Raw genomic sequence first — 110,820 nt, forward strand, 5'->3', positions numbered from 1 at the left:
TGGTCAGCGCGTGGAGCAGTTTGGCGACATAGAGACGTTCCACGGGCAGCCCGTGCCGCTGCTCGAAGTCCTCGGCGAACGCGTCGAGTGCGGGTGTCGTACGGGCGTAGCCGCCGGCGTGGAAGCGGTCGTCGAGGCGCCAGTTGGCGGTCGGTGCGCCGAAGGCCTCGGTCTGCAGGCGGCGTATGTCGGCGTCGAGGAAACCGCCCTTGAGTACGGGAACGCCGAGGGCCCGCTGGCCCTCCGCCAGGCCGGCGGCCAGGCCCGCGAGACTGCCGCCCGTGCCGCAGGCGATCGCCGCCACGTCGGCCAGGTCGTGCAGCTCGCGGCCGAGGTCCGTACAGCCTTGTACGGCAAGGGAGTTGGAGCCGCCCTCGGGGACGACGTAGCTGTCGTCCGCCCGCGCCTCGGTCAGGATGCGGGCGAGGGTCGGCGGCTCGTGCTTGTGTCGGTACGTCGATCTGTCGATGAACACCAGGCGCATGCCGTCGGCCGCGCACTGGGCCAGGGACGGATTGAGCGGACGGCCGGCGAGCTCGTCCCCCCGTACGACGCCGATGGTGGGGAAGCCGAGGAGGCGGCCCGCGGCGGCGACGGCGCGCAGATGGTTGGAGTAGGCGCCGCCGAACGTGAGGACGGGGCGGCCGCGGGCGGCGCGGAGGTTGAGCGCGAGCTTGCGCCACTTGTTGCCGGGGAGCGCCTCGTGGATCAGGTCGTCGCGCTTGAGCAGCAAGGTGACGCCGCGGCGCGTGAAGCGCTCGTCGGCCAGCGGCTGCAGCGGCGAGGGGAGCCGGGGCCGCAGGGCGGAGAGGTCGGGGGCGGCGATCACCTGGCAATTGTCGCTGGTCGGGGCTGCGGGTGCGGGGTCCTGGGGCCCGGGCGTGCGGAGGCTGCCGGTGCGGGAGTCCTCGGGTGCGGTGCACGGAGGTGTCGTGGCCTGGCGTGCCGGGAGCTTCTGAGGGTGGCTCCCGGCACCCGGGACTACTTCAGCCGCTCCGCGATCCGCTCACGCATCCTGCGCATCGTGAAGCCGCGCGGGTCGACCTTGCCCGGCTGCCATTCGAGATGGCCGATCACCGAGCGGGCCGTCCAGCCGTGGTGCCGGCAGATCGCCGCCGCGGCCCGCTCGATCGCCTCCAACTGGGCGCCGGGCCAAGGGTCTTCTCCGTCGCCGAGGTTCTCGCACTCGAAGCCGTAGAAGTGCCGGTTTCCGTCGGTGTTCGCTTCATTGTCCGGCGGCAGACCCTTCTCGGCGATCACCGCGCGCAGGACGTCGTCGTCGCCGAGCCCGGCATGGTTGGCGCGGCCGTGCCCCACCAGATGGACCCGGCCGTCCTTGGTGATGACGCCGTGGCACAGCGGACCGGGCAGCGAGGCGTAGCCGTCGCGGCAGATGCGGACGGTGCGCTCGCTGCCCTTGGTGACGGTGTGGTGGATCATCACGCCGTGCACCGGGCCCCAGGGCCCCTTGTGATTGCGGTTGTGGTGACGCCAGTCGCCGACCTCGACGACGGTGAGCCCCTCGTCTCTCAGGGCGTCCAGCAGTCTGCTCGCGGACATGGGTGGGGCCATGCCGACTCCTCGTGTGGCCTGCGGCGGGAGCCCGGTTGCGCACCGCCTCATAGCGGACGCTTGTACCGGAACTCCTTTGCGATAGCTACCTGTTCGAGGTGCGAGCGAGCCGAATCGGTCACTGTGGCGCGATCGGCCGGCGCGGCGCGATCAGCCGGTGTGTACGGGGTCAGCTGCGCAGGAACGCGTCGCCGTTGGTCGCGATATGCGCCTCGACCGCCTGCATCGCCTGCTGTGTGGCCTGCGGGCTGCCGGTGCCCTGCCGCTCCGCGTAATAGGCGGCGCCCAGCTTCTTCAGGAGGTCCGCGCCGGTGCGCTGGCTCTGCACCTCGTCGATCTTCTGTTTGCCCTGCGTGAGCCCGCGCTGCGCCTGCTCTTTGGCTCGGTCCAGGAACCCTGCCATGGTCTTCTCCTGACTCGTGGTGCGGTTCTGACTCGTGATGCGGTTTCCGTCCTGTGAACGTCCGGGCGGATCTTGGGGTTCCCTCGCCGGGAGACCCTGGCCGCCCGCCCCCGGCAGGAATACCTTGGATACATGGCCAGACATCGTGATGAGCGGACGGCCGCAGCCCGCGCGGCGGGCGAGACCGGCCGTGTCGGTGCGCATCGGGACGGTGACATCTGCCCGGTCTGCAAACACCCTGTGGATACGGTCGTCAAGCCCCGCAAGGTGCTCGGCGCCTATGTGCCGCACTATGCGGCAGGTCCCTGTCACAACCCCCGCTGCTCGGCCTGCGTGGACCGGGTGGAGGGCGAGGCGGAGGCCCCGGAGGCCAGTGAGGTCGGTCGGCCGGAGAGCGGGTAGCCCGGTTTGTCGGGAAGAGTCCTGCGGCTCCGACGTCTCCTTTGAATGCTCCCCTTCCTGGTGGAGGGGATTCCTGGCTCACGCTGCTTGATCGTCCGGCGGACGGTCGAGTCTGATGCGATCGACACCAGCCGGGTTCAGACCTGCCCGGCGGAGCATCACGTACGCGGAGTTCTTGTCCCGGGGGACGACGATTCCGCATGCGTGGCACCGAAAGGTTCGTTCGCTGAGCGGCAGGCGGGACTTGGCTCTCGTCCCGCAGGCCGCGCAGTCCATCGTGGTGTGAGGTGCAGGGATGAGGCGCACGTCGCGCTGATGTTTGCGGCCCATCTCCAGTACGGCCCTCTTGGCCGCGCTGATCGCGGCGTCGGCCGCCTTACGGGCCATCGTCGTCGCCGCGAGGAACTTCGGATGGAAGTCCTCCACCGCCAGGACGTCGTGATCCCGTACCAGGGCCTTGGCCCACTTCCTTGCCGTGTCCTGACGTTGGCGGGCCACCTTCGCATGCGCCTTGGCTGCCATGCGCTGGGCCTCGCGGTAGCCGCGCGAGGCGGGCTTGCCCCGTGGCGGGCGGCGTCGGGCCATCATGCGCTGGCACTGCGCCAGATGTACGGCGGCCTTCCGCCCGAACTGCGGGTGCGGCAGGTCATGAGCGTCGCTGGTGGTGACGGCCAGTTCGCGCACCCCCCAGTCGACGCCCACCACGGCGCCGGTTGGCGGCAGCGGCTCGGCGGCGGCCGGGACGACGAACGAGGCGTACCAATGCCCGAGCGCGTCCTGGTAGATGCGGACCGAGGAGGGTTCGGCGGGCAGCGGGCGGGACCACACCACCGCGGCCCGGATCCCGCCCGCCAGGTGCAGCCTGCCGTCGCTCAGGCGAAAGCCGTTCCGCGTGTAGTTCAGGGACGGCCGACTGGCGCGTTTGCCTTTGCGGGTATTGAACTGGGGCATACCCGCGCGGCGGGCCGGGGGCAGGGCGGCGGCGATGTCCTTGAGCGCCTTGGTCCGTGAGCGGCCGAAGTCCCGGATGATCTGCTGCTGCGGCACACTCGACCCGGCCGCCAGCCACGGCGTGACCTTCCTCGCCCGCGTCAGCATCCGGTCCAGCTCAGCCGGACCACACGTCCACATGTCCTCTGGGTGCGCCTGGTTGTGCGCGTGGACCGCCTGGGAGCGGGCCACGCACTCGTTCCACACCCAACGACACCGCGCCCACTCCTCCGCCAACTCCCGCTCCGCGACAGCGGATAGGCGCAATCGGTACACAAAACGGGCACGCTCTTGCTGCGCCCCGGCGTCCCGATCCGGCGCTGCCATCCGCTCGCACCCCTTTCCGTACCGCGCTGACCACCCAATGCCGAGTCCCGTCACAGCCGGAACGGCGCCTGGAATGGGGCCGTAGTGCGAGATGCGCACACGCCACCGAATCTTCCTCACCGATCACCGCCACCGGCTACATTACGCACGTGTGTTCGCCTTATCCGGCTCCGTCAGGCCTGCGCACCAGACTCTTCTCGCCCTGCCTTCAAGCCGGTGCTGGGTTGCCTCGCATGGCCTGGATGAGGGGGGTTCCTCTCCGGCATCGACGCCGGGCCTTCGTCGTCACAAACCAGTGGACTTGCCGGTCGCGAGGAGGTGTTGGGCTCCCACCACCGCTTCCACGCCGTACGGGCGCATCTCCTGGAGAAGTCCGGTGACGCGGCAGGGGCGCGGGCTGCCTACGGCGCGGCTGCCGAGGGGACGCTGAGCCGCCCCGAGCGCCGCTATCTGCGCGCCCGCGCGGCCCGTCTGCTGCCCTGACGCGGTGGCGCTCGCTGCCCTGACGCGGCGGTGACCTACCCGCCCGACCGCGTCCGCGCCTGGTGTCCGCGGCGGTCCGGGCGGCCGATGTGTCCCGGTGGGCGGCGGGTCTCGCCGAGCCACAGGGCCGGTGCGTGCTGCCGCACCCCCGCCATCAGCGCATCGCGCACGGCGGGGCGGAACGGCAACTGGTAGTGCACCCGCGGCAGTCCGGGCTCCGGGGGATCCGTATCGCGTACGAGGGTCCACAGGACCGGGTCGTCGCGGTCGACCGGGCCGCGCGGATACAGCTCCAGGGAGTACAGCTTGGTGCCGCGGCCCATGCGGCTCCAGTGCACGGCGACCCCGGTCAGTGAGTCCCAGGGGATCAGGGCGCGGGCCGTGCCGTTGTCCCACCAGAACCCGGCCGCGTCGAAGAGGGCACGGGCGTTGCGCGCCTTGTACGTGGCGATCAGTGCGAGCACTCCGAGGGCCACGAAGCCCAGCATGAGGACGACACCCACATAGCCCGCGGCGGGCGGCGGTCTGCGCTGCTCGCCGACGATCACCGTCACCGCACCCGCCACACCGAGCAGCCCCACGGCGATCACCGCCAGCGCGATCGGTACGGCGACACTCGCGCGATGCGTGGTCCGCACGACGAGTGCGTCCGGGGACGGCGGGGGTATCGGTGTCGGCATGGTGCAGGAGTGTAGGGACGGGTTCCGGGTTGTGCGGGGGTTCCCCGGGGTTACACAGGGTTCCCTTGCGCGGTACGCGAGTTGACGCACGGACCGTCCGCCGGAGCGGGAATGCGCCGATCAACGCCCCGGTTGATCCCGTACGCACGGAAGATCGTGCGCGCGCAGGGACACCACAAGGGGGAGACATGGCGGAGACGGCTCGGGTGCAGGTGGCGGGCGAGGTGGCGGCCGGATTCGAGGCCGTACGGGAGGAGTTCGCGGCGGTCGTGGCCGGCGAGCCCGCCGACACCGGAGCGCAGCTCGCCGTCTATCAGGGCGGCCGGCGCGTGGTCGACCTCTGGGCGGTGACGGACGCGCAGGAGGCCGGGGACGAACTTGCGCCCCTGTTCTCCGTGACCAAGGGCGCGGCCTATCTGGTCACCGCGCTGCTCGTGCAGGACGGCGTGCTCGATCTGGACCGCGAAGTGGCCCACTACTGGCCCGAGTTCGCGGCGCAGGGCAAGAGCGCGCTCACCCTGCGCGCACTGCTCCAGCACCGCGCCGGTGTGGTCGGCATCCCCGGCGGCGCGAGCGTCGACGAACTCGCCGACGAACCGGCGCTCGCCGCGCGCCTGGCCGGACAGCGGCCGCTGTGGCAGCCCGGCACCGCGTACGGGTATCACGCCCTGGTGATCGGTGCGCTGGTCGGCGAGGTGGTCCGCCGGGCCACCGGGCGTACGGTCCAGGAGATCTACGAGGAGCGGCTGCGCTCCCCGTACGGACTCGACTTCTACCTGGGGCTGCCCGAGCAGCTCGCCGGCCGCACGCGCGATGTGCTGCCGATGCGCCCGACGCCGGAGCAGGCCGCGCAGCTCGCCGCGGGGGTGCTCGGCGAGGCGATGCGGATCGCGTTCAACGTCGAGGGCACACCCGACATCACGGTGTACGGCAACTCGCCGCTCGTACGCGCCAACGGCCCGGCGTCGGCCGGCGGCGTGGGCAACGCGCGCGGTGTGGCCGGTCTGTACGCGGCCGCGCTGACCGGTCTCGACGGCGGTCCCGCGCTCCTTCGGCCGGACACGCTCGCGCGGTTCACCGGCGAGCGGACGGCCGGCGCCGATGTCGTCACGGGCGAGGTGGAGCACTTCCTCGTCGGCTTCGAGACCCAGCAGGTCCGGTACCCGTATCTGGGCGCCGACGCCTTCGGCCACTGCGGCGCCGCGGGCTCCGAGGCCTGGGCGGACCCGTCGACCGGCCTGACGTACGCGTACGCGCGCCGCCTGTGGGCGTTCCCGGGCGGTGCGGCACCGGAGAACCTGCGGCTCGGCGAGGCGGTGTTCAAGGCGGCGACTGCCTGAACGCCGCCTAGGGCCGGCGGGCCGAGCGCGCCCGCGTTCCGCTCAGGCCGGCGGGCCGAGCGTGCCCGCGTTCGGCCCGCCGGCCCTAGGCGGCCCTGGGCGCGGGGTCAGCGCGCGTCCGACGCGTCGAGCAGGCGGTGTACGGACGCGGTCATCTCCGCCGCGAACGCCTCCCGTGTCGCCTCGTCCACCCGGTCGAGGGAGAGATACGGATTCAGGTCCTCCAGTTCGACGAGGAGCAGCGCGCCGTCGGGTGCGCGGCAGGCGTCCACGCGCTGGATGCCGAAGGACAGGGTGTTCCAGGCGATGAAGCTCCGGGCGAACTCCAGGTCGGCGGCGGTGGGTTCGTACGGCACCAGCTCCCAGCGCCGCTCCGGGTCGGGTGCGTACAGGGCGTACTGGAAGGCGTCGTCGACGAAGTAGAAGGACACCTCGTACCGGAATGGGATCTTCGGCTGGACCAGGATCCCCTCCTCGTACGGGAGCGTTGCGAGCTCGTCAGGCGCGACCGTGCGCAGTCCCAGCGAGTCGGCGCCGAGGCGTGGCTTGACGATGTACGCGTCCGCTGCCGGGAGCCGGTGGAGGTCATCGGCGGCCGCGACCGTCGGGATGACGGCCAGGCCCTCGTCGGTGAGGTCGACGAGGTAGTCCTTGCCGGCCATGTCGCCCCGGCCGTCGGAGGTGTTGTAGACGGGGAGGCCGGTCGTGCGGGTCCTGTGCCCGAACGCCTCGTACTCCGCAAGGTAGTTGAGCACCGGACCGCTGTTGCGGACGATCGCCGCGTCGAAGCCGTCAAGGAGCGCGGTGGCGTCCAGCGGGTGGCACAGCGCGAGGGCGAAGTGCTCGCGCAGCCGCGCCGTCAGCGCGATGTCCTCGTCGCAGTAGCGCCGCCCGCGCGCCGGGTACGCGAGGTCGGTGACGTAGAGGATGCGGGGCTTGGCGGGCGGCATGGGGGTCCTTCGGGGCGGTGCGGTGCGCCAGGGGATGTGTGGTCCCCTCCGGGCGCGGATCGCGCTTCACGCTACCTCCGCTCCGTACGGCGCTACCGTGGAGGGGTGGACCCGCTCCCGCCGCCACAGGCGGCCGCGCCCCTGATGTACGGGGCGCCGGCGCCGCCCGGGGAGCTGCTGCCGTGGGAGTGGGCCGAGAGCCGGCTCGTCGCGGCCCAGCACTACTGGATCGCGACCACGCGCCCGGACGGGACGCCGCACAGCCGGCCGGTGTGGGGCGTATGGCTCGCGGACGGCTTCTGGTTCAGCACCGGCTCGCTCGCCGTGCGCAACCTCGCCGCGCAGCCCGCGCTCACCGTGCACCTGGAGGACGGCCGCGCGGCCGTCATCGTCGAGGGCCTGGCGCGGCCGGTCACCGACGGCGCGGACCTGGAGCGGATGTGCGAGGTGTACTCGGCCAAGTACTCCTACCCGGTCAGCCCCTGCCCCGAAGGCATCACGGACGGGGACGGCAACGCGGGCCCGGCGTATCTGGTCCGCCCGGCCAAGGTCTTCGGGTGGGACGCGGACATGCATGCGCCCACGCGCTGGACCTTCGCGAGCTGACGTACGGGTGTCCCGACGTGCCGGCCTTTCGGGGGCCGCGCAGCCGGCTCAGGGCGTCCCGACCAGCCCCGCCTCGTAGGCCAGGATCACCAGCTGCACGCGGTCGCGGGCGTCCAGCTTGGCCAGGAGGCGGGTGACGTAGGTCTTCGCCGTCGCGGGCGAGATGGTGAGGGCCGTGGCGATCTCCGCGTTCGTCAGGCCCGAGCCGATGAGGGTGAGGACCTCGCGCTCACGGCTGGTGATCGCGCTCAACTCCCGTACGGGGGAAGGCTTCTGCGTCCGTACCGCCGCGAAGTCCTTGATCAGGCGGCGGGTGACGGCCGGGGCGAGCAGGCCGTCGCCGGCGGCCACCACGCGGACCGCGTCCAGGATCTGTTCCAGGGCCATGTCCTTGACCAGGAAGCCGGCCGCTCCGGCCTGCAGCGCCCCGTACACATACGCGTCGTCGTCGAAGGTGGTCAGGACGATGATCTGGGCCCCGGCCGGCCCCGCCACGATCTGCCGGGTCGCTTCGATGCCGTCCATCTCCGGCATACGGATGTCCATCACGATCACGTCGGGAGCGGCCTCGGCGGCGAGCTTGACGGCCTCGATGCCATTGCCCGCCTCACCGACGAGTTCGAGATCGGGCGCGTCCGCGATCACCATCTGCAGCGCGGCCCGCACCAGCGGCTGGTCGTCGACCAGCGCGACCCGGATCATCGCGGCCCGCCGGCGGGCAGGGGCAGCCGGGCCGCGACCCGGAAGCCGCCGCCGGGGCGGGCGCCCGCGCTGAACTCCCCGTGCAGCAGGGTCACTCGCTCGCGCATGCCCAGGAGGCCGAAGCCGCTGCCGGGTCCGCCCTGCTTTCCGGGTCCGCCGGACCTCCCGGGGCCGGCCTGCTTTCCGGGTCCGCCAGGTCCCTGGCCGCGGTCGGTGATCTCCAGGGCGAGTTCGCGCTCGCCGTACTCCACACGCACCTCACAAGCCTCCGTCTTCGCATGCCGTACGACATTGGTGACCGCCTCCTGCACCAGGCGGAACGCGGCCAGATCGATCTCCGGCGGCACCGGGCGGCGCGGGCCGGCCCAGGTCAGGGCGACCTGGACGCCCGCCGCCGAGGTCGAGGCGGCCAGTCGGTCCAGGTCGGACAGGCCCTGCAGGGGCGCGAGTTCGGGGCCGGATTCGGATCCGGTCCCGTGCCCGGGGTCGGGCCCGGTCCCGTGTCCGGGTTCCGGCTCGCGCAGGGCGCCCAGCATGCGGCGCAGACCCGCCAGGGTCTCGCGGCCCGCCTCCTCCACCACGCGCATCGCCTCGCCCGCGCGCTCCGGCTGGGTGTGCACCACGCGGGCGGCCGCGCCCGCCTGGAGCGCGATGATGCCGATGCTATGGGCCACGGTGTCGTGCATCTCGCGGGCGATACGCAGACGTTCGGCCGTGACGGCCTGCGCGGCGGCCTGGGCCTGCAGAGCGGCGACATGGGCGCGGGACTGGTGGGTCGCGTCACCGACGAACCAGGCGACGAGGACGGTGATGAGGACGGCCAGGAACTGGGCGGTGTCGATGTTGGCACCCATCGCCCGCCGTACCCCCACCGGGAAGACGAGCACCATCAGCGCGAGGCAGGCGGTGAGGGAACTGGTCCTGCGCGGGTGGCGCAGCGCCACGCAGTAGAGCGCGAACGCCGGGGGCAGGAACGCCACCACGTCGAACTGGTCGGCCTCGCCGAGCGTGGCGGCCGCCCAGGCGGAGCCGGTGAGGAACAGTGCGTACCCGAGGAGCGGCAGGCCGCGCATCAGCAGGCTGCCGGCCACGACCATGGCCGTGGCCGCCGCGAGGAGCGCCCAGCCGGCGGGCCCCGGGTCGAACGAAGGCTTCACCTCGCCGTCCATCAGGGCTTCGCCGGGCAGCAGGAAGAACTCGTCGAGAAGCACGAACGTGTAAGCCGCGAACCAGAGGCCCACCGCCCACGTCTCGGGGCGTATGCGCCTGAGCAGCGGAGGGCGGCCTGCCGGGATCGCGGTCATGCGGTGATCGTAATGAGCCGCCCGATCGCGGTCATCGGCCCGCAGCCGTACAACCACGGGTGACATCCGCGGCCCTGAGGTGTCACCGCCGGCTGGACGCCCCGGCACCCGCTCGCCCGGCACCGTTGTCCCCATGATCGAGGTCAAGGGAATCACCAAGCGATACGGGTCCACGACGGCCGTCCGGGACCTGACGTTCACGGTCCGGCCGGGCCGCGTCACCGGCTTCCTCGGGCCGAACGGGTCCGGCAAGTCGACCACTTTGCGCATGATCCTCGGGCTGCACGCCCCGACGAGCGGCACGGTCACCGTGGACGGCCGGTCCTTCGGGGGCCTGCCGCGCGGGCTGCGCCATGTCGGCGCGCTGCTCGACGCCCACGATGTGCACGGCGGCCGCAGCGCACGGGCCCAGCTCATGGCGCTCGCCCGCAGCAATCGGATCCCGGCGGGACGGGTGGACGAGGTGCTCGCCGAGGTCGGCCTCACCGCGGTCGCCGGCCGGCGCATCGGCGGTTACTCGCTGGGGATGAAGCAGCGCCTCGGCATCGCCGCCGCGCTGCTCGGCGACCCGCCCGTGCTTCTCTTCGACGAGCCGCTCAACGGGCTCGACCCGGAGGGGGTGCGCTGGGTGCGCGAGCTGTTCCGCCGCCTCGCCGACGAAGGCCGTACGGTCTTCGTCTCCAGCCATCTGATGTCCGAAATGGAGCACACCGCCGACGACTTGATCGTCATCGGCCGGGGCGAGCTGATAGCGGCCCAGTCGCTCGCCGAGTTCGCCGCGCGCGGCACCCGCCGCCATGTCACGGTCCGTACGCCGCGGCCCGACGCGCTCGTCGACCTGCTCACGGCGGCCGGCGCGAGCGTCACCTCGTACGGCGAACGCCTCGAGGTCACCGGGCTCGACGCCCCCGACGTGGCCCGTGTGGCCCTCGACCACCGCATCCTCCTGCACCACCTCTCCACGGAGAACGCCTCCCTGGAACGGGCGTTCATGGAACTCACCGCGGACAGCGCGCAGTACGTGGGAGCCGATCTCCCCTCCGCCGATCTCCCGTCGGCCGGTCTCCCCTCCGCCGACCTTGTTCCTGCCGACGTTTCTCCTGCCGACCTCACCTCTGGGGACCCCCGATGACGTATGCACCGACGGCACCGCCCGCCGAACTCCGCCCCCGCGCCCGCTTCCGCGACGTGGCCGCAGCCGAGTGGATCAAGACCCGCTCGCTGCGCTCCACGCCCATCGCGTACGCCACGACGGCGTTTGCGGTGCTCGCCTTCAACCTGGGCACGGCGTACGACTCGGTGAGTCACTGGTCGGCGCGGAATGCCGCCGACACCGCCGCGTTCATCGGCGACGGCATCCCGCTCCAGCACGCGTACAACGGCAACGCGGCCCTGGTCCTGATGCTCGCGCTCGGCGCGCTCGGCGCGTTCACGATCGTCGGCGAGTACGCGACGGGAACGATCCGCACGACGTTCGCGGCGGTCCCGGCGCGGAGCTCCGTCCTCGGCGCGAAGGCGGCGGTGCTCGCCCTGGTGAGCACGGTCTTCGGCCTGCTCCTCGCCCTCGCCTCCTTCTACGGGACACAGGCGATCCTCGGCACGAAGGGAGCGGGCATCGGCCTCGGCGACCCCGGAGCCCTGCGCATCGTGCTCGCCTCGGCCCTGCTCGCCCCCGTCTCGGCCCTCGCCGGCCTTGCGCTCGGCGCCCTGATCCGCCACACCGCCACGACGATGATCGCCGTGGTGACCGTGCTCCTGATGCTCCCGATCGTCCTCACGGACGGCCGCTACCTCTCGGCCCTGCTCGGCCACGCCCTCCCGTACCAGGCCTGGCTCCGCCTGGCCGAACCCCACTACGTATCACCGCAGTTCGGGTGGACACAGAGCGGCGCGTGGACGGTGTACGCGGTGTGGGCGCTGGTGTCGGCGGCGGTGGCGGTGGTGTCCGTACGGCGGCGGGATCAGTGAGGGGAGGACGCGACGGCCGGCCGAGGAGCCGTCAGGCCAGCACCTTGGCGAACCAGTGGTCCGCGCGGCCGTGGCCCTCGTACGGCGCCGTCTCCTCGAAGCCGCTGCGCAGATACAGCGAACGGGCCTCGACCAGCTGGGTGTTGGTCTCACACACGAGAAGGGTGGCCCCCAGCTTGCGCGCGGTTTCCTCGACGGCGTGCAGCAGCCCGCGGCCCAGGCCCGAACCGCGCCCGTCGGGCCGCACATACATCCTCTTGAGCTCGGCCGTCCCGGAGCTGCCGGGCAGCAGCCGGACCCCCACGCACCCGAGGAATGCTCCCTCGCCGTCCCGCGCCACCAGGAACTCCCCACAGGGCGGCCCGAGATCGGTGTGCGGGTCGTGCGCCATGACGGCAAGCAGCTCGCTCTCGTTGGCGGCGCGCCCGAGCACGCGGCGCCCCATCTCGGTGAAGTACTCGCGCATCACCTCGTCGACCCCGGCACCGGTGACGGGCTCCGCGCTGATGGTCCAGATCGGCATGCGGGCCATGCTCCCGGACGGCCCGCGCACCCGTCCATGGGTGGGCACGCGACAACACAAAGGACCTCAGTTCGCGCCACCCGCCCCTCGGGCCCCGGCCGCGAGGATCGCCTGGGCGGCTCGTGCTGCCTGCGCGGCAATGCCCGCGATGCTCGACGTGATGAACGGACCGCCTCCGCAGAGGTCGCCCACGACGTGCAGGCTCGGGTCGGCCGGCACGAGTCCGCCCGCCGGGTGCAGCTCGGCCGAGCCGTCCGCCAGCAGGGCCGTCACCAACGGGGCGGCCGCCCGGGGGACCGCCCGCGGCGGTGGATTGACGGCGTTGACGACGACGTCGAAGGTGCGCTCGCCGAAGTCGCCGTACACATGGAACGCCCCGTTCGCGTCCTCGATCTTGCGGACGCCCGCGACAGCGGTGAGCTGCCCGGATTCCAGCAGCCGCAGCACGGCGGCGGCGTTCACCGGGACCATGGGCGAGGCCACACTCGTGGCCGTACGGAAGTGGCGCCCGAGCCGCAGCCGGTCGGGCTCGGGCAGCAGCCGCCATGCGTACGGGCCGACGCTGTGCGCCGTCTCCTGGAGGACCCTGCGGGCGATCCGGGCATCGCCGACGGCGTCGAGTTGCGCGCGCAAGCGCCGTACCGGGTCCTCCGTCCCGGTCGCCCGCAGGTCGGCGGCGAAGGCCCCGAAGTCCTCTCCCGCGTCCGCCAGTTCGGCCCGCAGGAGGCCGGTCAGGTCGTCGAGCGTCACCGCACCGTGCCGCCGGTGCAGCGCCGCCACCCGCTCGACGGTCACATGCCGAGGCCGGTGGCCGACCGGGCGCTGCCAGACATGCGGCAGCACACCGCTGCGCGACAGCAGTGAGATCGGCCCGCTGTGCCCACGCGCGGCGAGCGACACGACGACGTCGACGGCGGTCAGGCCGCTTCCGATGACCGCGATACCGGCGCCGGCCGGGATCTCGGCGAGCGTGCGGGCCAGCGGGTAAGGATCCTCGAAGAAGCGGGGAGCGCCGCCGAGGCCGTAGTGATCCTGAGGTGTTCCCCCGCCCACGCACAGGGCCACGTGGTCGGCCGTGTACCCCTGGCCGTCCTCGGTGCGGAGCGACCAGACGCCTTCGGACCGGGTCACGTCGGTGACGAGGGCGGTGACGATGCGCACGTGCCGGCCGCTTCGCCGCAAGTCGGCCGAGGCCGCCTCGGCGGTGTGTGCCAGGTACTCGCCGTAGAGCGCGCGCGGAACCAGCGGCTGTCCGAGCCGTACGTCGAGATGGGCGGTGCCGCGCCCGCCCAGCCAGGACGCATAGTGCCCGGGATCCCCGTGGCGGATCGACATGATCGAGGGGGGCGCATTGACCAGCACCGTGTCCAGATCAGGGCCGTACGGGCGGCCTCGCCACAGATGCGGGGACGGCTCGAACACGGTGACGGTCCCGGGGCTTTCGGCAGTGGCCGCCAGGCTGTCGAGCAGTCCTGCGGAGGCGGCTCCCGCGCCGACGATGGCGATGTCCATGGTGTTCCCTTCGCGCTGCGGGCCGTGGCCGGATGGCCGCACGACCTCGTCGAGCCTCACCCGTCACCCACGCCGATCCCATCCCTCACCAGCGGTGGCCGGACGGAAATACCCCCCTCGATCGGGGGGTTGGCGCAGAACGGGAGGCCGGGGGAGTCTGACCTGCATCCGGATCTGACCCGCATCCGGACGAAGGGGGATCGTCATGGCCGATACGCGCCGCCGCGCCGAGGCGCTGTCCGGTCACGCCAAGGTGCTGTCGAGCGCGGACCGGGCCGCCGACACGGGTGAACTCTTCAGCCGTACCTCCGCCGAGCTGCGCAGGCTGATGCCGTTCGACTCGGCCGTATGGGCTGCCACCGACCCGGAGACCGGCCTCGTCACCGCGCCGATGGTGGTGGAGAACCTCGGCTCGCGGGAACGCTGCGCCGAGTACTGGGAGAGCGAACTTCTGGAGGAGAACGTCCTCCCGTTCCGGGACCTGGTCCGCGCCAAGGTCCCGGCGGCCGGCCTGCGCGCCGCCACCGACGGCCTGCCCGCCCGCAGCGCGCGCTTTCGCCGGCTGCTCCGGAGCCAGGGGGTGGACGACGAGCTGCGCGCCGTCCTGCGGGTCGGCGACCGGCCATGGGCCGTGGTCAGTCTGTTCCGCGGGAGCGGTGGCGCCCCGTTCGGCCCCGACGAGACCGCGTTGCTCGCCGGTCTGTCCACTCCGCTGGCCCTGCGCCTGCGCCGGTTCGCCCGCCCTTCCCCGCCCACCGGGACCACCGAAGCACCCGCACCCGGCCTTGTGCTCTTCGCCCCCTCCGGTGAACCGATGTCGATCAACGAGGAGGCGAGGCAGTACCTCGCGCGGCTCCCTCAAGGCCCGTCCATTCCCTCGCAGTTGGGCCTGAGGCTGCCCGTATGGGTGCTCACCACCGCCCTGCAGGCCCGGGCGATCGCCCAGGGGCGCGACCGGCCGGGAGGCGCGCGGATGCGCATCCGAACCGCCGACGGCCGCTGGCTGACCTGTCATGCCTCCTGCCTCAGCGGCCCCGCCGGGCAGCCCGGCCCCGTGGCCCTCGTCATCGAACCGGCGGGCGCCGCCGACCGGGCGGTCCTCGTCGCCGAGGCGTACGGCCTGACGCCACGCGAGCTGGAGATCACGCAGCTCATCACGCGCGGGCTGTCCACCGCCGGGATCGCCTCGGCGCTGTTCATCTCTCCGCACACCGTCCGCGACCACGTCAAAGCCGTCTTCGGCAAGACCGAGGTGTCCAGCCGGGGCGAACTCGTCGCGCGTCTGTTCGCCGAGCATTACCGGCCGGGGTGAGGGCGCTGCCCGTCCCGGTGGCCGCCGGGCCCGAACGTTCCAGGGCCGGCCGGGGTGAGGGCGCTGCCCGTCCCGGTGGCCGCCGGGCCCGAACGTTCCAGGGCCGGCCGGCGTCATAGCGGTAGCCGTCACCGCAACAGCGGTAGCCGGTTCCGAAGCGCGGCAGCCGTCACCGAAGGAGCCCCCCACGCCCATGACCGCCCTCCGCTCCGCCACCCGTCTCGCGTCCGCCTCCCGCTTCGCGTCCGCCGCCGTACTGGGCGCAGCGCTGCTGTGCACCGCCGCCGCGTGCGGGACCGGCGCGCCGACGTCCTCGGTGTCCGCCCAGGGGGGCGGGACAGGGCAGAGCGGGACCACCTGGGAGGAGCCCGCCTCGTACACGTACACGCTGAAGTCGAGCGCGCAGGTCCTGTACGGGACCTTCCGGGTGACGGTCCGCGAGGGCAAGGGGGAGAAGATCGTCGGCCTCGACGACGAAAGCCGGCTGGCACTGCGGCACGGGCCCGCTGAAGTGCCCACGATCGGCAACCTGTTGGAGCGGCTGGAGCAGGCGCGGCGCGAGGGAGCGCATACGGCCGAGGCGGAGTACGCCGACGGCGGGCGCCCGGCGCGGATCACTCTGGACGGCGACAGGAACGCGATCGACGACGAAGCCCGCTACACCATCAGCGCCTACGAGCCGTCCGCCGGCTAGGGCCTGATCCACCGGCAGGACAGAGGGCGCACACCGAAGGGGCCCGGCCGGGTGACGGCCGAGCCCCTTCAGAAACGCTCGCTGACCTGCGAGGGTGCACCGCTCGCCGGTCGTGGCGAACAGGCCCTTGATCAAGCCTTCTTGGTCTCCCAGAAGATCTTGTCGATCTGGGCGATGTAGTCCAGCGCCTTCTGGCCCGTCGCCGGGTCCGTCGACGCCTTCGCGGCCGAGAGGGCCTTGAGGGTGTCGTTCACCAGCTGGTGCAGCTCCGGGTACTTCTCGAAGTGCGGGGGCTTGAAGTAGTCGCTCCACAGCACCGAGACGTGATGCTTGGCGAGCTCGGCGCGCTGCTCCTTGATGACAACGGCGCGAGCCTGGAAGTGGGCGTCGTCGTTCGCCGCCATCTTCTCCTGGACGGCCTTGACGGACTCCGCCTCGATACGGGCCTGGGCGGGGTCGTACACACCGCAGGGCAGGTCGCAGTGGGCGCTGACCTTGACCTTGGGGGCAAACAGGCGGGAGAGCATGTAGCTGTCCTTCCTCGTGATCGTCTTCTCAAGTGGGAGATTACTCCCTGGGAAGGTGAGTTTCGCGGGTGCCCCCGGCGGCTTAGGTCAAAAGTCCAGGGTGGGCCTGGGACCCGTGGACGATCCGACTGCACACTGTGAGGGTGGCGGCGAGACGGTCGGCAGGAGGTGCCTGATGCGGGAAACGGGGCGAGTGGACGAGCGCAGAGTGCCGTTCGGCATCGCCGAGGTGCACGGGCCCTCGATGGTGCCCACGCTGTACCACGGCGACCAGCTCCTGATCCGGAACGGCAGCAGGATCCGGCCCGGTGACGTCGTGGTCCTGTGCCACCCGTTCCAGCAGGACCTCCTGGTCGTCAAGCGCGCGGTCGAGCGGCGCGAGGGCGGCTGGTGGGTGCTCGGGGACAATGCGTTCGCCGGCGGCGACAGCACGGATTACGGGACCGTCCCCGAGGAGCTCGTCCTTGCCAAGGTGCTCGGGCGCTACCGGCCGCGCGCCAAGGGTCAGCGGCTGCTGTTCTGGCTCTTCTCGGCGGTGCGTCCCGTGCTCGCGTCCCGGTCCGTACGGGCCGCCGCCTCCTCGCGCTTGCGGGCCCGGTAGGCCGCGACATTGGCGCGGGTCGCGCAGCGGTCCGAGCAGTAGCGGCGCGAGCGGTTGGTCGAGGTGTCGAGATAGGCGTTGCGGCAGGGCGCCGCCTCGCACAGGCCGAGGCGGTCCACGCCGTGCTCGGTGAGGTGGAAGGCCAGGCCCATCGAGGCGATCGCCGCATAGCCCGCCGTCGCGTTCGACGGGTGGTCCGCGAGATGCATGTGCCACAGCGGGTTGTCCTGGTCGTCGCGGTGGTCGTGCCCGGAGATCTGCGGGCTCACCGGGAATTCCAGGAGCAGGGAGTTGAGCAGGTCCACCGCGAGCGTCTCGTCCCCGCTGTCGGCCGCCTCGAAGACCGCGCGCAGCCGCCCCCGTACCGAACGGAAGCGCGTGACGTCCGCGTCCGTCGCGCGCCGGGCCGCCGACTGGTTGGCACCGAACAGCGCGCGGACCGCCTCGACGCTGGTCAGCGTGTCCTTGCCGCGCAGTGGTTCCTCGCTGTTGACGAGACGCACGGCATAGTCCGAGTAATAGGCCAATTCCACTTGTAGTCCTTACGGAGGCGGTCTATCTTCGTCATACGGCGGTAATAGTCGTGCCCCCGGGCAGGGGCTTACGTACAGGGTATTACGTACGGAGGGGAACCATGACGGACACCAACACCGCACCCGGCACCGACTGGCGCGCATGGCAGGACAGCTGGGACCGGCAGCAGCAGTGGTACCTGCCGGACCGCGAGGAGCGGTTCTCGGTCATGCTCGACATGGTGGAGGCCCTGGTCGGTCCGAAGGCGCGGGTGCTGGATCTCGCGTGCGGTACGGGGAGTATTACGGACCGGCTCCTCCGGAGGTTCCCCGAGGCCGAGAGCACCGGCATCGACCTCGACCCCGCGCTGCTCACCATCGCCGAGGGCACCTTCGCCGGTGACGGCCGCGTCACGTTCGTACGGGCGGACCTCAAGGATCCCGAATGGGCCGCGAAACTCCCGTACGACTCCTATGACGCGGTGCTCACCGCGACCGCGCTGCACTGGCTGCACAGCCCCGAACTCGCCGTCCTGTACGGGCAGATCGCCGGCCTGGTGCGCGAGGGCGGCGTCTTCATGAACGCCGACCACATGCCCGACCCGGCGACCCCGCGGATCAACGCGGCGGAGAGCGCCCAGCGCCACGCGCGCGCCGAACGGGCCAAGGGCGAGGGCGTCCTGGACTGGAAGGAGTGGTGGCAGCTGGCCGCCGCCGACCCGGTGCTCGCCGCGCCCACCGCCGAACGCTTCGAGATCTACGGGGACCACGCGGACGGCGATATGCCCTCGGCCGAGTGGCACGCCCAGGCCCTGCGCGACGGCGGCTTCGCGGAGGCCCGTACGGTCTGGGCCTCGCCGGCGGACGCGCTGGTGCTCGGACTCAAGTAGCTCGGGCTCAAGTAGCTCGCGCTCAGGCGGTGATCAACGCACAGGGGCGGTACGGGAGTTCCCGTACCGCCCCAGTCGTGCGAAGGAGAGCTACAGCACCTTCGACAGGAACGACTTCGTCCGGTCGTGCTGCGGATTCGTCAGTACGTCACGGGGGTTGCCCGACTCGACGACCACGCCCTCGTCCATGAAGACCAGGGAGTCGCCGACCTCGCGGGCGAAGCCCATCTCGTGCGTGACGACGATCATCGTCATACCGTCCTCGGCCAGGCCCCGCATGACGTCGAGGACGTCACCGACGAGCTCCGGGTCGAGCGCGGAGGTGGGCTCGTCGAAGAGCATCAGCTTGGGCTCCATCGCGAGCGCACGGGCGATCGCGACGCGCTGCTGCTGGCCACCGGAGAGCTGGGAGGGGTAGTTCCCGGCCTTGTCGGCGAGACCCACGCGGTCGAGCAGCTTCCTCGCGCGCTCCCGGGCCACGGCCTTGGACTCGCGCTTGACCTGGACCGGCGCCTCCATGACGTTCTCGAGGGCCGTCATGTGGGGGAACAGGTTGAAGCGCTGGAAGACCATGCCGATGTCACGGCGCTTCAGGGCGACTTCGCTGTCCTTGAGCTCGTAGAGCTTGCCGCCCTTCTCGCGGTAGCCCACCAGCTCGCCGTCGACCGAGAGCCGGCCGCCGGAGATCTGCTCCAGGTGGTTGATGCAGCGCAGGAAGGTGGACTTGCCGGACCCGGACGGGCCGATGAGGCAGAACACCTCGCGCGGCGCGACCTCCAGGTCGATGCCCTTGAGGACCTCGACGTGCCCGAAGGACTTGTGGACGTTCTCGGCCTTCACCATGGGGGTCGTCATCGTGCGAGGCTCCTCAACGACAGGGCGGCCTTGAGCTTCTGGAACGGCGTCGGCGGCAGGGTGCGTGTGGACCCCTTCGCGTAGTGACGCTCCAGGTAGTACTGGCCGACCGACAGGACCGAGGTGACGACCAAGTACCAGGCCGCGGCCAGGAAGTACATCTCCACCGGCGAGCCCGAGGTCTGTCCGATGTCCGAGGCCTGCTTGAAGAGTTCGTAATACTGCACCGCCGAGACCAGCGATGTGGTCTTCAGCATGTTGATGACTTCGTTGCCCGTGGGCGGCACGATCACGCGCATCGCCTGCGGGATCACGATCCGGCGCAGGGTCTTGCTGTGGCTCATGCCCAGGGCGTGCGACGCCTCCGTCTGGCCCTCGTCCACCGAGAGCAGACCGGCGCGGCAGATCTCCGCCATGTACGCGGCCTCGTTGAGGCCGAGTCCGAGCAGCGCCGTCAGGAACGGCGTCATGAAGTCGGACCACTGGTCCTTGTAGAACGGCCCGAGGTTGATGTACTCGAAGACCAGGCCCAGGTTGAACCAGAGGAACAGCTGGACCAGGACCGGGGTGCCGCGGAAGAACCAGATGTAGAACCAGGCGATCGACGAGGTGACCGGGTTCGTCGACAGGCGCATCACCGCGAGGACGATGCCGCCGATGATGCCGATCGCCATCGAGAGCAGCGTGAGCCACATGGTCTCGACGACGCCGTCGAGGATGCGGTCGTCGAAGAAGTAGTCGGGGATCGCACCCCAGTTGATCCTGCCTTGCGAGAAGGCGTAGACGATCGAGACGAGGATGCCGATCGCCAGGACCGCGGAGACGTACCGGCCGTAGTGCCGGACCGGGATGGCCTTGATGGCCTCCGGTCCGGCCGGCTTCGCGTCCTGCGGCCCGGTCTTGTCTATGTCAACAGACATGAAGAGGGCCTTTCAACGACAGCTGACGGTCACTTGCCGCCGTTGATGGTGATCTCGTCCAGCTTGCCCTGCTCGACGCCCCACTTGGAGAGGATCTTGTCGTACTCGCCGCTCTTCACGATCGCGTCGAGGGCGGCCTTGAGGGCGTCACGCAGCTGGGCCTGGTCCTTGGCGACGGCGATGCCGTACGGAGCGGCCTCGACCTGGTCGCCGACGAGCTGGAAGTCCTTGCCGCCACCGGAGGTCTCCACGGCGTACACGGCGACCGGGAAGTCGGCGGAGCCGGCGTCGGCGCCACCGGCGCGGACACGGGTCTGGGCCTGCTGGTCGTTGTCGAAGGACTCGATGGTCAGCTTCTTGTCACCGCACTCCTTGGCCTGCGCCTTGGCGAGGTCGTGCGAGACGGTGTTGCGCTGTACGGCGATCTTCTTGCCGCACAGGTCCTCCCAGCCCTTGATGCCCTTGTCGTCGCCGGCCTTGGTGTAGATGGAGACGCCCGCCGAGAGGTAGTCGACGAAGTCGACGCCCTCGCCGACCTTCTTGCCGGTCTCGGAGTCGATGCCGTTCTGACGGTCCTTGTTGTCCGTCATGGCCGACATGGCGATGTCGTAGCGGTCCGAGCGCAGACCCGTGAGCAGGGTGTCGAACGTGCCGTTCTCGAACTTGAACTCCACGCCGAGCTGCTTGCCCATCGCGGCGGCGAGGTCGGGGTCGACGCCCACGGTCTTGCCGGAGTCGTCCTTGAACTCGATCGGCGGGTAGGCGATGTCGGAGCCGACGCGGATCACGCCGGAGTCCTTGATCTCCTTGGGCAGCTTGTCCGCCAGCGGCGCCGCGGCCTTGCTGCCGTCACCGTTCTTCGGGGTCTCCTTGGAGTCGTCGGTCTGGTCACCGCAACCCGTCAGGATCAGCGCGCCGGCGACCGCGATCGCGCCGACCGCGGCTATCCGGGACTTGGCGGTCGTACGGCGGATGGAGCTTGCGGTCATGGGGGTCCTCCGGCAGATGAGGGAGAGATCAGTGGCCGGGCACACGGCTTCGGGTGTCGCGACCTTGTGTGATTACGGCATCTTGCCATTCGGACTGCCCGATTCAGGCTGCTGCCCAGGTCAAAATCGGATAACGGGTGACCAACGGACCTGGGATCCCTTGATTCCGGGGGCGGGCGTCCGTTTTGCGAACCGTCGTTAACAGGCCAAATCTGGCCGATCTCGCGATCCGGACAGCTTCGTTGAACTTTTCGCCCGACTCGGACATTTGGCATAGCTTTGTCCGGGGGTTGAGGCGAATCTCTCTCGTGGAGAGCCAGGTTCATCCTGTACAAAAGAGCGTTACACCCCTCATCCGGGGACCAGGGCGCGTGTGCGGCGCGCCCGCGCGAACGCAACCTCTTCTTCGCCCAACGGCGAAGCGCGTACGCGGTGCCCGCCCGCTCCCGAACAGGGAGCGGCAACCCTCAAACGATTGAACCTTTAAGGGGTCAGACAAAGTGGCAGCGGAGATCGTCAATCCTCGCAGCGACGCCGGGACGGACGGGGCCGAAGAGCCCTTCGATCCGGCCTTCGCGCTGCACCGCGGCGGCAAGATGGCTGTTCAGGCCACGGTGCCGGTCCGTGACAAGGACGACCTGTCCCTCGCGTACACGCCTGGTGTGGCCAAGGTGTGCAGCGCCATCGCCGAGCAGCCGGAGCTCGTCCACGACTACACGTGGACCTCGAACGTCGTGGCCGTCGTCACCGACGGTACGGCCGTGCTCGGGCTCGGTGACATCGGTCCTTCCGCCTCCCTCCCTGTGATGGAGGGCAAGGCGATTCTTTTCAAGCAGTTCGGCGGCGTGGACGCGGTCCCGCTGGCCCTCGCGACCACGTCCGTGGACGAGATCGTCGAGACCGTGAAGCGGCTCGCCCCGTCCTTCGGCGGCGTGAACCTCGAGGACATCTCGGCGCCGCGCTGCTTCGAGATCGAGCGGCGCCTCCAGGACGAGCTGGACATCCCGGTCTTCCACGACGACCAGCACGGCACGGCCGTCGTGACGCTCGCGGCGCTGCGTAACGCCGCGAAGCTCACCAACCGGACCCTGGGCGACCTGCGCGCGGTCATCTCCGGCGCCGGCGCGGCGGGTGTCGCCATCGCCAAGTTCCTGCTCGCGGCGGGTATCGGCGATGTCTCCGTCGCCGACCGCAAGGGCATCGTCAGCCGCGACCGCGAGGACCTCACGCCGGTCAAGCGCGAGCTGGCCGAGCTGACGAACAAGGCGAACATCTCCGGATCGCTCGAGTCCGCCCTGGCCGGCGCCGACGTGTTCATCGGCGTCTCCGGCGGTACGGTGCCGGAGCCGGCGGTCGCGTCGATGGCGCCGGACTCGTTCGTGTTCGCCATGGCCAACCCGAACCCCGAGGTGCACCCGGACGTCGCGCACAAGTACGCGGCGGTCGTGGCCACCGGCCGTTCGGACTTCCCGAACCAGATCAACAACGTGCTCGCGTTCCCCGGCATCTTCGCCGGCGCGCTCCAGGTGCGTGCCTCGCGCATCACCGAGGGCATGAAGATCGCCGCCGCCGACGCGCTCGCCGCGGTCGTCGGTGACGAGCTGTCCGCCGAGTACGTGATCCCCTCGCCGTTCGACGAGCGCGTGGCCCCGGCGGTCACGGCCGCGGTCGCCGCCGCCGCGCGTGCGGAGGGTGTGGCGCGCCGCTAGCGGCAGGCGAGTTCACGCTTCAGGACCCTGTCTCCTTCGCGGAGACGGGGTCCTTTTGCGTACGGCGCTTCACGGAGACGGGGGCCTTTTGCGTACGGCGCCGGATGCGTGGGCGCAGAGGCCGGGCGGGGCGATGTGCGGCGGACTGCCGGGATCCGACGGAGAGTTGGGGCGCGCGCCTTTCCTGGTTCACCAGGGGCTGGTGGGATGCGCGAGGTCGTCCCACTCCCCTCAGCTGGAGGTAGTCGCGTGAATCTGGTCGTCAACGGTGACGCGGAAGCGGGACCGGGCGGGAGCGCGGACCCCGTCGCGTCCGTCCCGGGCTGGCGTATCGCGCAGGGTGCCCCGGCCCTCATCGCGTACAGCCTCGGCGGGGGCTATCCCACCCCGGCCGACCCCGGGCCCGGGCAGCGCGGCAGCCGGTTCTTCTCCGGCGGCAACAGCCCCCGCACCGCACTCGTACAGGACGTGGCCCTGCCCGCGCGCGGCACGACCGGGCCCCGGGCCGTGGACGCGGGCCGGGTGCGGTACGCGCTGAGCGGCTGGCTCGGCGGCTACGCCACGCAGGAGGACGGGGCCCGGCTCTCCGTGGAGTTCCGCGCCGCCGACAGCACACCGCTCGCGCTGAGCGTGCTCGGGCCGGTGAGCTCCGCCGAACGCCTCGGCCGTACGGCACTTGTGGAGTGCAGGGCCGAGGCCGCCGTACCGCCCGGTGCCCGCAGCGCCCGCGTCCTTCTCGTCTTCACGCGCAGCGGCGGCGGTACCTCCAACGACGGCTACGCGGACGCCCTTTCCCTCACCCTGCACGCCACCGGAGGCCAGTCGTGAACCGTCGTGATCTGCTGAAGGCCGCGGCCGCCGCCGGCGCCCTGAACCTTGCCTGGCCGCTCGCCGTCGGCCTCACCCCTGCGCAGGCCCGCGAGGCCGCCGAGGCGCTCGGCGCCGACTACGACCCCGCGCCCTTCACGCTCGGCGTCGCCTCCGGCGACCCGCAGCCGCACTCGGTCCTGCTGTGGACGAGACTCGCCCCCGAACCCCTCGCCGCCGAGCAGCAGTTGCCCGAGATCGTCGAGGTGCAGTGGACGGTGGCGGAGGACCCGCGTCTGAGCAGGGTCGTCGCCCGCGGCACGACCTCCGCCTCCGCGACGCTCGGCCACAGCGTCCACGTGGCCGTGGACGGCCTGCGCCCCGGCCGCCACTACTGGTACGCCTTCCGCGCCCTCGGGAAGACGAGCCGCACCGGCCGTACGAAGACGGCGCCTACGGGACGTATCGGCAAGGCGGTCTTCGCCACCGCCAACTGCCAGGCGTTCCACGACGGTTACTACGCCGCACACCGCGGCATCGCCCGCGAGAACCTCGACTTCGTCATCCACCTCGGCGACTACATCTACGAGCACGGCCAGGTCGGCGGCGTCCCCGAGAGCCATGTCCGCGACCACGACGGACCCGAGATCCTCACCCTCGGCGACTACCGCAAGCGGCACGCGCTCTACAAGGGCGACCGCTCCCTGCGCGAGGCGCACGCCGCGCACCCGTGGTTCCTGACCTGGGACGACCACGAGGTCGTCAACGACTACAGCGGTACGGGCGGCGGTGCGCCGTTCATGAAGCGGCGGGCGGCCGCGTACCAGGCCTGGTACGAGCACATGCCGCACCGGGACTCCTTCGGTTCGATGGCCCTGCCCGACCCGGAGATCCACCGGGTGCGCAGCTGGGGCGAGCTGCTCGAACTGACCGTGCTCGACCTGCGCTCGTACCGCTCGGCACAGAACCTGCCCGACGGCACCATCCTCGGCGAGGACCAGAAGGCCTGGCTGAAGCAGGGCATCGACCAGGCCCCCGACGCCTGGCACGTCTGGGCCAACTCGATCATGCTCAGCCAGCTGCGCGGCCGGCCCGGCGGGAGCTACATGTTCACCGACCAGTGGGACGGCTTCCTCGCCGAGCGCAAGGAGGTCCTCGGTCATGTGCACGCGAGCGGCCTCGAGGACCTCGTCGTCCTCACCGGCGACTGGCACTCGGCCTTCGTGGACGACATCCAGGTCGACTTCGACCAGCCCGAATCCCCGCTCGTGGGAACGGAGTTCACCGCGCACTCGGTCACCTCGGGCGCGTACTCGGCGGACTGGAACGCGGCGAACGGCCCGCTCATGGGCAAGGCCAACCCGCACCTCAAGTACTTCGAGGGCAACCGCTACGGCTACGACGTGTACGAGGTCACACCCGAGCGCTTCAGCACCCACATGCGGGTGATCGGGGACCGGCGCGACCCGCTCTCGCCGGTGTCGACGCTGACCACTTTCCATGTGGACCGGGGCAAGACGGGTTCGTACGAGGACCCGGGGACGAAGGGGTCGCCGGCGCAGTACCGCAGGGACTGAGAACGGGCGGGGCGGGTGCGGGCCGGGGGACTCGTCCGGGACGACGGCCGGGTGCGAGGCGTCACACCGTGGCATGGTTCCGCCCCGCCCCGCCCGCCCCATATCGTCACCAGCATGTTCGCCGCCTATGCCGCACGCATCGACCGTGATCAGCCGCTCAACGGATTGGAGTTGGGCGAGCGCCCCGCTCCCGCCGCGCGCGAGGGCTGGTCGACCATCAACGTCAAGGCCGCCTCCCTCAACCACCACGACCTGTGGTCGCTGCGGGGCGTGGGTCTCGGCGAGGACAAGCTGCCGATGATCCTCGGCTGCGACGCGGCCGGGACCGACGAGGACGGCAACGAGGTCGTCCTGCACTCGGTCATCGGCCAGTCGGGCCACGGGGTCGGCCCCAAGGAGCCCCGCTCGATCCTCACCGAGCGCTACCAGGGCACGTTCGCCGAGCAGGTCTCCGTGCCCACCTGGAACGTGCTGCCCAAGCCCAAGGAGCTCAGCTTCGCCGAGGCCGCCTGTCTGCCGACCGCCTGGCTCACCGCGTACCGGATGCTCTTCACCAACGCCGGCGTACGGCCCGGGGACTCGGTCCTCGTACAGGGCGCGGGCGGCGGTGTCGCGACCGCCGCGATCGTGCTCGGCAAGGCGGCGGGCCTGCGGGTCTTCGCCACCAGCCGGGACGAGGCCAAGCGCAAGCGGGCGATCGAGCTGGGCGCGGTGGAGGCCGTGGAGCCGGGGGCGCGGCTGCCGCAGCGCGTCGATGCCGTCATCGAGACGGTGGGCGCCGCCACCTGGTCGCACTCCGTCAAGTCCCTGCGCCCCGGCGGCACTCTGGTGATCTCCGGCGCCACGAGCGGCGACCGTCCCTCGCACGCCGAGCTGACCCGGGTCTTCTTCCTGGAGCTGAAGATCGTCGGCTCGACGATGGGCAGCAAGGACGAGCTGGAGGACCTGCTCTCCTTCTGCGCCGCCACGGGGGTGCGCCCCGTCATCGACGAGGAGCTTCCCCTCGACCGTGCGCGCGAGGGCTTCGAGCGCATGGCGTCCGGCGAACTCTTCGGCAAGATCGTGCTGACGGTCTGACCGTACGGCTCAAGTCGCTGCGTATCCGGCCCGGTCGGCCGCCCGCTACGTGCAGACGGTGATCAGCCGGGCTACTTGTAGAGGGTGATCAGCCGGGCCAGATGCCTGCCCGCGATCTCCAGCGGCTCCATGCTCCGCGACACCTGGGCCGCGAGCTCCGCGCCCTCCAGCGTGCTGATCGCCGTATGGGCCAGCTCGTACGCGTCCTCCTGCGCGATCCCCCCGGCGCGCAGCTTGTCCTGCACGAGGTCGCGCCAGCGCGCGAAGGTCCGGGCCGCGGCGGTCTGGATGTCCGGGATACGGCCCGCGGCGCCGAGCGAGGTCGTCGTGATCGGGCAGCCGTCGATCCAGTCGGAGTCGCGCAGCCCCTCGGCCATCCGGCGGCTCAGGACGATCATCGCCTCCGCCGGGTCCTCGACCGTGCCGAGCACATGCCGCAGCTCCTCGACGAACTCCTGGTCGCCGTGCTGGATGGCCGCGACCGCGAGCTCCTGCTTCCCGCCGGGGAAGAAGTGGTACACGGAGCCGAGGGTGGCCGAGGCCTCCTGCGAGATCTGCTTGATCCCGGTGCCGTCGTAGCCCTGCCGCTGCATCAGGCGCGACGCCGCCCGCACGATGCGGGTACGGGTGTCGCCCGGCGCGCCCGCGGCCGTCTCCGTCTTTGCCTTCGCCTTGGTGGTCACGTGCGCCAGCCTACCGGATAGAGCGTTCGTTCTAGAACTGTGCTACGTTGAATCCCGTTCTGGATAGAGCGTTCGTTCTAGAGGAGATTCCCATGCGCAGCAACGACGTGACCACGAAGAAGTCCGTGACCGTGATCGGCCTCGGCCCGATGGGGCAGGCGTCGGCCCGTGCGTATCTCGCGGCCGGCTACGACGTGACCGTGTGGAACCGCACCGCGAGCAAGGCGGACGGTGTGGTGGCCGAGGGCGCGAAACTCGCGGGCTCGGTCGAAGAAGCCCTGAGGGTGGGGGAGTTGGTGATCCTCAGCCTCACCGACTACGACGCGATGTACGCGATCCTCGAACCGGCCGCCGATGCGCTGGCGGGCACGGTCGTCGTCAACCTCAGCTCCGACACCCCGGAGCGCTCCCGCGAGGGCGCCGCCTGGGCCGAGAAGCGCGGAGCGCGCTACATCGCCGGCGGTTTCGGTGTCTCGCCGGCGCAGGTCGGCACCCCCGAGGGCTTCGCGTACTACAGCGGACCGGAGGAACTGGTCGAGGCGCACCGGCCGGCGCTCGAAGTGCTCGCCAGGGTCGACTACATGGGCGCCGACCCCGGCCTCGCGCCGCTCTGGTACCAGCTCCAGCTCGGCATGTTCTGGTCCAGCTTCGCCGCCTACCTGCACACGCTCGCGGTGGCGAACGCCAACGGGATCACCGCCGAGGAGCTGCTCCCGTACGCCGCGGACACCGCCGATTCCGTATCGGGGTTCCTGAAGTTCTACACACCGCGCCTTCAGGCGGGCAGCCATGAGGGTGATGTGGACCGCCTGTCGATGGGCGTGGCCAGCGTCGAGCACGTCACGCACACGGCCCGGGACTCGGGCGTCGACACCGCGCTGCCCGAGGCGCTGCTCTCGGTGTTCCGGCGCGGCATCGAGGCCGGGTTCGCGGACCGGAGCGCCACGAGCCTGCTGGAGGTCTTCAAGGGGGCCGGTCCTGTCAACCATGGTTGACATGCTGATGCTGTCAACGTAAGTTGACAGCATGACCGATGCAACGGATCTCGCCGAGCGGGCGGGTGATCGCGACCCCCGGGTCGGGCTGCGGGCCGTCGCCGCACTGCGGCGGCTGCTCGAACAGCTCGAAGCGGTCCAGGTGCGCAGCGCGCGCCATCAGGGCTGGTCCTGGCAGGAGATCGCCGCCGAGCTCGGGGTGAGCAGGCAGGCCGTCCACAAGAAGTACGGGAGGCAGTGATGTTCGAGCGGTTCACGGAGGGCGCGCGGGGCGTGGTCGAGGGCGCGGTGGCCCACGCGAAACGGGCGGACGCCGACGAGGTCGAGCCCGGACATCTGCTGCTCGCGCTGCTCGACGCGCGGGGCACGAAGGGCGCGTTCGCGCTCTCGGCCCTGGGCGTACGGCCGGAGGCGGTGGTCTCCGACCTGGAGGAGGCGCGGCGCCGGGGCGGGGTCTCGGCGGCGGACGCCGAGGCGCTGGCCGGGCTCGGGATCGATGTCGGCGAGATCGTCTCGCGGGTCGAGGAGACCCATGGCGAGGGTGCCCTCGCGCAGGGCAGGCCGCGCGGGCGGCGTCTGTGGTCCGGCTCGGGCCACCGGCCGTTCACGCGGGAGGCGAAGACCGTACTGGAGCAGTCCCTGCGGGTCGCTCTCGCGCGCAAGGAGAAGTCCATCGGGGACGAGCACCTGCTGCTCGCGATGGTGGCGCGGCCCGGAGTCGTACGGGACGTACTCGCCGGGTGCGGCGTGACCTTCGACGCGGTGGAGCGGGTCCTCGGGAACGGCAACGGGGGTGCCGCCAAAGCCGGTTGACGGCTCCGGCGGGAGAGGTCGGGCTCCGACGGTCCCGGCCGGAGAGATCGGGCTCCGACGGTCCCGTCGGCAGAGGTCAGGCTCCTACGGTCCCGTCGACGCCCTCGCGCAGGAAGTCGGCGTGGCCGTTGTGCCGCCCGTATTCGAGCAGCATGTGCGTCATCACGAACCGCAGCGAGACCTCCTTGTCCCAGCGCGGCTGGTAGCCGGTGACGTCGAGCGACGCGGCCTCCTTCTCGATCCGGCGCGACCGCTCCACCTCGGCCTCCCAGGCGCCGAACGCCTCGGACCGGGTGGAGGCGCTCGCGTCGTACGCGGCCTGGAAGTCGATCTCGTCGGACCACACCATGGGCGCGTCGCGGTCCTCGAACGCCCGGTGGAACCAGGCGCGTTCGACCTCCGCCATATGCCGCACCAGGCCGAGCAGCGAGAGCGTGGACGGAGCCATCGACTGCCGGCGCAGCTCCTCGTCGGTGAGCCCCTCGCACTTCATGGCGAGGGTCGCGCGGTGGTAGTCGAGGAAGGCGCGCAGCGTGTCGCGCTCGCTGCCGGACAGCGGCGGTGCGCTGCGGTGGTCGGCGGTCATGCCGTACGTCTCCTCACGCCTGGGTCCCTGGGCCACGTCAGTATCCCCGCAGGTGAACGGGCGTTGTCAGTGGGGGCGGCTAACTTGGCGGGAGTCGAGTCCTCGTGCCCTCACAAGGAGTCCCTCATGCCCGTGCCCGTCGAATTCGTCCCCGCGGACTCCGCGGTCCGCCGGCCGGTCACCAAGGTCGGCGGTCAGCCCGTATGGCTGGAGGAGCCGCAGTGGCCGCTCTCGCGCGTCAGCGGTGAACCCATGGAGTTCCTGGGGCAGTTCGAGCTCGGCGACGGCCGGCTCGGCTATCTCTTCATGACGGCCTCCGAGGGCGGTGGCGGGTCGACGTTCGAGCCCGAGGGCGGGGAGAACGCGCTGATCGTCCAGCCCGCCGGCCGCGTCCCCGACTTCCTGGCGGTCGAGGCGGCGGACTCGGGGCCCTCGGCGGGGGAGGACTTCGTCCCGCGGGCGGTGGAGCGCGCGCCGGACGGCGAGGAGTGGCAGTTCCTCGGCGGCCCGGACGTCCAGCCCAACTGGCTGCAGGGCGGCGAGCACCCGGGGCCCGGCTGGCAGCTGATAGCGCAGCTGGACTCGGCGGGCCTGCCCTTCTTCGTCAACTTCGGTGACATGGGGGTGGGTTATGCCTTCCTGTCACCCGACGGCAAGGAGGGGCGGTTCCTCTGGCAGTGCGGGTAGCCGAGGGCTGTTCCGGAGGGCGCGTTCCCGGCATGTGCGCAGATGAGACCCGGCGCAGGGAACGGAACAGTCCCTGCCATGTACGTGATCGGTAACGATCGGCGGCGCCATGAAGGCTTGTTGATCCGGCCGGGGCAGAATCTGCTCGCCGGCCAGACCAGTGAGCCGGATGAGACTCATCGGGGGAACACCATGCGCGTTGCCGGCAAGAACGGAAAGAGCTTCGTCCTGGGGGCCGCGGTCCTCGCCGCCCTCCTGTCCACCACGGCCTGCGAGTCGGGCGCGGACGACGCGAAGGCCGGCGGGAGCAAGCCGTCCGCGACCGCCACGCAGACCGACAAGCCGTCGAAGCCGGCCGGGGACGAGTCGGGCACGCCCGCCCCGGACGCGAGCAAGGACGCGGGCTCCGGCGGATCGGACGGCGGCAAGGACGGCGGCGGTACGGGCGGCGAGAACCCGGCCGAATCGGTCTGCGCCGGCGACGGCCAGGGCCCGTACGGGGCGGTCGAGTCGGTCAACTTCGGCGGCGAGGCGCCCAACACGACGATGGGCCTGGTCCTCGGCCACTACAAGTGCGAGGGCGGCGAGACCGAGCCCGCGTTCGTGCCGGACAGCGCGACCGGGGCCGCGACCAACGTCATGCTCGATGACGCCAAGCTCAAGGTGGTCGTCGCCGGCGAGCTCGCCAAGCGCCTCGGCACCAAGACGCCGGACGTCAACAGCTTCGTGCAGGAGATCGCGGAACTGCAGGACGAGGGCAAGCTCGGCGGTGCCAAGTCCCCCCAGTTCTACTTCCAGTCCGACGCGCCGAACCCGGATGCCCCTGACGGCGAGGACACCAAGATCGTCTACCTGCACCAGATCCACTTCGTGATCGAGTAGCCGGGACGGTGGTCGCTCCGGCCACCGGGCAGGCAGCTGAACGGGCGAGGGCTTCGTGAGCCCTCGCCCGTTCCCTTGCCTCTGTCCGGCTACTTGGCGGCCCGTCCCCGCAGGATCGAGCCGAGCCGTACCGCGGTGGCGGACAAGTGCCGCCGCGCGTCGGCAAGTTGCTCTTCCGTCACGCCGTGGTCCCGGGCCGCGTCCCTGACGTCGTCACGGAAGCGGTCGAGCAGGCGGTCCAGGTCGCGGGCCGGGTCGCCCGTCGACTCCTCGTGCACCCAGGCGGGTTCCTCGCCGGAGGGCGCGAAGTCGTCCGCGTCCCGTACGTCGTCCCGAACGTGATCGCGTACGTCGTCCCGTACGGCATCGGTGGCGTCGGACTTGCCGAAGTCCACCACGACCCGGGGCTCGGACTCCGTCGCGGACCCGGTGGCCGCGCCCCAGGCGCCCGGCTTGGTGAAGCGCCCCAGCTCCTTGGTGATCTCGGAAAGGCCCTCGCGGAGCCCGGTCGGCCAGTCCCCGCGCTGGAAGTGGTCCTGCACCTTGTCCTGGACCTGCTTGGCGACCCGCTGCATCTCCTCGCGGGCCTTCTCCTGGGCATCGCGATGCGCGTCCTGCGCCTGGCGCCGCGCCTGCTGGGCGTCCTCGCGGGCTCGCCGCGACTCGTCCTTGGCGCGCCGCGCCTGCTCCTTCAACTCCTGCTTGGCGCGCCGCAGTTCCTCCTTGGCGAGCTGCCAGGACTCGCTGTCGCCGAAGGCGTTCTCCCAGTCCGTACCGCGTCCGGACTTCCGTCCGGTGGAGCGCGCCTCGCCGGCCGCGGCGCGCATCTCGCGCCGCAGATCGCCGGCGGCGCCGCGGACGTCGTCGCGGATCTCGGCGGCGAGCTCGGCCACGGACTCGCGGATCTCCAGTTCGAGGTCGGCCAGTTCGCCGCTGCGGCCGGCCAGTTCGGCGCGGCCCGCGTCGGTGATCGAGTAGACCTTGCGGCCGCCCTCGGTGGTGTGCGTGACCAGACCCTCGGCCTCCAGCTTGGCCAGGCGCGGGTAGACGGTGCCGGCGGACGGGGCGTACAGGCCCTGGAAGCGCTCCTCCAGGAGCCGGATGACCTCGTACCCGTGGCGCGGGGCCTCGTCGAGAAGCTTGAGCAGATACAGCCGCAGCCGGCCGTGGGCGAAGACGGGGGCCATCTCAGAGCACCTTCCCGTTCGGGCCCTCGGGGGAGGGCGGTGCGTCGGAGGGGGGTGCGTCGGTTGCGGGTGCGTCGGCCGCGGGGGTGTGGGTCGTGGGCGCGTCGGCCGACGGGGCGGTCGGGGGCGTGTCCGTCAGCGGGGCGTCCGCCGGGGGTGCGTCGTCGAAGCCGTCGCGGGCCGGGCGGCGAAGGAGGGCGATCGCGCCGGAGATCGTGGTCGCCTTGAGCTTGCCGCGTCCGGCGCCGAGCCGGCCGGTGATGCGCTTGGCGCCCCACTGGCCCGAGACCCGCAGGTCCTCGAAGGCGTTGGAGACGGCGCCGCTGGTCGTGTTCGCCTCGACCTCGGCGTCCGCGGGGTGCGGAAGGCGGATGGCGATCTCGCCCGAGACGCTGTTCAGGGCGACGTCGGTGGCGCGGTCCGCGGGGTCCAGATCCACGATCATGTCGCCGCTCACGGAGTCGGCGCGCACGGACGTACCGGCGTCGACGACGGTCAGATTCCCGGATACGGAGTTGAAGCGGAGCTCGCCCGTGACGGACTGGGCCTCGACATCGCCGGACACGGACTCGGCGCGCACCGGTCCGCTCAGGCCGACGAGGGCGCAGTCGCCGGTGACACCCTTGACCGTGGTGGCCCCGTCGATCCCGGAGACCATCGCGCTCGCGCCGACCACGCCGACCTCGACCCGGGTGCCGGTGGGCACGGCGAGCGAGACGACCGCGCGGCGCTGCCAGCCCTTGCGGTCGAGGAACTTGAGCCAGCCCTTCCAGGGCAGATCGTCATAGCCGACGGTGAGTACGCCGTCCTCGTGGCCGACGAGCAGTTCGGGTCCGTGCACCTCGGTGATCTCGAGGCGGGCGGTGGCTTCGTCGGTCCCGACGACGTTCACCGTTCCATTGACGATGCGTACCTGCAGGGTCGTCACCGGGTCGTCGAAGGTGAGCTTCTGGGGCTCGGCGACGGTCCACGTCGACTCTGGCATGGCTGACCTCCTTCGGCCTGGGGCGGCCCCGGGCGCGTGGCCTGGGGAGTGATTGACGCGCCATATCGCGTCTTCCTCTAGACACGATATATCGCGGATACGGAGAGTCAAGCGGCCGTGAACCGGAGATCTGTCTCGGGGGCTCCCTTAGGGGGCGAGGTTCTATAGCGGGGCAAAAGCGGGCTGATATGGACAAGTTGTCCTAGCTTTGAGGCATGGCTGACACCCCCGAGCAAGCGCCCGTGCGGCATCCGCCCGTCGACGGGAGCCCCGGCGCCCTCCTCCTGTGCCGCTCCGATCCGGCCGCCGTCGGCCCCGCGGCCCAGCTGCTGCGCGAGCGGATGCTGCTCGCGCAGGCCGGGCCCGAGTGGAGCGTGCTCGTTCCCGAGGGCAGGCCCTGGCTGGACGGCGGGGAACAGGTCGACCGGGTCGCGCGCGGCTGGGCCTCCGCCCTCGCGGTCGCCGCGCCCTGGCCGGCGCTCGCCCTGTGGTGGGACGAGGGCGGCGCCGGGTTCACGCTCGCGTCCGGCTTCCGGCGCACGGTCGGCTACGTATGGCTGGCGAACGGTACGCCGGTGGGCGAGGACGAGGCGATGAGCAGCTTCGTCGGACGGCTCGGCCTCGACCCCGTACTCGATATGCAGGCCCTCGACGCACTGACCCGACCCGACGCGGACGCGGACGCGCGGGCCAGGATGCTCGGTCTCCTCGCGGTGCTTTCGCGCGCGGGCCTGACCCTGCCGGCCGGGCTCGCACCGGGCCTGCCCGCAGGCGAACTCCGTTCCGCGGCGGCGGCGTTGCCCGAGGTGGAGCAGGTGCAGTGGGCCGGCTGGCGGGAGGTCGTCAGCGCGGAGCTCGACGTGGTCGAACGGGGGCGGCTCGGGACCTGGATGCGGGGGCCGCGGGCCCGCGCCATCGGTGCGCTTCAGCTGGCGGCGGGGCTGCCCACGATGTTGTTCGGGCTGCGGCGGCGCAGTGCGGGGTGGGCGGTGGCGGGGGCGGTGCTCCTCGCCAACGGTGCGCTGGGGCTGGCCTACGACACGGTCCGCGCTCGCGACTGAGTGGCCGCGTCGGGTGTGGTCCGGCTGCGCCCGGGCCGGCGTCTCGTCGCCGTCTGCGGGTGGGTTGCGCCTGCGGCGGGCGCATTTCCCCTCCCCGCCCCTTCCCGAAACCGAGGGCTGCGCCCCCGGACCCCCGGGTGGGTGGGCCTTTTGGGGCTTCGCCCCTTGCCCCCCTTTCGCGCCTGAACGGCGCTCGTCCTCAAACGCCGGACGGGCTGAGGTTGGGCGCTCCGTTGGCAACAACGTGAGTCCCTCGGTACCGGTCCACATTGCCCGAATACCAGGTACCCCACCCCGGCACCGACCCAAGACGAACCGCACGCGCAGCCTCGGCCGCAGGCGAGCAGCACCATGAGCGGGAGCTCAGCCTCGGCCGCAGGTGAGCAGCACGAGGGGCGGAGCCGCAGAAGGCAAGCCGTGCTGGGGTGGAGAGGACGCGTCATATCCTGGGGGCATGTACTTCACGGACCGAGGCATCGAAGAGCTGGAGAAGCGGCGAGGTGAGGAAGAGGTCACCTTCGAGTGGCTGGCCGAGCAGCTGCGTACGTTCGTCGACCTGAACCCCGACTTCGAGGTGCCCGTCGAGCGCCTCGCCACCTGGCTGGCCCGGCTCGACGACGAGGACGACGAGTAGCCCGAGGTCACACGGCCCCCGGCAGCATCACCGTCACCGCCAGGCCACCCTCCGCCCGCGCCTCGGCCTGCACCTCGCCCTCGTGCGCGCCCGCGATGGACCGCACGATCGACAGCCCGAGCCCCGCACCCTTCGCGGAGGCCACCCGGTCCGCGTCGAGACGCCGGAACGGTTCGAACAGACGCGGGATCTCGTACGGGGGCACCGCGGGCCCCGAGTTGGCGACCCGCAGCTCGGCCCGCCCGTCGGGGCGGACCCCCGTGACCACCTCGACCCAGCCGTCCTGCTCGACGTTGTGCCGTACGGCGTTCTCCACCAGGTTGTGGACGAGCCGCTCCAGGAGCAGGGCGGCACCCGCAGTCGGGGCCTCGTCCGTCGTGCTGCGCACCGCGACGCCCGCGGCCCGCGCCTGGCCCGCGACCTGGGCGACGACATGCACCGCCACATCCGCGAGGTCGACCGGATGCCGCTCGGTGATCGCGTTCTCGGAGTCGGCGAGCAGCAGCAGGCCCGAGATCAGGCGCTCGTGCCGGGAGTTGATCTCCAGGAGGTTCTCGCCGAGCTGCTTGACGTCCTCCGAGGCCGTACGCCGGTGCATGGCCACCTCGACCAGGGCGCGGCCGAGCGTCAGCGGGGTGCGCAGCTCGTGCGAGGCGTTCGCGACGAAACGGCGCTGACCGTCGAAGGAGCGGTCGAGGCGTTCGACCATCGTGTCGAAGGTGTCCGCGAGCTCCTTGACCTCGTCGACGGGACCGTTCAGCGCGATGCGCTCGTGCAGCCCGCGGTCGGCCGCGGGCGCCGCGGCGATCCGGCGTGCGGTGTCCGTGACGCGGTGCAGCGGGGCGAGCACCCGGCCCGCGACCAGCCAGCCGAAGCCGGTGGCCGCGCCGCCGACCACAAGGAGGGCGATACCTCCCTGGGCGAGGAGCGAGGTGGTCGCGGCGTCGTCCACCCGGGCCTGCTGTGCCTTGATCCAGCGGTCGGCGGTCGCGCCGGTGAGGACATCGCCCTCGGGGGTGATGGCGTAGCGTCGCCGGTCGCTCGGGCTCTTGCCCTCGCCCTCGTCGCCCTCGTCCGCGGTGCGCTGTTCCTTTTCACCGGCCTCCCGTATGTCCTTCCCCAGCATGGAGACGAACTTCGTTCCGCCACTGCGCAGTTGCTGCTGGAACAGCCCGTACGTCGTACCGAGCAGCACGATCCCCGCCAGCAGGAAGAGCAGCCCGAAGACCAGCGTCAGACGGGTGCGCAGCGAGATGCGGGCGAGCCGCCGGGCGGGCCTCACGGGATCCGGTACCCCGCCCCGGCCACCGTCTCCACCACCTGAGGCTCACCCAGCTTGCGGCGGAGCTTGAGCACGGCGAGACGCACCGCCCCGGTGAACGGATCGGCGTGCTCGTCCCAGGCCTTCTCCAGGAGCTGCTCAGCCGAGACCGCCGCACCGTCCGCCCGCAGGAGTTCGGCGAGCACCGCGAACTCCTTCGGCGACAGCGGTACGTAGCGTCCGTCGCGGAACACCTCGCGGCGGGCCGGATCCAGGGTGAGGCCCGCGCGGCGCAGCACCACGGGGACGGCGGGGCGCGAGCGGCGGCCCAGGGCCAGGACGCGGGCGGCCAGTTCGGGGAACGCGAAGGGCTTCGTGAGGTAGTCGTCGGCGCCGAGCGTCAGTCCCTCCACCCGGTCGCGGATGTCCGCCGCCGCGGTCAGCATCAGGACCCGTGCGCCCTCCTCCGCCTCGGCGAGTGCGCGGCACACGTCGTCGCCGTGCAGGCCCGGCAGATCGCGGTCGAGGATCACCACGTCGTACGCGTGCACGCTCGCGCGCTCCAGGGCGGCCGCGCCGTCGTAGGCCACGTCCACCGCGTGCGCCTCCTCGCGCAGCCACCCCGCTATCGCGTCGGCGAGCAGCTGCTCGTCCTCGGCCACCAGGACCCTCATGTCCGCTCCTCACTTCACGTACCGGCACATGGTGACCAGGACGCTGTTTCCTCCGCGTGAGCCCGAGCTGTCAAAGCGGCGCCCCAGGACGGCACCGGCAGCACACCCCGCCACCGCACCGCCGGCGCCCCACCACGGCACCGCCGGCGCCCCACCACCGCACAGAAGCCCTCACAGGAAGCGGAAACCACCGGGAAACGCCCCGCCGCGTTGCATCACCCCCGGTGCGGCCGTGACCGACGGCCGCGTAAGGCAAGGGAGTTGACGCGATGCGCAGGAAGGCTCGCAGCATCCTGGCGGCGCTGCCGCTGGTGCTCGCGCTGGCGCTGACCGGCTGCGGCTCGGACAGCGACGGCGGGGGAGTGGCCTCGGCGAACGGGGCGGAGAAGGACGGCGCCTCGGCCTCGCCCTCGCTCGACCCGCAGGAGATGGGCATGAAGTTCGCGGCGTGCATGCGCGAGAACGGTGTGCCCATGGACGACCCGGAGCCCGGCGAGGGCATCCGGATGAAGCTGGACGGCTCGATACCCAAGGAGACCGTCGACAAGGCGATGGAGGCCTGCCGCAAGTACCAGCCGCAGGGCCAGGGCGGCAAGGGGCCGGGCGCCGAGAAGATGCGCGAGTACGCGCAGTGCATGCGCAAGAACGGCGTCGATGCCTTCCCCGACCCCTCCGACGGCGGTCTGCGGATCGGCAAGGAGATCGTCGAGGACCCGGACTTCGACAAGGCGCAGGAGGCCTGCCAGGACCTGATGGGCGGCGATCTCAAGATGCAGGGGAAGAGCTGATGGGGGAGTCCGTGGTGGAGAACGCGGACATGACCGCAGGGCAGAGCCCCGCGCAGCCCGCCGAGGAGACCGCCGGGGACGGGTTCGTCCACTCCCCGGAACCCGTCCGCCCGCGCCGCCGCCGGGGCTTCGCCCTCGCCGTGGCCGTAGCGGTGCTCGCCACCGCCGGCGCCCTCACCGCGGCCGCGCTCGGCCTCGGCGGCGCCGAGCAGGGCGGGACCGAGCAGAGCACCCTGCCGCCCGCGACGGCCGAGGTCACCCGGGGGACCCTGAAGGACACCGAGTCGGTGGACGGTCAGCTCGGCTACGGCGCCGCGACCACCGCCACCGCCCGTAAGCCCGGCACGCTGACCGCAGGCCCCGACACCGGCGACCGGATCACCCGGGGCAAGTCCCTGTACGCGGTGGACGGTGCGCCGGTGACGCTGATGTACGGGGCCACGCCCGCGTACCGCGATCTGCTGGAGGGCGTCGAGGGGCCCGACGTACAGCAGTTGGAGAAGAACCTGGACACGCTCGGCTATACGGGATTCACCGTGGACGAGGAGTTCACGTCCGGCACGGCCGACGCGGTGCGCGCCTGGCAGGAGGACCGCGGCCTCGACGAGACCGGCCAAGTGCCGCTCGGACAGGTGGTGTTCGCGGACGGCGCGGTACGGATCGACAGCCTCGCCGCCCGCAAGGGCGATGCGCTCCAGCCGGGCGCCGAGGTGCTCGCGTACACCGGGACCGAGCGCGCCGTCACCACCGAACTCGACGCGGCCGACGAACAGGTGGCCAAGGAGGGCGCGAAGGTCTCGGTGCGGCTGCCGGACGACACCCTGGCCGCGGGGAAGGTCACGGAGGTCACCACGGTGATCAAGCCGGCCGAGGCGCAGGGCCAGGACCCCGAGACGAAGATCGAGGTGGTCGTCTCCTTCGCGGACGACAAGGGACGCAAGGCGGCCGACGCGTACGCCCTCGCGGCCGTCCATGTCGACTTCACCGCCGAGACCCGCGAGGACGTGCTCACCGTGCCCGTCGCCGCGCTCCTCGCCCTCGCCGAAGGCGGGTTCGGCGTCGAGGTCGTCAAGGGCTCCACGACCACGTATGTCCCGGTCACCACGGGCCTGTTCGCGGACGGCCGGGTGGAGATCTCGGGCGACGGGATCACCGCGGGTACGAAGGTCGGGGTGCCGAAGTGACGTACGGCGACCCCATGATCTCGCTGGAGCAGGTCACCAAGACGTACGCCGGCGGTGTCACGGCCCTCGACACGGTCTCCCTGGAGATCGCGGCAGGTGAACTCGTGGGCATCGTCGGACCGTCCGGCTCCGGCAAGTCCACGATGCTCAACATCCTCGGGACCCTGGACCGGCCCACGTCGGGACAGGTGCGCATCGACGGGTACGACGTGGGGGAGCTGTCCGACGCCGCGCTCTCCGCTCTGCGCGCGGCCCGGATCGGCTTCGTCTTCCAGCAGTTCCACCTGGCGGCGTCCACCTCGGCCTGGGACAACGTGGCGGACGGCCTGCTCTACTGCGGACTCGGCGTACGCGAACGCCGCCGCCGCGCCGCCGAGGTCCTGCGCCGCGTGGGCCTCGGCCACCGCCTGTACCACGCACCGCACGAACTGTCCGGCGGCGAACGCCAGCGCGTCGCCATCGCCCGGGCCGTCGCGGGCGACCCGGCGCTGCTGCTCGCGGACGAGCCGACGGGCGCGCTCGACTCGGTGACCGGCGCGGGGATCATGCGGCTCCTGCGCGAACTGCACGCCGCCGGTACGACGGTCGTGATCATCACGCACGAGCGGGAGCTCGCGGACGGCCTGCCGCGGCAGGTACGGATGCGGGACGGCCGGATCGTCAGCGACTCGGCCGCGCTGTCCGAGGTGGTCGCATGACGGCCGTCCTGGACCGCCCGGCGCCGCGCCCGCCCCTGCGTCCGGCCCGCCTGCGCCCCCGCGACGTGGTCAAGGTCGGCTCCGTGGGCCTGCGCACCCGCCCCCTGCGGGCCTTCCTGTCCGCGCTCGGCATCGCCATCGGGATCGCGGCGATGGTCGCGGTGGTCGGCATCTCGGCCTCCTTGCAGGCCGGGCTCGACCGTACGCTGGCGGCGCTGGGCACCAACCTCCTGACCGCGTCGCCGGGCTCGACCATGTTGGGCGAGGCCGCCCAACTCCCGGACTCCGCGGAGAAGATGGCGGCCCGCATCGGCCCGGTCACCTCCGTCTCCGCCATCGGTAAACTGCCGGGCGCCAAGGTCTACCGCAGCTCCAAGATCCCCGAAGCGGAGACGGGCGGTCTGTCCGCGTACGCCGCCCGCACCGACCTGCGCTCCACGACCGGGGCGGTCCTCGCGAGCGGTACGTGGCTGAACGCCGCCACCGGCCGCTACCCGGCCGTGGTCCTGGGGGCCACGGCGGCCGAACGCCTCGGGATCGGGCGTGCCACGCCCGACACCCAAGTCCTCATCGGGGACCGGCTGTTTACGGTCGTCGGCATCCTCGCCCCCGCCGAGCTCGCCCCCGAACTCGACACGGCCGCCCTGATCGGCTGGCCCGTGGCGACGTCGGAGCTCGGCTTCGACGGGCATGCGACGACGCTGTACGTACGGGCCGAGGACGCCGACGTGGAGGGTGTCCAGTCCGTGCTCGGCGCGACGGCCAACCCCTCGGCGCCCAACGAGGTCGACGTCTCGCGCCCCTCGGACGCCCTCGCCGCGAAGAAGGCGGCGGGCGAGGCCTTCACCGGTCTGCTCCTCGGCCTCGGTGCGGTGGCGCTGCTCGTCGGCGGGGTCGGGGTGGCCAACACCATGGTCATCTCCGTCCTGGAGCGCCGCGCGGAGATCGGCCTGCGTCGTTCGCTGGGGGCCACCCGCGGCCAGATCCGCACCCAGTTCCTCGCGGAGTCCCTGCTCCTGTCCGCACTCGGCGGCCTGGGCGGCGCGCTCCTCGGGGTGGGAGTCACCGCCGGATACGCCCTGTACCAAGGGTGGCCGGTGACGGTCCCGCTGTGGGCGGGCGTGGGCGGCGTCCTCGCCACGCTGGTGATCGGCGCACTGGCCGGCCTCTATCCCGCCGTACGGGCATCACGCCTCGCACCGACGGAGGCACTGGCGGGGCGGTAACCCAGCCCGTCCGGTAACCCAGCCCGTCCGGCGTTTGAGGACATCCGACCGAAGGTCGGATACACCACCGGGGCGTAGCCCCGAAAGCCGAAGGGCCGCACCCGGTGCACGGGTGCGGCCCACTGGCGTTCTGCGCAGAAAACTACGCCTCGAACACCTCGGCCATCAGCTGCTCCTGCTCGGCCTGGTGACGCTTGGCCGAACCCACCGCCGGCGAAGAGCCGTGCGGACGCGAGATGCGGCGCAGGCGCTCGTCGTGCGGGATGTCCGCGCCGACGGCCAGGTCCAGGTGGTCGATCAGGTTGAGGGCGATGAAGGGCCATGCACCCTGGTTCGCCGGCTCCTCCTGGGCCCAGATGTACTTCGCGGCGTTCGGGAACTTCGCGATCTCCGCCTGGAGCTCCGCACCCGGCAGCGGGTAGAGGCGCTCGATACGGATGATCGCGGTGTCCGTGATGCCGCGCTTCTGACGCTCGGCCTCGAGGTCGTAGTAGACCTTGCCCGCGCAGAAGACGACCTTGCGGACCGCGGCCGGGTCGACGTACGAGTCGCCGATGACCGGACGGAAGCCGCCCGTGGTGAACTCCTCCGCCTTCGACGCCGCGGCCTTCAGACGCAGCATCGACTTCGGCGTGAAGACGACCAGCGGCTTGTGGTGCGGGTTGTGCACCTGCCAGCGCAGGAGGTGGAAGTAGTTCGACGGGAGCGTCGGCATGGCGACCGTCATGTTGTCCTGCGCGCACATCTGCAGGAAGCGCTCCGGGCGGGCGGACGAGTGGTCCGGGCCCTGGCCCTCGTAGCCGTGCGGGAGCAGCAGCGTCACACCGGAGTGCTGGCCCCACTTCTGCTCGGCCGAGGAGATGAACTCGTCGACGACGGTCTGCGCGCCGTTGACGAAGTCACCGAACTGCGCCTCCCACATCACGAGCGCCTCGGGACGGGCGAGCGAGTAGCCGTACTCGAAGCCCATCGCCGCGTACTCGGAGAGCAGCGAGTCGTACACGTTGTAGCGAGCCTGGTCCTCGGAGAGGTACAGGAGCGGTGTGTAGTCCTCGCCGGTCTCGCGGTCGATGAGGACCGCGTGGCGCTGGCCGAAGGTGCCGCGGCGCGAGTCCTGGCCGGCGAGTCGGACCGGGACGCCCTCCAGGAGCAGCGAGCCGATGGCGAGGGTCTCGCCCATGCCCCAGTCGATCGTGCCGTCCTCGACCATCGCCGCACGGCGCTGCAGCTGCGGCAGCAGACGCGGGTGCACGGTGATGTGGTCGGGGATGTTGACCTGGGACTCGGCGATCCGCTTCACGACCTCCTGCGAGATCGCGGTGGTCAGCGAGACCGGGAACGCGGCCTCGGTGCCCGGGACCTCGGAGGGCGCCGGGTGCGAGGTGGCCTCGCGGACCTCGGTGAAGACCTTCTCGAGCTGGCCCTGGTAGTCCTGAAGCGCCTGCTCGGCCTCTTCGAGCGTGATGTCGCCACGGCCGATGAGCGACTCGGTGTAGAGCTTGCGCACCGAGCGCTTCTTGTCGATCAGGTCGTACATCAGCGGCTGCGTGAACGCCGGGTTGTCCGACTCGTTGTGACCGCGGCGGCGGTAGCAGATGAGGTCGATGACGACGTCCTTGTTGAACGCCTGGCGGAACTCGAAGGCCAGACGGGCAACGCGGACGACGGCCTCGGGGTCGTCGCCGTTCACATGGAAGATCGGCGCCTCGATCATGCGCGCCACGTCGGTGGCGTACATCGAGGAGCGCGAGGACTCCGGGGCGGCGGTGAAGCCGACCTGGTTGTTGATGACGATGTGGACCGTGCCGCCCGTGCGGTAACCGCGCAGCTGCGACATGTTGAGGGTCTCGGCCACCACGCCCTGGCCCGCGAAGGCCGCGTCGCCGTGGATCGCCACCGGCAGGACGGTGAAGTCCGTGCCGCCCTTGTTGATGATGTCCTGCTTGGCGCGCGCGACGCCTTCGAGGACCGGGTCCACGGCTTCCAGGTGCGAGGGGTTCGCGACCAGGGAGACCTTGATCTGCTCGCCGTCGAGACCGGTGAAGGTGCCGGCCGCGCCCAGGTGGTACTTCACGTCGCCGGAGCCGTGCATCGACTTCGGGTCGAGGTTGCCCTCGAACTCGCGGAAGATCTGCGCGTACGACTTGCCGACGATGTTGGCGAGGACGTTGAGGCGGCCGCGGTGGGCCATGCCGATGACGACCTCGTCCAGACGCGACTCGGCGGCGGAGTCGATGACCGCGTCGAGCAGCGGGATGACGGACTCGCCGCCCTCCAGGGAGAAGCGCTTCTGGCCGACGTACTTCGTCTGCAGGAAGGTCTCGAAGGCCTCCGCCGCGTTCAGGCGGCGCAGGATGCGCAGCTGCTCCTCGCGCTCCGGCTTGGAGTGCGGGCGCTCGATGCGGTCCTGCAGCCACTTGCGCTGCTTCGGGTCCTGGATGTGCATGAACTCCAGGCCGGTGGTGCGGCAGTAGGAGTCGCGCAGGACGCCGAGGATGTCGCGGAGCTTCATCATCGACTTGCCGGCGAAGCCGCCGACCGCGAACTCACGCTCCAGGTCCCACAGGGTGAGGCCGTGCTCGGTGATGTCCAGGTCGGGGTGCTTGCGCTGGCGGTACTCCAGCGGGTCCGTGTCGGCCATGACGTGGCCGCGCACCCGGTAGGAGTGGATCAGCTCGAAGACGCGCGCCGCCTTGGTGACGTCGTCGTCGTGCGAGGCGTCGATGTCCTTGAGCCAGCGGACCGGCTCGTAAGGAATGCGCAGCGCCTTGAAGATCTCGTCGAAGAACTCGCCCTCGCCGAGCAGCAGGTTCGCGACGATCCGCAGGAACTCGCCGGAGGCGGCGCCCTGGATCACGCGGTGGTCGTACGTCGAGGTGAGGGTCATCACCTTCGAGATGCCCAGCTTGTTCAGGGTGTCCTGCGAGGTGCCCTGGAACTCGGCCGGGTAGTCCATCGAGCCGACGCCCATGATCACGGACTGGCCGGACATCAGACGCGGCACGGAGTGGACGGTGCCGAGGCCGCCGGGGTTCGTCAGCGAGCAGGTGACGCCCGTGAAGTCCTCCATCGTCAGCTTGCCGTTGCGGGCGCGCCGGACGATGTCCTCGTAGGCCTGCCAGAACTCGAAGAAGTTCAGGGTCTCGGCCTTCTTGATGCCCGCCACCACGAGCTGGCGGTCGCCGTTCGGCTTCACCAGGTCGATGGCCAGACCGAAGTTGACGTGCTCCGGCTTGACCAGGGTCGGCTTGCCGTCCTTGACCGCGTAGTGCCAGTTCATCGACGGCATGGCCTTGATGGCCTGCACCATCGCGTACCCGATGAGGTGCGTGAAGGAGACCTTCCCGCCGCGGGCGCGCTTGAGGTGGTTGTTGATGACGATGCGGTTGTCGAAGAGCAGCTTCACCGGGACGGCGCGCACCGAGGTCGCGGTGGGCACCTCGAGGGAAGCGTCCATGTTCTTCGCGACGGCGGCGGCGGGACCGCGCAGGGTGATCAGCTCGGGGCCCTCGGCGGGCTCTGCCGCGGGGGCCGCCTTGGCGGCCGGCTTCGCGGCGGCGGGCGCGGCCTGAGCCGCGGGCTTCGCCTGAGCCGGAGCGGGGGCGGGCACGGCGGCGGGCGCCGGGGCCTGCGCCGGGGCGGCCGCCTGGACGGGCGCGGCCGGAGCCTGTGCCTGGACCGGGGCGGGCGCCGAGGTGCCTGCGGGAGCGCTCGGGGCCGGTGCGGCCGTGGTGCTGCCCGCAGCCCCCGCGGCTGCGTCAGAGGCGGAGCTCTCCGTCTTCAGCGGGGCGGCGGCGTTGGCGCCGCCCGGCTTGTAGTCGGCGAAGAAGTCCCACCAGGCACGGTCGACCGAATTCGGGTCCTGGAGGTACTGCTGATAGATCTCGTCGACGAGCCACTCATTGGGACCGAACGCGGCAGCAGGGTTCTTCCCCTGCCCCGTTTGATCGGTCGTGGTGCTCGAGTTACTGGGGGACTGTGGCGACACGGCGGTAACCGCCCTCTTCCGCTTCACAAGGTGATGGACAGCGGGAATAAAGGCTACGCCTCCCGGGCCGAGAGGTGCAGACCGGGCGGGCCTTCCGTCACGTAAGTCACATCACAGGACGTGTTTCGGTGCGCGAAATGGCGGGAAACAAGCGAGGTTCCGCTAAGCGAGGGCAGGGGAACATACGGCTGCGCCCGTCGGGACACGCACCCTTGGCCGGACCGCACGTCGATCAGGCGAACTCCGGTGAACGCAGTTCGAAGATCCTGTGCGCCCGTTTCGAACCCTACGTCAACTCACTGCGCGTCCGGGGCCCCGGAAGACTGACCTGTATCCGGCAGCCCCGTACGGATTCGGCCACGCCGATCCGGCCACCGTGCAGATCGACCGCCCAGCGCGCGATGGCCAGGCCCAGACCCGTACCGCCGTCGCTGGATTTCTTGTCCGCGTGGCTGCCGCGGTTGAACCGCTCGAAGACCCGGTGCCACTCGGAGCGCGGGATGCCGGGCCCCTCGTCGAGCACCTCCAGTTCCAGGGAGTCCGGTGCCTCGCCGCGGCGCGCGCGGACCGTGACCCGGCCGTGCGGGGGCGAGTGCTTGACCGCGTTGTCGATGAGGTTGGCGACGACCTGGTGCAGGCGCTCGGCGTCCGCGTGCGCGGTCAGCTCGGGCGGGGTCACGTCCAGGTGCAGATGCACGTCGGTACGGGTGTGCCGCCCCGAACCCGACGGCATGCCGCGGCGCTGCGAGGCGACCATGTTGGCCTCCTTCAGGACGCCGGAGAGATACGGCCAGACCTCGAAGCGCCGCGCCTTCAGCTGGACCACACCGTTGTCGAGGCGGGAGAGGTCGAGCAGGGTCTCGACGAGCCGGCCCAGGCGCTCGGTCTGCTTGAGCGCGGTGCGCATGGTCTCGGGGTCGGCGGCCGAGACACCGTCGACCACGTTCTCCAGGACGGCGCGCAGCGCGGCGATCGGCGTGCGCAGCTCGTGCGAGACATTCGCCACGAGCTCCTTGCGGTGCCGGTCCTGGGCTTCCAGGTCGTCGGCCATGCGGTTGATCGTCTGCGCGAGGTCGCCGAGCTCGTCACGTCGGTCGGCGCCGGAGACCCGGCGGGTGTAGTCGCCGTGCGAGATGGAGCGGGCGACCGTGGTCATCTCGTCCAGGGGTGCGGTCAGCGAGTGCGCCACGAACTGGGTGATCAGCAGGGTCGCGATCACCGAGAAGACCGTGATGAAGCGCAGCTCCGTCTTGGTCTGTATGGCGATCATCAGCAGCCCGGTGGTGATCAGTACGGAGATCACCACGAGCGTGCCGAGCTTGGTCTTGATGGAGAACGGCCGCAGATCCTGCAGCGAGGCCATCAACCGGGTCAGGAGCGGCCCCTGGCGCGCGCGGCCGGTGGCCTGCGCGCGGCTGCGGGCCGCGCGGGCCCGGTGCTCGAGCCGCTCGGTGCGCCGGCTCAGCCGCTCGGAGCGGCGGCGCACCATGGCGGACCACCACAGGAGCAGCTGCGACCACCACAGCAGGGCGGTGGCCAGCGGGCGCGTCAGGACGCCTTTCACGGCGTCGGCGTCTCCAGGGCGTAGCCCACTCCGTGCACCGTACGGATCCGCTCGGCGCCGATCTTGCGGCGCAGCGCCTTGATGTGGCTGTCGACGGTCCGGGTGCCGGAGGCGTCGGCCCAGTCCCACACCTCGGCGAGCAGCTGCTCACGCGAGAGCACGGCGCGCGGGGTGTTCGCCAGGCAGACGAGGAGATCGAACTCGGTCGGCGTGAGATGCACGTCCTCGCTGCGCACGCGGACGCGGCGCTGAGCGTGGTCGATCTCCAGCTCGCCGAGCCGGAGTATCCCCGAGCGCGGAGTGGTCGCGGCGAGCGCGGCCCGCTCGACACGGCGCAGGAGCACATGCACGCGCGCCGCCAACTCCCGCATGGAGAACGGCTTCGTCATGTAGTCGTCCGCGCCGACCCCGAGCCCGACCAGCATGTCGGTCTCGTCGTCACGCGCGGTCAGCATGAGCACCGGCACCGGCCGCTGCGCCTGGACGCGACGGCAGACCTCGAGGCCGTCGAAGCCCGGCAGCATGATGTCGAGGATCAGCAGATCCGGCTGCCAGGCCTCGGCGGTGTCGACCGCCGCGGGACCGTCTCCGGCCGTCTGCACTAGGAAACCCTCGGCACGCAGCCGGGCGCTGATCGCGTCGACGATCGTGGCGTCGTCCTCGACCACGAGGACCCGCCGCTGGGCGCCCGGCATGGCAGCCGTGCCGTTGTGGGAGGTGTGTGTCTGCTCCATGGCCCGCCCCTGGGATACGCCTTCGTTGTCCGTAGCTGCTCCGACGCGGCAGCTTCGCGCAGAGCACTCGGCTCCGTGTTCCGCACGCAAAGATCCGCGTTGTCGGTCAGCAGCGTACGGGCAGTTACACCCCCGCGGCTATGCGGCCCTGATCGCGAGATGGACCACGTCGGGGACGCCGCGGACAACGGGGATCTCTTCCGTACGTACGTTGCTGAATCCGGCATTCCGCAACGACTCTTCGAAATCCCCTGACGGCTGCGCGGACCAAATGGCAAGAACCCCACCGGAGTTGAGCATCCTGGCGCAAGCGGCCAGTCCTTGCGGAGAGTAAAGGGAGTGGTTTCCCTCGGTAACCGTCCAGTCGGGACCGTTGTCGATGTCGAGGCAGAGTGCGTCGTACCTCTCATTGCGGTCGTGCACGTACGCGAGGAGATCGGCCTCGATGATCCGGGTCCGCCTGTCGGCCAGCGCTTTGCCTGAAATGTCGTACAGCGGACCGTTTTGATGCCACTCGATGATCGCCCGCTCCCGCTCCACCACATCGATCCGCGCCCACCGCTCGTCGGCCGCGGCATGCACGAGCGAGAAACCGACACCGAGCCCGCCGATCAGCACGCTCGGCCGCGCGCGATCGCGGGGAAGAGCGTCGCGGGCCGCATCGACGAGCAGCCGCTCGGAGCGCCCGTCGGAGGTGTCCATCAGGAACACCCCGTTGGCGATGATCTGCAGCAACTCACCATGGCGGCGCAGGACCACTTCGCCGTGGGGGCCGGTGCGGCGGTCGAGTACGAGGGGGGCTGCGGTGCTTTCGGTCGGGTCGTTTGGTTCGTACGAGACGTGCATGAGGACATTGTGGCCGGTGACGGCGGTGCGGGCAGGGGGACTTGGAGGTCCGGGCCGTCAGGTGGGCTCCGACTCCGGGCCTCAGGTGGGCTCCGCCTTGGCGCCGCGCAGGGCGTACAGCGCCGTCCCTCCGGCGAACAGCACAGCCGCCACCGTCCAGGCCGCGTCCTGCGGCCCCGGCTGCATCGGCCACGCCCACCACTCGGCCGCGCCACCCGGCCGCAGGGGCGTGCGCAGATACACCGCGCCGATGTACGCGGACCCGGGCAGCCAGCTCAGCCGCGCACCGAGCACCGTCGCCGAAGCGGCCGCGATGCCCGTCGCGCCCAGGGTGGCGCGCACCATGGCCGCGGCGCCGAACAGATCGGCGCGCCCCGGCACCGCGAGGGCGAGCGCCGCCGCGGCGAGCGCGGTGAGCGCGCCGATCTGGACCAGGCGCCACAGCCACCAGGGGCGGGCCGCGGTGCGGTCGAGTTCGGCGGAGTGCTCGTGCAGGCTCGTGCCGATGACGGCCGCGGCGAGCAGCGGAGCCGCCGCGATCACCGGGACGCGCCGCTCGAAGTCCAGGAACGAGGCCGGCCCGGCCGCACCCCACGCCGTGGCGAGGGCCAGACAGGCCAGGACCAGGAGCGCGAGCGGCAGGCCGCGCGAACGGGCGTACAGGAGACGGCCGTCGAGCCGTCCGGTCAGGGGCCAGGGGTTCACAGGAGTCGAGCTGTTCACAGGACGGGCACATCCTTCGGGTCGCAGGAGGCGCGGGCGGCGAAGAACTCGCTGAGCCAGGCGCGGCGTTCGGACTCGGACATGTCCGTCAGGCGCCGGCGGGCGGCACGGTCCGCCTCGATGTCGGCCAGCCACTCTTCGTCACCCCGATCGGCGGCCCACTGCTCTTCCTCCCGTTCCCTCGCGAGCAGGGTGCTGTCCTGGGCCAGCCAGTCGTCGACGGCGGCCTTGGTCCGCATGGCCCTCTCGTCACCCTTCGGCTCGTGGGGGCAGTCCCACTGCGACAGTGCGGTCGCGGCCTCCCGCCGATACAACCCCGGGCTGGAGATCTCCCCGCGCCGTGCGTGCCAGCCCAGCGGCCGCAGCATCGGCAACTGCGCCTCCTCGGGGCCCGGTTCGCCGGGCCCGTCCTCGAAACGCGCCGGCAGATTCCGTACGCCTTCGAGTCGCTCGATCATCGGAAGGAGTGCCGCCCGCACCTCGGGCAGCAGCCCGCCGGCCATGGCATTCACACAGATCGCGGGCCTGGTGGACGTGTCGCACACCTGCTGCCGTGTGACCGGATCGGTCCGCCACATACCGGGTCCGCCGTGGACGAGCAGAGCACCGCACAGCGCGGCCACGGACAGCGGCACCAGTACGGCTGTACGGCGCACCGCCCCGTAGAGCAGGACGACGGCGAGGGCGAGGCCGGCCTGCCAGCCCGTCATGGCGAGCGGCTGCCACCACACCGGAAGCACGGATTCGGAGGTGAACCCCGCGGCCGGGCTCAGCGCGAGCAGGCCGTCGGGTGCGCTGTTCGCGGTGAGCGCCAGGCCGGCATAGCCGCCGATCGCGACGAGCGGCGCCGCGAGCCGCCGGCGCACCAGGCGGCCGGCCACGTAACCGAGCAGCGCGCAGACGGTGAGGAACACGGCGTCCGCGAGCAGTACGCCGACGACGGGGCCGCTGCCTCCCGCGTACGGCAGGTTCACCAGGAGGGCCGCGCCCGCCGCGAGCGCGTATCCGGCGACCGACCACAGCGCCACGGGCAGTGCCGCAGGCCAGAACTGGGCGAACGCGCCCCGCGCGGCCGTGGCTCTCAGGTCGAGGGTGCGCCTGCGGTGCTCGCGGCCGCCCTGCCAGCACCCGGCGGCGGCGGTCAGCGGGGAGCAGACCAGGGTGGCGGCGAGGTGCAGCAGGGTGCGTGTCTCGCCCCAACTGCTCATCCACTCGGCGGACTTCGCGGCCATCGCCAGCGACATCGCGCAGAACACGACGAGACCGGCCAGCGGCGGGAAGCCGCGCAGGCACTCGGTGCGCAGGGGAGTGGGCGTGCGCCGCGCGTCCCTCGTCCGGGTCCGGGTCCGCGTCGGCTCGAGGAGGTCCGTATCGCTCATCGGGTCACCCCGGCGGCGCTGGGGGCCGTGGCGCGGTGGTGGCGCAGGGCCGCGGTGTAGCCGCGCTCGATGGGGTGGTCGCCCGCCTCGGCGGGATCGGCGCCGAGCGCCGCCAGCTGCTCGGTCGTGCCGCGGTATGCGACCCGGCCCTCGGCGAGCAGCGTCACCTCCGTACAGGCCGCTGCCACATCCTCGACGAGATGCGTCGATACGAGGACGGCCGCGTCCCGGCCGACGTCGCGGAGCAACTCGCGGAACTCCACGCGCTGTTCGGGGTCGAGGCCCGCGGTGGGCTCGTCGAGCAGGAGGACGTCGGGCTCGTTGACCAGGGCCTGGGCGATGCCGGCGCGGCGCAGCATGCCGCCGCTCAGCGTCTTCATCCTCGCGTCGGCGCGGTCGCCGAGCCCGACGCGTTCCAGGGCCCGCTCGACCGCGGCCCCGGTGGTCTCGCGCGACAGCTCCTTGAGCCACGCGACGTAGGCGACGAACTCCCGCACGGTGAAGCCGGGATAGAACCCGAAGTCCTGCGGCAGATATCCCAGCCTGCGGCGTACCGCGGGCAGTGCGCGGCGGTCGGCGAGGTCGTGGCCGAGGACTTCCACGCGGCCGGCGGTCGCCGGGGCGACGGTGGCGAGGACGCGGATGAGGGAGGTCTTCCCGGCGCCGTTCGGCCCGAGCAGACCGTGGACTCCGCGCTCGAAGTCGAGGGTGAGGGCGTCGAGGGCGAGGGTCTTGCGGTGGTGGACGGTCAAGGCGGAGAGGGAGATGTGCGGACGCGGGGGCAGCGGCATGGGGCTTCCTGGGGAATGGGGTGCGGAGGGAGGTACGGAGGCAGCGCGGCCGTCAGGCGCGAGGGCCGTGCGCCGTGGTGTGGTCGAAGGCGGCGTGGTCGAAGGCGGTGCGGCGCAGGGCGAGTGCGCCCGCGCAGAGGGCGGCGGCCAGGGCCCAGCCGGCCTGTGCGCCGAGGCCGTTCACGTATCGCGAGAGGCTCTCGGTGAGGGCGTGGGCCGAGGCCTGGGCCTGTGCGTAGTCCCGCGGCGGGCGGGCGGCGAGCGCGGGCAGGCCCACGGCGAGCAGCCAGCCGGTACCGGTCACCGCCGCCGCGATCCTGCAGTCGAGGACGGTGGCGAGCGCGAGCGTGCCGAGCGTCAGCGCGAGCCCGGGCAGCAGCCATGCGGCGGCGGCAGGGCCGCCCTGTCCTGCGGGCAGCAGCGCGCCCGTGACGGTCAGGAGCGGCACGCAGACGGCGAGCGCGACGGCGGTACGGGTAAGGAGCAGCCGCAGCCCGCCGCGCGGACTGGCCGCGGCGATCTCGTACAGCGGATCGACGCCCCTGCCGTACGAGACGGCCACGGCGGCGACCGGCAGCACGGGCGCGAGCGCCAGCAGGGCGCTGCGGGGCACGTCGACGCCCGTGCCGTACGCGAGGGCGAGCGCCGCCGTGATGAGCAGGAGAAGCGAGGCGAGCCAGGAGCCGCGGAGGGCGGGGCCGGTGGACCACCAGGGGCGGTGCCTGTGCGTGGGGGAGGCGGGTGAACGCAGGAAGCTCGTACGTCTGGTGTGGGGGGCGGGGGCGGGCAGGCCCGGGAGTTCGGCGCGTGCGGCGGGAGCCGGGAGCAGGCCGGGAAGTCCGGTGTGTGGGGCCGGGGTGCGGCACAGGCCGAGGAGTGCGGTGCGTGAGGCGGCGAGGAGCGGGCCCGCGTCCGTTGCGCGTACCGCCGCCGAGACCCGGGCCGCGCAGGGCCCGCAGACCTCGACGTGGGTCTCGACCGACCAGGCGTCGGGCTCGGCGAGGGAGTGCGTGGCGTATCCGTCGACGAGCGCGTCCGTGAGATGCCAGGGCTGGGGGCCGCGGTGTGCTGCAGGGATGTTCATACGGTGCCTCCCAGTGCGGCGCGCAAGGCGCGGCGGGCGCGCAGCGCGCGGGTCTTGACCGTGCCCTCGGGGATGCCGAGGAGGGCGGCGGCCTCGCGGGTGGTGAGGCCGTCGACGACGGTGGCGCGCAGGACGTCGCGGAGTTCGAGGGAGATGGTGGCGAGAGCGGTGCCGACGTCGCCGTATTCGAGCCCGGCGAGGACGCGTTCCTCGGCCGAGGGGGCGTCGGCGGGCTCCTCGTGGGCGATGCGGTCGGCCCGGGCCTGGGCGCGGCGGGTGTCGACGAGCCTGCGGGCGGCGATGACCCAGAGCCAGCCGCCGGCCTCGTCGCCCTGGTGGCTCGCGGCCGAGCGCCAGACCGTGAGGAAGGTGTCCTGCAGGACCTCGCGCACGGTTTCGGGGTCGGTGCAGCGGCGGGTGAGGCGGGCGTGCAGCCAGCCGGCGTGCCGGTCGTGGAGGACGGCGAGGGCGTCGGCGTCGCCGCGGGCGACGGCGCGTATCAGCGTGGCGTCGTCGGCCTGGTCTCCCCTCATGGGGCGGAAGAGTCTCACGTGGTGCTTATCGGTGGTGGTGGGCGGTCCGGTTCATTCCAGCCCCTCCGGCGTTTGAGGAGATCCGAACGAAGTTCGGATGCCGGGGGTCCGGGGCGAAGCCCCGGTTTCGGGAAGGGGCGGGGTGGGGGAGAGAGGCCCCCCGCAGGCGCACGCGGCCCGCACCCGGCGACGACACCGCACCAGTGCCGAGACCGCCCGCAGCGACAAGGCCCGCACGGCGACGAGGCCCCGCCCGGCAAGGAAGCCGCGCACGGCAAGGAACGCCCGCCCGCCGACATATCCTGACCGCACACCCCTGCCGCACGACCGAGAGGCCCCCGTGTCCCCCCTGCCACCGCAGGTCATCGACTGGTCCCCGGACGGGGACGAGGTGCGATCGGCCCGTTGGGTCTCGGAGAGCGGTGCGGTCGCGCCGCAGCGTGTCGTGGCCGCCGACAGCCGGATCGGTGTGGCCGCCGCGTACCGGCACATCTGCGAAGGCACCGCGCTCCTGTGGACCGGTGACTACCCGTCGGCCCGGCAGCTGCTCACCTCGCTCGGCAAGCGGGCCGAGCCCCGGCGCAGGCCCAAAGCGGCCTCGCTGACGGAGGCGTTCCGGCTGCAGCGGCGTGAACAGGCCCGCCGCACCCGCATCTTGAGCCTGCTGCTCGTCCCGTACGAGGACGGCTGGACGATTCCGCTCAAGCGCGCGCCCGAGGTGGCGGAGGCCTGCCGGCAGGTCTACGGGGAGTTCGGGGACGGGCCCGCGGCCGGTTCGCTGCGGGAACTGCTCGGTGTCGTCGGGGCGTACGAGTGGCGCCGTAAAGGTGTGGAGATCCCCGTGCTCGGCGGGGACCGGATCCATCCGCACTACGGGGTGTTCTCGCCGGTCCGCGGCGAGTATCTGGATCTCGCGGCGCGCGCACGGCTCGAGGCGCCGCGCGTCGCCTTCGACATCGGTACGGGCACGGGCGTGCTGTCCGTGCTGCTCGCGCGGCGCGGCGCGGGCAAGGTCGTCGCCACGGATCTGGACCCGCGCGCCGTGGCCTGCGCCCGCGAGAACGTCGAGCGGCTCGGTGCCGCGGACGTCGTCGAGGTGCGGGAGGCCGACCTGTTCCCCGAGGGCCGCGCCGATCTGATCGTCTGCAACCCGCCCTGGCTGCCGGCCCGTGCGCGCACCCGGCTCGACCGGGCGGTGTACGACCCCGACAGCGGCTTTCTGCGCGGTTTCCTCCAGGGCCTGCCCGACCACCTCGCACCCGGCGGCGAGGCCTGGCTGCTCATCTCCGACCTGGCCGAACGGCTCGGCCTGCGCGGCGAGTCGGAGCTCGCCGACGCGATCGCGGCCGCGGGCCTGCAGGTGACCGGCCGGGAGACGACCGCGCCCCGGCACGGACGCGCGAACGATCGCGACGATCCGTTGTACGAGGCGCGGTCGAAGGAGATCACCTCACTGTGGAGGCTGGCGGTCGTCGGCTGAGGGCGGTTGTCCGGCCGTCCGGCAAGACGGCAACCGCCCAGCCGCGGGTGGCCCCCCTCAGTTCGCGCGCCGCAGCACCATCGTCACGAAGCCGAGGGTCCCGCGGTATCCCCGCAGCCACTCGTTGCGGTGCTGCACCGCCGCCTCTGCGGCTTCCTTCGCGTCCGGGTCCTCGGGGTGGTCGAGTGCCCAGCGGGCCAGGGTTCCGGTCCAGGACCACTCGTAGTCGTCCCATTCGGCGAGCGTGCTGACGTACGCGTACGTGGGCACCCAGCCCGCCTCCGTGACGCGGTCCACCGTGGTGGCGAGATCCGCGAACTCATCGGCGGAGAAGCCCACTTCGAGGGTCTCCGCGCCGGGCTCGCGCTCCCAGAAGCCGTCGCCGACGAGCACGCTGCCGCCCTCGGCCAGCTTCTTGCCCGCGGCTTCGAGCGTGGGCAGCAGACCGCCGAAGGCATGGGTCGCGCCCACGCACATGACGAGGTCGTACGGCTGGGGCGCCTGGAATCCGGCCGCGTCGGCCAGATGCAGATCGACCCGCCCGGTGAGCCCGGCCTCCTCGACCCAGGACCAGCCGCGCGCGAGGGCCGACTCGCTCACGTCGACGCCGTCGCCCCGTACACCGGGCCGTCCGCTCGCCGCCCGCACGAGCCAGGCCGCCTCCCCGCACCCGAGGTCGAGCACCCGCTCGTCGCCGCGCGGCAGGGCACGGCTGAGCAGGCGGTCGACGGAACTGTCGTACAGCGGCGCGGCGATGGGGTGGTCGGCGTGCGCGAGCGAGCTGATCTTCTGGCGGTCCATGACCGCATCCTGCCCTGCCGCAGGGGGAGCCGTCGACGCCTTTGCCGATCTTGGTGTCCCCGCGGGGCGGTCCGCTCCTGTGCGCCGGTCTTCACGGCCTTCGCGTCCGCTCCTGCGCGCCGGTCTTCACGGCCTTCGCGTCCGCTCCTACGCGCCGGCCCCCACGAACTTCGCGTTCGTCAGCGGTGCCACGATCCGCCAGCCCACCGCCTCGTACAGCAGCCGCCCCTCCGGGGTGCACGCCAGGACCGCGCGCGTGGCACCCTCCGCGAGCGCCGCCGCGTGCAGGGTGTGCATCACGAGTCTGCCGAGCCCCTTGCGCTGGTGCTCCTCGGCGGTCTCGATCTGGTCCACGACCGCGCACGCCCCGACCGGAGCGATCTGCCCGCGCGCGGCGAACGAGCCGTCCGTGTCGGTGATCTGCACGCGGGCGACACCGCCGCGGGTCCAGGTGTGCATCAGATATCCGGCAGGAACCCCGGGCACAGGGGCCGGTGCGAGCTCGGTGACCATCAGGTAGTCGCCCGAGCCGTACGGTTCCCAGCCGGGCGCGAGCCACGGCAGTACGCGCTCGGGATCGGCGAAGACCTTGAGGTGCCAGTCCACGCCGCGGGTCGACTCGCTGACCTTGCGGACATCGGCCTCGAGCACGTCGTCGTTGGTGGCCGCGAGGACGTGCCGGGCGACATGCCCGCGCAGTCCGCCGTGGACGGTGTACCCCCAGGGCTCCCGGACCGGCGGCGCGGCGCCGCGCGAGACGACCCAGCCGTCCACCCATTCCCGTACGTTCACGTCCTCGTTCGCGCGCTCCATGAGCCCTCCCCGCTCTCGCCGCCTCAGCCAGATGTAATGGCTGCATGCCTGGATTGGATATTACGGGGAGGGTGCTGCCGGAAGGTCGCCGGCAGTGATTCTTTGCCGCATCGTGATCACAGGAGCATCGTCCGCGCCCCGGCGGTACCTGCCCTGCGGTACCTGCCCGGCGGCACCCCGTACGCGCGCTTGAACGCCGCGGCGAACGCGAACTCCGATGCGTAACCCACCTGTGCGGCAAGGGGCTTCAGCGGTGCGTCCGTGGTCTGCAGCAGCCGCGCCGCCGTCGTCATGCGCCACCAGGTGAGATACGTCAGCGGCGGCTGCCCGGTCAGCGCCGCGAACCGCCGCGCGAACGGCGCGCGCGAGAGCCCGGCCCGCCCGGCGAGCGAGGCCACGGTCCACGGGTCGCCGGGCGCGCCGTGGATGGCGTCGAGGGCGGCGGTGATCTGCGGATCGTTGAGCGCGGCGACCCAGCCGGTCGCGTTGCCGCGGGCGGGCTGCTCGGCGAACCAGATGCGCAGGATGTACGTGAGCAGCGTCTCCAGGAGCGCGGGCACCGCCGCTCCGCTGCCGAGCCGTGGACGGCCGAGCTCCGCGGCCAACAGCTCGACGGCGGAGCCCAGTTCGCTAGGGCGGCCGGCGCCGGCGGGCAGATGGATCCGCTCGGGCAGGCCGAGCAGAAGCGGGTGCGTGCGCCGGGGGTCCAGCTGGTAGGTGCCGCACAGGACGACCGTGGCCGGGCCCCGGCTCCCGGTCGGGTCCACGCTGTCGAAGGCGTACGGGGTGGCGTAGCGCGGGTCGTCCGGCTCGCAGGCGGGTGCGGGCGGGGGAGTGCCGGAGCTGTCGGCGAGCGTGTGCCCGCTGCCGTGGGGCATCAACAGCACGTCACCGGCCGCGAGTCGGACGGGTTCGCCCTCGGGCGGCAGCAGCAGACAGGACCCCTCCAGGACGATCTGGAACCCCGCCGAGCCTGGCACGGAGGCGAACTCCTGGGCCCACGGCGCATGCCAGCGCACATGGGCCGCGCGGGGACGACCGGTGCGGATCACGGCGAGCACATCGCTGAGTACGTCCATCGGGGGAGCGTACGGGGCGCGGCGGCGAGGGTGAGGGGGTGCGCACGGCGGATGCGTGCGAGACGTACGCGTAGAAAAGCGGTACTCGTACGCATGGATCGTCTCGCCGGCCGCACCTAGCGTCGAACGCATGACGATCAAGAGCAAGAACACGGCAGAGACCGGAACCCCGTCGGCAGGGACCGGGGCCGGGCCGGTGGATACCGAAGCCCCGTCGGCAGAGACCAGGACCGGGTCAGCGGACATCAGAACCCCGTCGGCCCAGACCATGAAGGCCGCCCGTATGCACGCCTACGGAGCCGCCGAGGTGATCCGCCACGAGGACGCTCCCCGTCCCCGTCCTGCCGCAGGTGAGGTCCTCGTCCGGGTGGCCGCGACCTCGTTCAACCCGACCGAAGCCGCCCTGCGGCAGGGGCTGTTGCGGAGCTTCCTGCCGGTGGAACTGCCGTACACACCCGGCTGGGATGTCGCGGGGACGGTGGCCGAACTCGGGGCGGACGTCAGCGACTTGGCCGTCGGTGACCGCGTCGTCGGACGCGTGGACGGCGCCGGAGGGGCCGCCGAGTACGTACGGGCTCCGGCGGCCGTTCTCGTGCCGGCCCCCGCCACCGTCCCGCTCGCGCACGCCGCGGCGCTCCCCGTGGCCGGGCTCACCGCATGGCAGGCGGTGTTCGAGCACGGGAAGGTCTCGGCCGGTCAGCGCGTTCTCGTCAACGGAGCCGGAGGAGGTGTCGGAGGTCTTGTCACGCAGCTCGCCAAGCATGCCGGCGCCTCGGTCGTCGCCACGGCCGGGCCGCGCAGCGCCGCGGCCGTGCGCACGCAGGGGGCGGACGAGGTGATCGACTACACCGTCACACCGGTGGCGAAGGCCCTGACCGGCACGGTCGACACCCTCCTGAACCTGGTCCCGCTCGACCCCGGGGAGGTCGCGGCCCTCGTGTCCCTGGTGCGGCCCGGCGGCCGGATCGTCTCGATCGCCACGCCCATCGACGTCGCCATGCCCATCGACATCGCCGCCTCCGGCGACAGCTCCCCCTCCGGCGCCGCGGCCCCGGACGTGACCTCCCTCCACATGGTCGCCCGCAACGACCCCACCGACCTGAGCGCATTGATCGCCCTCGTCGACGCGGGCAAGGTCGCCGTCGACGTCAGCGCCACGTACCCGCTGTCCCGCCTCGCGGAGGTCCACCGCCTCGGCGAGACAGGCCGCATCCGCGGAAAAGTCCTGGTCATCCCCGATGCCGCACAGTGATCGCTCAGAGCGAACGCCCGTCGGGGAACATCCGGCGGCGCACAAGCATTGAGTCGGCATAACTCAACTTGCATGCCGAAGGGAAGATCATGGCTTCGACGTCCAATCCGCTCACCCTGCCCGTGCTCCCGCTCGATGACGAGGTCGTGCTCCCCGGCATGGTCGTGCCGCTCGACCTCAACGATCCCGATGTACGCGCCGCGGTGGAGGCCGCTCAGGCCGCCGCACGCCGACAGGAGGGGCCGGGGCGCAGCCCCGACGATGAGGGGCGGTGGTCGGGCGACGGGCGGGCCGGGAAGCCACGCGTGCTGCTCGTGCCGCGCATCGACGGCACGTACGCGGGCATCGGCGTGCTCGGCACGGTCGAGCAGGTCGGCCGCCTCGCCGACGGCGACCCCGGCGCCCTGATCAGGGCCCGGCGGCGCATCAAGATCGGGGCCGGGACCACGGGACCGGGCGCCGCCCTCTGGGTCGAAGGGACCCAGGTGGACGACAGCGCCCCCGACCCCCTGCCCGGCCAGGTCGCCGAACTGGTCAAGGAATACAAGGCACTCGCCACCAGCTGGCTGCGCAAGCGCGGCGCCTGGCAGGTCGTCGACCGCGTCCAGCAGATCGACGAGGTCGGCGCGCTCGCGGACAACTCCGGCTACTCACCGTTCCTCTCCACGGAGCAGAAGGTCGAACTCCTGGAGACCACCGACCCGGTGGCCCGCCTCAAGCTCGCCATCCAGTGGCTCGGCGAGCACCTCGCCGAGCAGGACGTCGCCGAGTCCATCGCCAAGGACGTACAGGAAGGCGTCGACAAGCAGCAGCGCGAGTTCCTGCTCCGCCGCCAGCTCGAAGCCGTACGCAAGGAGCTGCGCGAGCTCAACGGCGAGCAGGACGGCGAGGAGTCGGACGACTACCGCGCCCGGGTCGAGGCCGCCGACCTGCCCGAGAAGGTACAGGAGGCCGCGCTCAAGGAGGTCGACAAGCTGGAGCGGTCCAGCGACCAGTCCCCCGAGGGCAGCTGGATCCGCACCTGGCTGGACACCGTCCTCGAACTCCCCTGGAACGAGCGGACCGAGGACGCGTACGACATCCAGGGCGCCAAGGCCGTCCTCGATGCCGAGCACGCGGGCCTCGACGACGTGAAGGAGCGGATCACCGAATACCTGGCGGTGCGCAAGCGGCGCACCGACCGGGGCCTGGGCGTGGTCGGCGGGCGACGCGGAGGAGCCGTTCTCGCGCTCGTCGGCCCGCCCGGAGTCGGCAAGACCTCGCTCGGCGAGTCCGTCGCGCACGCGATGGGCCGCAAGTTCGTCCGGGTCGCCCTCGGCGGCGTACGGGACGAGGCGGAGATCCGCGGACACCGCCGTACGTACGTCGGCGCGCTGCCCGGCCGGATCGTCCGCGCCATCAAGGAGGCCGGGTCCATGAACCCGGTCGTGCTCCTCGACGAGATCGACAAGGTCGGCTCCGACTTCCGCGGCGACCCCGCGGCCGCCCTCCTGGAGGTCCTCGACCCGGCGCAGAACCACACCTTCCGCGACCACTACCTGGAGGTCGAACTCGACCTGAGCGACGTCGTCTTCCTGGCCACGGCCAACGTCCTCGAAGCCATCCCCGAGGCCCTGCTCGACCGCATGGACCTCGTCCGGCTCGACGGCTACACCGAGGACGAGAAGGTCGTCATCGCCCGCGACCACCTGCTGCCCCGGCAGCTGGAGCGCTCGGGTCTGAACGGCGACGAGGTCACCGTCGAGGAGGACGCGCTGCGCAAGCTGGCCGGCGAGTACACCCGCGAGGCCGGCGTCCGCAACCTGGAGCGCGCCATCACCCGGGTGCTCCGCAAGGTGGCCGCGCAGCACGAACTCGGCGACCGCGAGCTGCCGTTCACGGTCGGCGCCGACGATCTGCGCGACCTCATCGGACGCCCGCACCACGTGCCCGAGTCCGCCCAGGACCCGGCCGAGCGGCGCACCGCCGTACCCGGCGTGGCGACCGGACTCGCGGTGACCGGCGCGGGCGGCGACGTCCTCTTCGTCGAGGCCTCCCTCGCCGACCCGGAGACGGGCGCGGCGGGCCTGACCCTCACCGGTCAGCTCGGCGACGTCATGAAGGAGTCCGCACAGATCGCCCTGAGCTTCCTGCGCTCGCACGGCGCGGAACTGGAGCTCCCGGTGGCCGACTTGAAGGACCGCGGGGTGCACATCCACTTCCCCGCGGGCGCGGTCCCGAAGGACGGTCCGAGCGCCGGCATCACGATGACGACGGCTCTCGCCTCGCTCCTGTCCGGACGCCTTGTCCGTACGGACGTGGCGATGACGGGAGAGGTCTCGCTGACCGGCCGGGTGCTGCCCATCGGCGGCGTGAAGCAGAAGCTGCTCGCCGCACACCGGGCGGGCGTCACCACGGTGATCATCCCGAAGCGCAACGAGGCCGACCTGGACGACGTACCGGCGGAGGTCCTGCAGAAGCTGGACGTCCACCCGGTGACGGACGTCCGCCAGGTCCTCGAACTGGCCCTGGCGCCCGCCTCGAACGGGGCGCAGGTGGAGGTTCCGGTCGCGGCGTGACGGCTCAGGTTCCGGTCGCGGCGTGACGGACGCGACCGGATGAGAAAAGCCAGGGCCCCCGCGATCGCGGGGGCCCTGGCCCTTTCACGCCGTACCCACCGGCAGCCGGAACCGCAGCTTCTCCGTGGCCCGCGCCCCGATCCGCTCGTAGAACCGCACCGCGTCCACGTTCCACACCGGCGTCTGCCACTGCACGTGATCGCACCCCAGGGCCCGCGCCTCGTCCACCACCGCCTGCACCAGACGCGGCCCGAGCCCGAGCCCCCGCTGCCCGTCCCGCAGGAACAGACAGTCCATGTGGAGGTACTCGGCCCCGTCCCACGTGGACACCTCCGGCGCGCAGGTCGCGTACCCCACGACCTCACCGCTGCCCGACTCCGCGACGAAACACCGCAACCGCGGCGCATCCGACCCGAACAGCAGCCGCTCCAGCCGCCCCGCAAGCCCCTCCGGCGGAGCCGGCGCCTTCTCGTACTCGGCATGCTCGCCCACGAGCCGGACGATCGCGGGGAGATCGCCGACGGCCGCACGCCGTACTCGGGCCGCGGCCGCCGCACCTGTTTCTGCAGGAACACTCATACGGCCATGATGCCGACCACCCGCACGCACCGGCAGGCGGGGGACCCGCGGCCCGGGGCCGCCGGCCCGGGCGACCCCCGGCTTAGCCTGATCCCATGCTGAACGAAGCCGACCTCGCCCACCTACGCCGCTGCGTGGAACTCGCCACCGAAGCCCTCGACGCCGGCGACGAACCCTTCGGCTCCGTCCTCGTCGACGCCGAGGGCAACGCCCGCGCCGAGGACCGCAACCGTGTGGCCGGCGGCGACCACACCCGCCACCCCGAGTTCGAGCTCGCCCGCTGGGCCGCCGCCCACATGACCCCCGAGGAGCGCGCGGGCGCCACCGTCTACACCTCCGGCGAACACTGCCCCATGTGCTCCGCCGCCCACGCCTGGGTCGGCCTCGCCCGCATCGTCTACGTCGCGTCCTCGGCCCAACTCACCCAGTGGCTCACCGACTTGGGCGTCCCGGCGGGCCCGGTCGCTCCCCTCCCCGTGAACGCGGTCGCCCCCCAGATCATCGTGGAGGGCCCGGTCCCGGAGCTGGCGGAAGAAGTCCACGCCCTCCACGTCAGGCTGCACACGCAGGACCCGGCCACCCCCCACGGGTGACCGGGCCCCGGTGGTGCCGCGCGGGTCAGCCGTTGGCCAGCGCCACCACGCGGTCGAGCGCCCCGTTGAACTTGTTGTGGTCACCGACGATGGGCCCGGAGGAGGTGTACTGCCACATCGTGTAGTACCCCCACCCAGCCGGCAGCGTCCCCGGTGTCGTGTTGTAGCGGGCGATCCACAGGGGGTTGGTCGTGCCGAAGCCGCCGTAGTTGCCCGTGCACTGGGTCCACCAGCTCGTCGCCGTGTAGATGACCGCGTCGCGGCCCGTGCGGGCCTTGTAGCGGTTCAGGAAGTCGCGGATCCAAGTGACCATCGCCGACTGGGACTTGCCGTAGCAGGCCGCTCCGTACGGGTTCCACTCGATGTCCAGCGCGCCCGGCAGGGTCTTGCCGTCGCGGGACCAGCCGCCGCCGTTGTTGACGAAGTAGTCGGCCTGGGTCGCACCGGAGGTCGTGTCGGGGGTCGCGAAGTGGTAGGCGCCGCGGATCATGCCGACGTTGTACGAGCCGTTGTACTGCTGCGCGAAGTAGGGGTTCTTGTAGTACGTCCCCTCCGTGGCCTTCACGTAGGCCCACTTCACTCCGCTCGTCCACAGGGACGACCAGTTGACGTTGCCCTGGTGGCTGGAGACGTCGACGCCCTCGGTCTGGACGGCGCGGGTGTCGCGGGGCAGTCCGCCCTGGCCGTCGTGCTGCACGACGCCCATGCCCATGTGGGCCTCGCCGCGCGCCGGTTTGTCGGCGGTGTCGGCGGCCTGGGACGTGGCGGGCAGCGTGAACAGGAGGGAGAGGACGGACAGAAGAACGCCGGCCGCGGTCAGGCGTGAGCGGGAGCTCAGCGGGAGCGGCCGGCGGGTGGTACGGGGTCTTCCGGGTCTGTGCACGGACATGTGCGTGCCTCCGAAGGCCTCGTGGAGCCCGGCGGCCGGGCTCCGGTGGGGGGATCTGTCGACATGTCGCCCAATCAGGGCGTGGACATGTCACCAATGAAGCTACGCAGCAGGACTCGCGGGTGGGAAGAGGGCCTTGGGGCTGCCGTTGGTCTACGCCTGCGAAATACTGGCCGAGCTGCGGCAACGGCCGCGGTTGGCGGAAACTTTCAGCATCGGAAAGCGTTTGATGGCCTCTGAAGTGCACGACCGCGGAGACGGCACCGCGCGCCCCGGTATGCCGGAGAGTGGTGTGGACCACGAATTCCTCGCCCTGGAGCGGGAGTTGACGGTCTTCCTGCGGCGCGCACGGGCCAGTTCCGGGGAGATGGCGCGTGCGGTCCACCCGGAGCTCGAACCTGCCGCGTACGGCCTCCTCGTACGTCTGGAGGAGGGCGGGCCGCAGCGGGCCACGGACCTCGCCGCGTACTTCGGCGTCGGCAAGGCCACGATGAGCCGCCAGCTGCGGGCCCTGGAGGATCTCGGCCTGGTGGCGCGCGAGCCCGATCCCGCGGACGGGCGGGCGGCCCTTGTGCGGCTCACGGACGAGGGCCGTGAGCGCTTCCGTACGGTGCGGGGCGCCCGCCGTGAGCGCTATGTGCGCCAGCTCGCCGACTGGGACCGCTCCGAAGTGGCCGAACTCGCCCGCCTGCTGCACCAGCTGAACGCGGGCGCCGCCGACCAGTAGCGGGCCGCGCGCTCGACGACGCGGGTGCCCCTAGAGCTCCACCCACACCGCGGTCGCGTCGTCGTGCGCCTTCCCGCCGACCCGTACCCCCGCGGCCACCCGCTCCCGCTCCAGCACCCGCACCCGGTCCACCAGACCCTGCGGCCCTGCCTTGCGCAGATAGGCGAAGCACTCCGTCCAGTCGCCCTCGCCCAGCTTCTCCACCCAGCGCGTCGCCCCGTCGGTGAGGCCCGCCAGGGTGCGCACGTCGGCACGTGCGCGGCTGCCCGTGATCGCGCGGAAGGCCGCCGAGGGGTCCGCGGCCGCCGTGAAGAAGCCGTCCTCGGCGTTGCGCAGGGATTCGACCTCGGCGACGTACGCCTGGACCGCGGCTGCCCGTTCCGGTGTGCCCTCCGGCAGCGAACGCACCAGGGAACGCGCCCGCGTCACGCGCTCCGGCAGTGTGTCCAGCCTGCGGTCGAGCACCACGTCGACCTCGCCGTCCGGCGACTCGACGAGCAGTGCCGAGTCGGAGAGCACCAGATGTTCGACCGTCTCGGCGTCCCAGCGCGCCAGGACCACCGTCGCCTGAGGCGTACGGGAGTGAGAAAGGTCACAGGTGGTGCGGTGGGCGTCCGCGGTGCGGCCGATCGCCGCGGAGAGGATCTCGGCCAGGGTCATGTCCCGCCGCGAAACGGACAGTTCACACAGAGCACCCCCAAGTCGGGCCACGAACCAGGGCACGTCGTGCACACAACCGTCGTCGCCCTCGGGTGGCGTCACGCCGTCCAGGACGACCAGCGCCCCGCCCTGTCCTGATGCGGGCAGCGCCACGGAGGCGAAGTCCTCGTTGGGGCGTGCGGGGTTGCCGGGTTCCGTACAGAGTTCGACGCGCATCCATGCAGTCTGCACGAGTGTGCGCGGGACCTTCACAGAGGGCGCGGAGAGGGCGAGTTGGCCTGGACCACACCCTTTGCCGCCGAAGTGGCGGGGCATCTTGCCAAAGGCCGCGCCCGCCGTCCAACCGGCGCCCCGCGCGCCCCCGCAATCGAAGTGAAGTGGAACTTGATCCCTCAACTCCCGGCGAGGTTCACTCCTTCGGGTGGCCCGCCCGACTAAGGGCGACCGCCACCCGGGCGCGCTGGAATGGTCATAAGCCGTACCAGAGAGGGCACGTCACCACACCGGACACGGTGGACGACGCGGCACAGCAAGCAGCCCCCGCGCCCTGTGCCGCACCTCGCGGCGCATGCGACGCCTGAGCTCACGGCCCGGGCGGCGCACGACAAGAACACCGAGAGCAACGAGGATGCGAGCACCGGTGCAGAGCAAGCGGCCTGGTGAGGCCAGACCAGGCCAGAGCGAGCAGCCTGGTGAGGCCGGACGGGGCCGGACGGTCCGGGTACGCAGCCGTCTGATCGCCGCCGTCGCGGTGGTCACCGCCGCCGTCGTCGGCGCGGGCGCCCCCGCCGTCCTGGGTGCCTCCTCCCAAGTGGCCGACACCCAGAGTCTGGTGGACCTCGCCGAGCTCACCCAGCGGACCGTCACGCTCGCGCACGCGCTGAGCGACGAACGCGACGAGGTGACCTCGTACATCGCCGCGGGCCGTCCCGAGGACAAGCAGCCAGGACCGGGTACGCGGGTCGACCGGCAGCTCGCCGAACTGCGCGCCGAAGCCCCGCCGTCCCTGCGCGAGGACCTCGCGGCCTTCACGAGTGTGCGCCGCGAGGCCCGCTCCGGTGAGGGCGAGGGTTCGGCGCTCGAAGTGCACACCGCGTACACCCAGGCCCTCACCGAGCTGCACCGGCTCACCGAGGAGCTCGCCGACCAGCTGCCCGCGCGCGCCGGAAAGGGCCGGCACGCGCTCGCCGATCTCGACCGTGCCGTCGCACAGGCCGGTGAGGTCCGCGGGCTGCTGCTCGCCGCGTACGCCACACCGCGCACCGCCCCGCAGACCGTGATCGACCCGCTGACCGGTCTGCCCGTCACCGCGCAGGCGGCCCGCACCCCCGACGACCGCCGCCGCGACGCCCTCACCACCGCGGCGTACGAGGCCCGACTCGGTGAGCGGGCGGCGCTCGACGCGTTCGCCGCCGGCGCTCCCGTGGACCAGCGGGCCAAGCTGCGCACGACCGTCACCGGGCCCGACGTGGCCACCGCGGACCGCTACATCGCCCGTCTCACCGACCGCCCGACGCTGAACACCGAGGAACTCGGCTACAACAGCGAGAAGATCGCCACCTCTCTCACGGCCCGCGTCGACCAGCTGCGCAGCGTGGAGAACTCCCTGGTCACCGAGCGCATCAGGGATCTGAACAAGCTCCGCGACGACGACGTCACCGCGCTCGAACTGCGGATCGCCCTCGTCGGCGTGCTCGCCCTGCTCGCCCTCGGCGTCGGGATCGCCGTGGCCCGTACGCTCACCCAGCCGCTGGCCGCCCTGCGCCTGGGCACCGCCCGGCTCGCCGGCGGTCCGGGGTCCGAGGAGCCGGTGCGCTACACCGGGCGCAACGACGAGTTCGCCGCGGTCGTACGGTCCGTCAACGCGCTGTACGAGCACACCGTCAAGCTGCACGCACGGGTCGGTGTCCTGGAGGAGGACCGCAAGCACTTCGTGGGCGAGCGCGAGCAGCTGGCCTGCGAGCGGGTCGGCCTGCGCAAGGAACTGGCCGCCGCGCGCGACGAGTTGCAGCGGGTCGAGGACAGCGTGCAGAGCACGTTCGTCAACCTCGCGCTGCGCACCCTCGGGCTCGTCGAGCGGCAGCTCGCCGTGATCGAGGGCCTCGAGGAGCGCGAGGAGGACCCCGAGCGCCTCGCCACGCTCTTCAAGCTGGACCACTTCGCCACGGTGATGCGCCGGCACAGCGAGAACCTCCTGGTCCTCGCGGGCGCCGAGCACAAGCACGCGCACCCGGGCCCGGTGCCTCTGGTGGATGTCGTACGGGCTGCGGTCAGCGAGATCGAGCGCTATGAGCGCGTCCGGATCGCCGCGCTGCCGCCGCACGCGCATCTGGCCGGATTCGCCGCCGACGACCTGAGCCACCTGCTCGCCGAACTCCTGGAGAACGCCACGTCGTTCTCGCCGCCCGACGCGGCGGTCGAGGTCTCGGGCTGGCTCCTGGAGAGCGGCGAGGTGATGCTCTCCGTCCAGGACGAGGGCATCGGCCTGACGCCCGAGCGCCTGCACACCGTCAACTCCCGGCTGGCCGAGTTCGACCCCGACGCCCTGCACGGCGGCGACGAGGGCCTCGGTCTCGGCCTGTACGTGGTGGGCCGCCTCGCCGCGCGCCACGGCGTGCGGGTCGAGCTGCGCGAGCAGAAGCACGGCGGGATCACCGCGGTCGCCGTGCTGCCCAAGCCGATCCTCGCGGCCGCCCCGGCCGCGGCCGTCACCCCCGGCGTCTCCCTGGCGGGCGCGGCGCCGGAGCTGCATCTGGCGGGCGCGGAGGCCGAGGCCAACTCCAACGAGCTGGCGGGCCGTTCCCGCCTGGTGGCGGCGGCGGAGGCCGCGGTGGCGGCGGCCGAGCGTGATGCGGCTGCGGTGGGCTCCGGGCGTGATGCGGGTGCGGAGAGCCCCGAGCGTGCTCCGGAGGGGGAGGGCTCCGAGCTCGCTTCGGGTACGGAGGGCTTCGAGGAGGGCTTCGAGCCCGCTCCGGGTGCGGAGAGCTTCGAACTCGCCCCGGATGCGGAGAGCTTCGAGACCGCCCCGGCTGTGTCCGATGCTGATGACGTCGTACGGGCTGCGGAGGACGATTCCGTACGGGCTGCCGAAGACGACCCCGTACGGGAAGCAGACCCTGTGGCCGCGGAGCCGGGGGACTCGGGCGGTGAGCCCGTGTTCGACGGTGAGGATCTCGTCGCCGCGGCCTTCGGGGAGCGCGAGCCCCGGCACACGGAGCAGGCGCTCGACGACCCGCTGGGCCCGGAGGGCCCGGACGACCTCGCCGAGACCGGCCCCGAGACCACGCTCGAACTCGCGCTGCCCGCCCCGGAGTTGGACACCCCGCACCTTCTGCGTCCCACCCGCATCGAGGCCGTCCCGGACGACCATGCGCATGAGCGCACCGAGGACGAGACCCCGCGCGCGGAACAGGACCGGGAGCAGGAGCGGGAGCGGCAACAGGAACGGGAGCAGGCGCAGGAGCCCGTGGCGGAAGCCGCACCCGCACCCCGTGCGCCCAAGTGGGAGCGCGTCACAGACAAGGGGCTGCCCAAGCGCACCCCGAAGGTGACCACGCCCGCCGCACAGACCGCGCCCGCGCGCCCCAAGGGCGTGGACGCCGAAGCGCTGCGCCGCCGGCTCGCCGGGTTCCGGCAGGGCGCGGAGACCGGCCGCCGCGACGTCGAGGCCGAACTCGCCGACGTACAGCCGGAGTCCGATGGACGGCCGGAGCGGGGCGTACAGCCGGAGTCCGATGGACGGCCGGAGCGGGGCGTACAGCCGAAGCCCGAGGTCCCGCACCAGACCGAAGCGGAACCACGGCACGCGGCGCCGCCAGAGCACAGCGCACCGCAGAACCCCGCACCACAGAACCCCGCACCACAGACGGACCCGCAGCAAGAGACCACGGAACCGGGGGACTCACTCAAGGAGGCCCGCAGTTGACGGTGTCCAGCAAGCCCGGCGCGCCAAGCACCGAGGCCCGCAACCTGCACTGGCTGCTGACGAACCTGGTGGACGAGGTCCCCGGCCTGCTCTCGGTCGCGGTGGTCTCCTCGGACGGCCTGCTGCTTCTGTCCTCCGACCCGGGACAGAACGCTGAGCAGGTCCAGGCACCCACCGGCCCTCGCGGCTCCAGTGCCGACCTCGCCACCATCGTCTCCGGCCTCGGCAGCCTCACCGTCGGCGCCGCCCGCCTGATGGAGGGCGGTGGCGTGAAGCAGACCGTCGTCGCGATGGACGAGGGCAGCCTGTTCGTCATGTCGATCAGCGACGGCTCGCTGCTCGGCGTGCACGCCACGCCCGACTGCGACATGAGCGTGGTGGCGTACCACATGGCGCTCTTCGTGGGCCGGGCCGGCCACGTCCTGACCCCTGAACTCCGCAGCGAACTGCGGCAGTCGAGGGAGAGGACGCAGAGCCGGTGAGCCACGCGAAACTTCCGGTGCGCGGCGCCGACCGGCGGCCCGCCCGCGTCCGCCCGTACTCGCTGACGGGCGGCCGCACCCGCTTCGGGCACGTGCTGCTCGTGGAGACCTTCGTGGCCGCCGTGCCCGCCATCGACGGCGGACCGGACGACCGGCCCGAACTCCCGCAGGGCAGCCTGCACACGAAGGTGATGCCGGAGCTGCGGGCCATCGTGGAGATCTGCCGCCGCATGCGGACGGTCGCCGAGATCTCGGCCCTCCTCAAGATGCCGCTCGGCGTCGTGCGCGTGCTGCTCAGCGACCTCGCCGACCAGGGAAGGATCAGGGTGTACGGGACCGGCCACGGCCCCGGGCAGCCCGACCGCGCGCTGCTGGAAAGGGTGCTGAGTGGACTCCGTCGCCTCTGACACGGTCATAGGAACCTGGCTCCCCGAAGCCGAAGCCGAAGCGGAAGCCGGGGCCGAAGCCGGAGCTGCAACCGCAGCCGAAGCCGGACCCGCGGCCGAGCCTGTAGCTGTAGCCGCCGCCGAAGAGGGCGCACAGCCCTGGCAGCTGGACCGTACGCGTGCGCCCGTGGCCACGAAGATCGTGGTGGCCGGCGGCTTCGGTGTGGGCAAGACGACCCTGGTCGGCTCGGTCTCGGAGATCACTCCGCTGCAGACCGAGGCCCTGATGACCGAGGCGAGCGCGGACTCCGACGACCTCACCGCGACCCCGGACAAGCTGACCACCACCGTGGCCATGGACTTCGGCCGCATCACGCTCGACGACGACCTCGTCCTGTACCTCTTCGGTACGCCGGGCCAGCAGCGCTTCTGGTTCATGTGGGACGACCTCGTACGCGGCGCGATCGGCGCGGTCGTCCTCGCCGACACCCGGCGCCTCGACGAGTGCTTCCCGGCCCTCGACTACTTCGAGAGCTGCGGCCTTCCGTACGTCGTGGCCGTCAACCACTTCGAGGGCACCGAGGAGTTCGCGGAGGCCGATGTGCGCGAGGCCCTGACCGTGCCCGACCGGATCCCCGTCCTGATCATGGATGCGCGCCGCCGCATCCCCGTGGTCGAGACGCTGCTCGCCCTGGTCGGCCACGCTCTCGACATGACACCTGAATAACCTCCGTACCGCTTCTGGGAGTTGCCCGCGCATGAGAAAGATCCTGATAGTGGGAGCCGGCCAGTCCGGTCTCCAGATCGCCCTCGGCCTGCAGTCGCAGGGCTACGAGGTCACCCTGATGTCCAACCGCACGGCGGACGAGATCCGGGCCGGCCGGGTGATGTCCACGCAGTGCATGTTCCACACGGCGCTGCAGCACGAGCGCGACCTCCAGATCAACTTCTGGGAGTCCCAGGCCCCGCGCATCGAGGGCCTCGGCGTCTCGGTCGCCGGCCCCGAGTCGCAGCGGGTCATCGACTGGGTCGGCCGTCTCGACGGTTACGCGCAGTCGGTCGACCAGCGCGTGAAGTTCGCGGGCTGGATGGAGACCTTCGCGCAGCGCGGCGGCCAGCTCGTCATCCACGGCGCGGCCGTCTCCGACCTCGACTACTTCTCCCGTACGTACGACCTTGTCCTGGTCGCGGCGGGCAAGGGCGAGCTGGTCTCGATGTTCGGCCGCGACGCCGCGCGCTCGCCGTACGCCGAGCCGCAGCGCGCCCTCGCCGTGAGCTATGTCCACGGCCTGGGCACGCGCCCCGAGCACCCGGACTTCGACGCGGTGCGCTGCAACCTGGTGCCCGGTGTCGGCGAGCTCTTCGTGATGCCGACGCTCACCACGTCCGGCCGCGCGGACATCCTCTTCTGGGAGGGCATCCCGGGCGGTCCGCTCGACGTCTTCCAGGGCGTCAAGGACCCGTCCGAGCACCTGGCGCTCACCCTGGAGCTGATGGAGCAGTACACGCCCTGGGAGTACGCGCGGGCGACGAAGGTCGAACTCACCGACGCGGGCGGCACGTTGTCCGGCCGCTACGCCCCCACGGTCCGCAACCCCATCGGCCGGCTGCCCGGCGGCGGTCTGGTCCTGGGTGTCGCGGACGTGGTCGTGGCCAACGACCCGATCACGGGCCAGGGCTCCAACTCGGCCTCGAAGTGCGCCGCTTCGTATCTCTCCTCGATTGTCGAGCACGGGGACCGCCCGTTCGACGAGGCCTGGATGCAGTCCGCCTTCGACCGCTACTGGGCCACGGCCCAGCACGTCACGAAGTGGACCAACGCGATGCTGGCCCCGCCCCCGGAGCACGTCCTGAACCTGATCGGCGCGGCGGGCGGCCTCCAGCCGATCGCCGACCGCTTCGCCAACGGCTTCAACGACCCGGCGGACTTCGAGAACTTCTTCTACGAGCCGGAGAAGGCGGGGGCGTACTTGTCCTCGGTCGCGGGGAGTTGACCTGCGTCCGCGCTGAGCTGTATCCGTACCCCCCTGGGGCTCAGGGGGGTACGGCATGGCGCGCAAGACGTACGTCACGAAGGACCTCGTGCGCTGCGTGCCGATGCGCCGACGGCTGTGCGCGGCGGCGCTCGTCGCGACGGCCGTGATCGAGGTGATCGCCTTTGCGACTGCGGACGGCCTCGGGTTCGAGGGCACGGGGCGCCTGGCCCAGACATGCGTCGCCGCAGGCCTGCCGGTTCTGTTCGCGCTGGTCGACCTGCTCGGCCGGAGACGTCAGGTGCGTGCGTTCGCCGACGCGGTCCAGATCGTTCCGGTTCGGGCACTGCTTGCCCGGGAGGGCGAACAGCGCCGGCTGCTGCGGAAGACTTCACTGTTCGGCGTGGGCGTGGGCGTGATGTTCTCGCAGACGCTCGCCATCCAGGTCGACTGGCCGATAGCGGCCCTGGGATGCCCGGCCGCGCTACTGATCGCCCTGGTGGGCAACGAGCGGATCCGTGCGTGGGAGCGCCGCAACGGCGTGCACCTGTGGGTGTTTCCGCCCACGGTCAGCTGGGGGCAGGACGACAAGCGCGGGTACTACTCGACCCCCGCGGTCGAGCCCGCCGTCCGTCAGGGTGCCCGGTAGCCCGGGGCTGTCGCCGGGTTCGGGTCCGGCCGTACGACTCCCAGGACCTGGCGCCCGCCCACCGGCCCGACCGACACGCGCGCGCCCGGCCGTGGTGCGTCCACCACCTTGCCGTCCCCGATGTACAGCGCCACGTGCACGGCGTCCGGGCCGTACACGACGACATCCCCGGGACGGGCCGACCGCAACGGGACCTTCTCCAACGAGGACCACTGAGCGCGTCCCGTACGGGGAATCCGGATCCCCGCCCGCTCCCACGCCGCCGCCGTCAGCCCAGAGGCGTCGAACGCCCGGGGTCCCCGCGCCCCGGCCGCGTACGGCTTTCCGACCTGCGCGAGGGCCCACCGCACCACTTCCGCGCCCGCCCGCGACGGAGCCGCCGCCCCACCGGGGCCCGGCAGCGCAGCCGACGCCAGGAACTGCGACTGCGCCGCTGCCGTCCCGGACGCCTCCAGCTTCCGCACCTCGGCGATCTGCGCCGCACTCAGCGAAGCAAGCAGCTTCTCCACGGCCTTGAGCTTGGCCACCACCGCGTCCCGCTGCTTCTTCTGCCGCCCCGCGAGCACCTGCTGCTTGTCCAGGGCCTTGCGCGCCGCCGTCGCCAGCTCGTCCGCCTTGCGTTCGTCGGCGGTCAGCCGCCCCACGGTCTGCACGCGTTCGCGCGCGAGCCGCCCGATCACATGCTTCTGGTCGAGCGCGGTCTGCGGATCGGGCGAGAGCAGCAGCCGTACGTACCCGTCGAAGCCGCTCTCGCCCTGATACATCTGGCGCGCGAGCCGTCCCGCCGCGAGCCGGCTGCCGCTCAACGCCAGCCGTGCGCGCGAGAGTTCGTCGCTCTTCTTCCGGGCCTCAGCCGTCTGCTTCTTCAACTGCTCGGCCGTCGCGTTGTACTTCTCGGTCGCCTGCTCGGCCGCGCGGTACAGCTTCTGCAGCTCGGCCAGGAGCCCGGCCACGGACTTCTCACCGGCCGCGGACGAGGGGAAGGGGGCCGTCAGCGGGTCCGCCGCATCAAGAGGATCCGTCAGCGGGTCAGCCCCATCGACAGGATCCGTCGGCGTGTCCGCCCCCTCGGCCGGATCCGTCAGCGCATCCAGCCCGTCAGCAGGATCCGTCGGCGCCCCCTCGGCCGAAGCCGACGGCGCCCCCGTCCCGACGGGCTCCGGCTCCGGCGCCGACAGCGCCCCGCCCGCGGGCCCGACGACTCCGGCCGCCACCACGGCGGCGGCACACACAAGGCGCAGCACTCTGCCTGACATGTCATCACCTCCGGTCCCGGGATGGCCGGTCCACCCCAGGAGGAGCATGCGATGCAATCAGGCTGAAAAGCCTACAACTGGGCGGTATGGGGCATGCTGCTCACTCATTCAGCGGGCCCGGGCTTCGACCAGGGCCACCTCAGGCGCCCCGTCTCCGCGTTCCCGTCCGCGTCGTACTCGTAGCGCCAGAGCTGCCGCACCCCTTGCCGTCCCGCGGCCACGCGCCGATAGACGACGGTCGTGGCGGGGGAGTCCTCGGTGGCGGGGACCGGGATCTTGTAGAGCTTGGGCGGATGGCCGGTCGGGCCGGTGAGGACGTCGAGGACGCGGCCGTCGAGCGGGCCGCCGACGAAGGTGATCGGGTCGCGGTTCACCAGGCAAGTGTCACAGCTCGCGCCCCGGAGCGCCGCCTCCCGGGTGCCCCCTCACAGCAGATGACCTGCCTCGCTCACCACGGGCAGCACCTTCCGGGCGAGCCGCCCCACCGGCCCGTCCGCGCGCTCCATCGCCAGGGCCGAGCGCAGCACCGTCGCCGTCTGCTCGTCGGAGGCCGCGGTGGCGGTCAGCAGGGCGACGAACTGGTCGAGCAGCCAGTCCCGCAGCTCACCGGCCGGGGGCTGTTTGTCCTCGTCGAGCCAGATGAGCGAGGCCGCCTCGACGGCGGAGATCCAGGTCCGTACGAGCAGATGCAGCCGCGGGCCCGGGGTGCCCACGGGCATATGGCCGAGGATGCTCGCCGCCGCGGCCCGCCGGACCTCGTCGACTATCGCGGTCGTACGGGAGGTGGAGACGACGCTGCCGCCCTGGAGAAGCGCGGCGAAGCCGGTGTCGTGGGAGTCGACGAAGGCGAGGTAGCGGTCGAGGGCCCGGCCGAGGCGCTCGGTGAGCGGTCCGGTGGGCGGTTCGTCGAAGCACTGCTCGAGCACATCGGCCGCCGAGCGCAGCGCCGCCTCGTACAACTGCTGTTTGCCGCCGGGGAAGTAGCGGTAGACGAGCGGCCGCGACACCCCGGCCGCCTCGGCGACATCGTCGAGGGAGACCTCCTCGGGCGCCCGGTGCGCGAAGAGCCCGAGCGCCGCTTCGAGCAGCTGGCTGCGTCGTGCCTCGACGCTCAGGCGCCGGTACGCGGGGGCCGTGGGCGCCACGGGGGCCACGGGATTCGCGGGGCCCGAGGGGCGTGCGGGACTTGCGGGTCTCGCGGGATTCGGGGGGTTCGCGGAGGGGGAAACGGGCGCCGGGGACATGCCCGAAGCGTAATCCGCCGGCGCCCGCCACAGGCCGGAGACCATCTACGCGAGCAGCCCCGAGCTCTTCCACAGCCGGCGTCCGGGACCCTGCAACACCCCGATGTCGTCGAGGAAGTCGGTCAGCCGCTTGGCCCCGGACTGCATCACCTCGCGCCGGTGCCCGCTCGCCTTGACCTGCGCGAGCGCCTCGCGGCGGTCGAGGCCGACGTCCGTGTAGACCTGCGGGTTCACGAACGCCACCGAGAACACCTTGGCCGCCTGGCCGGAGCTGATCCGGGTCAACTCCCGCTCCCAGCGCGGCGCGGTCACCATCTGGCGCCTCAACTCCTCGCGGGCGTACCGCACATGGCGGGCCTCCTCGACGACATGGATCCGCGTCACTCCCCGTACGAGGGTCTGCACGCGCTCGTCCGGGAAGGTCAGCCGCTGCATCCAGTCGAGGATCTCCTCGCCGAGCAGGGTGCAGGCGAAGGAACCCGGCGTGGTCGAGACGGTCTTGAGCACCCGGGCCAGATTGTGGTTGAGCTTGCTGACGGGGTAGACCTTCGCCCCGCCCTTCTTGATCATGCGCGCGAACATCATCGAGTGCCGGCACTCGTCCGCTATCTCCGTGAGCGCGTAACGGACATGGGCGCTGTCCATCGGCTTGTCATAGATGTGCCGTACGAGCAGCTGCATCAGGATGATCTCGAACCAGATGCCGAGAGAGGCCAGCGAGGCCGCCTCGTACCGTGCGAGCTCCATCCGCTGCTCCTCGGACATCCGCTTCCACAGCGGGGTGTCGTAGAGCGAGACGAGCTCCGGCGGCCAGAACCACTTGCCTTCCTCGACCGGAGCGTCCCAGTCCAGCTCCTTGTCCGGGTCGAAGGAGTGCTTGGCGGAAGACTCGAGGAGCCGCTCGGCGACTTGTTCACGGTCCTTGAGCAGGCCGAGCGCGTCCCTGAGGGCGTGGCTCGTGCCCGCTTCCGTCATGGTCGTCATCGCGGTTGTCACCTCGTGACTCGGTTACCGGGGGTCACTTGTTATGAGACTGCTTGTCAGCAAGGCCGTCAATCCCCTGCGCGCGACTTGTTGACCGCGCGTCTACCACCGTGTGAACCTGCCAACTGCCCGTTCCTGCAAGGCGAGTCGGGGTCTCCGGGGCCCTGCCTGCGAGGAGAAGGAGCCGTCCGTGCCGACGTATGACCGCTACATCCAGCCCCCGGCGGAACCGATCTGGCAGGTGCCGGCCACGGGGGCGGCCCGCTTCAACTGGGAGTACGACGACGGCCGTGAGCGGCTGCTCGCGCTCTACCAGAAGGGCAAGGACAAGCAGTGGGACGGTGCGAAACGCATCGACTGGGACCTCGAGGTCGATCCGTACGACCCGCTCGGCACCCCGGACGAGTCGCTCTCCCTGTACGGCACGCGCCACTGGGCGAAGCTGACGGAGCGCGACAAGGGGGAGCTGCGGCAGCACTTCGCCTCCTGGCAGTTCAGCCAGTTCCTGCACGGTGAACAGGGCGCGATGATCTGCGCGGCGCGGATCGTCGAGTCCGTCCCCGATCTGGACGCGAAGTTCTATTCGGCCACGCAGACCATGGACGAGGCCCGGCACGCGGAGATCTTCGGCCGCTTCCTGCACGACAAGGTGGGCATGGCCTACCCGATCAACGACAACCTCCAGTCCCTCCTCGGCGACACCCTGCGCGACTCCCGCTGGGACATGCCGTATCTGGGCATGCAGGTCCTCATCGAGGGGCTCGCCCTCGCGGCCTTCGGCATGATCCGCGACACGACGGACAAGCCGCTTCCGCAGCAGATCCTTGCCTACGTGATGCAGGACGAGGCCCGGCACGTGGCCTTCGGCCGCATGGCGCTGCGCGACTACTACAAGCAGCTCACGGACGCGGAGCTGCGCGAGCGCGAGGAATTCGTCATCGAGGGCTGCTACTTGATGCGCGACCGGCTGCGCGGCGTGGAGGTCCTGGAGAACTTCGGCATTCCGAAGGCGGAGGCCGAGGAGTACAGCGAGCAGTCCGAATTCCTCGCCCTCTTCCGGCAGTTGCTCTTCTCCCGCATCGTCCCGTGCGTCCGCGACATCGGCCTGTGGGGCAAACGCCTCCAGGAGGCGTACGTGGACATGGGCGTCTTCGAAATGGGCAACGCCAACCTGGACCAACTCATGGCCCAGGACGAGGAGATCGCGGAGAAGCTGGACGCCGAGCGCTTCGCCGCGGAGGAGGCGGCCAGGGCGGAGGAAGTGACCGAGGCGATCGCACAGGGGGCCGAGGCCTGACGGGTCCGTCTCCCGGCCCACCTGATGGTCCGCATCCGGCTGGAACTCGATCGCCCTGAGCGGTCGCCTCCGGCAGGATCGGGACATGACGCCCGCACCCGCCCCAGGCCCCGCCCCGCACCGCGCCGCCGCCCGCCGCAGTCTCGAAGGGCTCGCGCTCGGGGACGCGTTCGGCGAGCGGTGGTTCCCGCTGTTCCGTGAGCCCAAGGAGGCGTACGAGCAGATACGGGCCCGCCGGATGCCCGAGGAGCCGGACTGGCACTGGACCGACGACACCGCCATGGCGCTCGGCATCCAGCGCGTCCTCGACCAGTACGGCGAGATCCGGCAGCAGGAGCTCGCCGCGGCCTTCGCGCTCGTCTACGACGCCGACCCGGCGCGCGGCTACGGATACGGGATGCACCAGCTCCTGCCCCAGCTGCTGCACGCGCCGGCCGAGTGGCGGCGCCTGGGCGGTGAGCTCTTCGACGGCCAGGGCTCGCTCGGCAACGGTGCCGCGATGCGGGTGGCCCCGCTCGGCGCCTGGTTCGCGCACGACCTCCAACGCGTCGCCGAGCAGGCGGTGTTGTCCGCCGAGGTGACCCATGCCCACCCTGACGGCATCGCGGGCGCCGTGGCCGTGGCGGTGGCCGCGGCACTGTCCGTACGCGGTGAGCTCGGGCTCCGGGCGGTCGCCGCGGCCACGCCCGAAGGGCCCGTACGGGAGGGCATCGAGCGCGCGGCGGACGTGCCGTTCACGACAGAGCCGTGGCGCGCGGCCGATCTCCTCGGCAACGGACAGCGCGTACGCGCCGACGACACCGTCCCCTTCGCGCTCTGGTCCGCCGCCCGCCACCCCGACGACCTGGTCTCCGCGCTGTGGACCACGGCCGAGGGCTTCGGCGACGTGGACACGACCTGCGCCATCACCGCCGGCGTGGTCGCCGCCCGCACGGGCACGGACGCGGTCCCCAAGCCCTGGCTGACCCGCCGCGAACCCCTCCCGGGCAGCCCCGCCGCCTGACCAGCCACCGTGCTGCGGGCACCCGTGCCACCCGTGCTACGTGCTGTGGGCAGTCGTGCCGCAGGGCGGCACGGGTGGGCACAGCACGCCCCACGGAGACGCCCCCGCAGCGACCAGCCCACCCCGTCAACGCCAGCGCCCACCGGCCCCCGCACGCACAAGCCCCGCCTCCATCACCGCCCGAGCAATAGGCGCCGCACTCCCACCCCCACTGATGTCATCCCGCACCGCCGACGCATCCTCCACGACCACCGCCACCGCCACCGCCGGCGCAGCCGAATCGGCAGGCTGCGCCCAGGAGATGAACCACGCGTACGGCAGCCCCGTGTTGCCGAAGCCGTGCTGCGCCGTCCCCGTCTTCCCCCCCACCACCGCCCCCGGGATCGCTGCATTGCGCCCCGTCCCCTTCTCGACGACCTCGACCATCAGCTCCCGGAGCACCGCCGCCGTCGCGGGGTTGAACGCCTGCCGCAGCGACCGCGGCTGCGGCAACGAGACCGTGTCCCCGGACGCATCCGTCGCACGGTCGACCAGATAGGGCGCCTTGAGGTCCCCGCCCGCCGCCACCGCCGACGCGACCATCGCCATCTGCAGCGGCGTCGCCGTGGTGTCGTACTGCCCGATCGAGGACAGCGCGAGCTGTGCCTTGTCCATCGACGTGTCGAAGTTGCTGGTCGCGACGGGTGAAGGGATGCGCAGCCCCCGGGTGTTGAACCCGAAGCGCTGCGCCGTGCCCGCCATCGCGCCGAGGCCCACATCGACGCCGAGATGCGCGAAGACGGTGTTGCAGGACCAGGTGAACGCATAGCGCAGGGAAGCGTTCGCGCAGCCCTTGACCTCGTTGCCGAGCGCGGTGGACGTGCCCGGAAGGCGGTACGGATCGGGGGAGTTCGTGGGCGCGTCCACATCCGTGATGACGCCCGCGTCGAGCGCGGCGGCCGCCGTCACCACCTTGAACGCCGAACCCGGCGGATACGTCTGCCGGATCGCCCGGTTCAGCATCGGCTTGCTCGCGGCCGCGTTCAGCCGGGACCAGTGCCGTGCGGCGGTGATCCCGTTCCCCGAAAGGAGCCCCGGATCGTACGAAGGCGTCGAGACCAGGGCCAGGATCTTGCCCGTGGACGGCTCGATCGCCGCCACCGCACCCTGCTTGCCGCCGAGCCCGTCGTACGCCGCCCGCTGCATCGCCGGCTCGATCGTGGTGTGCACCCGCCCGCCCGGCTGCGGCTCCCGCGTGAGGTCGCCGAGGAACGGCAGCGGCGACAGGAGCGGCGAGGTGCCCGACAGGATCCGGTCCTCGGTGTTCTCCAGGAGCGTCGAGCCGTACACCTGCGAGGCATAGCCGGTGACCGGCGCGTACAACGGCCCATTCTTGTACGTGCGTTCGTAGCGGAGCTGCTCACCGGTGTCCTCGGACCCGGTGACCGGCCGCCCGCCGACATAGATGTCACCGCGCGGCTGGCTGTAACGGGCGATGTCCTGGCGGCGGTTGGCCGGATTGTCGTCGTACGTGGCGGACTGGACGATCTGGATGCGCGCCGCGTTGAGCAGCAGCAGCGCCGTGAGCAGCAGACAGAAGGCCGCGGCCCAGCGGATCTGACGGGTCACTCGGAACCCTCCCGGCACATCGCGGAACCCTCCCGGCACATCTCGGAACCCTCCCGGCACATCTCGGCGACCTCGATGCGGATCCGGCGGGTCATACGGCTCCCTCCTCGGGACGTCTGCGCCCGGAATCGCTCAGCCGGATGAGCAGCGCCACCATGATCCAGTTGGTCACCACGGACGAACCGCCCTGCGCGAGAAAGGGCATCGCCATACCGGTCAGCGGGATGAGCCCCATCACTCCGCCCGCGATCACGAACACCTGAAGGGCGAGGATCGAAGCGAGCCCGACCGCGAGCAGCCGCCCGAAGGCGTCCCGCAGCGCGAGGCCCGTCCGGTAGCCGCGCGCCACGAGCACCCCGTACAGGACGAAGACGGCCGACAGTCCGACGAGCCCCAGCTCCTCGCCGGCCGTCGCCAGGATGAAGTCGGACTTCGCGGCGAACCCGATCAGGATCGACTCGCCCTTGCCGAGTCCGGTGCCGAGCATCCCGCCGGCCGCGAACGCGAAGAGTGACTGGGCGAGTTGGTTGGGTCCCTCGCCCGCCTCGATCGACGCCAGCGGATGCAGCCAGTCCGTCACACGCGCGTGCACATGCGGTTCGAGGCGCGCCGCCGCATACGCGCCCGCGCTGCCGAGCAGCAGCCCGACCGCGAGCCACCCCTTCCGCCCGGTGGCCACGAAAAGGAGGATCACGAAGAGCCCGAAGAAGAGCAGCGAGGTGCCGAGGTCGCGCTCCACCACGAGCACCGCGACGCTCACCAGCCAGATCGCCACGACCGGACCGAGCACCCGCCCCGTCGGCAGCCGCATCCAGAGCACCCGCCGGCCCGCGTACGCGAGCGCGCTGCGGTTCGCCGCGAGATAGGCCGCGAAGAACACCGCGAGCAGGATCTTCGCGAACTCGCCCGGCTGCAGCGACAGACCGCCGATCCGCACCCACAGGCGCGCCCCGTTTACCGGCGGGAAGAAGATCGGCACCGTGAGCAGCGCGAGCGCGGCGAGGCCCGACAGATACGCGTAACGCTGCAGTGTGCGGTGGTCCCGCAGCGCGAGCACGACCAGGATGAACAGCCCCACGCCGACCGTGGACCACACCAGTTGGGCCGGCGCGGCCTGGTCGAGCGGGGTCTCCTGGTCGAGGCGGTAGATCAGCACGAGGCCGAGCCCGTTGAGCAGCACCGCCGAAGGCAGCAGCAGCGGATCGGCGTACGGCGCGCGCAGCCGCACCGCGAGATGCGCGACCAGGGCGAGCACCCCGAGCCCGGCCCCGTATCCGGCCGCGCCCGGCGGCACCACACCGTGCCGGGCGAGGCCGACGGAGACATACCCGCAGACGCTGAGGCCCACGGCGAGGACGAGCAGCGCGAGTTCGACCCCGCGCCGGCGCATCGGCCCGGCCCCGGTGACGGCGGCGTCCCGCGGGTCGGTGAGCCCCGCCAGGTCCTTCAGGTCCTTGAAGTCTGCCGTCGATCCGGTCATGCGCGGACGGTAGCAATGGGTGGGTGTGATGTCCCGTTATATCGGGACGTTTTCGTCATGCGAAGGGGAGTGGGCGGCGCTCAGCACCAGCGCGGCGCGGGCCCGATGTTGTCGATGTAGTACGCCGCGCCCCAGGCCCAGGTCCCGTCGGTCAGCTGGTACCAGCGGTCGTTGCCCTGGACGTTCTCGCCGCGGGTCTTGCAGAAGATGTGCACGATCGCGCCGTACGGCTCGGTCCGTACGATCCTGCTGCCGCGGGTCGGTGCGTCGCGCAGGAGCAGCCCGTTGCGGGCGCTGATCCGGCCCAGATAGCTCGGCGGCGGGTTGTTGCCGGGGTCTGCGGGCAGCAAGTGAACAGAGGTCTGCGCGGACGGCTGCGCGTACGAGGGGATCGCGGCCCCGGCGAGGCAGAGCGCGCCGAGCGTGGTGGATATGCCCAGGCGAAGGGCGGTGGACCGGAGCGACATGAGGGCCTCCTGAGAAGGGGCGAACCGGTGTGATCACGCTAGGAGCAGCCCTCGGAGTTCGCAAAAGGGAACCGGCCTCAGGCCTCCTCGTACGGCAGCGTCAGCCGCGCCACCGCACCGCCCTCCGGCGCGTTCGCGAAGTCCAACTGTGCACCCAGGACCCGCGCCTGGCCCACCGCGATGGTCAGCCCGAGCCCATGTCCCTTGGCGCCGCCCTCGGTACGGAACCGCTGCGGTCCGTGCTCCACGAGGTAGTCCGGGTATCCGTCACCGTGGTCCCGCACGGAAACCACCGGACCGTCCACGGTCACGAGCACCGGAGCGCGGCCGTGCTTGTGTGCGTTGGCGATCAGGTTGCCGAGCACCCGCTCGAGCCGCCGGCGGTCGGTCTCCACGCGTACATCCCGTACGACGACGACCTCGGTGTCCGTCCCCGAAGCCTGCGCCGTACGTTCGACGAGCGGCCCCAACGCATGGGTGTCCAGGTCGACTTGCTCGCGCCGGGAGTCGAGCCGGGAGATCTCGAGCAGATCCTCGGTGAGCGTCCGCATCGTCTGCACCCGCTCGCGCACCATCTCGGCGGGCCGCCCCGGCGGCAGGAGTTCGGCCGCCGCGTGCAGTCCGGTCAGCGGGGTGCGCAGCTCGTGCGCCACATCGGCGGTGAACCGCTGCTCGCTCTCCAGCTTGCCCTGCAGCGAGGCGGCCATGGTGTCCAACGCCCCCGCCACGGTGGCCACTTCGTCCTGTGCGCGGCCGGGATCCTTCGTACGGGGGTCTTCGACCCGGGCGTCCAGGTCGCCCGCGCTGATCCGGCGCGCGACCGTGGCCGTCTGGTGCAGCCGCCGCGTCACACGGGTCACGCCGAACGCCCCGATCAGGAGCGTCGTGCCGATCGCCAGGACCGAGGAGACCGCGATGGCGCGGTCCAGGCCCTCGATGGTCCGCGCACCCTGCGCGTAGTCGACGCCCACGGCCACGACCTGGCCGCTGTCCGCCGGGCCCGCCGCCCACATCACGGGCTGCCCGTCGTCCTCGGCGACCATGGTGCCGCGCTTGCCCTGCAGGGCCAGGTCGCGCAGGGAGCCGGGCAGGCCCGCCAGGTCGATCCCCGCGTCGGGCGGAAGCCGGTCGCCCGCTTCGTACAAACGGGTGACGTCCTCCAGCTTGGCCAGCGCCTTCTCGCGCGCGTTGCCCACGGTCTGGCCGGTGACCGCGACATGCACGAAAGCGCCGAGCATCGCGGCGAGCGCACAGCACATGACCGTGATGAAGACCGCTGCCTTCCAGGTGAGGGACGCGGTCCAGGAGGGGAGGCGGGGTCTCACGGCGTGGCCCCGGGGGAGGCGGTGGCGGCGGGCGTGGCGCTCAGGGTGGGACCCGCGCTTTCGGCGGGTGACGGGGCCGCCGAGCGCTGGGGCGTGGCGCTCGGCCCGGGCGCCTTCACGATCTCCATCCGCGTGGGCAGCATCGACCGCGCCGTCCCGTCCCAGGACCACACGTCACGCAGCTCGTACCCGGCGAACGGCGCCGGCGAGCGCAGAATCAGATCCCGCCCGGCCAGCTCCGCGCTGATCACGGGCTGGGTCGTGGACATGATCCGTACGAGCCGGCCGTCGTCCTGCGTATAGGCGCGGATGCCGATCCCGAAGTCGTCCCGGTTGCCCAGGTCGATCCCGACGATCAGCTCGTCCTTCCCGCTGCCGGTCAGATCGCGGTAGTACGCGCTCAGCACGGGGCAGCCCTTGTCCCCGGCCTTCCCCTCGCAGGCGAGGATCCGCGCGGCGATCTCCGAGGGCATGGCGTCCTGGCCGCTCGCCTCGTCCGGGTGCGCCCGTACCTCCGCCTGCACCACCGCGAGCGCGTCCACCCGGTGCAGATCGCCGTCCGGCACCTCGATTCCCGGCACGACCTCGGGCTTGGCCTCGGCGAGATCGTCCTGGGTGTCGTTCTTGGCGGGCGGCAGCTCGGGCCAGAGCCGGGCCGGACCCACCGCGCTCGGGGTCGGGCCCGCACTCTGCAGTCCGCCCGCGCCGCCGCAGCCCACCGCCGTGGCGGTGAGCAGGGCGACGGCGCACAGCGCCAGGGCGGTGCGGGCCGGGCGGACGGTCAACGGCACTCCAGGCGGTTACTGGACCAGATCGGCGTAGAGAATGATGTTGTCCGTGCGGTGGCCGTCCTTCAGGCCGCCGCCGCAGGTGAGGAGCCGCAGCTCTGCACGGTCCGTCGTTCCGTACACCTTATTGGTCGGAAAGTCGTTCTTGTTCACCTGCTCGATCTCACGGATCTTGAAGTGCGCCGTGGTGCCGTCCGCACGCGGAACGTCGACGGCATCGCCGATCTTGATGTCCTTGACGTTCTTCATCAGCGCCGGCCCCTTGGCGGTGTCGTAGTGCGCGACCAGCACGGACGCGCCCTTCTCGCCGGGCGTCGGCCCGTCCTGCCACCAGCCCGGCAGCTCCGCCTTGTCGGCCGGCGGCACCTTCAGCTCGCCGTTGCCGTCGGTGGTCAGATCGAGCATCGACTTGGCGTCCACACCGGCCGAGGGGATCTTCAGGCCGGTCGGCTTCGACTGCTTCATCGGCTGCACGGCCTGCTTGGCCTGCGCGGCCGCGGTGTTGGCGACCTTCACGTCCGGGCCGGGCTGCCCGCTCTGGCCGCAGCCCATCAGGCCGGCGCCGAGCGAGACGGTCAGCACGGACGCGGCGGCTATACGGGTGGCGCGGCGGGGGAGGGTGGGGGTGGGGGTGGTCACGGGGTGCTCCTGTGGGGGGTGGCAGGCGGGCTGCGGAGGATGCTTCTGTCGCGGAGGGTGCTTTCGCTGCAGAGGGTGCTTTGCGCCGCGGTGGGTGCTTCGCGCCGGCGGATGCCGAGGTCAGCCGTCCGTACGGCCGCGGCGCATCATCGCGAAGCCGAGGCCCGCGGCACCGGCCGCGGCGACACCGCCGCCGGCGGCGAGCAGGACGGGCGACTCGGTCCTGACGGGTTCGGCGGACGGCGTGGCCGCGAAGGAGGAGGCGGCCGGAATCAGGAGCGCACCACCGGCGAGGGCGGAGACGACGGCGGTACGGACGAGGGCCTTGGGGCGGCGAGAAGTGCTCACGAGTGATCCTTACGGCTCTGGCTGCTGTTGCTGACGTGCTTGCCGGTGCTCCTGCTGTGTTCCGACGTATTCGAAGCTATGTGTCCGCTATTGCGACGATTCGGCGGCCGTGTAACAGCGGCCCATAGCTGTGCAGACAGAGCCGTTACTTATTCACCCTTGAACCAGCGCAGCCTGGCGCGGATGCCCTTCACGCCCCGACCATCCCGTTCACCAGGTAGTGCACGAACGTCGCGTTGTGCAGCGCGTACGGCGAGCGCCGCTCCCGTATCAGCGCGATCGCCTCCTCGGCCTTGTGCCCGCCGAGCATCAGCGCACCGGCCGCCACCAGACCGGACCGGTTGTACCCGCTGTAACACCGCACGAGAACCGACCGCCCGGCCGCCAGCGAGGCATGCGCGACCCACGCCATCCGCCGCACCTCGGCCAGCTGCTCCTCGCTGAGCGCGGCGTCCGGGATGTTTAGGACGTGATGCTCCACACCGGTGGAGGGGCCGTGGCCCGGGACCGTATGGAGACTGCAGACGACCTCGAACTCGTCGCGTACGACGACGGGTTCGGCCGGTCCGCCCGCGCCGCGCATCTCGTGCCCGCCCATCGAGAGCCCCGGCGCGATCTCGTCCCAGCGGCGCTGCGGCGAAGGCACCTCGGAGAAGGAGAGCCTGGTCGGCATCCGTCAACCCCCTCAAGTCCCGTCCAGCGTAGGCACGTTCGGCCGACTCCGGGCCCGACCGGGTTATTGCCGCGGCCGCGGCGAGCTGTTCCCATGGTCGTGGGGTGATGCGGCATGGCCGACTTGCGGGTCGTACCCACATGGCGACACGGACACGAGCGCTACTACGTACTCCTCCCTGACGGCAGGAACATCGCCTGGTACGACCGCGAGGCCGGCCGGGTCAACCTCCTCAGGGACGAGCGCAGGCAGGAGGTGCTCCGGGCGCTCGGACCGTATCTGACAGGACCGGTCACGGTTGGCACCCCACCGGTGCCGACCAGCGCCGAACTCGCCCGCCTCGCGCTGCACCCCGACGACGACCTGGCCCCCAACCGGCCCGGCGAGGCGCTTCTGGTCTCCCTCGACCGCGAGCCCACCCCGGTCCGCCGGCTGCGCACCGACCGGCGCCGCCGCGACCTGGTCGCCCAGCAGACGGTCGGCGAGACCCTCGACCGCCTGGAACCGGGTGGCTGGCGGGCCCTGCACTCCCTGCCCTTGCCGGGCGGCAGCACACTGCACCACCTCCTGATCGGCCCGGGCGGCATCTTCGCGTTCCACGCCCTGCACGCCGCCAAGCACCGCGTCCGCGTCTCGGACCCGGAGGTCACGGTGGGCCGCGCACAGCCCGAGCCGCTCATCGGCCGCCTGCGCCAACTCGCCGACCGGGCCTGCCTGGCCCTGACGGCGGAGGTACGCCCGGTACTCGCGGTGGTCGCGGCCACGACGGTCGACCTGCGCGGCCCGCTGCGCGAGACCCGCGTCATCGAGGACACCGACCTCACGACGTTCGCCGCACTGGGCGGCGTCTACAAGCCGACGGACGTGGAGGCACTGTTCGGGCAGGCGCGGGACCGGCGGACTTGGTTGCGTACGTAGCGCACTCAGCCGCTCCGGCGTTTGAGGAGATCCGAACGAAGTTCGGATGCGGGGTCCGGGGCGCAGCCCCGGTCTCGGGAAGGGGCGGGGCGGGGAGAAGGGCCCGCCGCAGGCGCAACGCACCCGCACCCCCACCGGCCCCAGCCCTGCCCACCCGCCGAGCCCACCCGCCTAGCCCGCCCAGCCGACAGCCCGCCGACCCCGCCCACCCGACACCCCGCCCTACCGAAACCGCACAACCCCCACCGTCCGATGCCGAGTGACCTGCTCCCGCACCTCCACCACCACCCCACCCCCCACCTTCCGATACGCCACATCCCCGAGCCCCACCGCATTGAGCTCCCCCACACCACGAGCCGAAGGCAACAGCTCCGCCGCCTGGGCCCGTACCCTCGGGGACAGCGGACTCGACAGAACCGGTGAGTCGTCACCGGGCAGCACCACCACCAGCGCCTGCGGCCGCGCCGCCGCCCCGGTGAACCCGACCACCACCGCATCCCGCGTATCGCTGTGCCGCAGCTTCAGCCACGACCGTCGCCCCGCCCGGTACCCCTGATCGAGCCGCTTGACCACCAGCCCTTCGACCCCGGTCTCCCGCAGCCCCTCGTACCAGGTGAGCGCCAGCTCCCGGTCCGTCGTCATCGGCACGGCCTGCAACGGCGGCCCGAGCGGCGCGAGCAGCGCCACGAGCTCCTCGCGCCGCCGCGTGTACGGGACCGGCCGCAGATCCTCCCCGCGCAGCGCCAGGAGATCGAACGCCGCATACGAGGCCGGCAGCGCCCGCGCCAGCTCCGCCGCCCGGGCCGGCGCGGACATGGCGCGCTGCTGCACAGCCGCGAAGTCCACCCGCCCCTCCGTCCACACCACGACCTCGCCGTCGACCACGGTCCCCTCGGGCAGCGCCCGCGCGGCCTCGGCGATATCCGGAAAGGACCGCGTCACGATCCGCCCGGACCGCGCCTGAAGCTGCACCTGACCGCCGACGTGGAAGATCACCAGCCGATGCCCGTCGAACTTCGGCTCGTACGCCCAGCCGCCGGCCCCCTCGGGCAGCGCGCTCACGGGCTCGGCGAGCGCGACCTTGACCGGGGGCCTCACGCCGCTCCCCGCGTCGTCACCGGAACCCCTTGGGCAGCTTCCCGGCCCGGTTGAGATTGATCAGGGGCCCGAGCAGATCGCCGTGCTCCTGGAGCCGCGGCGCGATGTCGTTCGCCAGGAACACCAGGTCATCGGGGTGCCCACAGGCCTCGACCTCGTCCCAGGTGACGGGCGCCGACACCGTCGGCAGCGGCCGCGCCCGCAACGTATAGGGAGCCGCGGTCGTCTTCGCCGCCGCGTTCTGGCTGTAGTCGACGAACACCTTCCCGGGCCGCAGCGCCCTGGTCATCCGGTGCAGCGCCAGCCCCGGCAGCTCATGCTCGGCCTCGACGGCCAGCTCCTTCGCGTACGCGGAGACCTTCTCGGACGGCGTCGGCTGCAGCGGTACGAGCACATGCAGGCCCTTCGAGCCCGAGGTCTTCGCGTATACGTGCAGCCCGTCGGCCTCGAGCCGCTCCCGCAGCCAGAGCGCCACCTCGCAGCACTCGACGATGGTCGCCGGCTCCCCGGGGTCGAGGTCGAACACCATCCGGTCCGCCTGGCCCGGCGCATCGGCCTGCCACTGCGGCGTATGGAACTCGGTCACCAGATTCGCGGCCCACATCAGAGTCGCCAGATCCTGTACGACGACCTGTTTGGCGGTACGCCCCTCGCTGCGCCGGGGCACCTCGGCCGTGCGCACCCACGCGGGTGTGCCCGGCGGCACGTTCTTGGCGAAGAACCGCTGGCCATCGGGCCCGTCCGGAAACCGCAGAAAGGAAACCGGCCGGTTGTACAGATGCGCGAGCAGCGAACCGGCCGTCACGGCGTAGTAGTGCAGCACCTCGCCCTTGGTGAAGCCGTGGGCGGGATAGAGCACCTTCTCCAGATTCGAGAGCGCGAGGCGCCGCCCCTCCACCTCTGTGATCGGCGTCATACGATGAGAATCCCACGTAAGACGCTCATCACCTCTCTTAAGGGGCGAAACGTGCGATCCATATGGAACGGTGCCATCTCCTTCGGCCTGGTCAGCATCCCGATCAAGCTCGTCAACGCCACCGAGAACCACAACGTCTCCTTCCGCCAGATCCACACCGCCGACGGCGGCCGGATCCGCTACCGCAAGGTGTGCGAGCTGGAGGAGAAGGAGGTCACGGCCCAGGAGATCGGCAAGGGGTACGAGGACGCCGACGGCTCGATCATCCCGATCACGGACGAGGACCTGGCGTCGCTGCCGATCCCGACCGCCAAGACCATAGAGATCGTCGCCTTCGTCCCCGCCGAACGGATCGACCCGCTCCAGATGGACACGGCGTACTACCTGGCGGCGAACGGAGTCCCGGCCGCCAAGCCGTACACCCTGCTCAGAGAGGCTCTGAAGCGCAGCCAGAAGGTGGCGATCGCCAAGTTCGCGCTCAGGGGCCGCGAGCGCCTGGGCATGCTGCGTGTGGTCGACAACGCGATCGCGATGCACGGACTGCTGTGGCCCGACGAGATCCGCGCAGCGGACGAGGTCGCCCCCGACACCCACGTCACGGTCCGCGACGCCGAGCTGGACCTCGCGGACGCCCTGATGGAGACGCTCGGCGAGGTCGACATCGAGACCCTGCACGACGACTACCGCATCGCTGTCGAGGAGATGATCGCCGCGAAGACCGGCGGCGGTGCCGTGGCCCAGGCCCCGGCCGAGCCCGCGGGCGGCGGCAAGGTGATCGACCTGATGGCGGCCCTGGAGAGCAGCGTGCGCGCGGCGCAGGCGGCGCGGGGCGAGGGCGCCGACGAGGCTTCGGAGGAGGGCGAGGTGGCCGAGGTCACGCCGCTGAAGTCCCGTAAGACTGCTGCTCGTAAAACCGAATCCTCCAAGACCGCTTCGTCCAGGGCCGCTTCGTCCAGGGCTGCTTCCACCAAGACCGATTCCTCGAAGACCGCTTCTTCCAAGAGGGCACCGTCCAGGAGCGCGCCGGCCGCCCCGAAGGCCGTCGGCGGGAAGAAGTCGACGGCGGGAGCGGCGAAGAAGGCGGCGTCGGGCACCACCGCGAAGAAGACGGCCAAGACGACCGGGGCGAAGAAGTCGAGCGCCAAGACGGCGGCGGCGAAGAAGACGACCGCGCGTAAGCGGGCATCGGCTTAGCCGCCGCATAGGGGCTGGTTGCTGTTGGGCTGACCCGGGCCGTTGGCGTTCGGCCGGCCGTTTGGCTTGGGCCGGGGCAATCCCTTCTTGGCTTGGGCCGGGGCTATCCCTTCGCGGTGGTCACCGCGAACAGCCCCACGGTCTCCATCGCACTCTCCACCTCGCCGAACCCCGCGGCGCGCGCCCACTCCTCGGCCCGCTCCACGCTCCGGCACTCCATCTCCCACAACTTCCCCTCCCGATTGGGCAGTACGTGGGCGATGAAGTCGAGCTGCGGATGCCGTGTCTGCGTGGTGAACACCATCGTGCCGCCGGGCGCGAGCAGGCCCCGCAGCCGTTCCATCGACGCGCGGATGACCTCCTCGTCGAGCAGCAGCTCGTAGAGCCCGGACACGACGATCACATCCGGCGCACCCGACGACGGCGGCTTGGGATCCAGCGCGTCGCCCACCTCGTAGGTGATGGCATCGGCGCCCAACCCCTTTGCCTGAGCCAGCAGTTCACCCTGCCGCAGCCCGGCTTCCGACAGATCCCGGCACTCGACCCGCACCCGGCCCTCGGGGTGCCCGGCGATCAGCTGCTGCAGATAGCGCCCGGGCCCGCCGGCCACATCGAGCACGAAGACATTGCGGCCCCGCCGGTGGATCTCCTCGTCCAGCGTCGCGAGCAGCAGCGCCCGGCGCGCCCGAATGGCCCGCCATCCGACGGCGTTGAGGAAGACCCGGTCGATGAGGACCCCGATCCCCGCCGCCCCGTGCGCTTTGTCGACATAGACGTAATCAAGCATGGTCCCGCTGTCGAACCCGTACCGATAGCCGATCCGGACACCCTTGCTGAGCCGTCCGGCACTCTTCAACAGGGCCCTCATCGAAGCCCACTTGACCCGGCCGAGCGGACCGGGACGCGTCACGTGTGAAGTCATACCTCCACGTTCGCGCCGCACTCCGACCCCGGATATCCGTACGGCTACTCGTCTACGGCTGGGTAACCCTGCGGATACCTCCCCGAACGAAACCTCAGCGGCGCCGGCGTGCGGGGGAGAGTGGCGTGCGCCCCCGTCTTGGGGCCGAGAGCCGCACGAGCGGAGAGTCGGGCGTGCGCCTCAGCGCCGCCCGCGCCCGGCACGCTCCTTGGGCTTGTCCTGAACCACAGCAGAGTCGACGGCAGCAGAGGCATCCACAGAGGCCCCGGCCCCGGACCCGACCCCGGATCCAGAAATAGACGCAGCCCCGGACGCAGTCCCTACCCCGGACCCGACCCCGGATCCAGAAACAGACGCAGCCCCGGACGCAGCCCCGGACGTGGCCCCGGACGTAGTCCCTGACCCGCGACCTTGCTCGACCAGCCGCCTCACCAGAGCCACCAGCTCCGAGGGCTCGAAGGGCTTGGCGAGAAAGGCATCCACCCCGACCTCGAGCCCGCTCTCCACCTCGTACTGAGTACAGGCACTCACGATGACGAGCGGCAGCTCACGCGTCCCGGGATCGTTCCGCAGCCGCGCAGCGGTCCGCAGCCCGTCGAGACGAGGCATGACCACATCAAGCGTGACGGCATCGGGCCTCACCTGCTCCACGATGTCCAGCGCCTCGGCACCATCGGCCGCGGTCACGACCTCGAAGCCCTCCAGCTCGAGGTTGACCCTGATCAACTGCCGGATCACCTTGTTGTCGTCCACAACAAGCACCCGGCCGGACGCCCCTGGCACAAATTCGAGGGTAGGTCCGCCCCGCCCACCGCGTCCGGCTTTTCGCCACTTCCACTCGCGGGACGCTTGCCCGACACGGGACTACGCGCGCTATACGCGCAGGCCGTATGGCTTCCTGCGCGGGCCGCACGGCTTCCTGCCCGCGCCGTACGGGTTCCCGCGCACGCTGCATGGCTTCCCGATCACGCCGCATGGTCTCCCGCCCACGCCCCGCCCCACTGTCCGCCCGGCGGCCCTTGCCCTGCTCAACACCGGGCGGTCCTTGCCCTACTCAACATCGGGCGGTCCCACGCCTGAGGCAACCCACCCACATCCGGGGTGCCTCGGCTTACCGCTCACCGTTCTCCTGTGGCTGTGGCTGTGGCTGTGGCTGTGGCTGTGGCTGTGGCTGTGGCTGTGGCCGTGGCCGTGCCTGTGCGCGTGCCCGTGCCCGTGCGGTGTCGGTTCCGGGGGCGGGGCGGGGCGGGGCGGTGTCGGTTCCGAGGGCGAGGGCGTGGATTGGGAGTTGGGGGGGGTGTGGTTGTGGTTGAGGTTGGGGCGAAGGGACGCGGCCGGCCCCGCGCCCGCAGGGGAGACGGGAAGAACAGACGATCGAAGCGGCCATCGCCGACGCCGCCCCGCGCCCGCGGGGAAGACGGTCCGCGAAAGGGACGCCGAAGGCAACGGCGCACGCCGCCCCACGCCCGCGGCAAGCGACCCCCACCTGCACGAACCCGGCCCGCCGACCACCACACCACTACCCACGAAGCCCGGGCAAGCCGAGCACAGAGCCCAAGAACCCTGGGCACGGAGCACCAGAACCCCAGCCCACCCCTCACCCGAAAATCAGGTTCCGGTGCACCCCCGGTGAGCTGGTAGGGTTCTACCCGTCACCGCTCAAGCAGCGCCTGACACGCCCCCGTAGCTCAGGGGATAGAGCAACGGCCTCCGGAGCCGTGTGCGCAGGTTCGAATCCTGCCGGGGGCACCCACAACATGGGAACGGGTCTGACCGATATGTCGGGAAGATCCGACCCGGGTGCCATGATCGGGTACCAGCACTTCGGTGCGGGTACCCGATTTTTTGTTCCATCGTTCCAGCTCACGGGTGACGCGGGCCAGATCGTCAATCAGCGGCTTGGGCAGTGTCACCTGCAGCGCCAGCTCTTTTCGGGGCCGGCTGTAGCGGGCTTCCAGGGCGAATGCGGCGTAGAGCCGCCGCTGGATCTCCTCAGGGACGGTCGCTAGATCCATGGACATCCGGGGGAGCGCTTCGAGCAGGGCGGTGTCGGGCCTGCACACGGGAGTGTTCTTGGGAGTCGTCAGCCCTGCCAGCTGGTCAGCGAGGGCCTTGGTCTGTGCCCCGAGCTTGGCGTGCTCGCGGCGGATGGCATCTCGGAACACCTTCTCCTGCGCGGGGTCGATTCCGTCTGGCGCCCCTTCGGCGAGGCTCTGGATCAATCGGCTCTGCCGCTCTCCGATGGCCTCGATGGCTTGCTGCAGCGCTGTGCGCTCGCGTAGCGCTGCCTCGCTTCGGTTGTCCGTGGGCCCCGCCCTCAGCGCCGCGTCGAGATGGACCTTGCGGTCGGGGCCGAAGACGAAGGTGGTGAAGAAGCTGGAGATCGCGGCTACGAGGATTTCTTCCCGGATCCACAGACTCTTAGGGTGTGTGGGGAACCAGGCCTGGTCGAGGTGCTCTTTGGGATCCGGCTGGCAGGCGTAGTACGGGATGTCATGGCGGGTCTTGCCGAACATCCGGCGGTTGCAGAGGTCACACCAGACGTAGGAGCGCAGGACGTAGGTCCGAAGCGTGTCGGGGTGGGAGTTGGGCCCGTCGTTCGTACGTGAGCCTCGGCGTTTGTAGGACATCGTGGAGACGGTGTCGAAGAGCTCTTTGGTAATCAGGGGCTCGTGGGTGGGGTGTGCCGACCACACCCAGTCCTTCGGGTCGTTGTTGCGGCCGCCCTTCTTCGTCGCGCGGCGGTTCCACACCTGGTAACCGGTGTACTTCGGGTTGCGCAGGATCTCGCGGATAGCGGAACCGCTCCACCGGCCAAGCCGGGCGCCGGGGCGTGTCGGCTCGGGTGGCGGGTTGGCGAGCTCGTCCAGCGATAGACGACATCGTCGTGGGGGCGGGGCGGTGTGAACGTCATCGGACACCCCCGCTCGGCAGCGCCCGGCCCTGGCCGTTACGCCGGTGGAGCCCGGGGCCTGGCCGGGCGCACAGACGGATTTCACCCGGCGTGAGGGGGAAACCGCCGAGAAGTACAGCCATCAGCAGCACGGCGACGGACAGCGCGAGAGTCGGCAGCATGCCGGCCTCCAAGTGATCGCTTCGGCAACGACGCGACCACCACACCGTCGGCTCGGTGAAGAGCGGAAGTAGCTGATCGCAATTGGTCGTCAATGCCCACGACGACAGCGAGCGCGATACGAAGAAGCCCGTGTATGCCCGACTCTGCTGGAACCGGCGGATCGCTCGCAGGCTGGAGAAGCCAATCAGGCGTCGACTTCGCCGGCCCACTTGAACTGGAGGAGTGCCGTCGGCAGGTAATCGGATTCGACGGTGATGGGGAAGTCGTTGTCGTATGCCATGCAGACAATGGCGAGCGGGGCCAGCGCGACCAGGCCATCGGCGTCTGAAGACCGGGCCTCGTCTGCGGACCAGTACTGCTTATGCCAGTTCAGGAACTCCGCGAGCGAGGAATTGAACTGCTCTGTCTCGCCACGGTTGTAGAGCTGGAAGAGTTCCAAGACGGGGTAATGAATTTTGAGGAGCGACTCTTTATCCGGGTGCTGCGCGACATCCGGACTCACGCCCTTGATCGCTTCGGTCAGCGTCCGCCACATCTCGTCGCCTCGCCTGTGCCAGTAGTGCTGCAGTGCTTCAGCCCAGGCGTAGGTGTATTCGTCGAACACCGCTCCTTCGCCGGATTCACGAAGGAACGAGATCGGCACGCTCATCAGCCGGTCCAGGCGATCGTCCTCCCGGCAGATCGTCGCCAGATACACCGCCGTAAGCCAGTTGCCCACATGGGTATAGGAAGTTGGACCAGTCGCAGGAAGCTCCGTGACCTTGCCGCCGATACCGATACGCGCCAAGACGGTGGCATCTGTAGTGGTGGCGGCGTCGAAGAGCGCCGAACCGACCTGCATGGCAGTGATCCATGCTTCCCAGGTCTCGAGCTCTTCAGTCCGCGGGGCATAGGCGCAGCACGACATGGCCTCGTGCACAGTGACACTGAGCGCCCGCGACCGGGCCATGTCGGAACTCGCAAGCCGATCAAGCACCCGGCGGACGCTCGCCCTGAGCGAATCCATGTCCGCCCGGGTCGCATCGACTGGGAAGTCATGGCGGGGGATGCGCACGACCACTGACTAGCTCCTCTAGTTGATCTTGAAGTGTTCCAACACGGAGCCGTCGTAGGCGCCCGCGTTCTCTTTGCCCTTCACGAGAACGTATTGCACCTTCCCGTCCTCCAGAGCATCCATCAGCGCATCCGCCAACTCTCTGTCGCGCCCTCCGCGCTTCCACATCTGATCAATGATTGTGTCGAGATATGGCCTGGTCCCCTGCTTCACCATCATGTTCGCTGCCGGACCCGAGCCCAGACGCGGCGGATTGAGGCCGGCCTTCGGGCCCTTTGCCTCGACCACGAGATATCGGCCATCTCCGAGGTCGTACAGGTCGTCGAGCATGTTAGCGCCGTTCGGCGTCTTCGGGAGGACGATCCTCTGGGCCTCCGGAAAGAGCTGCTTTACGGCGTGATGCCTGGCCGCGAGCTCGCCGAGTCTTTCGGAATGCTTGCTGTTGTTCGGTGTATCGCCGAGCTGCTCCTGATACGAATGCCTGGCGGCGTCAAGGTCCATCTGGGCGTCGATTGAGGGATTCTCCTTGAACGCTCTCTCTGCGTTCATGAGATCCACGCTGACCCGGCTGTTCTTTGCCGCCTCATCAAGGATGGGCCGGCGAGTGGGGTCCACGGTTTCGGGACCCAGCGGCGTGCGGCTGTGTCGGATCTCGGAAGGGCCCTGCGGCAGGTCGAACTTGGCGACAAGCTTTCCGTCCGGGCCCGTCTTCAGGATGGGCAGTTGAGCACCATCGACAACCCTGCTTTCCTGCCTCCGGAACGGCTCCCCGTCCCGCATGCCGTAGTGCTCCTTGAACCAGTCCGGATCTTCATTTGCCTTCCGGACATGCTCATCCTGGATGGCCTTGCGCTCGGCGGCCGTGAGCTCGCCATCGGCTGCAGTGTTGCCATCTCGCGACTCGGGTCCGTCGCCTGAGCGTGACGGGGGCGCACCTCCATCGCCGGCACCGCGTGCTGGATCACTTCCGCCCCTGGAGGGCCCGAGGTCGTCGAGGATCCCACCACTCGGGGGCAGAGGGCCGCGGCCCCTGGGAGGCAGGTCGCCGGAGCTGCCGCGACCAGTGCCGTCCGCCGCACTTGACCCCGTGCCGCGGGTTCCGCCCCCAGCAGTGTTGTCGGCGGCCCCTGACCCACTACCGCGGCCACCGCCGGTGTTGTCGAGGTCCATGCGGGCACCCGTGGTCCCGCCGTCCGTACGGCCTCCGAGGGAGGCCGCTGCGTCTGCGCGTGCTCCTGCTCCGACGAGGACTGGCTGCTCGGCATCGGCTCGTACGGGCGGTGGGGTCTCGGTGCGGCCTGCGGGGGTGTCGACGATGTCGGTCGGGGCGTGCTCCGGGCGCTGGATGACGTTGAGACGGTCGTCAATGATGGCGCCGTCCGCGCGCATATATGCCTGGCGGCCGTCGTCGAGCCGGCCCAGCGGGATGGCGTTCTCCGGGAGCACCGGGACGTCGTCGGGGACCTTGATGCGGCCGTCGGGTAGAGCGGTCGCCCCCTCGGGAACCCGACTGCCGTTGGGGAGATAGAGATCTCCGTTATCCAGCAGGGTGTAGCCCTCAGGTGGGGTTTGCCCCCGTTTGTGGACATCTCTTGAAGATCGGATCGTGGGGTCCGAGGACGAGGTGTCCGGGTGGCTGCACGGCGGTACTCGGAAGAGTTCAAGCAGGACGCGGTCGCGTTGGTGGGATCCACCGGTCGGTCCATCAACTCGGTGGCCCGGGAGCTCGGGGTCAACACCGAGTCACTGCGCCAGTGGGTCCGGGCCGCCAAGGGCCCTGCCGTGGGTGCGGGCGGTGAGGCGATGACGCCGGCCGAGCGCGAGGAGCTGAAGCGGCTGCGCAAGCAGGTCCGCGAACTGGAGCTGGAGAAGGAAATCCTTCGCAAGGCAGCCCAGTATTTTGCGAAAGAGATGAATCGATGACCAGCCGCTGGCGGTTCATCTCTGCGCACCATCTGGAGTACGGGATACAGCGGCTGTGCAGAATTCTCCGGGTCTCCCGCTCGGGCTTCTACCGATGGCGTCTGGCCGGACCGGCCCGCCAGGCCCGAGCCGACGCGGAAGCGGCGCTGACCGAACAGATCCGGAGCATCCACAGCGAGGCGAAGGGCGCCTACGGCGTGCCGCGCATTACCCGGGAGCTGCGAGAGGGCGGCGAGGTCGTCAATCACAAGCGGGTGGCGCGGCTGATGCGCGCTTCCGGAATCTCCGGGCGTCATCTGCGCAAGGGAAAGCGGACCACGATCCCCGACGCGCGGGCCCCGAAGGCCCCGGACCTTTGGAGCGTGACTTCTCTGCGCCCCGGCCGAATGTGCGCTGGTGCGGCGACATCACCTATCTGCCCGTGGGCAAGGACTGGATGTATCTGGCCACCGTCATAGATATTCACGCGCGCCGGGTGGTGGGCTGGTCCATGGCCGACCACATGCGCTCCGACCTCGTCGTCGACGCGCTCGAAGCAGCCGTGGCCACCCGGGGCGGATCGGTCGACGGCGTCGTATTTCATTCGGACCGCGGGACCCAATACACCTCCGCCGCCTTCGCGTCCGCCTGCCGAAAGCACGGGATCCGCCGCTCGATGGGACGAGTCGGATCGAGTTACGACAACGCCCTGGCGGAATCCTTCTTCGCCAGCATCAAGCGTGAACTGCTCTACGGAGAACGGTGGTTGAGCAATACCGATGCCCGCATGGCCGTGTTCACCTGGCTGGCCTGGCACAACAACCGGCGCCGCCATTCCGCACTCGGTCACATCAGCCCGGTCGAATTCGAACGACGCTCGATCAACTCAGGTAGCCTGAACTTGGCTGCATAGATCGCAGATGTCCACATAACGGGGCGAAGCCCATGCGGAGCATCGCCCGTGGCTAGCGCCCTGGCTGCCAACGGGTATGCCTCATAACGCTCTCTCAGGCTATGACCTTGGCCAGAGCCGCAGCCAAGTTCGCCGTCCAATCAACGACCGCACCCGTCCAGCGTGTGCGGTCGTGTTGAAGTGTTGGGGCAGGTCAGGAGGGTGGCTCTGAGTGTGAGCTCGCCTCTGCGTATGACGCGGACTGCCGCCTGCCAGTCCACTGCGTACCTCGGCCTCGGTCAGTGGCCGGATGAACGGGCCGTCCTCGGGGCTCGTGGCTTCGGTCACGAAAGGGAAGTCCAGAACTGAAGCGGGGCCGCCTGTGCAGATGTACTCGTGCCACTGTGGAGCCTGCCAGAGATCCTCGACGGACCGGTCCTCGAAGCCGTAGTCGCCGAACTCGTAGGCCCCTGCGCGAGTTCCTCATTCTGGAGCTTCCGGAACGCTGCTGCCACGTCCTGCTCGCGAGGCCGCAGTCGACGGGAGGGCAAGCGGCCGGGCTTCCTGCCAGGGGCGTAGTAGTAGGGGCGTCGTAGGTCGAGGAGTTGGCGATTTCCCGTGTTCGTACGTGAAGGCTCGTCAGTCCGGCAGGGGCAGGATCCCCGGGTGTCACCTGCAGGGGCAGGATCACCAGGGTGTCAGTGCCGTGCGCTTGGATGGGCGGATGACCATCGAAGACGTCGCTCGGCAGTTGCCCGAGACAGCCGTGCTCCGTGAGCACTGCCGATCCCTTGCCATGCTGGACGCAGCCCTGAGCCCGGAGTGGGAATGGCGATATCACTCGTTCGACCACAGGTGGTCCGAGACCGAGGTCATGGCTTCGATGCGCAACGGCTCGGGGGATGAGTACGCGATCGTCTTCTCGCCTGCCGGCGCATACGTTCGCGGGTTCGCCCATGAGTCGCCTATGAGCCCTTACGTGGAAGACGGGCCTTGGTCTGGCGTTCTGGACGAAGTTCCCGACGTCTTCCGGTCGTGTGTCGAGGAGCCCGCGTTCTGCGACGAGCAGGGGGTGCCGGTCGTCACGGCGTGCACCTGGCGCCAGGCGGGTGCCGATCGGTGGGCGACGGGAACGATCGACTTTCCTGAGGAGCCGAGGGAGGACCCGGATGGTGCCCAGTATCTGTTCCGGCTCCTCACGGACCGATCGCCGGAAGCGTTCCAGCGGTGGGCCCAGGACTACTACGAGGTGGAGATAGGGCTGGACGCTGTGCGTCACATCTTGGGCTCTCGTCCGCTGACGGAGTCAGTGGTCAATGCCCTGAACCCGGAGATCACCCTGGCCGAACTCGCGGATGACATTGCGGAGATCGGCTATCCGAGCGGGTGAGGCGCGGGCGAACGAACGGGGTGGCTCATGGGATGGCTCTCGGGGTGCTGAGCGCCTGAACCTCTCAACACCCCTGCACCACCAGCCCGTTACGTTCCCGATGGTGTCGCCGGCTGTTCCAGGTCGCCCTTGAGTTTGCGTTGGGCTCGCAGGATGAGGCTGTCGCGGGCGGCGCGGTGGGCGTTGATGAGGTCGATCAGGTGCGAGTTCTCGAGGTGCTCGCCGCCGCGGGCCTCGTCGCACAGCGGCAGGAGGGAGCGGCGCATCTCGCGTGCGGCCACGCGCAGGGGGTCCGTTCGGTCGCCCGTGAGGAGGCTGATGAGTTGGGACTGCTCGTGCAGGGACTCGTATGTCTCCAGTGCCGCGGTCGCCATCGCGTCCAGGTCCGCCGTGCTCGCGCCCGCGTCGCGTGCTCGGCGCCAGCGCAGCAGGCCTCTCAGCGTACGGTCGGCAGTCGACAGGTAGTCCACCCGTCCGGTCAGCAGTGCCTCGTCCCAGCGGACGGCCAACTCCCTGCGGTGCATGGCGTGTTCGCGCCACGCCTGCAGCAGTGCGCCGACTGCGGCTCCGATCACTGTCGAGATGGTCCCCACCCACAGCACGTCCACTCCCGGAGGGTACTGGGCGGCAGCCCCCAGGTGTCGGCTACTCCGCCGCCCCCGGACCAGCCGCCCCCACCCCCGCCCGCGCCCGAGCCGCATAAGCGCGCGACTTGTTGCGGTTGCCGCAGATCTTCATCGAGCACCAGCGGCGGCTGCGGTTCTTCGAGGTGTCCCAGAAGACCCACGCACACGCGTGCTCCGCGCACCGCTTGAGCCGTATCGCGTCGCCCGTCGTCGTCAACTCGGTCCAGGCGATCGCCAGTTGGGCGATCGGGTGGCGGTCGGGCGGGAGGCCGGGGGCGGCGGTCAGTGATCCGTTCGCGGTGACGAGTACGGGGTGGTCGGCCAGCACCCGGTCGGCCGCCGCCAGGAGGCCGGGGTCCGGGGTGTCGCCGACGTGGGCGCCGAGCTGTTCGCGGATGCCGGCGCGCAGGGCCAGATACGAGGCGTGCGTGCCGGCCGGTACGGCGGCGCGCGAGGTGCGCAGTCCGCGGCTGTGCAGCCAGGTGGCGAGGGCGGCGGGGGTGGCGATCTCGTCGCTCGCCTCCTCCACGTCGACCGTGTTGGCGAACGCCTCCACCAGCGCGGCCGCGGTCGGCTGTTCGAGCATCTGCTCCACCTTTCGACGTTCCCCCGCTCTACGCCCATCTTACCGGCTATCCGTTTTACCGGTTGCAGAGCCGCAAGGGTTCTGTCAGGCTTGCATCACCACCAAACGCGATAGACGGTTAGTGGGATCGCGGCCACAGCGGCCAAGCCGGCCACAGCGACCAGGGCGACCAAGCCGGCCACAAAGACCAAGGCGGCCAAGCCGACCGCAAAGAACAAGCCGGCCAAGCGGACACCAAGAGTCAGGGGGACGGGGAATGACGACCGAGGCGCTCGAACAGCAGCACCCGATCGACTCAGCGGCCGAGCGGTCCAGCGAGCCCGGCAACCCCAGGGACCCGCGGAACCCCAGCAACTCCGGCACCCCGAGCACCCTCAGCAAGCCCCACCAGCCCCACCAGCCCCACCAGCCCAACGAGCCCAACGGGCCCAACGAGCCCAACGGGCCCAACGGGCCCACCCAACAAGCAACCCACCGCAACATCGCCGTACTCGTCGGCTTCACCGCCGCCACCAACCTCGCCGACGGCGTCATGAAGATGGCCCTGCCGCTGCTCGCCGCCCAGCTCACCCAGTCGCCCGTGCAGGTCACGGCGGTCTCGCTGACGCTCACCGCGCCCTGGCTGCTCATCGCCCTGCATGTGGGCGTCCTCGTCGACCGCTTCGACCGCCGCCGGCTGCTGTGGGCGGCGAATGCCATGCGGCTCGCCGCCATGGGCTGGCTCACGGTCGCGGCCGCCACCGACGGCCTCGCGCTTGCCGCGCTCTTCGCCGCCGGCGCGGTGCTCGGCGTGGCCGACGTCATCGCCGGTACGGCCGGCTCCGCCATCGTTCCGGCCGCCGTCGGCCCCGAAGGGCGCGAGCGGGCCAACGCCTGGGTCTCCGGCGCCGAGACCGTGTGCCAGGAGTTCGCGGGCCCCTTCGTCGGCGGACTGCTCTTCGCGGCCGGCGCCGGTCTGGCCCTCGGGGCGACCTGGATCGCGTACGCCGCGTCCGCTCTCGTCCTGCTCCTGCTCGCCGGACGTTTCCGGGCCGAGCGCGACATCACCGCCGCCCCCACCTCCGTCAACGCGCAGATCGCGGAGGGCGTTCGTTACCTGTGGCGCCACCGCCTCATGCGGACGCTCGCGCTCATCCTGACCGTGCTCTGCGGTGTCTGGGGCGGCTGGCTCGCGCTGATCCCGCTCTACGCGAGGACCGAGATGGGGCTGACGTCCAGTCAGTACGGCGTCGTGCTCAGCGCGCTTGGCGTCGGCGGACTCGTCGGCGCGCTCGCCGTCACCACCGTCAACCGGCTGCTCGGCGTGCGCTGGGCGATGTTCGCCGATCTCGTCGGCACCGCGGCGATGGCGGCCCTGCCGGCCCTCACCACGCAGGTGTGGGCCGTGGCGGCCGGGGCGTTCCTCGGCGGTATGGGCGGGACGCTGTGGACGGTCAACTCCCGCACCATCACCCACCGTCTGGTGCCGGACGAGATGCTCGGCCGGTTCGGCGCGGCATCCCGCCTCTTCACCTGGGGTGCGATGCCGCTCGGCGCGGCACTGATGGGCCTCATCGGTGAACTGGCGGGCCTGCGCGCGGCGTTCGCGGTCTTCGCCCTCGCCACGGCCCTGACGGTCGTGCCGTTCCTGCGCACGGTGACGCCGGCGCGGCTGAAGGCCTGAGCGACGCAGCGGCTCAACGCGTCTGTCAGGTACGTGGGTACCGTGTGCGCATGTCGATATCCGTAGGCCTCGAGCTCGACGTATCCGGCCTGCAGCCGGGCGATGAGACCGCGCGTACCGCTGTGGCGCTGACCGAGTTCTTCGCCCTCAACGACCTCGATCGCGATGTCGTGGTGGGCCAGGACGAGGGGAAGGGAGAGGTCTCCGCATGGACCGAGTACCCCGTGATCGTGACGCGCTTCGGCGCCTGGTCCGACAGGATCGAGCAGGGGGCCCAGGAAGCCGTCAGCGCGGTCGTGCCCACTGCCCGCGTCAGCCTCCGCTGGCGCTTCGAGGACGACGACGAGGACTTCTGAGGTCCGCCACGGTTTCTGGGACCCCGACCCGGGCTGCCCCGGGCCGCCCACTCCCTCAGTGCACATCCACCACGAACGGATGCCCCGCATCCGCCGGGCACGTGAAGACGCGCAGGTCGCCGAAGCGCCCCACGACCACCGCCGTCGTCAGATCGTCGCTGGCCGCCGTGAACAGGAGCGTGAGCGTGGTGCCGCACTCCGTGCACGCGAAGTCCATCGGGGCCGTGAGGTGCCGCGTCGGCCATCCGCCCAGCTTCCAGCCGGCGACCCGGGTGATCACATCGCCCTTGCCGTGACCGGTCGCCTCCACCAACTCCTCCAGTTTCGGCTGGAGTTCGGCCGGGAGTACCTCCCGGAACGGGAAGTCCATGATCGGCTGTCCCGCCCGAAGGGCGCAGGGCTCCGGCAGGAACCCGTACTCCTCATGCCGTACGGGGACCGCGGGCTCCACCACACGCGCGTCGGTCAGCTCGTCCAGGCGCCGCCGGCGCAGGGTGACGACCGGGCTGCCGTCGGCCTGGTCCTCCGGCGGGTCCCGGTGGGCGTTCGGGCACCACAGGACCTGGAGCAGCTCGGCGCCGTCGGACCACCACGGGCCCGGTGCGTCCTTCGCGAAGATCTGGGCCACCGGCACCATCGCCACCGGCGGCAGTCCCGAGGGCTCCAGTTCGTCGGGGATCGTGCACACGGGCCACGGCTCGTCCGCCGGCCACAGCATGGGCCCGCCGACCGAGCTGTCCCTGGGCCCGGGATTCCCCCGCCGGGGCTCGAGGACCGTGGCCTCGCGTGCGTACGGGGCGAGCTCCGGGACCGAGGCGAGGATGGCCTCGGCGGAGGGACGGACGGGTTCCGAGGGGGCGAAGGGTGCGGACATGCGAGGCCTTTGCTGGGATACGGAGGGTGATCGGGCGGACCGACACGGAGGGCGGCAGCACGCGCTCCGTTCGACGCGCCGACGACTTCCCTCTGCCCAGCGCACAGACGGCCTCCGCCGTCACGCCCAGCCCCGAGTGCCGCACCCGCCCACCGGACCCGACCGCCCGGCCACCGGACCCGACCACCCCGCCCCCTGTCCGCCAGACGAAACCGACTCGCCTACCCACCCCCCACCTCCCCTACGCTTGTCCCGTGACCCCCGCCGATCTCTCCCGCACCGTGCTGCGCGCGGTGCGGCACGCCGTGGAGCAGGGGGAGCTGCACGTGGCCGTGCCCGAGCGGATCGTGGTGGAGCGGCCGCGGCCCGGCGGGCGCGGGGACTACGCGACCAACGCCGCCCTGCAGCTGGCCGGCGCCGCCAAGCGGCCGCCGCGCGAGATCGCCCGGCTGCTCGCCGATGAGCTCACCCGCGAACCGGGGATCACCGAGGTCGAGATCACCGGCCCCGGATTCCTGAACATCACGCTCGCCGGCGACCGGGACCAGTCCGTCGTACGGGAGATCCGCGCCGCGGGCGACCGCTATGGTCACGCCCCCGGACCCACCGGACAGATCGTCCAGCTGCACTTCCGCGCCGAGCTGCGCGCCGCCGTCTGGTGCGATGCGCTGCGGCGGATCCTGCGCTCCCAGGGCGCCCTCGTCCGCACCACGTGCGAGCAGGCGCCCCCCGCCGAATGGGCCGCGCTCGGCATCCGTGTCGACGCCCACGGCACCCCGCCCGCCCCCGGCCTGGCGCTCACGCAACCCGTGCCCGCGCCGCGCCCCACGAGCGAGCTCGGCCCCGACGCCACCCGCTGGGCCCTGCTGCACGCCGCCGCCCACGACCGTCCCCGTATGACGGCGGACCTCCTGGTGCAGCACGAGGACAACCCCCTCTTCCGGGTCCGCTACGCCCACGCCCGCACCCGCGCGCTCACCCGCAACGCCGCCGACCTGGGCTTCACCGCCGACCCCGGCCCCGTACAGGAAGCTCCACAAGAAGCCGCGCGGGAAGCCGCACACGAAGTCGCACAACAAGCCGCACAAGAAGCCGCACACCAAGCCACAACCCTGCAGGCCGCCCTCTCCGACCACCCCCGGATCCTCGCGCAGTCCGCAGAGCAGCACGCCCCCGACCGCCTCGCCCGCCACCTGATCGTGATCGCCGACGCGGTCCTCGACTTCCAGTACGCCGTCCTGCCCCGAGGCGACGAGAAACCCGAGGCCGCCCACCGCGCCCGGCTCGCGCTCGCCGAAGCCGCCGGGACGGTGCTCGCCGGTGGCCTGTCCCTGCTCGGCATCGACGCCCCCGAACACCTCTGAGATCTGAGAGAGACACAGAAGAGATGAGCCGTTCCGCCCACCCCGCCGGGCCCCGCCACGCCGACGTCCTGCCCGAGGGCCACTACACCGCGCCGCCCGCCGACCTCAACGTCCTCGACCCCAAGGTCTGGTCCCGTACGGTCACGCGCGACGCGCAGGGCGCCCTGACCGTCGGCGGCATCGAAGTGGCGCGCCTGGCCGAGGAGTTCGGCACCCCCGCGTACTTCATGGACGAGGCCGACTTCCGCGCCCGCTGCCGCGCCTGGCGCGAGGCCTTCGGCACCGAGGCCGATGTCTTCTACGCCGGCAAGGCCTTCCTCTCGCGCGCCGTCGTCAAGTGGCTGTACGAGGAGGGCCTCAACCTCGACGTCTGCTCCGGCGGCGAACTCGCCACCGCCCTGAGCGCGGGCATGCCCGCCGAGCGCATCGCCTTCCACGGCAACAACAAGTCGGAGGCGGAGATCGAGCGCGCCGTCGAGGCGGGCGTCGGCCGGATCGTCCTCGACTCCTTCCAGGAGATCGTGCGCGTCGCGCACATCGCCCAGCGCCTGGGGAAGGTGCAGCCCGTCCTCATCCGCGTCACGGTCGGCGTCGAGGCCCACACCCACGAGTTCATCGCGACCGCGCACGAGGACCAGAAGTTCGGCATCGCCCTGGCCGGCGGCCAGGCGGCGGAGGCCGTACGGCGCGCGCTGAAGCTCGACGGGCTCGAACTCCTCGGCATCCACAGCCACATCGGCTCGCAGATCTTCGACATGGCCGGCTTCGAGGTATCGGCCCGCCGCGTGGTCCAGCTGCTCGCCGCGATCCGCGACGAGCACGGCGTCGAGCTCCCCGAGATCGACCTCGGCGGCGGCCTCGGCATCGCGTACACCAGCGAGGACGACCCGCGCGAGCCGCACGAGATCGCCAAGGCGCTCAGCGAGATCGTCACGCGCGAGTGCGAGTCCGCGCGGCTGCGCAGCCCCCGTATCTCCGTCGAGCCGGGCCGCGCCATCGTCGGCCCGACGGCCTTCACGCTCTACCGCGTCGGCACCGTCAAGCACCTGGAGGGCCTGCGGACGTACGTGAGCGTCGACGGCGGCATGTCGGACAACATCCGCACCGCCCTGTACGACGCCGAGTACAGCGTCGCCCTCGTCTCGCGCAGCTCCACCGCCGAGCCGATGCTCTCGCGCGTGGTCGGCAAGCACTGCGAGAGCGGCGACATCGTGGTCAAGGACGCGTTCCTGCCGGCCGACCTGGCTCCGGGCGACCTGATCGCGGTGCCGGCGACGGGCGCGTACTGCCGCTCGATGGCGAGCAACTACAACCATGCGCTGCGGCCGCCGGTCGTGGCGGTGAACGACGGCGAGGCGCGGGTGATCATCCGCCGCGAGACGGAGGAGGACCTGCTCGCCCTGGACGTCGGCTGACGGAGCCCGAGGTGCGTCCGTCCTGCGTCCGACGTAAGACGGACGGCACCACGGGGGCCGCGGACGCCGGATTTCCGGTCCGCGGGTCCCATTGAAATGAAATCGACGTCTCATTATCCGGACCAGGGGCGGAAACCCCGGTCCGGTGCGTGAGACTGAACCAACCGCAGAAGTTTGAAGGAATCGAGGTCGGATGATGCGTACGCGTCCGCTGAAGGTGGCGCTGCTGGGCTGTGGAGTCGTCGGCTCTGAGGTGGCCCGCATCATGACGACGCACGCTGACGACCTCACAGCCAGGATCGGTGCGCCCGTCGAACTCGCGGGCGTGGCCGTGCGCCGCCCGTCCAAGGTGCGCGCCGGCATCGACCCCGAGCTGATCACCACGGATGCCACCGCCCTGGTCAAACGGGGCGACATCGACGTGATCGTCGAGGTCATCGGCGGCATCGAGCCCGCCCGCACCCTGATCACCACCGCGTTCGAGCACGGCGCGTCGGTGGTCTCCGCGAACAAGGCGCTGCTCGCCCAGGACGGTGCGGCCCTGCACAAGGCCGCCGAGGACCACGGCGAGGACCTGTACTACGAGGCCGCCGTGGCCGGTGCGATCCCGCTGATCCGCCCGCTGCGCGAGTCCCTCGCGGGCGACAAGGTCAACCGCGTCCTCGGCATCGTCAACGGCACCACGAACTTCATCCTCGACAAGATGGACTCGTCCGGCGCCGGCTACCAGGAGGCCCTCGACGAGGCCACCGCCCTGGGCTACGCCGAGGCCGACCCGACCGCCGACGTCGAGGGCTTCGACGCCGCCGCCAAGGCCGCCATCCTCGCCGGTATCGCCTTCCACACCCGCGTACGCCTCGACGACGTGTACCGCGAGGGCATGACCGAGGTGACCGCCGCAGACTTCGCCTCGGCGCGCCAGATGGGCTGCACCATCAAGCTGCTCGCGATCTGCGAGCGCGCCGCCGACGGCGAGTCCGTCACCGCCCGCGTGCACCCGGCGATGATCCCGCTCAGCCACCCGCTCGCCTCCGTGCGCGAGGCGTACAACGCGGTCTTCGTCGAGGCAGAGGCCGCCGGACAGCTGATGTTCTACGGGCCCGGCGCGGGCGGCGCCCCGACCGCGTCCGCGGTCCTGGGCGACCTCGTGGCCGTGTGCCGCAACAAGCTCGCCGGGTCGAACGGACCCGGCGAATCCGCGTACACCCGCCTCCCGGTGAGCCCGATGGGCGAGGTCTTCACGCGGTACCACATCAGCCTCGACGTGGCCGACAAGCCGGGCGTGCTCGCCCAGGTCGCGACGGTCTTCGCCGAGCACGGCGTATCGATCGATACGGTCCGTCAGTCGGGCAAGGACGGCGAGGCCAGCCTCGTCGTCGTCACCCACCGCGCCACCGACGCGGCCCTGAACGGGGTCGTGGACCGGCTGCGCAAGCTCGACACCGTGCGGGGTGTCGCCAGCATCATGCGTGTCGAAGGGGAGTAACAGGACATGACCGCCACCCGAACCGGCGCCCACCAGTGGCGCGGGATCATCGAGGAGTACCGCGACCGCCTTCCCGTCAGCGAGGCGACGCCCGTGGTCACGCTCGGCGAGGGCGGCACTCCGCTCGTCCACGCGGAGGTGCTCTCCGAGCTCACCGGCTGCGAGGTCCACCTCAAGGTCGAAGGCGCCAACCCGACCGGTTCCTTCAAGGACCGCGGGATGACCATGGCCATCTCCAAGGCCAAGGAGGAGGGCGCCAAGGCCGTCATCTGCGCCTCCACCGGCAACACCTCGGCCTCCGCCGCCGCGTACGGCGGCAAGGCCGGCATGGTCAGCGCCGTCCTCGTGCCGCAGGGCAAGATCGCGCTCGGCAAGATGGGCCAGGCCCTCGTGCACGGCGCGAAGATCCTGCAGGTCGACGGCAACTTCGACGACTGCCTCGTATTGGCGCGAAACTTGTCCGAGAACTACCCGGTGGCGCTGGTCAATTCGGTCAACCCGGTGCGTATCGAGGGCCAGAAGACCGCCGCGTTCGAGATCGTGGACCGCCTCGGCGACGCCCCCGACATCCACGTCCTTCCGGTCGGCAACGCGGGCAACATCACCGCCTACTGGAAGGGCTACAAGGAGTACGCGGCCGACGGCATCGCCACCCACACGCCCGTCATGTGGGGCTTCCAGGCCTCCGGCGCCAACCCGATCGTGCGCGGCGAGGTCGTCAAGGACCCGTCGACGATCGCGACCGCGATCCGTATCGGCAACCCGGCCTCCTGGAGTTACGCGGAGGCCGCGCGTGACGAGTCGGGCGGCCTCATCAGCGATGTGACCGACCGTCAAATCCTGCGCGCCTACAAGCTGTTGGCCTCCCGCGAGGGTGTCTTCGTGGAGCCCGCCTCGGCCGCTTCCGTGGCCGGTCTGCTCGCGGCCGCCGAGGACGGGAAGCTGGCCAAGGGGCAGCGTGTCGTCTGCACCGTCACGGGCAACGGCCTCAAGGACCCGGACTGGGCCGTGGCCGGCGCCCCGCAGCCGGTCACCGTACCGATCGACGCCGCCGCCGCGGCCGAACGGCTGGGCCTCGCCTAGCACTTGAGGACCTGGGGCAATACGCCCCAAGTCCGCGCAGGGGGTGCACAAGGGGCTTGCGACACGCATCGTGCGCCTCCTGTGCGCCCTATGTCGCCACAGAACCTTCCTTCGATAGGCTGTACCAAACCCGCCCGCCGCATATGCCACTCCATGCGGCCGCCGCCGTCTTTCGTCGGCCTCCGGGTGCCGGTTCCTCTCCCGCTCGTACGCAGCTCTCGTACAGCTCGTACAGCCGGAGGAGTCCCGGCGAACCCCAGCTCCACCGTGAACAATCCCGCAGCACAAGCAAGGAGAGTCAGCGAGCGATGGCCGGTCCCGCCTTCCGCGCCGCCGCCGTAAGGGTGCGCGTCCCCGCCACCAGCGCAAACCTCGGCCCGGGCTTCGACGCCATGGGCCTTGCGCTGGGGCTCTACGACGACGTCGTCGTGCGCGTGGCCGACTCCGGGCTGCATGTCGACATCGCCGGCGAAGGCGCCGAGACCCTGCCGCGCGACGAGTCGCATCTGCTCGTACGTGCGCTGCGTACCGCGTTCGATCTGCTCGGCGGGCAGCCGCGCGGCCTCGAGGTCGTCTGCGCCAACCGCATTCCGCACGGCCGCGGCCTCGGCTCCTCGTCGGCCGCCATCTGCGCCGGCATCATGGCCGCCCGCGCCGTGACCATAGGCGGCGACGCCAAGCTCGACGACACCGCGCTGCTCGAGCTCGCCACCGAGATCGAGGGCCACCCCGACAATGTCGCGCCCTGCCTGCTCGGCGGATTCACGCTCGCGTGGATGGACGCGGGTGCGGCCCGCGCGATCAGGATGGACATCGCCGATTCCGTCGTTCCGGTGGTCTTCGTGCCCGGCAAGCCCGTCCTCACCGCAACGGCCCGCGGCCTGCTGCCGCGCAGCGTCCCGCATGTCGACGCCGCCGCGAACGCGGGCCGGGCAGCCCTGCTCGTCGAGGCCCTGACCAGGCGCCCCGAGCTGCTGCTGCCCGCCACCGAGGACCGCCTGCACCAGGAGTACCGCGCCCCGGCCATGCCGGAGAGCGCCGCCCTGGTCGAGCGGCTGCGCGCCGACGGCGTGCCCGCAGTGATCTCCGGCGCGGGCCCCACGGTGCTCGCGCTGGTCGATGAAGCGACGGCCGACAAGGTCGCCCAGGTCGCCGGCGAGGGGTGGGCGGCCAACCGTCTGGCCCTTGATTCCGGCGGAGCGAGCGTGTTGCCGCTTGCGTCCTGACACACGTATGCCGGAGCAGGAGAGGGGGAATGTTTGTTGGATCCGGTAGTGTTAACCTCAAGTCTGCACCCGACGTACGAATGGCGTGGTGCTTCCTGTCCCGTCTCGGGACAACCCTTCTTCCGGGAGCTTCCCCAACTGATCTGTGCACTGCACTGACCTTTGGCGAGCACGCTCCGGAACCGGCGTGACCCAGCCCAGTGACACAGCACGTATGGGTGGCACAGCTTCGGGAATCGCCGTCACCACAGACTCTTCCGCCGCTTGAGGCGGTACCACCGCCCCGGCAGGTCCGCTCCTTACGGACCACCGCCGGACAGCACAACCGGTCGCCGAGCCAGAAGGCCGACGTCCGCTCCAGGGAAGGACCCTTCGTGAGCGACACCACCGATCTGATGGGCGTGACTGACAGCGCCGCGCCCGCCACGGACGCCTCTGCCGCGCCCACCACGCGGCGGCGCCGCGGCACCGGCCTCGAGGGCATGGTGCTGGCCGAACTGCAGCAGGTCGCATCCGGCCTCGGGATCAGGGGCACGGCGCGGATGCGCAAGAGCCAGCTGATCGAGGTCATCAAGGAAGCTCAGGCAGGCGGCTCCGCCCCGGCGAAGGCGTCGGACACAGGCACCGAGTCCAAGCCGAAGCGCCGGGCGACCTCCAAGGCCCGCACGGAAGCGGCCGCCGACAAGCCGGCCGCAGAGGAGAAGGCCGTCGAGGCCTCCGCTCCCCAGCAGATCGAGATCCCGGGCCAGCCCGCCTCCGACGACGCTCCCGTCGAGCGCCGTCGCCGTCGCGCCACCGCCGACGCCGGCAGCCCCGAGACCGTGACCGCCGAGGCCAAGGGCGAGACCAAGGCCGAGCCGAAGTCCGAGCAGGGCGGCGAGAAGTCCGAGGCCAAGGGCGAGGACAATGCCGAGGGCCGTCGCGAGCGCGGCAACCGCCGTGACCGCGGCCGTGACCGTGGCCGCGACGAGCAGGGCGGCAAGCAGGGCCAGCGTCAGCAGCAGGGCGGCGGCCGCCAGGAGCGCGGCGACCGTCAGGACCGCGGTGACCGTCAGGACCGCGGCGGCGACCGTCAGGACCGCAACAACGGCCCGCAGGACGACGACGACTTCGAGGGCGGGCGCCGTGGCCGCCGCGGACGCTACCGCGACCGCCGTGGCCGTCGCGGCCGCGACGAGATGGGCAACGAGCCGCAGGTCTCCGAGGACGACGTCCTGATCCCCGTCGCGGGCATCCTCGACATCCTCGACAACTACGCGTTCATCCGTACGTCGGGCTACCTCCCCGGTCCCAACGACGTGTACGTCTCCCTCGCCCAGGTCCGTAAGAACGGTCTGCGCAAGGGCGATCACGTCACCGGCGCCGTGCGTCAGCCGAAGGAAGGCGAGCGCCGCGAGAAGTTCAACGCCCTGGTGCGTCTGGACTCGGTGAACGGCATGGCGCCCGAATCCGGCCGCGGCCGCCCGGAGTTCAACAAGCTGACCCCGCTGTACCCGCAGGACCGCCTCCGTCTGGAGACGGACCCGGGCGTCCTGACCACCCGCATCATCGACCTCGTGTCGCCGATCGGTAAGGGCCAGCGCGGTCTGATCGTGGCCCCGCCGAAGACCGGCAAGACCATGATCATGCAGGCGGTCGCCAACGCGATCACGCACAACAACCCCGAGTGCCACCTGATGGTCGTCCTGGTCGACGAGCGTCCGGAAGAGGTCACCGACATGCAGCGCTCGGTCAAGGGCGAGGTCATCTCCTCGACCTTCGACCGTCCGGCCGAGGACCACACCACGGTCGCCGAGCTCGCCATCGAGCGCGCCAAGCGTCTGGTGGAGCTGGGCCACGACGTCGTCGTGCTGCTCGACTCGATCACGCGTCTGGGCCGTGCGTACAACCTGGCGGCGCCGGCCTCCGGCCGCATCCTGTCCGGTGGTGTCGACTCGACCGCCCTGTACCCGCCGAAGCGCTTCTTCGGTGCGGCCCGCAACATCGAGGACGGCGGCTCGCTGACCATCCTCGCCACCGCCCTGGTGGACACCGGGTCCCGCATGGACGAGGTGATCTTCGAGGAGTTCAAGGGCACCGGCAACATGGAGCTCAAGCTCGACCGCAAGCTCGCCGACAAGCGCATCTTCCCGGCGGTGGACGTGGACGCGTCCGGCACCCGTAAGGAAGAGATCCTGCTCAGCGGCGAGGAGCTCGGCGTCGTCTGGAAGCTGCGCCGGGTGCTGCACGCGCTCGACCAGCAGCAGGCGATCGAGCTGCTCCTGGACAAGATGAAGCAGACGAAGTCCAACGCGGAGTTCCTGCTCCAGATCCAGAAGACGACCCCGGGCATGGGCAACGGCAACGACTGAGGCGCCCCCGCCACCGGCTTCTGAGCGACGCCCCCGTCACGCACTGCGTGGCGGGGGCGTCGCCTTTCTCGTACGCGAAGGTCTTAAGGCGTGGGACTTCGGTCCCGTGCACCGGCAAGGGGACGGTCGGCCGCGAGACCTTCGCCACAGAAAATCCTCGATCCCGCCCTTTCTGCCAGATGTGCCAAACTGGATGAAATAGCAGGTGAGGGCGGGTTTTCCGGACTGCCGTCGGGGAACTCGGCCAGAAGC

At 71.2% G+C, this 110,820-nt stretch carries 106 protein-coding genes, 1 tRNA gene and 3 pseudogenes (1 of these 110 only partly in view); 51 read left to right on the forward strand and 59 right to left on the reverse strand.

The genetic code is table 11. From position 1 onward, the window contains the following. The 3 genes from H9Y04_RS01440 to H9Y04_RS01450 all read right to left on the reverse strand — a co-directional run. Positions 1-826: the 5' portion of a 1-aminocyclopropane-1-carboxylate deaminase/D-cysteine desulfhydrase gene (locus H9Y04_RS01440; protein WP_187811876.1), read on the reverse strand. 86 nt of this gene lie to the left of the window's left edge; only the first 826 of its 912 coding nucleotides appear in the window; the start codon lies at positions 824-826; its stop codon lies off the left edge, out of view. A gap of 155 nt (positions 827-981) precedes the next feature. Continuing rightward, positions 982-1,572, reverse strand: coding sequence for an N-acetylmuramoyl-L-alanine amidase (locus tag H9Y04_RS01445; protein ID WP_187811736.1), 591 nt, complete (start codon positions 1,570-1,572; stop codon positions 982-984). A gap of 169 nt (positions 1,573-1,741) precedes the next feature. Further along, positions 1,742-1,975: a hypothetical protein gene (locus H9Y04_RS01450; RefSeq protein WP_187811737.1), complete on the reverse strand. Its 234-nt coding sequence runs from the start codon at positions 1,973-1,975 to the stop codon at positions 1,742-1,744. 132 nt (positions 1,976-2,107) lie between these two features. Here H9Y04_RS01450 and H9Y04_RS01455 point away from each other — a divergent pair, with 132 nt between their 5' ends. Then, a complete protein-coding gene (locus H9Y04_RS01455; protein WP_214660706.1) occupies positions 2,108-2,377 on the forward strand; it encodes a hypothetical protein in 270 nt (89 codons plus the stop codon). A 78-nt stretch (positions 2,378-2,455) separates the two neighbouring features. Here the strand turns inward: H9Y04_RS01455 and H9Y04_RS01460 are convergent, their stop codons facing one another. Next, positions 2,456-3,694 carry an RNA-guided endonuclease InsQ/TnpB family protein gene (locus H9Y04_RS01460; RefSeq protein WP_187811738.1) on the reverse strand — a complete coding sequence of 413 codons (1,239 nt, stop codon included), beginning with the start codon at positions 3,692-3,694 and terminating at the stop codon, positions 2,456-2,458. A 318-nt stretch (positions 3,695-4,012) separates the two neighbouring features. Between H9Y04_RS01460 and H9Y04_RS01465 the strand changes: the two genes are divergently transcribed. After that, on the forward strand, positions 4,013-4,177 hold the full coding sequence (locus H9Y04_RS01465; protein ID WP_268980432.1) for a hypothetical protein: 165 nt from the start codon (positions 4,013-4,015) through the stop codon (positions 4,175-4,177). A gap of 35 nt (positions 4,178-4,212) precedes the next feature. Here the strand turns inward: H9Y04_RS01465 and H9Y04_RS01470 are convergent, their stop codons facing one another. Further along, complete coding sequence (locus tag H9Y04_RS01470; protein ID WP_236070495.1) at positions 4,213-4,857, reverse strand: hypothetical protein; 645 nt, start codon at positions 4,855-4,857, stop codon at positions 4,213-4,215. A gap of 188 nt (positions 4,858-5,045) precedes the next feature. On the opposite strand from H9Y04_RS01470, the gene H9Y04_RS01475 reads away from it, so the two are divergent. Then, entirely contained in the window at positions 5,046-6,197 is a 1,152-nt protein-coding gene (locus H9Y04_RS01475; protein WP_187811739.1) for a serine hydrolase domain-containing protein, read from the forward strand. 107 nt (positions 6,198-6,304) lie between these two features. Here H9Y04_RS01475 and H9Y04_RS01480 read toward each other — a convergent pair whose 3' ends face one another. Then, the gene (locus tag H9Y04_RS01480; protein ID WP_187811740.1) at positions 6,305-7,147 is read right to left on the reverse strand and encodes an ATP-grasp domain-containing protein; all 843 of its coding nucleotides are present in this window, start codon (positions 7,145-7,147) and stop codon (positions 6,305-6,307) included. 105 nt (positions 7,148-7,252) lie between these two features. Here H9Y04_RS01480 and H9Y04_RS01485 point away from each other — a divergent pair, with 105 nt between their 5' ends. Then, positions 7,253-7,753, forward strand: coding sequence for a pyridoxamine 5'-phosphate oxidase family protein (locus H9Y04_RS01485; protein WP_187811741.1), 501 nt, complete (start codon positions 7,253-7,255; stop codon positions 7,751-7,753). A 48-nt stretch (positions 7,754-7,801) separates the two neighbouring features. Here H9Y04_RS01485 and H9Y04_RS01490 read toward each other — a convergent pair whose 3' ends face one another. Together H9Y04_RS01490 and H9Y04_RS01495 are read right to left on the reverse strand one after the other, a co-directional pair. Continuing rightward, entirely contained in the window at positions 7,802-8,455 is a 654-nt protein-coding gene (locus H9Y04_RS01490) for a response regulator (RefSeq protein WP_187811742.1), read from the reverse strand. Beyond that, positions 8,452-9,759, reverse strand: coding sequence for a sensor histidine kinase (locus H9Y04_RS01495; RefSeq protein ID WP_187811743.1), 1,308 nt, complete (start codon positions 9,757-9,759; stop codon positions 8,452-8,454). The genes H9Y04_RS01490 and H9Y04_RS01495 overlap by 4 nt, the downstream gene beginning before the upstream one ends. 133 nt (positions 9,760-9,892) lie before the next feature. Here H9Y04_RS01495 and H9Y04_RS01500 point away from each other — a divergent pair, with 133 nt between their 5' ends. Together H9Y04_RS01500 and H9Y04_RS01505 are read left to right on the forward strand one after the other, a co-directional pair. Then, positions 9,893-10,891, forward strand: coding sequence for an ABC transporter ATP-binding protein (locus H9Y04_RS01500; protein ID WP_187811744.1), 999 nt, complete (start codon positions 9,893-9,895; stop codon positions 10,889-10,891). Next, on the forward strand, positions 10,888-11,727 hold the full coding sequence (locus H9Y04_RS01505; protein ID WP_187811745.1) for an ABC transporter permease: 840 nt from the start codon (positions 10,888-10,890) through the stop codon (positions 11,725-11,727). The genes H9Y04_RS01500 and H9Y04_RS01505 overlap by 4 nt, the downstream gene beginning before the upstream one ends. A 31-nt stretch (positions 11,728-11,758) precedes the next feature. On the opposite strand, the gene H9Y04_RS01510 is transcribed toward H9Y04_RS01505, so the two are convergent. Both H9Y04_RS01510 and H9Y04_RS01515 read right to left on the reverse strand, forming a co-directional pair. Next, positions 11,759-12,250, reverse strand: a complete 492-nt coding sequence (locus H9Y04_RS01510; protein ID WP_187811746.1) for a GNAT family N-acetyltransferase — start codon at positions 12,248-12,250, stop codon at positions 11,759-11,761. A gap of 66 nt (positions 12,251-12,316) precedes the next feature. After that, positions 12,317-13,762, reverse strand: a complete 1,446-nt coding sequence (locus H9Y04_RS01515; protein WP_187811747.1) for an FAD/NAD(P)-binding protein — start codon at positions 13,760-13,762, stop codon at positions 12,317-12,319. 205 nt (positions 13,763-13,967) lie between these two features. Between H9Y04_RS01515 and H9Y04_RS01520 the strand changes: the two genes are divergently transcribed. Next, positions 13,968-15,074, forward strand: a complete 1,107-nt coding sequence (locus tag H9Y04_RS01520) for a LuxR C-terminal-related transcriptional regulator (RefSeq protein ID WP_187811748.1) — start codon at positions 13,968-13,970, stop codon at positions 15,072-15,074. Between the two features lie 193 nt (positions 15,075-15,267). Further along, entirely contained in the window at positions 15,268-15,768 is a 501-nt protein-coding gene (locus H9Y04_RS01525; RefSeq protein ID WP_187811749.1) for a DUF6174 domain-containing protein, read from the forward strand. A gap of 131 nt (positions 15,769-15,899) precedes the next feature. On the opposite strand, the gene sodN is transcribed toward H9Y04_RS01525, so the two are convergent. Next, positions 15,900-16,295 carry a superoxide dismutase, Ni gene (gene sodN / locus H9Y04_RS01530; RefSeq protein WP_187811750.1) on the reverse strand — a complete coding sequence of 132 codons (396 nt, stop codon included), beginning with the start codon at positions 16,293-16,295 and terminating at the stop codon, positions 15,900-15,902. A gap of 175 nt (positions 16,296-16,470) precedes the next feature. Between sodN and sodX the strand changes: the two genes are divergently transcribed. Then, a complete protein-coding gene (gene sodX, locus H9Y04_RS01535; protein ID WP_187811751.1) occupies positions 16,471-16,896 on the forward strand; it encodes a nickel-type superoxide dismutase maturation protease in 426 nt (141 codons plus the stop codon). Here the strand turns inward: sodX and H9Y04_RS01540 are convergent. Further along, positions 16,800-17,429: a CGNR zinc finger domain-containing protein gene (locus tag H9Y04_RS01540; RefSeq protein ID WP_187811752.1), complete on the reverse strand. Its 630-nt coding sequence runs from the start codon at positions 17,427-17,429 to the stop codon at positions 16,800-16,802. The genes sodX and H9Y04_RS01540 overlap by 97 nt on opposite strands. Positions 17,430-17,530: 101 nt before the next feature. Here H9Y04_RS01540 and H9Y04_RS01545 point away from each other — a divergent pair, with 101 nt between their 5' ends. After that, on the forward strand, positions 17,531-18,298 hold the full coding sequence (locus H9Y04_RS01545) for a class I SAM-dependent methyltransferase (RefSeq protein WP_187811753.1): 768 nt from the start codon (positions 17,531-17,533) through the stop codon (positions 18,296-18,298). A gap of 90 nt (positions 18,299-18,388) precedes the next feature. Here the strand turns inward: H9Y04_RS01545 and H9Y04_RS01550 are convergent, their stop codons facing one another. The 3 genes from H9Y04_RS01550 to H9Y04_RS01560 are packed head-to-tail and all read right to left on the reverse strand — an operon-like array spanning position 18,389 to position 21,062. Continuing rightward, positions 18,389-19,153, reverse strand: coding sequence for an amino acid ABC transporter ATP-binding protein (locus H9Y04_RS01550; RefSeq protein ID WP_306660106.1), 765 nt, complete (start codon positions 19,151-19,153; stop codon positions 18,389-18,391). Next, positions 19,150-20,073, reverse strand: a complete 924-nt coding sequence (locus H9Y04_RS01555; protein ID WP_187811754.1) for an amino acid ABC transporter permease — start codon at positions 20,071-20,073, stop codon at positions 19,150-19,152. The genes H9Y04_RS01550 and H9Y04_RS01555 overlap by 4 nt, the downstream gene beginning before the upstream one ends. A gap of 29 nt (positions 20,074-20,102) precedes the next feature. Then, positions 20,103-21,062 (reverse strand): ABC transporter substrate-binding protein, encoded by a 960-nt coding sequence (locus tag H9Y04_RS01560; RefSeq protein ID WP_187811755.1) that lies wholly within the window; start codon positions 21,060-21,062, stop codon positions 20,103-20,105. 500 nt (positions 21,063-21,562) lie between these two features. Between H9Y04_RS01560 and H9Y04_RS01565 the strand changes: the two genes are divergently transcribed. The 4 genes from H9Y04_RS01565 (at position 21,563) to H9Y04_RS01580 (ending at position 26,232) form a co-directional block, all read left to right on the forward strand. After that, positions 21,563-22,771: an NAD(P)-dependent malic enzyme gene (locus tag H9Y04_RS01565; protein ID WP_187811756.1), complete on the forward strand. Its 1,209-nt coding sequence runs from the start codon at positions 21,563-21,565 to the stop codon at positions 22,769-22,771. A 249-nt stretch (positions 22,772-23,020) separates the two neighbouring features. Next, on the forward strand, positions 23,021-23,599 hold the full coding sequence (locus H9Y04_RS01570) for a phosphoesterase (RefSeq protein WP_187811757.1): 579 nt from the start codon (positions 23,021-23,023) through the stop codon (positions 23,597-23,599). Then, positions 23,596-25,155, forward strand: a complete 1,560-nt coding sequence (locus H9Y04_RS01575) for an alkaline phosphatase D family protein (RefSeq protein ID WP_187811758.1) — start codon at positions 23,596-23,598, stop codon at positions 25,153-25,155. The genes H9Y04_RS01570 and H9Y04_RS01575 overlap by 4 nt, the downstream gene beginning before the upstream one ends. A gap of 114 nt (positions 25,156-25,269) precedes the next feature. Further along, a complete protein-coding gene (locus H9Y04_RS01580; RefSeq protein ID WP_187811759.1) occupies positions 25,270-26,232 on the forward strand; it encodes a zinc-binding dehydrogenase in 963 nt (320 codons plus the stop codon). Between the two features lie 71 nt (positions 26,233-26,303). On the opposite strand, the gene H9Y04_RS01585 is transcribed toward H9Y04_RS01580, so the two are convergent. After that, a complete protein-coding gene (locus H9Y04_RS01585; RefSeq protein ID WP_308800818.1) occupies positions 26,304-26,915 on the reverse strand; it encodes a TetR/AcrR family transcriptional regulator in 612 nt (203 codons plus the stop codon). 92 nt (positions 26,916-27,007) lie between these two features. On the opposite strand from H9Y04_RS01585, the gene H9Y04_RS01590 reads away from it, so the two are divergent. From H9Y04_RS01590 to H9Y04_RS01600, 3 genes are read left to right on the forward strand one after another with little or no spacing between them, the layout of a single operon-like run. Further along, positions 27,008-27,910, forward strand: a complete 903-nt coding sequence (locus H9Y04_RS01590) for an NAD(P)-dependent oxidoreductase (protein WP_187811760.1) — start codon at positions 27,008-27,010, stop codon at positions 27,908-27,910. A gap of 31 nt (positions 27,911-27,941) precedes the next feature. Then, positions 27,942-28,151 (forward strand): helix-turn-helix domain-containing protein, encoded by a 210-nt coding sequence (locus tag H9Y04_RS01595; RefSeq protein WP_053661273.1) that lies wholly within the window; start codon positions 27,942-27,944, stop codon positions 28,149-28,151. Then, a complete protein-coding gene (locus tag H9Y04_RS01600) occupies positions 28,151-28,723 on the forward strand; it encodes a Clp protease N-terminal domain-containing protein (RefSeq protein ID WP_187811761.1) in 573 nt (190 codons plus the stop codon). Before H9Y04_RS01595 ends, H9Y04_RS01600 begins: the two co-directional genes overlap by 1 nt. 76 nt (positions 28,724-28,799) lie before the next feature. Here the strand turns inward: H9Y04_RS01600 and H9Y04_RS01605 are convergent, their stop codons facing one another. Continuing rightward, the gene (locus H9Y04_RS01605; protein ID WP_187811762.1) at positions 28,800-29,309 is read right to left on the reverse strand and encodes a DinB family protein; all 510 of its coding nucleotides are present in this window, start codon (positions 29,307-29,309) and stop codon (positions 28,800-28,802) included. A 126-nt stretch (positions 29,310-29,435) separates the two neighbouring features. On the opposite strand from H9Y04_RS01605, the gene H9Y04_RS01610 reads away from it, so the two are divergent. Both H9Y04_RS01610 and H9Y04_RS01615 read left to right on the forward strand, forming a co-directional pair. After that, on the forward strand, positions 29,436-29,996 hold the full coding sequence (locus H9Y04_RS01610) for a YwqG family protein (RefSeq protein ID WP_187811763.1): 561 nt from the start codon (positions 29,436-29,438) through the stop codon (positions 29,994-29,996). Between the two features lie 192 nt (positions 29,997-30,188). Beyond that, complete coding sequence (locus tag H9Y04_RS01615) at positions 30,189-30,878, forward strand: hypothetical protein (protein ID WP_187811764.1); 690 nt, start codon at positions 30,189-30,191, stop codon at positions 30,876-30,878. 89 nt (positions 30,879-30,967) lie between these two features. Here H9Y04_RS01615 and H9Y04_RS01620 read toward each other — a convergent pair whose 3' ends face one another. Both H9Y04_RS01620 and H9Y04_RS01625 read right to left on the reverse strand, forming a co-directional pair. Then, positions 30,968-32,065, reverse strand: coding sequence for a PadR family transcriptional regulator (locus tag H9Y04_RS01620; protein WP_187811765.1), 1,098 nt, complete (start codon positions 32,063-32,065; stop codon positions 30,968-30,970). A 1-nt stretch (position 32,066) separates the two neighbouring features. After that, the gene (locus H9Y04_RS01625) at positions 32,067-33,050 is read right to left on the reverse strand and encodes a DUF4097 family beta strand repeat-containing protein (protein WP_187811766.1); all 984 of its coding nucleotides are present in this window, start codon (positions 33,048-33,050) and stop codon (positions 32,067-32,069) included. Between the two features lie 215 nt (positions 33,051-33,265). Here H9Y04_RS01625 and H9Y04_RS01630 point away from each other — a divergent pair, with 215 nt between their 5' ends. Further along, positions 33,266-34,111 (forward strand): hypothetical protein, encoded by an 846-nt coding sequence (locus H9Y04_RS01630; protein ID WP_187811767.1) that lies wholly within the window; start codon positions 33,266-33,268, stop codon positions 34,109-34,111. Between the two features lie 454 nt (positions 34,112-34,565). After that, positions 34,566-34,745: a DUF6104 family protein gene (locus tag H9Y04_RS01635; RefSeq protein ID WP_003992906.1), complete on the forward strand. Its 180-nt coding sequence runs from the start codon at positions 34,566-34,568 to the stop codon at positions 34,743-34,745. Between the two features lie 7 nt (positions 34,746-34,752). Here the strand turns inward: H9Y04_RS01635 and H9Y04_RS01640 are convergent, their stop codons facing one another. Together H9Y04_RS01640 and H9Y04_RS01645 are read right to left on the reverse strand one after the other, a co-directional pair. After that, the gene (locus tag H9Y04_RS01640; protein WP_187811768.1) at positions 34,753-36,027 is read right to left on the reverse strand and encodes a sensor histidine kinase; all 1,275 of its coding nucleotides are present in this window, start codon (positions 36,025-36,027) and stop codon (positions 34,753-34,755) included. Beyond that, the gene (locus tag H9Y04_RS01645) at positions 36,024-36,680 is read right to left on the reverse strand and encodes a response regulator transcription factor (protein ID WP_187811769.1); all 657 of its coding nucleotides are present in this window, start codon (positions 36,678-36,680) and stop codon (positions 36,024-36,026) included. The genes H9Y04_RS01640 and H9Y04_RS01645 overlap by 4 nt, the downstream gene beginning before the upstream one ends. A 269-nt stretch (positions 36,681-36,949) precedes the next feature. On the opposite strand from H9Y04_RS01645, the gene H9Y04_RS01650 reads away from it, so the two are divergent. From H9Y04_RS01650 to H9Y04_RS01665, 4 genes are read left to right on the forward strand one after another with little or no spacing between them, the layout of a single operon-like run. Continuing rightward, positions 36,950-37,468: a hypothetical protein gene (locus H9Y04_RS01650; protein WP_187811770.1), complete on the forward strand. Its 519-nt coding sequence runs from the start codon at positions 36,950-36,952 to the stop codon at positions 37,466-37,468. Then, on the forward strand, positions 37,468-38,652 hold the full coding sequence (locus H9Y04_RS01655) for a peptidoglycan-binding protein (protein ID WP_236070496.1): 1,185 nt from the start codon (positions 37,468-37,470) through the stop codon (positions 38,650-38,652). The genes H9Y04_RS01650 and H9Y04_RS01655 overlap by 1 nt, the downstream gene beginning before the upstream one ends. Before the next feature lie 14 nt (positions 38,653-38,666). Next, positions 38,667-39,350 carry an ABC transporter ATP-binding protein gene (locus H9Y04_RS01660; protein WP_187811882.1) on the forward strand — a complete coding sequence of 228 codons (684 nt, stop codon included), beginning with the start codon at positions 38,667-38,669 and terminating at the stop codon, positions 39,348-39,350. Further along, positions 39,347-40,576 carry an ABC transporter permease gene (locus H9Y04_RS01665; protein ID WP_187811771.1) on the forward strand — a complete coding sequence of 410 codons (1,230 nt, stop codon included), beginning with the start codon at positions 39,347-39,349 and terminating at the stop codon, positions 40,574-40,576. Before H9Y04_RS01660 ends, H9Y04_RS01665 begins: the two co-directional genes overlap by 4 nt. Positions 40,577-40,718: 142 nt before the next feature. Here the strand turns inward: H9Y04_RS01665 and H9Y04_RS01670 are convergent, their stop codons facing one another. The 9 genes from H9Y04_RS01670 to H9Y04_RS01710 all read right to left on the reverse strand — a co-directional run bounded on the left by H9Y04_RS01670 (position 40,719) and on the right by H9Y04_RS01710 (position 52,218). Next, a complete protein-coding gene (locus H9Y04_RS01670) occupies positions 40,719-44,564 on the reverse strand; it encodes a multifunctional oxoglutarate decarboxylase/oxoglutarate dehydrogenase thiamine pyrophosphate-binding subunit/dihydrolipoyllysine-residue succinyltransferase subunit (RefSeq protein WP_187811772.1) in 3,846 nt (1,281 codons plus the stop codon). Positions 44,565-44,850: 286 nt separating this feature from the next. Then, a complete protein-coding gene (locus tag H9Y04_RS01675) occupies positions 44,851-45,927 on the reverse strand; it encodes a HAMP domain-containing sensor histidine kinase (RefSeq protein ID WP_187811883.1) in 1,077 nt (358 codons plus the stop codon). Between the two features lie 197 nt (positions 45,928-46,124). Beyond that, positions 46,125-46,862: a response regulator transcription factor gene (locus H9Y04_RS01680; protein ID WP_187811773.1), complete on the reverse strand. Its 738-nt coding sequence runs from the start codon at positions 46,860-46,862 to the stop codon at positions 46,125-46,127. 138 nt (positions 46,863-47,000) lie between these two features. After that, complete coding sequence (locus H9Y04_RS01685) at positions 47,001-47,708, reverse strand: spermidine synthase family protein (protein ID WP_187811774.1); 708 nt, start codon at positions 47,706-47,708, stop codon at positions 47,001-47,003. Between the two features lie 81 nt (positions 47,709-47,789). After that, complete coding sequence (locus H9Y04_RS01690) at positions 47,790-48,431, reverse strand: hypothetical protein (RefSeq protein ID WP_308800819.1); 642 nt, start codon at positions 48,429-48,431, stop codon at positions 47,790-47,792. Then, entirely contained in the window at positions 48,428-49,810 is a 1,383-nt protein-coding gene (locus H9Y04_RS01695) for a hypothetical protein (protein WP_187811775.1), read from the reverse strand. Before H9Y04_RS01695 ends, H9Y04_RS01690 begins: the two co-directional genes overlap by 4 nt. After that, complete coding sequence (locus tag H9Y04_RS01700) at positions 49,807-50,601, reverse strand: ABC transporter ATP-binding protein (protein WP_187811776.1); 795 nt, start codon at positions 50,599-50,601, stop codon at positions 49,807-49,809. The genes H9Y04_RS01695 and H9Y04_RS01700 overlap by 4 nt, the downstream gene beginning before the upstream one ends. 52 nt (positions 50,602-50,653) lie before the next feature. Then, a complete protein-coding gene (locus H9Y04_RS01705) occupies positions 50,654-51,685 on the reverse strand; it encodes a zf-HC2 domain-containing protein (protein WP_214660708.1) in 1,032 nt (343 codons plus the stop codon). After that, positions 51,682-52,218, reverse strand: a complete 537-nt coding sequence (locus H9Y04_RS01710; RefSeq protein WP_187811777.1) for an RNA polymerase sigma factor — start codon at positions 52,216-52,218, stop codon at positions 51,682-51,684. Before H9Y04_RS01710 ends, H9Y04_RS01705 begins: the two co-directional genes overlap by 4 nt. A gap of 340 nt (positions 52,219-52,558) precedes the next feature. Between H9Y04_RS01710 and H9Y04_RS01715 the strand changes: the two genes are divergently transcribed. After that, positions 52,559-53,698 carry a 50S ribosomal protein L11 methyltransferase gene (locus H9Y04_RS01715; RefSeq protein WP_308800820.1) on the forward strand — a complete coding sequence of 380 codons (1,140 nt, stop codon included), beginning with the start codon at positions 52,559-52,561 and terminating at the stop codon, positions 53,696-53,698. A gap of 57 nt (positions 53,699-53,755) precedes the next feature. On the opposite strand, the gene H9Y04_RS01720 is transcribed toward H9Y04_RS01715, so the two are convergent. The 3 genes from H9Y04_RS01720 to H9Y04_RS01730 all read right to left on the reverse strand — a co-directional run bounded on the left by H9Y04_RS01720 (position 53,756) and on the right by H9Y04_RS01730 (position 56,391). Further along, positions 53,756-54,499 carry an SAM-dependent methyltransferase gene (locus H9Y04_RS01720; RefSeq protein WP_187811779.1) on the reverse strand — a complete coding sequence of 248 codons (744 nt, stop codon included), beginning with the start codon at positions 54,497-54,499 and terminating at the stop codon, positions 53,756-53,758. Between the two features lie 147 nt (positions 54,500-54,646). Continuing rightward, positions 54,647-55,312, reverse strand: coding sequence for a GNAT family N-acetyltransferase (locus H9Y04_RS01725; RefSeq protein ID WP_187811780.1), 666 nt, complete (start codon positions 55,310-55,312; stop codon positions 54,647-54,649). A 116-nt stretch (positions 55,313-55,428) separates the two neighbouring features. Then, positions 55,429-56,391: an AraC family transcriptional regulator gene (locus tag H9Y04_RS01730; RefSeq protein ID WP_187811781.1), complete on the reverse strand. Its 963-nt coding sequence runs from the start codon at positions 56,389-56,391 to the stop codon at positions 55,429-55,431. Positions 56,392-56,659: 268 nt separating this feature from the next. On the opposite strand from H9Y04_RS01730, the gene H9Y04_RS01735 reads away from it, so the two are divergent. Both H9Y04_RS01735 and lon read left to right on the forward strand, forming a co-directional pair. Beyond that, positions 56,660-57,643, forward strand: a complete 984-nt coding sequence (locus H9Y04_RS01735) for an NADP-dependent oxidoreductase (protein WP_187811886.1) — start codon at positions 56,660-56,662, stop codon at positions 57,641-57,643. An 89-nt stretch (positions 57,644-57,732) separates the two neighbouring features. Then, the gene (gene lon / locus H9Y04_RS01740) at positions 57,733-60,201 is read left to right on the forward strand and encodes an endopeptidase La (RefSeq protein WP_187811782.1); all 2,469 of its coding nucleotides are present in this window, start codon (positions 57,733-57,735) and stop codon (positions 60,199-60,201) included. An 84-nt stretch (positions 60,202-60,285) separates the two neighbouring features. On the opposite strand, the gene H9Y04_RS01745 is transcribed toward lon, so the two are convergent. After that, the gene (locus tag H9Y04_RS01745; protein WP_187811783.1) at positions 60,286-60,780 is read right to left on the reverse strand and encodes a GNAT family N-acetyltransferase; all 495 of its coding nucleotides are present in this window, start codon (positions 60,778-60,780) and stop codon (positions 60,286-60,288) included. 95 nt (positions 60,781-60,875) lie between these two features. On the opposite strand from H9Y04_RS01745, the gene H9Y04_RS01750 reads away from it, so the two are divergent. Beyond that, a complete protein-coding gene (locus H9Y04_RS01750; RefSeq protein ID WP_187811784.1) occupies positions 60,876-61,373 on the forward strand; it encodes a nucleoside deaminase in 498 nt (165 codons plus the stop codon). Positions 61,374-61,398: 25 nt separating this feature from the next. Here the strand turns inward: H9Y04_RS01750 and H9Y04_RS01755 are convergent, their stop codons facing one another. Further along, positions 61,399-62,262 (reverse strand): lysozyme, encoded by an 864-nt coding sequence (locus H9Y04_RS01755; protein WP_187811785.1) that lies wholly within the window; start codon positions 62,260-62,262, stop codon positions 61,399-61,401. Between the two features lie 277 nt (positions 62,263-62,539). Here H9Y04_RS01755 and H9Y04_RS01760 point away from each other — a divergent pair, with 277 nt between their 5' ends. Continuing rightward, positions 62,540-62,989: a MarR family winged helix-turn-helix transcriptional regulator gene (locus H9Y04_RS01760; protein WP_236070535.1), complete on the forward strand. Its 450-nt coding sequence runs from the start codon at positions 62,540-62,542 to the stop codon at positions 62,987-62,989. Between the two features lie 30 nt (positions 62,990-63,019). On the opposite strand, the gene H9Y04_RS01765 is transcribed toward H9Y04_RS01760, so the two are convergent. Continuing rightward, positions 63,020-63,865, reverse strand: coding sequence for a hypothetical protein (locus H9Y04_RS01765; RefSeq protein ID WP_187811787.1), 846 nt, complete (start codon positions 63,863-63,865; stop codon positions 63,020-63,022). A gap of 412 nt (positions 63,866-64,277) precedes the next feature. Here H9Y04_RS01765 and H9Y04_RS01770 point away from each other — a divergent pair, with 412 nt between their 5' ends. The 6 genes from H9Y04_RS01770 to H9Y04_RS01795 all read left to right on the forward strand — a co-directional run bounded on the left by H9Y04_RS01770 (position 64,278) and on the right by H9Y04_RS01795 (position 71,064). Further along, positions 64,278-67,574 (forward strand): sensor histidine kinase, encoded by a 3,297-nt coding sequence (locus H9Y04_RS01770; RefSeq protein WP_187811788.1) that lies wholly within the window; start codon positions 64,278-64,280, stop codon positions 67,572-67,574. A gap of 2 nt (positions 67,575-67,576) precedes the next feature. Continuing rightward, positions 67,577-68,056: a roadblock/LC7 domain-containing protein gene (locus tag H9Y04_RS01775; protein WP_187811887.1), complete on the forward strand. Its 480-nt coding sequence runs from the start codon at positions 67,577-67,579 to the stop codon at positions 68,054-68,056. Continuing rightward, on the forward strand, positions 68,053-68,463 hold the full coding sequence (locus tag H9Y04_RS01780) for a DUF742 domain-containing protein (RefSeq protein WP_187811789.1): 411 nt from the start codon (positions 68,053-68,055) through the stop codon (positions 68,461-68,463). The genes H9Y04_RS01775 and H9Y04_RS01780 overlap by 4 nt, the downstream gene beginning before the upstream one ends. A gap of 145 nt (positions 68,464-68,608) precedes the next feature. Continuing rightward, positions 68,609-69,169 (forward strand): GTP-binding protein, encoded by a 561-nt coding sequence (locus H9Y04_RS01785; RefSeq protein ID WP_214660758.1) that lies wholly within the window; start codon positions 68,609-68,611, stop codon positions 69,167-69,169. A gap of 31 nt (positions 69,170-69,200) precedes the next feature. Beyond that, positions 69,201-70,436 (forward strand): styrene monooxygenase/indole monooxygenase family protein, encoded by a 1,236-nt coding sequence (locus tag H9Y04_RS01790; protein WP_187811790.1) that lies wholly within the window; start codon positions 69,201-69,203, stop codon positions 70,434-70,436. 55 nt (positions 70,437-70,491) lie between these two features. Further along, entirely contained in the window at positions 70,492-71,064 is a 573-nt protein-coding gene (locus H9Y04_RS01795; RefSeq protein WP_187811791.1) for a hypothetical protein, read from the forward strand. Here H9Y04_RS01795 and H9Y04_RS01800 read toward each other — a convergent pair. The 4 genes from H9Y04_RS01800 to H9Y04_RS01815 all read right to left on the reverse strand — a co-directional run bounded on the left by H9Y04_RS01800 (position 71,049) and on the right by H9Y04_RS01815 (position 74,548). After that, entirely contained in the window at positions 71,049-72,320 is a 1,272-nt protein-coding gene (locus H9Y04_RS01800; protein WP_187811792.1) for a C40 family peptidase, read from the reverse strand. The two genes, H9Y04_RS01795 and H9Y04_RS01800, sit on opposite strands and share 16 nt — an antisense overlap. Positions 72,321-72,424: 104 nt before the next feature. Continuing rightward, complete coding sequence (locus tag H9Y04_RS01805; protein ID WP_187811793.1) at positions 72,425-72,694, reverse strand: DUF8847 domain-containing protein; 270 nt, start codon at positions 72,692-72,694, stop codon at positions 72,425-72,427. A gap of 51 nt (positions 72,695-72,745) precedes the next feature. After that, positions 72,746-73,609: a TetR/AcrR family transcriptional regulator gene (locus H9Y04_RS01810; RefSeq protein WP_438818060.1), complete on the reverse strand. Its 864-nt coding sequence runs from the start codon at positions 73,607-73,609 to the stop codon at positions 72,746-72,748. Beyond that, positions 73,610-74,548, reverse strand: a complete 939-nt coding sequence (locus H9Y04_RS01815; protein WP_187811795.1) for an AurF N-oxygenase family protein — start codon at positions 74,546-74,548, stop codon at positions 73,610-73,612. Positions 74,549-74,738: 190 nt separating this feature from the next. Between H9Y04_RS01815 and H9Y04_RS01820 the strand changes: the two genes are divergently transcribed. Continuing rightward, entirely contained in the window at positions 74,739-75,845 is a 1,107-nt protein-coding gene (locus H9Y04_RS01820; RefSeq protein WP_187811796.1) for a ferritin-like domain-containing protein, read from the forward strand. 85 nt (positions 75,846-75,930) lie between these two features. After that, positions 75,931-76,848 carry an ADP-ribosylglycohydrolase family protein gene (locus H9Y04_RS01825; protein WP_187811797.1) on the forward strand — a complete coding sequence of 306 codons (918 nt, stop codon included), beginning with the start codon at positions 75,931-75,933 and terminating at the stop codon, positions 76,846-76,848. A gap of 126 nt (positions 76,849-76,974) precedes the next feature. On the opposite strand, the gene H9Y04_RS01830 is transcribed toward H9Y04_RS01825, so the two are convergent. The 8 genes from H9Y04_RS01830 to H9Y04_RS01865 form a co-directional block, all read right to left on the reverse strand. Beyond that, on the reverse strand, positions 76,975-78,456 hold the full coding sequence (locus tag H9Y04_RS01830) for a penicillin-binding transpeptidase domain-containing protein (RefSeq protein WP_187811798.1): 1,482 nt from the start codon (positions 78,454-78,456) through the stop codon (positions 76,975-76,977). Between the two features lie 91 nt (positions 78,457-78,547). Beyond that, positions 78,548-79,846: an FtsW/RodA/SpoVE family cell cycle protein gene (locus H9Y04_RS01835; RefSeq protein ID WP_187811889.1), complete on the reverse strand. Its 1,299-nt coding sequence runs from the start codon at positions 79,844-79,846 to the stop codon at positions 78,548-78,550. Between the two features lie 170 nt (positions 79,847-80,016). Then, complete coding sequence (locus H9Y04_RS01840) at positions 80,017-80,403, reverse strand: SH3 domain-containing protein (RefSeq protein WP_187811799.1); 387 nt, start codon at positions 80,401-80,403, stop codon at positions 80,017-80,019. 77 nt (positions 80,404-80,480) lie between these two features. Then, the gene (locus tag H9Y04_RS01845) at positions 80,481-81,728 is read right to left on the reverse strand and encodes an ATP-binding protein (RefSeq protein ID WP_308800823.1); all 1,248 of its coding nucleotides are present in this window, start codon (positions 81,726-81,728) and stop codon (positions 80,481-80,483) included. Then, the gene (locus H9Y04_RS01850) at positions 81,725-82,519 is read right to left on the reverse strand and encodes a hypothetical protein (RefSeq protein ID WP_438818061.1); all 795 of its coding nucleotides are present in this window, start codon (positions 82,517-82,519) and stop codon (positions 81,725-81,727) included. Before H9Y04_RS01850 ends, H9Y04_RS01845 begins: the two co-directional genes overlap by 4 nt. 9 nt (positions 82,520-82,528) lie before the next feature. Beyond that, complete coding sequence (locus tag H9Y04_RS01855; protein ID WP_308800824.1) at positions 82,529-83,155, reverse strand: class F sortase; 627 nt, start codon at positions 83,153-83,155, stop codon at positions 82,529-82,531. Positions 83,156-83,275: 120 nt separating this feature from the next. Next, complete coding sequence (locus H9Y04_RS01860; protein WP_187811800.1) at positions 83,276-83,503, reverse strand: hypothetical protein; 228 nt, start codon at positions 83,501-83,503, stop codon at positions 83,276-83,278. 190 nt (positions 83,504-83,693) lie between these two features. Continuing rightward, positions 83,694-84,176 (reverse strand): protein-tyrosine phosphatase family protein, encoded by a 483-nt coding sequence (locus H9Y04_RS01865; RefSeq protein ID WP_187811801.1) that lies wholly within the window; start codon positions 84,174-84,176, stop codon positions 83,694-83,696. A 114-nt stretch (positions 84,177-84,290) separates the two neighbouring features. Here H9Y04_RS01865 and H9Y04_RS01870 point away from each other — a divergent pair, with 114 nt between their 5' ends. Then, on the forward strand, positions 84,291-85,094 hold the full coding sequence (locus tag H9Y04_RS01870; protein WP_187811802.1) for a nuclease-related domain-containing protein: 804 nt from the start codon (positions 84,291-84,293) through the stop codon (positions 85,092-85,094). Positions 85,095-85,316: 222 nt separating this feature from the next. Here the strand turns inward: H9Y04_RS01870 and H9Y04_RS01875 are convergent, their stop codons facing one another. Then, entirely contained in the window at positions 85,317-86,192 is an 876-nt protein-coding gene (locus H9Y04_RS01875; RefSeq protein WP_308800825.1) for an ATP-dependent DNA ligase, read from the reverse strand. Between the two features lie 16 nt (positions 86,193-86,208). Continuing rightward, a complete protein-coding gene (gene ligD, locus H9Y04_RS01880; protein ID WP_187811803.1) occupies positions 86,209-87,108 on the reverse strand; it encodes a non-homologous end-joining DNA ligase in 900 nt (299 codons plus the stop codon). A 3-nt stretch (positions 87,109-87,111) separates the two neighbouring features. On the opposite strand from ligD, the pseudogene ku reads away from it, so the two are divergent. Further along, a pseudogene (gene ku, locus H9Y04_RS01885) lies at positions 87,112-87,903 on the forward strand (non-homologous end joining protein Ku); the annotation flags it as partial. On the opposite strand, the gene H9Y04_RS48940 reads toward ku, so the two are convergent. The 3 genes from H9Y04_RS48940 to H9Y04_RS01895 all read right to left on the reverse strand — a co-directional run bounded on the left by H9Y04_RS48940 (position 87,789) and on the right by H9Y04_RS01895 (position 89,977). After that, entirely contained in the window at positions 87,789-88,205 is a 417-nt protein-coding gene (locus H9Y04_RS48940) for a pentapeptide repeat-containing protein (protein WP_498067158.1), read from the reverse strand. The pseudogene ku and the gene H9Y04_RS48940 overlap by 115 nt on opposite strands. A gap of 200 nt (positions 88,206-88,405) precedes the next feature. Beyond that, a complete protein-coding gene (locus H9Y04_RS01890; RefSeq protein ID WP_187811805.1) occupies positions 88,406-89,224 on the reverse strand; it encodes a class I SAM-dependent methyltransferase family protein in 819 nt (272 codons plus the stop codon). Between the two features lie 180 nt (positions 89,225-89,404). Continuing rightward, on the reverse strand, positions 89,405-89,977 hold the full coding sequence (locus H9Y04_RS01895; protein ID WP_308800826.1) for a response regulator: 573 nt from the start codon (positions 89,975-89,977) through the stop codon (positions 89,405-89,407). Positions 89,978-90,901: 924 nt separating this feature from the next. On the opposite strand from H9Y04_RS01895, the gene H9Y04_RS01900 reads away from it, so the two are divergent. Then, a tRNA-Arg gene (locus tag H9Y04_RS01900) sits at positions 90,902-90,973 on the forward strand. 893 nt (positions 90,974-91,866) lie between these two features. Here the strand turns inward: H9Y04_RS01900 and H9Y04_RS48395 are convergent. From H9Y04_RS48395 to H9Y04_RS01915, 3 genes and pseudogenes are all read right to left on the reverse strand, one after another. Then, positions 91,867-92,223 (reverse strand): annotated as a pseudogene (locus H9Y04_RS48395) (recombinase family protein); the annotation flags it as partial. 261 nt (positions 92,224-92,484) lie between these two features. Then, complete coding sequence (locus tag H9Y04_RS01910) at positions 92,485-93,360, reverse strand: immunity 49 family protein (protein ID WP_308800827.1); 876 nt, start codon at positions 93,358-93,360, stop codon at positions 92,485-92,487. 12 nt (positions 93,361-93,372) lie between these two features. Then, positions 93,373-94,800: a hypothetical protein gene (locus tag H9Y04_RS01915; RefSeq protein WP_187811807.1), complete on the reverse strand. Its 1,428-nt coding sequence runs from the start codon at positions 94,798-94,800 to the stop codon at positions 93,373-93,375. 186 nt (positions 94,801-94,986) lie between these two features. On the opposite strand from H9Y04_RS01915, the pseudogene H9Y04_RS01920 reads away from it, so the two are divergent. Together H9Y04_RS01920 and H9Y04_RS01925 are read left to right on the forward strand one after the other, a co-directional pair. After that, positions 94,987-96,169: pseudogene (locus H9Y04_RS01920) on the forward strand (IS3 family transposase). Between the two features lie 703 nt (positions 96,170-96,872). Next, positions 96,873-97,538, forward strand: coding sequence for a hypothetical protein (locus H9Y04_RS01925; protein WP_187811808.1), 666 nt, complete (start codon positions 96,873-96,875; stop codon positions 97,536-97,538). Positions 97,539-97,627: 89 nt separating this feature from the next. On the opposite strand, the gene H9Y04_RS01930 is transcribed toward H9Y04_RS01925, so the two are convergent. Together H9Y04_RS01930 and H9Y04_RS01935 are read right to left on the reverse strand one after the other, a co-directional pair. Then, complete coding sequence (locus H9Y04_RS01930) at positions 97,628-98,113, reverse strand: hypothetical protein (protein WP_187811809.1); 486 nt, start codon at positions 98,111-98,113, stop codon at positions 97,628-97,630. 70 nt (positions 98,114-98,183) lie between these two features. Then, complete coding sequence (locus H9Y04_RS01935; RefSeq protein ID WP_187811810.1) at positions 98,184-98,750, reverse strand: CGNR zinc finger domain-containing protein; 567 nt, start codon at positions 98,748-98,750, stop codon at positions 98,184-98,186. Between the two features lie 256 nt (positions 98,751-99,006). Between H9Y04_RS01935 and H9Y04_RS01940 the strand changes: the two genes are divergently transcribed. Together H9Y04_RS01940 and H9Y04_RS01945 are read left to right on the forward strand one after the other, a co-directional pair. Then, positions 99,007-100,413, forward strand: coding sequence for an MFS transporter (locus H9Y04_RS01940; protein ID WP_187811811.1), 1,407 nt, complete (start codon positions 99,007-99,009; stop codon positions 100,411-100,413). Between the two features lie 50 nt (positions 100,414-100,463). Further along, on the forward strand, positions 100,464-100,769 hold the full coding sequence (locus H9Y04_RS01945) for a hypothetical protein (protein WP_187811812.1): 306 nt from the start codon (positions 100,464-100,466) through the stop codon (positions 100,767-100,769). Positions 100,770-100,824: 55 nt separating this feature from the next. On the opposite strand, the gene H9Y04_RS01950 is transcribed toward H9Y04_RS01945, so the two are convergent. Further along, entirely contained in the window at positions 100,825-101,643 is an 819-nt protein-coding gene (locus H9Y04_RS01950; RefSeq protein ID WP_236070498.1) for a hypothetical protein, read from the reverse strand. A 254-nt stretch (positions 101,644-101,897) separates the two neighbouring features. Between H9Y04_RS01950 and nrtL the strand changes: the two genes are divergently transcribed. The 6 genes from nrtL (at position 101,898) to rho (ending at position 110,568) form a co-directional block, all read left to right on the forward strand. Continuing rightward, on the forward strand, positions 101,898-103,007 hold the full coding sequence (gene nrtL / locus H9Y04_RS01955; RefSeq protein WP_187811813.1) for an ArgS-related anticodon-binding protein NrtL: 1,110 nt from the start codon (positions 101,898-101,900) through the stop codon (positions 103,005-103,007). A gap of 23 nt (positions 103,008-103,030) precedes the next feature. After that, on the forward strand, positions 103,031-104,422 hold the full coding sequence (gene lysA / locus H9Y04_RS01960) for a diaminopimelate decarboxylase (protein WP_187811814.1): 1,392 nt from the start codon (positions 103,031-103,033) through the stop codon (positions 104,420-104,422). 196 nt (positions 104,423-104,618) lie between these two features. Beyond that, positions 104,619-105,908, forward strand: coding sequence for a homoserine dehydrogenase (locus H9Y04_RS01965; protein WP_187811896.1), 1,290 nt, complete (start codon positions 104,619-104,621; stop codon positions 105,906-105,908). Positions 105,909-105,914: 6 nt separating this feature from the next. Then, positions 105,915-106,991, forward strand: a complete 1,077-nt coding sequence (thrC, locus tag H9Y04_RS01970) for a threonine synthase (protein ID WP_187811815.1) — start codon at positions 105,915-105,917, stop codon at positions 106,989-106,991. 308 nt (positions 106,992-107,299) lie between these two features. Next, the gene (thrB, locus tag H9Y04_RS01975) at positions 107,300-108,217 is read left to right on the forward strand and encodes a homoserine kinase (RefSeq protein WP_187811816.1); all 918 of its coding nucleotides are present in this window, start codon (positions 107,300-107,302) and stop codon (positions 108,215-108,217) included. A 374-nt stretch (positions 108,218-108,591) separates the two neighbouring features. After that, the gene (rho, locus tag H9Y04_RS01980) at positions 108,592-110,568 is read left to right on the forward strand and encodes a transcription termination factor Rho (protein ID WP_187811817.1); all 1,977 of its coding nucleotides are present in this window, start codon (positions 108,592-108,594) and stop codon (positions 110,566-110,568) included. Positions 110,569-110,820 lie beyond the last annotated feature (252 nt).

It is taken from the genome of Streptomyces polyasparticus, from assembly GCF_014493765.1.
Lineage (GTDB): Bacteria > Actinomycetota > Actinomycetes > Streptomycetales > Streptomycetaceae > Streptomyces > Streptomyces polyasparticus.

What these genes read in the sequence shown, in the direction of transcription:
- H9Y04_RS01445 (WP_187811736.1), bottom strand. Translation starts at nt 1,572, where the DNA reads ATGGCCCCACCCATGTCCGCGAGCAGACTGCTGGACGCCCTGAGAGAC.
- H9Y04_RS01450 (WP_187811737.1), bottom strand. Translation starts at nt 1,975, where the DNA reads ATGGCAGGGTTCCTGGACCGAGCCAAAGAGCAGGCGCAGCGCGGGCTC.
- H9Y04_RS01455 (WP_214660706.1), top strand. Translation starts at nt 2,108, where the DNA reads ATGGCCAGACATCGTGATGAGCGGACGGCCGCAGCCCGCGCGGCGGGC.
- H9Y04_RS01460 (WP_187811738.1), bottom strand. Translation starts at nt 3,694, where the DNA reads ATGGCAGCGCCGGATCGGGACGCCGGGGCGCAGCAAGAGCGTGCCCGT.
- H9Y04_RS01470 (WP_236070495.1), bottom strand. Translation starts at nt 4,857, where the DNA reads ATGCCGACACCGATACCCCCGCCGTCCCCGGACGCACTCGTCGTGCGG.
- H9Y04_RS01475 (WP_187811739.1), top strand. Translation starts at nt 5,046, where the DNA reads ATGGCGGAGACGGCTCGGGTGCAGGTGGCGGGCGAGGTGGCGGCCGGA.
- H9Y04_RS01480 (WP_187811740.1), bottom strand. Translation starts at nt 7,147, where the DNA reads ATGCCGCCCGCCAAGCCCCGCATCCTCTACGTCACCGACCTCGCGTAC.
- H9Y04_RS01490 (WP_187811742.1), bottom strand. Translation starts at nt 8,455, where the DNA reads ATGATCCGGGTCGCGCTGGTCGACGACCAGCCGCTGGTGCGGGCCGCG.
- H9Y04_RS01495 (WP_187811743.1), bottom strand. Translation starts at nt 9,759, where the DNA reads ATGACCGCGATCCCGGCAGGCCGCCCTCCGCTGCTCAGGCGCATACGC.
- H9Y04_RS01500 (WP_187811744.1), top strand. Translation starts at nt 9,893, where the DNA reads ATGATCGAGGTCAAGGGAATCACCAAGCGATACGGGTCCACGACGGCC.
- H9Y04_RS01505 (WP_187811745.1), top strand. Translation starts at nt 10,888, where the DNA reads ATGACGTATGCACCGACGGCACCGCCCGCCGAACTCCGCCCCCGCGCC.
- H9Y04_RS01510 (WP_187811746.1), bottom strand. Translation starts at nt 12,250, where the DNA reads ATGCCGATCTGGACCATCAGCGCGGAGCCCGTCACCGGTGCCGGGGTC.
- H9Y04_RS01515 (WP_187811747.1), bottom strand. Translation starts at nt 13,762, where the DNA reads ATGGACATCGCCATCGTCGGCGCGGGAGCCGCCTCCGCAGGACTGCTC.
- H9Y04_RS01520 (WP_187811748.1), top strand. Translation starts at nt 13,968, where the DNA reads ATGGCCGATACGCGCCGCCGCGCCGAGGCGCTGTCCGGTCACGCCAAG.
- H9Y04_RS01525 (WP_187811749.1), top strand. Translation starts at nt 15,268, where the DNA reads ATGACCGCCCTCCGCTCCGCCACCCGTCTCGCGTCCGCCTCCCGCTTC.
- sodN (WP_187811750.1), bottom strand. Translation starts at nt 16,295, where the DNA reads ATGCTCTCCCGCCTGTTTGCCCCCAAGGTCAAGGTCAGCGCCCACTGC.
- sodX (WP_187811751.1), top strand. Translation starts at nt 16,471, where the DNA reads ATGCGGGAAACGGGGCGAGTGGACGAGCGCAGAGTGCCGTTCGGCATC.
- H9Y04_RS01545 (WP_187811753.1), top strand. Translation starts at nt 17,531, where the DNA reads ATGACGGACACCAACACCGCACCCGGCACCGACTGGCGCGCATGGCAG.
- H9Y04_RS01550 (WP_306660106.1), bottom strand. Translation starts at nt 19,153, where the DNA reads ATGACGACCCCCATGGTGAAGGCCGAGAACGTCCACAAGTCCTTCGGG.
- H9Y04_RS01555 (WP_187811754.1), bottom strand. Translation starts at nt 20,073, where the DNA reads ATGTCTGTTGACATAGACAAGACCGGGCCGCAGGACGCGAAGCCGGCC.
- H9Y04_RS01560 (WP_187811755.1), bottom strand. Translation starts at nt 21,062, where the DNA reads ATGACCGCAAGCTCCATCCGCCGTACGACCGCCAAGTCCCGGATAGCC.
- H9Y04_RS01580 (WP_187811759.1), top strand. Translation starts at nt 25,270, where the DNA reads ATGTTCGCCGCCTATGCCGCACGCATCGACCGTGATCAGCCGCTCAAC.
- H9Y04_RS01590 (WP_187811760.1), top strand. Translation starts at nt 27,008, where the DNA reads ATGCGCAGCAACGACGTGACCACGAAGAAGTCCGTGACCGTGATCGGC.
- H9Y04_RS01595 (WP_053661273.1), top strand. Translation starts at nt 27,942, where the DNA reads ATGACCGATGCAACGGATCTCGCCGAGCGGGCGGGTGATCGCGACCCC.
- H9Y04_RS01600 (WP_187811761.1), top strand. Translation starts at nt 28,151, where the DNA reads ATGTTCGAGCGGTTCACGGAGGGCGCGCGGGGCGTGGTCGAGGGCGCG.
- H9Y04_RS01605 (WP_187811762.1), bottom strand. Translation starts at nt 29,309, where the DNA reads ATGACCGCCGACCACCGCAGCGCACCGCCGCTGTCCGGCAGCGAGCGC.
- H9Y04_RS01610 (WP_187811763.1), top strand. Translation starts at nt 29,436, where the DNA reads ATGCCCGTGCCCGTCGAATTCGTCCCCGCGGACTCCGCGGTCCGCCGG.
- H9Y04_RS01615 (WP_187811764.1), top strand. Translation starts at nt 30,189, where the DNA reads ATGCGCGTTGCCGGCAAGAACGGAAAGAGCTTCGTCCTGGGGGCCGCG.
- H9Y04_RS01620 (WP_187811765.1), bottom strand. Translation starts at nt 32,065, where the DNA reads ATGGCCCCCGTCTTCGCCCACGGCCGGCTGCGGCTGTATCTGCTCAAG.
- H9Y04_RS01625 (WP_187811766.1), bottom strand. Translation starts at nt 33,050, where the DNA reads ATGCCAGAGTCGACGTGGACCGTCGCCGAGCCCCAGAAGCTCACCTTC.
- H9Y04_RS01630 (WP_187811767.1), top strand. Translation starts at nt 33,266, where the DNA reads ATGGCTGACACCCCCGAGCAAGCGCCCGTGCGGCATCCGCCCGTCGAC.
- H9Y04_RS01635 (WP_003992906.1), top strand. Translation starts at nt 34,566, where the DNA reads ATGTACTTCACGGACCGAGGCATCGAAGAGCTGGAGAAGCGGCGAGGT.
- H9Y04_RS01645 (WP_187811769.1), bottom strand. Translation starts at nt 36,680, where the DNA reads ATGAGGGTCCTGGTGGCCGAGGACGAGCAGCTGCTCGCCGACGCGATA.
- H9Y04_RS01650 (WP_187811770.1), top strand. Translation starts at nt 36,950, where the DNA reads ATGCGCAGGAAGGCTCGCAGCATCCTGGCGGCGCTGCCGCTGGTGCTC.
- H9Y04_RS01655 (WP_236070496.1), top strand. Translation starts at nt 37,468, where the DNA reads ATGGGGGAGTCCGTGGTGGAGAACGCGGACATGACCGCAGGGCAGAGC.
- H9Y04_RS01660 (WP_187811882.1), top strand. Translation starts at nt 38,667, where the DNA reads ATGATCTCGCTGGAGCAGGTCACCAAGACGTACGCCGGCGGTGTCACG.
- H9Y04_RS01665 (WP_187811771.1), top strand. Translation starts at nt 39,347, where the DNA reads ATGACGGCCGTCCTGGACCGCCCGGCGCCGCGCCCGCCCCTGCGTCCG.
- H9Y04_RS01675 (WP_187811883.1), bottom strand. Translation starts at nt 45,927, where the DNA reads ATGGCCTCGCTGCAGGATCTGCGGCCGTTCTCCATCAAGACCAAGCTC.
- H9Y04_RS01680 (WP_187811773.1), bottom strand. Translation starts at nt 46,862, where the DNA reads ATGGAGCAGACACACACCTCCCACAACGGCACGGCTGCCATGCCGGGC.
- H9Y04_RS01685 (WP_187811774.1), bottom strand. Translation starts at nt 47,708, where the DNA reads ATGCACGTCTCGTACGAACCAAACGACCCGACCGAAAGCACCGCAGCC.
- H9Y04_RS01695 (WP_187811775.1), bottom strand. Translation starts at nt 49,810, where the DNA reads ATGAGCGATACGGACCTCCTCGAGCCGACGCGGACCCGGACCCGGACG.
- H9Y04_RS01700 (WP_187811776.1), bottom strand. Translation starts at nt 50,601, where the DNA reads ATGCCGCTGCCCCCGCGTCCGCACATCTCCCTCTCCGCCTTGACCGTC.
- H9Y04_RS01705 (WP_214660708.1), bottom strand. Translation starts at nt 51,685, where the DNA reads ATGAACATCCCTGCAGCACACCGCGGCCCCCAGCCCTGGCATCTCACG.
- H9Y04_RS01710 (WP_187811777.1), bottom strand. Translation starts at nt 52,218, where the DNA reads ATGAGGGGAGACCAGGCCGACGACGCCACGCTGATACGCGCCGTCGCC.
- H9Y04_RS01720 (WP_187811779.1), bottom strand. Translation starts at nt 54,499, where the DNA reads ATGGACCGCCAGAAGATCAGCTCGCTCGCGCACGCCGACCACCCCATC.
- H9Y04_RS01725 (WP_187811780.1), bottom strand. Translation starts at nt 55,312, where the DNA reads ATGGAGCGCGCGAACGAGGACGTGAACGTACGGGAATGGGTGGACGGC.
- H9Y04_RS01730 (WP_187811781.1), bottom strand. Translation starts at nt 56,391, where the DNA reads ATGGACGTACTCAGCGATGTGCTCGCCGTGATCCGCACCGGTCGTCCC.
- H9Y04_RS01735 (WP_187811886.1), top strand. Translation starts at nt 56,660, where the DNA reads ATGAAGGCCGCCCGTATGCACGCCTACGGAGCCGCCGAGGTGATCCGC.
- lon (WP_187811782.1), top strand. Translation starts at nt 57,733, where the DNA reads ATGGCTTCGACGTCCAATCCGCTCACCCTGCCCGTGCTCCCGCTCGAT.
- H9Y04_RS01745 (WP_187811783.1), bottom strand. Translation starts at nt 60,780, where the DNA reads ATGAGTGTTCCTGCAGAAACAGGTGCGGCGGCCGCGGCCCGAGTACGG.
- H9Y04_RS01750 (WP_187811784.1), top strand. Translation starts at nt 60,876, where the DNA reads ATGCTGAACGAAGCCGACCTCGCCCACCTACGCCGCTGCGTGGAACTC.
- H9Y04_RS01755 (WP_187811785.1), bottom strand. Translation starts at nt 62,262, where the DNA reads ATGTCCGTGCACAGACCCGGAAGACCCCGTACCACCCGCCGGCCGCTC.
- H9Y04_RS01760 (WP_236070535.1), top strand. Translation starts at nt 62,540, where the DNA reads ATGCCGGAGAGTGGTGTGGACCACGAATTCCTCGCCCTGGAGCGGGAG.
- H9Y04_RS01765 (WP_187811787.1), bottom strand. Translation starts at nt 63,865, where the DNA reads ATGCGCGTCGAACTCTGTACGGAACCCGGCAACCCCGCACGCCCCAAC.
- H9Y04_RS01770 (WP_187811788.1), top strand. Translation starts at nt 64,278, where the DNA reads ATGCGAGCACCGGTGCAGAGCAAGCGGCCTGGTGAGGCCAGACCAGGC.
- H9Y04_RS01790 (WP_187811790.1), top strand. Translation starts at nt 69,201, where the DNA reads ATGAGAAAGATCCTGATAGTGGGAGCCGGCCAGTCCGGTCTCCAGATC.
- H9Y04_RS01795 (WP_187811791.1), top strand. Translation starts at nt 70,492, where the DNA reads ATGGCGCGCAAGACGTACGTCACGAAGGACCTCGTGCGCTGCGTGCCG.
- H9Y04_RS01800 (WP_187811792.1), bottom strand. Translation starts at nt 72,320, where the DNA reads ATGTCAGGCAGAGTGCTGCGCCTTGTGTGTGCCGCCGCCGTGGTGGCG.
- H9Y04_RS01810 (WP_438818060.1), bottom strand. Translation starts at nt 73,609, where the DNA reads ATGGTCTCCGGCCTGTGGCGGGCGCCGGCGGATTACGCTTCGGGCATG.
- H9Y04_RS01815 (WP_187811795.1), bottom strand. Translation starts at nt 74,548, where the DNA reads ATGACGACCATGACGGAAGCGGGCACGAGCCACGCCCTCAGGGACGCG.
- H9Y04_RS01825 (WP_187811797.1), top strand. Translation starts at nt 75,931, where the DNA reads ATGACGCCCGCACCCGCCCCAGGCCCCGCCCCGCACCGCGCCGCCGCC.
- H9Y04_RS01835 (WP_187811889.1), bottom strand. Translation starts at nt 79,846, where the DNA reads ATGCGCCGGCGCGGGGTCGAACTCGCGCTGCTCGTCCTCGCCGTGGGC.
- H9Y04_RS01840 (WP_187811799.1), bottom strand. Translation starts at nt 80,403, where the DNA reads ATGTCGCTCCGGTCCACCGCCCTTCGCCTGGGCATATCCACCACGCTC.
- H9Y04_RS01865 (WP_187811801.1), bottom strand. Translation starts at nt 84,176, where the DNA reads ATGCCGACCAGGCTCTCCTTCTCCGAGGTGCCTTCGCCGCAGCGCCGC.
- H9Y04_RS01870 (WP_187811802.1), top strand. Translation starts at nt 84,291, where the DNA reads ATGGCCGACTTGCGGGTCGTACCCACATGGCGACACGGACACGAGCGC.
- ligD (WP_187811803.1), bottom strand. Translation starts at nt 87,108, where the DNA reads ATGACGCCGATCACAGAGGTGGAGGGGCGGCGCCTCGCGCTCTCGAAT.
- H9Y04_RS01890 (WP_187811805.1), bottom strand. Translation starts at nt 89,224, where the DNA reads ATGACTTCACACGTGACGCGTCCCGGTCCGCTCGGCCGGGTCAAGTGG.
- H9Y04_RS01925 (WP_187811808.1), top strand. Translation starts at nt 96,873, where the DNA reads ATGACCATCGAAGACGTCGCTCGGCAGTTGCCCGAGACAGCCGTGCTC.
- H9Y04_RS01935 (WP_187811810.1), bottom strand. Translation starts at nt 98,750, where the DNA reads ATGCTCGAACAGCCGACCGCGGCCGCGCTGGTGGAGGCGTTCGCCAAC.
- H9Y04_RS01940 (WP_187811811.1), top strand. Translation starts at nt 99,007, where the DNA reads ATGACGACCGAGGCGCTCGAACAGCAGCACCCGATCGACTCAGCGGCC.
- H9Y04_RS01945 (WP_187811812.1), top strand. Translation starts at nt 100,464, where the DNA reads ATGTCGATATCCGTAGGCCTCGAGCTCGACGTATCCGGCCTGCAGCCG.
- H9Y04_RS01950 (WP_236070498.1), bottom strand. Translation starts at nt 101,643, where the DNA reads ATGTCCGCACCCTTCGCCCCCTCGGAACCCGTCCGTCCCTCCGCCGAG.
- lysA (WP_187811814.1), top strand. Translation starts at nt 103,031, where the DNA reads ATGAGCCGTTCCGCCCACCCCGCCGGGCCCCGCCACGCCGACGTCCTG.
- H9Y04_RS01965 (WP_187811896.1), top strand. Translation starts at nt 104,619, where the DNA reads ATGCGTACGCGTCCGCTGAAGGTGGCGCTGCTGGGCTGTGGAGTCGTC.
- thrC (WP_187811815.1), top strand. Translation starts at nt 105,915, where the DNA reads ATGACCGCCACCCGAACCGGCGCCCACCAGTGGCGCGGGATCATCGAG.
- thrB (WP_187811816.1), top strand. Translation starts at nt 107,300, where the DNA reads ATGGCCGGTCCCGCCTTCCGCGCCGCCGCCGTAAGGGTGCGCGTCCCC.